The 115,343-nt window shown below is 49.7% G+C and carries 100 protein-coding genes, 1 pseudogene and 1 riboswitch (2 of these 102 only partly in view); of the genes and pseudogenes, 30 read left to right on the top strand and 71 right to left on the bottom strand.

The features are described 5' to 3' along the window. The 3 genes from EL268_RS09325 to EL268_RS09315 form a co-directional block, all read right to left on the bottom strand. Positions 1-381, bottom strand: partial view of an MBL fold metallo-hydrolase gene (locus EL268_RS09325; protein WP_106654577.1) — the 5' end (the start) only. The gene continues 618 nt to the left of window position 1, outside the view; 381 of the gene's 999 nt are visible here — the first part of the coding sequence; the start codon lies at positions 379-381; its stop codon lies off the left edge, out of view. 66 nt (positions 382-447) lie between these two features. Next, complete coding sequence (locus EL268_RS09320) at positions 448-2,688, bottom strand: sensor domain-containing diguanylate cyclase (RefSeq protein ID WP_106654576.1); 2,241 nt, start codon at positions 2,686-2,688, stop codon at positions 448-450. Positions 2,689-2,726: 38 nt separating this feature from the next. Next, positions 2,727-3,308 (bottom strand): histidine phosphatase family protein, encoded by a 582-nt coding sequence (locus tag EL268_RS09315; RefSeq protein WP_106654575.1) that lies wholly within the window; start codon positions 3,306-3,308, stop codon positions 2,727-2,729. 229 nt (positions 3,309-3,537) lie between these two features. Here EL268_RS09315 and EL268_RS09310 point away from each other — a divergent pair, with 229 nt between their 5' ends. The 6 genes from EL268_RS09310 to EL268_RS09285 all read left to right on the top strand — a co-directional run bounded on the left by EL268_RS09310 (position 3,538) and on the right by EL268_RS09285 (position 12,579). Continuing rightward, on the top strand, positions 3,538-5,823 hold the full coding sequence (locus EL268_RS09310; protein WP_106654574.1) for a YcdB/YcdC domain-containing protein: 2,286 nt from the start codon (positions 3,538-3,540) through the stop codon (positions 5,821-5,823). Between the two features lie 292 nt (positions 5,824-6,115). Then, positions 6,116-6,715 carry a 30S ribosomal protein S4 gene (rpsD, locus tag EL268_RS09305; protein WP_016742106.1) on the top strand — a complete coding sequence of 200 codons (600 nt, stop codon included), beginning with the start codon at positions 6,116-6,118 and terminating at the stop codon, positions 6,713-6,715. Between the two features lie 186 nt (positions 6,716-6,901). Further along, complete coding sequence (locus tag EL268_RS09300) at positions 6,902-10,042, top strand: penicillin-binding protein 1A (protein WP_106654573.1); 3,141 nt, start codon at positions 6,902-6,904, stop codon at positions 10,040-10,042. Positions 10,043-10,113: 71 nt separating this feature from the next. Continuing rightward, positions 10,114-10,746 (top strand): N-acetyltransferase, encoded by a 633-nt coding sequence (locus EL268_RS09295; RefSeq protein ID WP_106654572.1) that lies wholly within the window; start codon positions 10,114-10,116, stop codon positions 10,744-10,746. 34 nt (positions 10,747-10,780) lie between these two features. Next, positions 10,781-11,425, top strand: coding sequence for a CBS and ACT domain-containing protein (locus EL268_RS09290; RefSeq protein WP_106654571.1), 645 nt, complete (start codon positions 10,781-10,783; stop codon positions 11,423-11,425). After that, positions 11,422-12,579 carry an acetoin utilization protein AcuC gene (locus tag EL268_RS09285; RefSeq protein WP_106654570.1) on the top strand — a complete coding sequence of 386 codons (1,158 nt, stop codon included), beginning with the start codon at positions 11,422-11,424 and terminating at the stop codon, positions 12,577-12,579. Before EL268_RS09290 ends, EL268_RS09285 begins: the two co-directional genes overlap by 4 nt. A gap of 511 nt (positions 12,580-13,090) precedes the next feature. Here the strand turns inward: EL268_RS09285 and EL268_RS09275 are convergent. The 4 genes from EL268_RS09275 to EL268_RS09260 all read right to left on the bottom strand — a co-directional run bounded on the left by EL268_RS09275 (position 13,091) and on the right by EL268_RS09260 (position 16,727). Beyond that, entirely contained in the window at positions 13,091-14,023 is a 933-nt protein-coding gene (locus EL268_RS09275) for a 5'-methylthioadenosine/adenosylhomocysteine nucleosidase (RefSeq protein ID WP_106654569.1), read from the bottom strand. 54 nt (positions 14,024-14,077) lie between these two features. Beyond that, a complete protein-coding gene (ccpA, locus tag EL268_RS09270) occupies positions 14,078-15,079 on the bottom strand; it encodes a catabolite control protein A (protein WP_106654568.1) in 1,002 nt (333 codons plus the stop codon). A gap of 115 nt (positions 15,080-15,194) precedes the next feature. After that, the gene (locus EL268_RS09265; protein WP_007720961.1) at positions 15,195-15,503 is read right to left on the bottom strand and encodes a metal-sensitive transcriptional regulator; all 309 of its coding nucleotides are present in this window, start codon (positions 15,501-15,503) and stop codon (positions 15,195-15,197) included. A gap of 126 nt (positions 15,504-15,629) precedes the next feature. Continuing rightward, positions 15,630-16,727, bottom strand: a complete 1,098-nt coding sequence (locus tag EL268_RS09260) for a bifunctional 3-deoxy-7-phosphoheptulonate synthase/chorismate mutase (RefSeq protein ID WP_047071919.1) — start codon at positions 16,725-16,727, stop codon at positions 15,630-15,632. Between the two features lie 314 nt (positions 16,728-17,041). On the opposite strand from EL268_RS09260, the gene EL268_RS09255 reads away from it, so the two are divergent. After that, the gene (locus tag EL268_RS09255) at positions 17,042-19,198 is read left to right on the top strand and encodes a cell division protein FtsA (RefSeq protein WP_106654567.1); all 2,157 of its coding nucleotides are present in this window, start codon (positions 17,042-17,044) and stop codon (positions 19,196-19,198) included. A 72-nt stretch (positions 19,199-19,270) separates the two neighbouring features. Here EL268_RS09255 and ytxJ read toward each other — a convergent pair whose 3' ends face one another. From ytxJ to EL268_RS09235, 3 genes are all read right to left on the bottom strand, one after another. Further along, positions 19,271-19,597 carry a bacillithiol system redox-active protein YtxJ gene (gene ytxJ / locus EL268_RS09250; protein WP_106654566.1) on the bottom strand — a complete coding sequence of 109 codons (327 nt, stop codon included), beginning with the start codon at positions 19,595-19,597 and terminating at the stop codon, positions 19,271-19,273. 123 nt (positions 19,598-19,720) lie between these two features. Beyond that, positions 19,721-20,119, bottom strand: coding sequence for a hypothetical protein (locus tag EL268_RS09245; RefSeq protein ID WP_106654565.1), 399 nt, complete (start codon positions 20,117-20,119; stop codon positions 19,721-19,723). A 483-nt stretch (positions 20,120-20,602) separates the two neighbouring features. Next, positions 20,603-20,836 carry a hypothetical protein gene (locus EL268_RS09235; protein ID WP_106654563.1) on the bottom strand — a complete coding sequence of 78 codons (234 nt, stop codon included), beginning with the start codon at positions 20,834-20,836 and terminating at the stop codon, positions 20,603-20,605. 226 nt (positions 20,837-21,062) lie between these two features. Here EL268_RS09235 and EL268_RS09230 point away from each other — a divergent pair, with 226 nt between their 5' ends. After that, a complete protein-coding gene (locus EL268_RS09230; RefSeq protein WP_017250455.1) occupies positions 21,063-21,155 on the top strand; it encodes a YjcZ family sporulation protein in 93 nt (30 codons plus the stop codon). A 173-nt stretch (positions 21,156-21,328) separates the two neighbouring features. Then, a complete protein-coding gene (locus EL268_RS09225) occupies positions 21,329-22,441 on the top strand; it encodes an aminopeptidase (protein WP_015892417.1) in 1,113 nt (370 codons plus the stop codon). A gap of 57 nt (positions 22,442-22,498) precedes the next feature. Here the strand turns inward: EL268_RS09225 and EL268_RS09220 are convergent, their stop codons facing one another. Then, positions 22,499-22,987 carry a PadR family transcriptional regulator gene (locus EL268_RS09220; protein WP_232030364.1) on the bottom strand — a complete coding sequence of 163 codons (489 nt, stop codon included), beginning with the start codon at positions 22,985-22,987 and terminating at the stop codon, positions 22,499-22,501. Between the two features lie 496 nt (positions 22,988-23,483). Between EL268_RS09220 and EL268_RS33250 the strand changes: the two are divergent. Next, positions 23,484-23,687, top strand: a pseudogene (locus tag EL268_RS33250) (trypsin-like peptidase domain-containing protein); the annotation flags it as partial. Between the two features lie 64 nt (positions 23,688-23,751). Here the strand turns inward: EL268_RS33250 and EL268_RS09210 are convergent. Beyond that, positions 23,752-24,846 (bottom strand): YheC/YheD family endospore coat-associated protein, encoded by a 1,095-nt coding sequence (locus EL268_RS09210; protein WP_106654562.1) that lies wholly within the window; start codon positions 24,844-24,846, stop codon positions 23,752-23,754. Between the two features lie 201 nt (positions 24,847-25,047). Between EL268_RS09210 and EL268_RS09205 the strand changes: the two genes are divergently transcribed. The 3 genes from EL268_RS09205 (at position 25,048) to EL268_RS09195 (ending at position 27,233) form a co-directional block, all read left to right on the top strand. After that, positions 25,048-25,368 carry a winged helix-turn-helix transcriptional regulator gene (locus EL268_RS09205; protein ID WP_017250460.1) on the top strand — a complete coding sequence of 107 codons (321 nt, stop codon included), beginning with the start codon at positions 25,048-25,050 and terminating at the stop codon, positions 25,366-25,368. A 112-nt stretch (positions 25,369-25,480) separates the two neighbouring features. Continuing rightward, entirely contained in the window at positions 25,481-26,932 is a 1,452-nt protein-coding gene (locus EL268_RS09200) for a recombinase family protein (protein ID WP_106654561.1), read from the top strand. 22 nt (positions 26,933-26,954) lie between these two features. Then, complete coding sequence (locus EL268_RS09195; RefSeq protein WP_007721243.1) at positions 26,955-27,233, top strand: S1C family serine protease; 279 nt, start codon at positions 26,955-26,957, stop codon at positions 27,231-27,233. A 30-nt stretch (positions 27,234-27,263) separates the two neighbouring features. Here EL268_RS09195 and EL268_RS32695 read toward each other — a convergent pair whose 3' ends face one another. Together EL268_RS32695 and EL268_RS09190 are read right to left on the bottom strand one after the other, a co-directional pair. Beyond that, positions 27,264-27,410 carry a hypothetical protein gene (locus tag EL268_RS32695; protein WP_162837758.1) on the bottom strand — a complete coding sequence of 49 codons (147 nt, stop codon included), beginning with the start codon at positions 27,408-27,410 and terminating at the stop codon, positions 27,264-27,266. Between the two features lie 64 nt (positions 27,411-27,474). Then, entirely contained in the window at positions 27,475-27,756 is a 282-nt protein-coding gene (locus EL268_RS09190; RefSeq protein ID WP_007721245.1) for a DUF2325 domain-containing protein, read from the bottom strand. A 330-nt stretch (positions 27,757-28,086) separates the two neighbouring features. Here EL268_RS09190 and EL268_RS09185 point away from each other — a divergent pair, with 330 nt between their 5' ends. The 3 genes from EL268_RS09185 to EL268_RS09175 all read left to right on the top strand — a co-directional run bounded on the left by EL268_RS09185 (position 28,087) and on the right by EL268_RS09175 (position 30,535). Further along, entirely contained in the window at positions 28,087-28,686 is a 600-nt protein-coding gene (locus EL268_RS09185) for an IMEF encapsulin system ferritin-like cargo protein (RefSeq protein ID WP_048034009.1), read from the top strand. 37 nt (positions 28,687-28,723) lie between these two features. After that, positions 28,724-29,572 (top strand): family 1 encapsulin nanocompartment shell protein, encoded by an 849-nt coding sequence (locus EL268_RS09180; RefSeq protein WP_007721249.1) that lies wholly within the window; start codon positions 28,724-28,726, stop codon positions 29,570-29,572. A gap of 144 nt (positions 29,573-29,716) precedes the next feature. Further along, a complete protein-coding gene (locus EL268_RS09175) occupies positions 29,717-30,535 on the top strand; it encodes an alpha/beta fold hydrolase (protein WP_106654560.1) in 819 nt (272 codons plus the stop codon). A gap of 55 nt (positions 30,536-30,590) precedes the next feature. On the opposite strand, the gene EL268_RS09170 is transcribed toward EL268_RS09175, so the two are convergent. From EL268_RS09170 to moaC, 5 genes are all read right to left on the bottom strand, one after another. Beyond that, positions 30,591-31,799 carry an aminotransferase-like domain-containing protein gene (locus tag EL268_RS09170; protein WP_106654559.1) on the bottom strand — a complete coding sequence of 403 codons (1,209 nt, stop codon included), beginning with the start codon at positions 31,797-31,799 and terminating at the stop codon, positions 30,591-30,593. A 194-nt stretch (positions 31,800-31,993) separates the two neighbouring features. Continuing rightward, entirely contained in the window at positions 31,994-32,464 is a 471-nt protein-coding gene (locus tag EL268_RS09165; RefSeq protein ID WP_106654558.1) for a hypothetical protein, read from the bottom strand. Positions 32,465-32,614: 150 nt separating this feature from the next. After that, the gene (locus EL268_RS09160; protein WP_106654617.1) at positions 32,615-33,796 is read right to left on the bottom strand and encodes a pyridoxal phosphate-dependent aminotransferase; all 1,182 of its coding nucleotides are present in this window, start codon (positions 33,794-33,796) and stop codon (positions 32,615-32,617) included. A gap of 86 nt (positions 33,797-33,882) precedes the next feature. Beyond that, positions 33,883-33,998, bottom strand: a riboswitch (SAM riboswitch). A gap of 60 nt (positions 33,999-34,058) precedes the next feature. Continuing rightward, positions 34,059-35,315: an MFS transporter gene (locus EL268_RS09155; RefSeq protein WP_106654557.1), complete on the bottom strand. Its 1,257-nt coding sequence runs from the start codon at positions 35,313-35,315 to the stop codon at positions 34,059-34,061. Positions 35,316-35,318: 3 nt separating this feature from the next. Continuing rightward, complete coding sequence (gene moaC / locus EL268_RS09150) at positions 35,319-35,801, bottom strand: cyclic pyranopterin monophosphate synthase MoaC (RefSeq protein ID WP_047071888.1); 483 nt, start codon at positions 35,799-35,801, stop codon at positions 35,319-35,321. A 173-nt stretch (positions 35,802-35,974) separates the two neighbouring features. Between moaC and EL268_RS09145 the strand changes: the two genes are divergently transcribed. The 5 genes from EL268_RS09145 to EL268_RS09125 all read left to right on the top strand — a co-directional run bounded on the left by EL268_RS09145 (position 35,975) and on the right by EL268_RS09125 (position 39,892). Then, positions 35,975-36,514 carry a methylated-DNA--[protein]-cysteine S-methyltransferase gene (locus EL268_RS09145; protein ID WP_106654556.1) on the top strand — a complete coding sequence of 180 codons (540 nt, stop codon included), beginning with the start codon at positions 35,975-35,977 and terminating at the stop codon, positions 36,512-36,514. Next, the gene (locus EL268_RS09140) at positions 36,507-37,220 is read left to right on the top strand and encodes a 2OG-Fe(II) oxygenase (protein WP_106654555.1); all 714 of its coding nucleotides are present in this window, start codon (positions 36,507-36,509) and stop codon (positions 37,218-37,220) included. The genes EL268_RS09145 and EL268_RS09140 overlap by 8 nt, the downstream gene beginning before the upstream one ends. Positions 37,221-37,232: 12 nt before the next feature. Beyond that, entirely contained in the window at positions 37,233-38,051 is an 819-nt protein-coding gene (locus tag EL268_RS09135; RefSeq protein WP_106654554.1) for an SPL family radical SAM protein, read from the top strand. A gap of 103 nt (positions 38,052-38,154) precedes the next feature. Further along, positions 38,155-38,862, top strand: coding sequence for a molybdenum cofactor biosynthesis protein (locus EL268_RS09130; protein WP_047071883.1), 708 nt, complete (start codon positions 38,155-38,157; stop codon positions 38,860-38,862). A 4-nt stretch (positions 38,863-38,866) separates the two neighbouring features. Continuing rightward, on the top strand, positions 38,867-39,892 hold the full coding sequence (locus EL268_RS09125) for a ThiF family adenylyltransferase (protein WP_106654553.1): 1,026 nt from the start codon (positions 38,867-38,869) through the stop codon (positions 39,890-39,892). Positions 39,893-39,955: 63 nt separating this feature from the next. Here the strand turns inward: EL268_RS09125 and EL268_RS09120 are convergent, their stop codons facing one another. Genes EL268_RS09120 through EL268_RS09110 form a run of 3 tightly spaced genes read right to left on the bottom strand, consistent with a single transcriptional unit; the run spans position 39,956 to position 43,446 of the window. Beyond that, positions 39,956-41,014 carry a sensor histidine kinase gene (locus EL268_RS09120; protein WP_106654552.1) on the bottom strand — a complete coding sequence of 353 codons (1,059 nt, stop codon included), beginning with the start codon at positions 41,012-41,014 and terminating at the stop codon, positions 39,956-39,958. Further along, complete coding sequence (locus EL268_RS09115; RefSeq protein WP_106654551.1) at positions 41,011-41,685, bottom strand: response regulator transcription factor; 675 nt, start codon at positions 41,683-41,685, stop codon at positions 41,011-41,013. The genes EL268_RS09120 and EL268_RS09115 overlap by 4 nt, the downstream gene beginning before the upstream one ends. A gap of 3 nt (positions 41,686-41,688) precedes the next feature. Further along, a complete protein-coding gene (locus EL268_RS09110) occupies positions 41,689-43,446 on the bottom strand; it encodes an ABC transporter ATP-binding protein (protein WP_106654550.1) in 1,758 nt (585 codons plus the stop codon). Between the two features lie 290 nt (positions 43,447-43,736). Between EL268_RS09110 and acnA the strand changes: the two genes are divergently transcribed. The 5 genes from acnA (at position 43,737) to EL268_RS09085 (ending at position 51,463) form a co-directional block, all read left to right on the top strand. Then, positions 43,737-46,466 (top strand): aconitate hydratase AcnA, encoded by a 2,730-nt coding sequence (gene acnA / locus EL268_RS09105; protein ID WP_106654549.1) that lies wholly within the window; start codon positions 43,737-43,739, stop codon positions 46,464-46,466. A 239-nt stretch (positions 46,467-46,705) separates the two neighbouring features. After that, positions 46,706-47,887 (top strand): alanine racemase, encoded by a 1,182-nt coding sequence (alr, locus tag EL268_RS09100; RefSeq protein ID WP_106654548.1) that lies wholly within the window; start codon positions 46,706-46,708, stop codon positions 47,885-47,887. Positions 47,888-47,966: 79 nt separating this feature from the next. Then, positions 47,967-49,559, top strand: a complete 1,593-nt coding sequence (locus tag EL268_RS09095) for an alkaline phosphatase family protein (RefSeq protein WP_106654547.1) — start codon at positions 47,967-47,969, stop codon at positions 49,557-49,559. A gap of 78 nt (positions 49,560-49,637) precedes the next feature. Continuing rightward, positions 49,638-49,961: a DUF3892 domain-containing protein gene (locus tag EL268_RS09090; RefSeq protein WP_106654546.1), complete on the top strand. Its 324-nt coding sequence runs from the start codon at positions 49,638-49,640 to the stop codon at positions 49,959-49,961. A 188-nt stretch (positions 49,962-50,149) separates the two neighbouring features. Beyond that, positions 50,150-51,463: a phytoene desaturase family protein gene (locus EL268_RS09085; protein ID WP_164724451.1), complete on the top strand. Its 1,314-nt coding sequence runs from the start codon at positions 50,150-50,152 to the stop codon at positions 51,461-51,463. 48 nt (positions 51,464-51,511) lie between these two features. On the opposite strand, the gene EL268_RS09080 is transcribed toward EL268_RS09085, so the two are convergent. The 6 genes from EL268_RS09080 to EL268_RS09055 all read right to left on the bottom strand — a co-directional run bounded on the left by EL268_RS09080 (position 51,512) and on the right by EL268_RS09055 (position 56,599). Then, positions 51,512-52,402 (bottom strand): RNA polymerase sigma-70 factor, encoded by an 891-nt coding sequence (locus EL268_RS09080; protein WP_106654544.1) that lies wholly within the window; start codon positions 52,400-52,402, stop codon positions 51,512-51,514. Continuing rightward, positions 52,380-53,711, bottom strand: a complete 1,332-nt coding sequence (locus EL268_RS09075) for a phytoene desaturase family protein (RefSeq protein WP_106654543.1) — start codon at positions 53,709-53,711, stop codon at positions 52,380-52,382. The genes EL268_RS09080 and EL268_RS09075 overlap by 23 nt, the downstream gene beginning before the upstream one ends. Before the next feature lie 98 nt (positions 53,712-53,809). Further along, a complete protein-coding gene (locus tag EL268_RS09070) occupies positions 53,810-54,313 on the bottom strand; it encodes a DUF4188 domain-containing protein (RefSeq protein WP_106654542.1) in 504 nt (167 codons plus the stop codon). Positions 54,314-54,322: 9 nt separating this feature from the next. Continuing rightward, a complete protein-coding gene (locus tag EL268_RS09065; RefSeq protein ID WP_106654541.1) occupies positions 54,323-54,955 on the bottom strand; it encodes a TetR/AcrR family transcriptional regulator in 633 nt (210 codons plus the stop codon). Between the two features lie 155 nt (positions 54,956-55,110). Further along, positions 55,111-55,518, bottom strand: coding sequence for a hypothetical protein (locus EL268_RS09060; RefSeq protein WP_106654540.1), 408 nt, complete (start codon positions 55,516-55,518; stop codon positions 55,111-55,113). Between the two features lie 334 nt (positions 55,519-55,852). After that, complete coding sequence (locus tag EL268_RS09055; RefSeq protein WP_047071855.1) at positions 55,853-56,599, bottom strand: IclR family transcriptional regulator; 747 nt, start codon at positions 56,597-56,599, stop codon at positions 55,853-55,855. Between the two features lie 125 nt (positions 56,600-56,724). On the opposite strand from EL268_RS09055, the gene EL268_RS09050 reads away from it, so the two are divergent. Further along, a complete protein-coding gene (locus EL268_RS09050) occupies positions 56,725-57,183 on the top strand; it encodes a YheC/YheD family protein (protein ID WP_232030362.1) in 459 nt (152 codons plus the stop codon). 111 nt (positions 57,184-57,294) lie between these two features. Here EL268_RS09050 and EL268_RS09045 read toward each other — a convergent pair whose 3' ends face one another. The 19 genes from EL268_RS09045 to EL268_RS08955 all read right to left on the bottom strand — a co-directional run bounded on the left by EL268_RS09045 (position 57,295) and on the right by EL268_RS08955 (position 84,271). Beyond that, the gene (locus EL268_RS09045; protein WP_106654539.1) at positions 57,295-58,119 is read right to left on the bottom strand and encodes an aldo/keto reductase; all 825 of its coding nucleotides are present in this window, start codon (positions 58,117-58,119) and stop codon (positions 57,295-57,297) included. A gap of 78 nt (positions 58,120-58,197) precedes the next feature. Then, on the bottom strand, positions 58,198-59,835 hold the full coding sequence (locus EL268_RS09040; protein ID WP_106654538.1) for a hypothetical protein: 1,638 nt from the start codon (positions 59,833-59,835) through the stop codon (positions 58,198-58,200). A gap of 36 nt (positions 59,836-59,871) precedes the next feature. Further along, positions 59,872-61,980: a phage tail protein gene (locus EL268_RS09035; protein WP_106654537.1), complete on the bottom strand. Its 2,109-nt coding sequence runs from the start codon at positions 61,978-61,980 to the stop codon at positions 59,872-59,874. Between the two features lie 24 nt (positions 61,981-62,004). Next, positions 62,005-64,248 carry a putative baseplate assembly protein gene (locus EL268_RS09030; RefSeq protein ID WP_106654536.1) on the bottom strand — a complete coding sequence of 748 codons (2,244 nt, stop codon included), beginning with the start codon at positions 64,246-64,248 and terminating at the stop codon, positions 62,005-62,007. A gap of 17 nt (positions 64,249-64,265) precedes the next feature. Beyond that, positions 64,266-67,340 (bottom strand): putative baseplate assembly protein, encoded by a 3,075-nt coding sequence (locus EL268_RS09025; RefSeq protein WP_106654535.1) that lies wholly within the window; start codon positions 67,338-67,340, stop codon positions 64,266-64,268. A 48-nt stretch (positions 67,341-67,388) separates the two neighbouring features. Continuing rightward, entirely contained in the window at positions 67,389-67,790 is a 402-nt protein-coding gene (locus tag EL268_RS09020) for a GPW/gp25 family protein (protein ID WP_106654534.1), read from the bottom strand. Positions 67,791-67,806: 16 nt separating this feature from the next. Beyond that, the gene (locus tag EL268_RS09015; protein ID WP_106654533.1) at positions 67,807-68,532 is read right to left on the bottom strand and encodes a phage baseplate assembly protein V; all 726 of its coding nucleotides are present in this window, start codon (positions 68,530-68,532) and stop codon (positions 67,807-67,809) included. Further along, a complete protein-coding gene (locus EL268_RS09010; RefSeq protein WP_106654532.1) occupies positions 68,529-69,644 on the bottom strand; it encodes a phage late control D family protein in 1,116 nt (371 codons plus the stop codon). Before EL268_RS09010 ends, EL268_RS09015 begins: the two co-directional genes overlap by 4 nt. A 7-nt stretch (positions 69,645-69,651) precedes the next feature. Beyond that, entirely contained in the window at positions 69,652-70,293 is a 642-nt protein-coding gene (locus tag EL268_RS09005) for a CIS tube protein (RefSeq protein WP_232030353.1), read from the bottom strand. 51 nt (positions 70,294-70,344) lie between these two features. Further along, the gene (locus EL268_RS09000) at positions 70,345-74,280 is read right to left on the bottom strand and encodes a hypothetical protein (protein ID WP_106654530.1); all 3,936 of its coding nucleotides are present in this window, start codon (positions 74,278-74,280) and stop codon (positions 70,345-70,347) included. A 33-nt stretch (positions 74,281-74,313) separates the two neighbouring features. Further along, positions 74,314-74,778, bottom strand: a complete 465-nt coding sequence (locus tag EL268_RS08995; RefSeq protein WP_106654529.1) for a phage tail protein — start codon at positions 74,776-74,778, stop codon at positions 74,314-74,316. A gap of 5 nt (positions 74,779-74,783) precedes the next feature. Further along, complete coding sequence (locus EL268_RS08990; RefSeq protein ID WP_007721336.1) at positions 74,784-74,975, bottom strand: DUF6760 family protein; 192 nt, start codon at positions 74,973-74,975, stop codon at positions 74,784-74,786. Then, the gene (locus EL268_RS08985) at positions 74,972-75,349 is read right to left on the bottom strand and encodes a hypothetical protein (protein ID WP_106654528.1); all 378 of its coding nucleotides are present in this window, start codon (positions 75,347-75,349) and stop codon (positions 74,972-74,974) included. The genes EL268_RS08990 and EL268_RS08985 overlap by 4 nt, the downstream gene beginning before the upstream one ends. A gap of 85 nt (positions 75,350-75,434) precedes the next feature. After that, positions 75,435-75,866, bottom strand: coding sequence for a phage tail protein (locus EL268_RS08980; RefSeq protein ID WP_007721341.1), 432 nt, complete (start codon positions 75,864-75,866; stop codon positions 75,435-75,437). 37 nt (positions 75,867-75,903) lie between these two features. Then, positions 75,904-77,664 carry a phage tail sheath subtilisin-like domain-containing protein gene (locus tag EL268_RS08975; protein ID WP_106654527.1) on the bottom strand — a complete coding sequence of 587 codons (1,761 nt, stop codon included), beginning with the start codon at positions 77,662-77,664 and terminating at the stop codon, positions 75,904-75,906. Between the two features lie 182 nt (positions 77,665-77,846). Further along, complete coding sequence (locus tag EL268_RS08970; RefSeq protein WP_106654526.1) at positions 77,847-78,653, bottom strand: hypothetical protein; 807 nt, start codon at positions 78,651-78,653, stop codon at positions 77,847-77,849. Then, on the bottom strand, positions 78,653-79,207 hold the full coding sequence (locus EL268_RS08965; protein ID WP_269149410.1) for a Pvc16 family protein: 555 nt from the start codon (positions 79,205-79,207) through the stop codon (positions 78,653-78,655). Before EL268_RS08965 ends, EL268_RS08970 begins: the two co-directional genes overlap by 1 nt. Positions 79,208-79,339: 132 nt before the next feature. Continuing rightward, on the bottom strand, positions 79,340-81,496 hold the full coding sequence (locus EL268_RS08960) for an AAA family ATPase (protein ID WP_106654524.1): 2,157 nt from the start codon (positions 81,494-81,496) through the stop codon (positions 79,340-79,342). An 18-nt stretch (positions 81,497-81,514) separates the two neighbouring features. Then, a complete protein-coding gene (locus tag EL268_RS08955) occupies positions 81,515-84,271 on the bottom strand; it encodes an adenylate/guanylate cyclase domain-containing protein (protein ID WP_106654523.1) in 2,757 nt (918 codons plus the stop codon). A gap of 170 nt (positions 84,272-84,441) precedes the next feature. On the opposite strand from EL268_RS08955, the gene EL268_RS08950 reads away from it, so the two are divergent. From EL268_RS08950 to EL268_RS08940, 3 genes are read left to right on the top strand one after another with little or no spacing between them, the layout of a single operon-like run. Further along, positions 84,442-84,828: a DUF4280 domain-containing protein gene (locus EL268_RS08950; RefSeq protein WP_106654522.1), complete on the top strand. Its 387-nt coding sequence runs from the start codon at positions 84,442-84,444 to the stop codon at positions 84,826-84,828. A 19-nt stretch (positions 84,829-84,847) separates the two neighbouring features. Next, entirely contained in the window at positions 84,848-86,518 is a 1,671-nt protein-coding gene (locus EL268_RS08945) for an MORN repeat-containing protein (RefSeq protein WP_106654521.1), read from the top strand. A gap of 2 nt (positions 86,519-86,520) precedes the next feature. Further along, positions 86,521-87,957 (top strand): eCIS core domain-containing protein, encoded by a 1,437-nt coding sequence (locus EL268_RS08940; protein ID WP_106654520.1) that lies wholly within the window; start codon positions 86,521-86,523, stop codon positions 87,955-87,957. Positions 87,958-88,011: 54 nt separating this feature from the next. Here EL268_RS08940 and EL268_RS08935 read toward each other — a convergent pair whose 3' ends face one another. From EL268_RS08935 to EL268_RS08815, 24 genes are all read right to left on the bottom strand, one after another. Further along, the gene (locus tag EL268_RS08935) at positions 88,012-88,650 is read right to left on the bottom strand and encodes a pyridoxamine 5'-phosphate oxidase family protein (RefSeq protein WP_106654519.1); all 639 of its coding nucleotides are present in this window, start codon (positions 88,648-88,650) and stop codon (positions 88,012-88,014) included. 59 nt (positions 88,651-88,709) lie between these two features. Continuing rightward, positions 88,710-90,050 carry a YjiH family protein gene (locus tag EL268_RS08930; protein ID WP_106654518.1) on the bottom strand — a complete coding sequence of 447 codons (1,341 nt, stop codon included), beginning with the start codon at positions 90,048-90,050 and terminating at the stop codon, positions 88,710-88,712. A gap of 72 nt (positions 90,051-90,122) precedes the next feature. Further along, entirely contained in the window at positions 90,123-91,397 is a 1,275-nt protein-coding gene (gene hutI / locus EL268_RS08925) for an imidazolonepropionase (RefSeq protein ID WP_106654517.1), read from the bottom strand. Positions 91,398-91,402: 5 nt separating this feature from the next. After that, entirely contained in the window at positions 91,403-93,073 is a 1,671-nt protein-coding gene (gene hutU, locus EL268_RS08920; RefSeq protein ID WP_106654516.1) for a urocanate hydratase, read from the bottom strand. A gap of 163 nt (positions 93,074-93,236) precedes the next feature. Next, complete coding sequence (locus EL268_RS08915; RefSeq protein WP_106654515.1) at positions 93,237-94,739, bottom strand: helix-turn-helix domain-containing protein; 1,503 nt, start codon at positions 94,737-94,739, stop codon at positions 93,237-93,239. A gap of 98 nt (positions 94,740-94,837) precedes the next feature. Continuing rightward, on the bottom strand, positions 94,838-95,395 hold the full coding sequence (lepB, locus tag EL268_RS08910; protein WP_106654514.1) for a signal peptidase I: 558 nt from the start codon (positions 95,393-95,395) through the stop codon (positions 94,838-94,840). Between the two features lie 101 nt (positions 95,396-95,496). Next, entirely contained in the window at positions 95,497-97,278 is a 1,782-nt protein-coding gene (locus EL268_RS08905; protein WP_106654513.1) for a sigma-54-dependent Fis family transcriptional regulator, read from the bottom strand. A gap of 74 nt (positions 97,279-97,352) precedes the next feature. Then, a complete protein-coding gene (locus EL268_RS08900) occupies positions 97,353-98,513 on the bottom strand; it encodes an ArgE/DapE family deacylase (protein WP_106654512.1) in 1,161 nt (386 codons plus the stop codon). Then, entirely contained in the window at positions 98,510-99,748 is a 1,239-nt protein-coding gene (gene dpaL, locus EL268_RS08895; protein ID WP_106654511.1) for a diaminopropionate ammonia-lyase, read from the bottom strand. The genes EL268_RS08900 and dpaL overlap by 4 nt, the downstream gene beginning before the upstream one ends. Before the next feature lie 1,217 nt (positions 99,749-100,965). After that, positions 100,966-101,379: a VOC family protein gene (locus EL268_RS08885; protein ID WP_106654509.1), complete on the bottom strand. Its 414-nt coding sequence runs from the start codon at positions 101,377-101,379 to the stop codon at positions 100,966-100,968. A gap of 78 nt (positions 101,380-101,457) precedes the next feature. Next, entirely contained in the window at positions 101,458-102,210 is a 753-nt protein-coding gene (locus EL268_RS08880) for an RNA polymerase sigma factor (protein ID WP_106654508.1), read from the bottom strand. 135 nt (positions 102,211-102,345) lie between these two features. Then, on the bottom strand, positions 102,346-103,215 hold the full coding sequence (locus EL268_RS08875) for a putative RNA methyltransferase (protein ID WP_106654507.1): 870 nt from the start codon (positions 103,213-103,215) through the stop codon (positions 102,346-102,348). A 315-nt stretch (positions 103,216-103,530) separates the two neighbouring features. Beyond that, positions 103,531-104,490 (bottom strand): ATP-grasp domain-containing protein, encoded by a 960-nt coding sequence (locus EL268_RS08870; RefSeq protein WP_106654506.1) that lies wholly within the window; start codon positions 104,488-104,490, stop codon positions 103,531-103,533. Then, positions 104,491-105,762 carry a type III PLP-dependent enzyme domain-containing protein gene (locus tag EL268_RS08865; protein WP_106654505.1) on the bottom strand — a complete coding sequence of 424 codons (1,272 nt, stop codon included), beginning with the start codon at positions 105,760-105,762 and terminating at the stop codon, positions 104,491-104,493. Next, a complete protein-coding gene (locus EL268_RS08860; RefSeq protein ID WP_106654504.1) occupies positions 105,755-106,927 on the bottom strand; it encodes a DegT/DnrJ/EryC1/StrS family aminotransferase in 1,173 nt (390 codons plus the stop codon). The genes EL268_RS08865 and EL268_RS08860 overlap by 8 nt, the downstream gene beginning before the upstream one ends. Next, positions 106,924-107,949, bottom strand: a complete 1,026-nt coding sequence (locus EL268_RS08855; protein ID WP_106654503.1) for a GNAT family N-acetyltransferase — start codon at positions 107,947-107,949, stop codon at positions 106,924-106,926. The genes EL268_RS08860 and EL268_RS08855 overlap by 4 nt, the downstream gene beginning before the upstream one ends. Then, positions 107,918-108,565, bottom strand: coding sequence for a sugar transferase (locus tag EL268_RS08850; RefSeq protein ID WP_106654502.1), 648 nt, complete (start codon positions 108,563-108,565; stop codon positions 107,918-107,920). The genes EL268_RS08855 and EL268_RS08850 overlap by 32 nt, the downstream gene beginning before the upstream one ends. Beyond that, positions 108,549-109,559: a polysaccharide deacetylase family protein gene (locus EL268_RS08845; protein ID WP_106654501.1), complete on the bottom strand. Its 1,011-nt coding sequence runs from the start codon at positions 109,557-109,559 to the stop codon at positions 108,549-108,551. Before EL268_RS08845 ends, EL268_RS08850 begins: the two co-directional genes overlap by 17 nt. Next, on the bottom strand, positions 109,526-110,764 hold the full coding sequence (locus tag EL268_RS08840) for a glycosyltransferase family 4 protein (RefSeq protein WP_232030534.1): 1,239 nt from the start codon (positions 110,762-110,764) through the stop codon (positions 109,526-109,528). Before EL268_RS08840 ends, EL268_RS08845 begins: the two co-directional genes overlap by 34 nt. After that, complete coding sequence (locus EL268_RS08835) at positions 110,724-111,926, bottom strand: O-antigen ligase family protein (protein ID WP_106654499.1); 1,203 nt, start codon at positions 111,924-111,926, stop codon at positions 110,724-110,726. The genes EL268_RS08840 and EL268_RS08835 overlap by 41 nt, the downstream gene beginning before the upstream one ends. After that, positions 111,927-112,643: a phosphocholine cytidylyltransferase family protein gene (locus tag EL268_RS08830; RefSeq protein WP_106654498.1), complete on the bottom strand. Its 717-nt coding sequence runs from the start codon at positions 112,641-112,643 to the stop codon at positions 111,927-111,929. It abuts the gene before it with no gap. After that, positions 112,588-113,415 (bottom strand): CDP-alcohol phosphatidyltransferase family protein, encoded by an 828-nt coding sequence (locus tag EL268_RS08825; RefSeq protein ID WP_106654497.1) that lies wholly within the window; start codon positions 113,413-113,415, stop codon positions 112,588-112,590. Before EL268_RS08825 ends, EL268_RS08830 begins: the two co-directional genes overlap by 56 nt. Before the next feature lie 15 nt (positions 113,416-113,430). After that, positions 113,431-114,828, bottom strand: coding sequence for a flippase (locus tag EL268_RS08820; RefSeq protein WP_106654496.1), 1,398 nt, complete (start codon positions 114,826-114,828; stop codon positions 113,431-113,433). 23 nt (positions 114,829-114,851) lie between these two features. Continuing rightward, positions 114,852-115,343 carry the 3' portion of a CpsD/CapB family tyrosine-protein kinase gene (locus EL268_RS08815; RefSeq protein WP_106654495.1) on the bottom strand. Its footprint extends 204 nt past the window's final position, so 492 of the gene's 696 nt are visible here — the last part of the coding sequence; the start codon falls outside the window, past its right edge — the gene reads right to left on this strand; its stop codon occupies positions 114,852-114,854.

The following is a 115,343-nucleotide window of genomic DNA, read 5'->3' as shown; positions in this document are numbered from 1 at the left end:
GTACAGCTCTTCGAAAAACTGATCATGAAAAGTCATAAACTGCTCATCCTGCTGTACATAAGGCGTTGCCTGCGGATGGGCAAATGTCTTCGCTCCCGATCGTTCCCGTACTTTTTCTAACTGCCCGCAATGATCCACATGATGATGCGTCAGTATGACTTGATCGATATCTTGCACGCTTACCCCAATCGATTCTAAGCCTTCTGTCAAGGCCGCCCACGCATCGTCGGTCAATGGACCTACATCAACTAAGGTCAAGCGCTCCCCTTTTAGCAAGTAGATGTTTACTGCCCCCACATCAAAAGGCGTAGGTATTTCCAGACAAAAAATATCAGGTGCTACTTGCGTCGCGATCCTTTGCTTGCCATCATTCGTTGTCATTTTTTATCTACCTCTCAAGTTTTTTGCCTTTTTTTCCGAAAAGAGAAAAGAGCCATTGTTTTGGCTCTAGGCGAGAACAACTTGATTTCTACCTGAATTTTTGGCTTCATACAAAGCAATATCTGCTTGATGGAACAGCGCTTCTACACTCAGGTTTACATCCATCTCCCTGCTCCATTTCGCTAGTCCGCACGAGATCGTGACCTGTGGAGACGTCTCCTGCTCGACGCATTCCCGTATGCGCTCTGCCACGGAATGCGCGGTGTTTTTGTCCACACGCGGCAAATAAACAGCGAGTTCCTCTCCGCCCCATCTTGCCGCGATATCACTGTCTCGGATGCTATGTCGAATCAGATTGGAGACCTGAATCAGCACCTCGTCCCCTACCTGATGGCCAAATGTATCATTCACGGTTTTAAAATAATCAATATCGATCAAGATCAACGAGCCATAGTTGTCTTTTTGTAATGATCCTCTTACTCGTTCATTCAAATGTCTTCTCGTGTACAGACCTGTCAAATTATCCGTAATGACCATTCGTTCCATTTCATTATGCAGGACGGCGTTGGTCATTGCCAAGCTCGCATGCTGGCCAAATATTTCGAGGAGTTTGTAGTCGTCAAAACTAAAAAAATGATAACGGGAATCTGCGACTAAAAGGACTCCACTAATCTCACCCTCGACAACGAGCGGAACCCCCATGAAGGAACAGCACGAAAAGAGCGAAAAAGGAAGCGGTCCTGCCCCTGGTTGAGCCAGCAACAATGCCTGCTTGCTTTGCAAGATTTGCTGAAATGGCTTTTCTGTAGAATCGATAGCCATGCCATTAAACGCTGGAATGGAGGAAGAGAGCACATCAAAGCAATCCTCTCCCGGCGCTTTTCGCAAGATGGCACAAAACTCCGCATCAAAGGTAGCCCGCATCATCGTCGTAACAAAATCGAGAATTTCCTTTAAATCAAGACTTCTGTTCAGCTGGCGTGCCATCTCATTAATCAAACGCAATTCTCGAATTAAATTACGCGATTGCTGATAGAGCTGTGCGTTTTCAAACGCAGTGCCAGCAGTATCCGCCAAGATCGAAATGTAGTCCTTTTCATGCTGATTCAAGGTGATTCGCTGATCGGACGTCACTTGCAAAACTCCGTAGATTCCTTGCTTGCCCAAGAGTGGCGCTGCGATCACTGTCACCTGTTGCTCCCCTTCTCCCACTTCTTCGGCAATGAGACGTCCTTCCAAATAGGCCTTGGTACTGGTAGACGGCTCTACCTCTTGAAAAGAAAGCTGTTTGACCGGGGTGGTTGCATTGGGTTCAACCGTAAGGAAAAGTTCTGCTGACAAGTACGGATAAAGGCTGGGAATGCTCGTCACGATTTCATGCAAAACATCATTCACATCAATCGATGCCTGAATCTTTGACATCAACTGATACAACAAATCTTTTTTGCTCGCTTCACGGCGCAGGTCGTCCGACATGATCGAACGCCAAAGCGCACAGCTTGCCTTCGCCCCTACCTCCTGCAAAAAAGCAACATCCCGCTCATCGTACACGCAATCTGTCTCTTCGGGTGGCAGATGCAAAAACAGTGCGTAGAGCGGCGTTTGGTTCAAGGAGACAGGAACGACGACAAGCCTGTGGTCATCCAAAATGGATGGCATGATTTGTGTCGTACCGAATCTCGAAACCAGTTGGGCTATATGGGTTTGTCCAACTTCGGCCTCCTGCGTGGTTACACTCTCCTGCGGAATCAACGTGGCATTGTCCGCGAGCTTTACGGCCGAACAATAGCCTTTTTGGATAATGTCACTGATCTGACCCGTCAAGCTTTGCAGCAGCTCTTTGGTCGTATCATGCAGCGTCAAATCCATGACAATCTGGCTCGTGACGTGTTGAATATAAGCATCATATCCCATGCGAATCAAGGGCTCTAGCCCGCGCATGTAGGATGACAAATCGAAATGGATTTGGTCTTCGGGCGCTATCATGCCAATGACAGCACGAACCCTTCCATCTTCTTCACACAAAGGAAAGGCTCCACACACGTTGTTCGTTTCACTTCTCGTTTTGACTACGATCTCTTTGGAAGAAAGTGCCTCTAAAATAAAATCAAAGACTTTGCCAATCGATACATCGTGTTGCAGAGTAAGCCCTTGAGAATTCCGAGATGGACCAACCTGCATTTCCATGAAGTTGATTACGCGGCCCCCGGAATCTGTCAAGAAAAGGATGCCTGGGCGCTTTTCCGGCCAAGATTGTAAGATAAAATGGGCCGTGTAGGAAAAGACCGTCTCTAACTTCCCCAACATTTTACTTGACACGAGAAACTCCCTCTCTCAGCATTTTCTCAAGCTTTCAAATGGTCTGTATCATTAACGGATAGAACTTCCCACCTGCGATCTACATACCGAAATATCGTAATACCGGTATTATCGATACGTGTGATCCCCGTTCCTTGTTCTCCTACCGTCACATAATGCAAGAAGCTATTAATGAGACCGCCATGCGAGACAACGACAATCGCCTCACCTGGATGGCTCCCTGCTATTTCTGTCATGGCAGCTACAGCTCGACGCTGCATGTCTTCGAATGTCTCAATTCCACAGGAGGCTTCATCCTGATTCTCAAATCGCTCACGTATTTCTTCATAGGTAAGCCCCTCCCACTCCCCATAGCAACGCTCCCGCAAAGTAGTCCGCGTAGAAACAGAGGATTGGAAGTTACCAGCAATCTTGGCAGCCGTATCACGCGCACGACTGAGATCACTCGAATAAAAAGCGTGAATCGTCTCGCCTAGGAACCTGTCTGCAACTTGCTCGGCCTGGCGTACCCCGAGCTCGTTCAATGCGATGTCACTGTGGCCTTGTATACGACGAATCTGATTCCACTCCGTCTCTCCATGACGAATGAGATACATGATGGTTTCCAAAACGATTTATCTCCTTACCGGTCTGTATTCTGTGGATAGTATTTCTTATTATATAAGATGCCTGTTCACAATTCTAGATTGATAAAAAAACATTTGGTACAAAATTCCTATATTTCATTCCTTTCTGTTAATACCACACTCTTTTTTTCATGGATTTGAACTGAAACGAACTTTTACTTCCTCTCGTCAGAGGTGATAAGAAGAATATGACATCGTTGGAGGGGTTCCTATGAAACCGTGGATCATGCGGTCTAGCTCATTTGTTCTATCAGCCAGTCTGTTGCTGCCTGTGGCACAAGCGCATGCACAATCACCTCATGTGAGTACCAATAAAATGGCGACTACTGTGTCACAATCAGACTCTGTGGCACAAGCCAAAGCAAAGCTGTCCAAGGAAGCAGCCTTGGCACTCGCCACAAAAATAGTGCCTACCGCTGGGATGACGGTGCAGAATGTGTCTTTTCGTTCAGCGGATAGCTGGCGCCCATTTCCAGAATGGTCGTTTAGTTGGGTAAAGAAAGATCCAGAAAACGGAAAAACTCTTCTATCCTATAGCGTCAGTATTCACGCCAATACAGGCGAGCTGACTTCCTATTCGCGTCATGATCAGGAATCATCCTCGCTTCCCTATGCAAAACGAATTTCCTATATAGAGGCGCAAGAGCAGGCGAAGCGCTTTTTCGAGAAAAACAATGCAGGAAAAGCAGCGGAAACAAGACTGTATACCCGCGATATGCCAGAGCCAAAAACTCCGCTGAACTCGGAAGTCTTCTATAATTTCCGCTTTGTTCGTGACGTGGACGGCATTCTCTTTCCCGACAACGGCGCAGATATCACGGTGGATGCTTCCGGCACAGTGACCAACTATTCTCTGTCGTGGAACGACGTGACTTTCGAGGATACGGATACGAAAATCTCGGAAGAAGAAGCCGAGAAACTATTTAAAGAACAAGCGAATCCAAAACCAGTTTACCTGCTGCCGTGGGATCGGGTGGAGACGCAAAATAACAAGCCATCTCTAGGGTATATGAATCCTTTCACCTTCTACATGGATGCAGAGACTGGCAAAGCATTGACACAATCGTTGACCCCGTATCAACCAACGAAAGATCCTGAGCCTGTAAGCAGCAAAGTCCTACCTGCACGCCGCAGCGGACAACCGCTCTCCCAAGAGGAAGCTGTACAATGGGCATCGAAAGCATTGAATTTGTCCAACTACGAGCTTCGCTCTGCCAATTACAATGAAAGAGACTACCGTGGCAATCGTCCTGTCTGGGATCTCGAATTCGGTGAAAAAGGCAACAGCGAAGACGGATTTGCGTATGTCTCCGTGGATGCTGTAACCGGGGACATCTACCGATTGAACAAGGAATTCCGTAGCCATAAAGAAAAAACATCCGCTGCTAAAAAACCAAACATGGAAAAACTCAAGGCAAAAGCGATGGAAACGATTCGCGATTTGGCGCCAACCATGGCCCACCAGCTTTACTGGACAGAGCGTGTGGAAGAGGAAAACCAACCCGTTGTTGATTCCGAACGGACGCAGATCCGATTTGAGCGTTTTATCAATGGAATTGCTGCAGCTAGCGGCTCTGCCTACTTCACGTTTGACACAGAAACAGGTGATCTGCTGAGTTACAGTGCTGATTTGGGCAGCGAAACATACCCGACACAAGTTCCCAAGCACCTGCCTGCTGCCGAAGCGAGCGAGAAGTGGTGGACCGAGACAAAAGCAGAGGCAGTATACGCCCTCGTCCCTCTTACTCCTGAGGATGCCAAACGCGCAAAAGAGCAGCCTTCCTACACACCGAAGCGAACGGCCAAGATCGTCTATCGCGCGACAATGACGCCGTTTGAGCAGCCGTATTACCTTGACGCTGTAACAGGCGAGTGGAGCTCCACCTCTACTGGCAAAACAATTGCGCTGCATCGTCCTGCTCCTGCCGATTTAAAGGGTCATCCAGCGGAGAAGGAACTCTTGCTGATGTATGAATACGACGCACTAACGCTTGAAAACGGCAATATCATGCCGCAAAAACCGATTACACGCGGCGAAATGATTGAAATGCTCATGATCAGTCTCAACCAAGGCAGACACTATCCGGAGTACTCTCTGGAACGAAAGGCCACCTATAGCGATGTGGCAAATGGTTCGCGCTTCTTCTCAGCCGTAGAAGGTGCTGTTGATCGAGGACTTCTCGATAAAAATGCTTCCAAGCTGAACCCAAATGAGACGATTACACGTGAAGAGCTGGCTGATATGATTGTTCGTGCACTTGGTTACAAAAAACTGACGGACTTCCCTGGCATGTTCCAGTCCCAGCTCTCAGACATTGCCAATTCGAAGTACCGCGGTTCGATCATCATTGCGACTACACTCGGTATCGTGCCAACCGACAAACAAAAGTTCCAGCCGCAAAGCCTCGTCCCCCGTGCCGATGCAGCCATTACTTTTACCCGCTTCCTCGAAAAACGGGATACTCCAGACGGTCCGGTTACTTTGTTGCGAAAATAAAACCCAAAAAGCGCCATCCATCCCACTTCTTGCGACGGATGGCGCGCTTCTTTTCCCTTGACTTTACTATATCGCGCCTAGTATTATTGAATGTATGTGTACAGGGTAGCATTGATTGTAGGTAAAAACGGAAGGATGTACCCTCTTAGTTCCCTCCCTTTACAGACTGCGGCTGATCATCTGTGAGGAGCACGATGCGGAAACGCTACCGTCCGAAGTTCGTGTAGATAAAGTAGGAACTAACCTGCCGGAAGTAAACACCTGCGAATCCATATTAAAGGAGAATGAAAACATGTCACGTTACACAGGACCTCGTCACAAACTGGCTCGTCGTCTGGGTATCTCCCTCGATGGTACAGGAAAAGACATCAAACGCAACTTCCCTCCAGGTCAACACGGTCACAACAACCGTCGTAAACTGAGCGAGTACGGAATCCAGTTGCAAGAAAAGCAAAAACTGCGCCACATGTTTGGCCTTAACGAAAAACAATTCCGCCGCACTTTCGACAATGCTAGCAAAATGGCTGGCGTAGTGGGCGAAAACTTCATGAAATTGCTGGAATCCCGTCTGGACAACCTGGTATACCGCATGGGCTTTGCTCCAACACGCCCAGCTGCTCGTCAGTTGGTAAACCATGGTCACTTCCTGGTAAACGGCAAAAAAGTAAACATCCCATCCTACCGCGTACAACCGGGTGATGTAATCTCCATTCGTGAAAAGTCCCGTGGTCTGCAATTGATCAAGGACGCTCTGGAAAGCCGCACTTTCCTGCCGAACTACGTTACATTCAACGATGCTGCTGCTGAAGGTACCTTCACTCGTCTGCCAGACCGTGAAGAAATGCCAGCTGAAATCAACGAAGTTCTGATCGTTGAGTTCTACAGCCGTTAATCGTCTGAGGATAAAAAGAAAAAGAGTAGTGCCGCTTGTCGGCCTACTCTTTTTTTATGTATTCATCTCACATGCCGTTGACAATTTTCAACGGTTTTTGACACATTTTGCTATCTCCTACGCATCTTCTATCCTCTAGGTTCCTCGTATGGTATAATCAGGTGGTATGCTAGGGGGTCGTAGACTATGTCGAATAACCACACATCTTCCTCTGAATCGACGAAAAAAAAGCGACGCAGAAGCCGTGGCAGGACGTTTTGGGTCATCATCCAAATCGTCTTCGTACTAGGGCTAATGGGAGCTGCAGTCGCGGGAGGAATCGTGACAGGTTATGTTGCCGCACTCGTGAAGGACGAGCCTGTGCGCAGCAAGGAGGAACTGGAGAATAAAATCTTCACCAACTATCTGACTGGATTCGCCTACTACAACGACGGCTCTCTGATCGGCCAATTGCGGGCCGAAGAAGGCGATCGACGTTTGGTGAAGAAAGCAGACGTTTCTCCCTATTTGATTAATGCCATCATCGCAACTGAGGACCATAACTACTACCACCACTCCGGAGTTTCGCTTCAATCCACCATGCGCGGAGCGATTCAGGAATTTACCAACCAGCCTGTCGTAACAGGTGGTAGTACGATTACACAGCAGCTTGTAAAAAATACAATCCTTTCTGCTGAAGTTAGTCACACCCGTAAGGCCCGTGAAATCTTTACCGCGATTCGGATCGAGCGCATGTTTTCCAAGGATCAGATTCTGGAAGCCTACATGAACGAAATTTACTTCGGAAAAAACGCCAACGGATCAAACGTATACGGCGTTCAGGCTGCCGCGAAAGGGATTTTTGGCAAAGATGTAAAAGAGCTCGGGCTCGCTGAGGGTTCGTATCTTGCGGGCATGATTCAAAACCCAGGCGCCTACTCTCCATTCCGTGCAGAAAGCTATCAGCGCGGGAAGGAACGCCAAAAAATGGTGTTGGATCGCATGCTGGAAAATGGCTACATTACACAAACCCAATATGATGGAGCTCTCGCCAGTGATTTGAAGGCACAGCTGGCAAAGCCGACGCAGCAAGCTTATCGAGAAGTACCTTTCTTGATGATGGAAATTGAAGATCGTGCCGCACGTCAGCTTGTGGACGCAGACCTCTTGGAAAAAGGTCGAGACAAATCAACCATCGGCCGCAACGAATACCGACAGCTGGTTGAAGAGAAACGTCGCGACATCCTGCGAAAAGGGTACAAGATACATACCACAATCGACAAGAGCGTATATGACATCATGCAGGCTGTTGCAGCCGATCCGAAAAACTTCGGTAAGAATCGCACCTATACGATTCGTCGCTCTAACGGCAAAACAGAAAAAATCGAAAATGCTCTGGAAGAAGTCGGCGCAATGCTGATTCACAACAAAACAGGAGCCATCCTCGGCATGATCGGGGGACGTGACTTCAAGGTGGAACAGACAAACCACGCCACTGTACCTCGTCAGCCTGGTTCGGCCATGAAGCCACTTGCAGCTTATGCTCCTGCTTTTGAACTGGGATTGCTCCAGCCAGCATCCCCAATCGATGACGCTCCGGTGCTACTCGCTGACGGCCAGAACGGTTCCCATTTACCTAAGAACTGGAACAACAAATGGCAAGGGATGATGAGTGCCCGTGAAGCGCTGCGGATGTCCTGGAACATTCCGGCGATCAAGACGTATTTGAAAGTTGGCATTCCAACGGCTCTCGAATACGTGAAGAAAATGGGAATCACAACATTGGTGGATGCTGACAACTATGCAGCCACTGGCGTAATTGGCGGTCTTACCTACGGAACAACTGTCGAGGAAATTACAAACGCTTATGGGACATTCGCAAATCACGGTTCTTTCGTGGATGCCTATCTGATTGACCGAATTGAAGATAACACTGGAAAAGTCATTTATCGCCATGAAACCAAACCTGTGCAAGTGTACAGCGAGCAAACAGCTTACTTGATCACTGATTTGATGCGTTCCGTTGTCAATAACGGTACAGGTACGCACATCCGCAAATACGTGCCGCGCAAAGTCGATGTGGCAGGTAAAACCGGAACTACGAACAACAGCAACGACCTCTATTTCGTCGGTTACACGCCAGAGCTGTCCATGGGGGTATGGGTTGGCTTTGACGAGCCATATCCAATGCCAGACGCGGACAAATATGTTCCGATGGTCGTATGGGGTAAGGTCATGAAGGATGTCATTGCGAAGCATCCGAACCTTTCACCTCCTGACTCCACCTTTAAAAAGCCGGCAGGAATTGTCAGTGCGACTGTTGACTCGAAATCAGGTCTTTTGCCGAGTGAGCTTTCAAAAGAAGCTGGCCATTTGATCACTGATATATTCAACAGCAAATTCGTTCCGACAAAGGTGGACGATGCCCACCAAAAAGCACGCGTCATTACGTATAATGGCGAACGGTATTTGGCGAAGGAAGGGACACCTGAAGATTTTGTTACCGAAGGCGTCTTCTACCGCTCACCTGACCCGCTTCCAACCAAGGAGCAAATTCAAGCGAAAAACAGTAGGGTCGCCACCCAACCACCGGATTGGGAGCAACGCCTGCCTGACAAGGAAGACCCTCGCACAGAGGCAGGTGGAGCGCCAGCTTCGCCAAGCGGTGTAACAGCCACAGGCTCAGGCAAGCAAATTACGCTTACCTGGCAATCAGCCAAAGAAGCTGACTTGGTCGGTTATCGCATCTACCGCGCTGATGTGCAGAACGGCTTTGTCAAAGTAGCGACTGTGAAAGATCCATCCGAATTGACTTTTGCCGATACGACTGCAACCCATGGCGATTTAGGCTATTATGTCACTTCTGTGGATATCGCTGGCAATGAATCGCAGCCTTCCGCAATCGCTTCTGTCGGTTCTACACAGACATGGCAGTTGCCTGATCCGAACCAAGGTACGGAAACAGGCATCCCGAATCCGACGGACAATAACGGGAATGGTCAAACAGATCCAGATGGAACTGCGACTAACCCAGCAGATGGATCAGGAGGCACGAATACAGACACAGATTCCGCTTCACCACCTGCTGCTCCGAAATCCTTGTCCATCAAGAATACGCCAAACGGTTGGCAGCTACAGTGGAAAGGAAGCAGCTCGTCTGAGCAGATGTACAACGTATATTTTAGCCCAGACTCAGCAAGCGGCTATTTGCTACTCGGTACAGTCTCTAGCACAACCTTTACACACGCAGCAGACGTACCGAATGGCAGCACCTATTACATTACCGCAGTCAACAGTTACGGAGAATCGCCACATTCTAACATCGTAACTGCCAACACCACAGAATAAACTGGAATGACAACCGACAGAGATGGTTAGACGCCATCTCTGTTTTTCTACAAACGTAAGGGGGGGAACTGATGGAGCACGTCAAACGCTATCATTCATTGAGTCTAATGGTGAACAACAGGGAGCTGCTCGTCGAAGGACCGATTACAGGAAGTCATCTGGCCTCATTACGCTTTGATGAGGGGCTGAAAGCTTTTCGTATCCCTGAACAGCAGCATGAAGCTCTCATCGAAATCGCTGATTTGCCTGAAGGGCGCATTATTATTGCTCGCGAAGGCGACCTTGTCCTCGGCTACGTGACCTTTCTGCACCCCGATCCACTGGAGCGATGGTCACAAGCCCAACTGCCCGATTTGCTGGAGCTGGGGGCGATTGAAATCAGTCATAAAGTGAGGGCGGGTGGCGTAGGCAAAAAGCTGCTGGAAGTCGCCTTCTTGGACGACGCCATGGAAGACTACGTCATTATTACTACCGAGTATTACTGGCATTGGGATTTGAAAGGAACAGGACTCGATGTATGGCAATACAGAAAGGTCATGGAAAAGGTCATGGGCAGCGCAGGACTGAGCTGGATGGCGACAGACGATCCGGAAATATGCTCACATCCCGCCAACTGTCTCATGGCAAAAATCGGCAAGCGTGTACCACCAGAAACAGTCGTTGCCTTTGATGCTATGCGGTTTCAAAATCGTTTTCTTTACTAGTTTGGATGCCTTTTGATTCCAGGAGGTCACTCTTATGCGTATTGAAGAGATTATGCGGAAAAAAATTGTCACGATCCAGCCATCCACTACCATCGGAGAGGCGCTTCTTCTCCTCCGCGCAAACAGAATCAGGCATTTGCCTGTCGTTGAAAACGACTCACTCGTAGGTATTGTCTCGGACCGTGACCTGCGAGACGCTCTCCCCTCTCGCCTGCTGACGCATGACGATGACGACACCGTCCTGCACAAGCCTGTAGCCAATATCATGAACCAACAAGTCATCACTGCCCACCCTCTGGATTTCATCGAAGACGCAGCCCTCCAACTATACGAGCACAAAATCGGCTCACTACCCATCGTCGAAGGGAATCGGCTCGTAGGATTGATCACAGAATCGGATCTTTTCTCTAGCTTGATCGAACTGTTCGGTGTTAACAAACCTAGCTCCCATATCGAAGTCGAAGTGGATGACCGCGTTGGCATGCTGGCAGAAGTCAGTCAAGTCTTTCGCGATGCACAAGTAAATGTCACGAGCGTCGTGGTCTTTCCTGGGAAACAGCCCGCAAAAAAGAACCTTGTTTTTCGGGTACAGACAATTGATCCTCGTATCGTGACGCAATTGCTCCTTGAAAAAGGCTTTTCCGTAATCGGCCCTAGGGAAGGAGGGATATTCCAGTGAGCCGAAATGCTCGTCTGATCTACTCTCCAGACTACACGCAATATTATTTTCATGATGATCATCCGTTCAACCAGCGTCGTCTGCTCCTCACACACGATCTGATGAGCAGTTACGGAATACTCAAAGACTCAGACATCCTGACTCCCCGACCGGCGACAGATGAAGAACTCGCCCTGGTGCATGACCCACGTTATATCCAATTTGTTCGCGATCAGGGCCATAGTGAACACGAGCTTCCGCAGGCAGCCAGTTATGGCTTGGGAACAGAGGATGTTCCCTGTTTTTCGAACATGCATGAAGCGTCCTCGCTGATCGTTGGAGGTACGTTAAACGCAGTGGACGCGGTTATGAGTGGACAGGCAGAACACGCCTTCAATCCCGCCGGAGGATTGCACCATGCCTTTCGTGGACGCGCCTCTGGATTTTGTATCTACAATGATTGCTCCGTCGCGATCGCTTATTTGCGTAAAAACTGGAATGCACGCGTGCTGTATATCGACACAGATGCCCATCATGGAGATGGGGTACAGTGGGCTTTTTACGATGACCCTCATGTACTGACTGTATCCATTCACGAAACGGGGAAGTATCTCTTCCCGGGAACAGGCAATTTGTCTGAACGTGGAGATGGAAGCGGTTACGGTTATTCTGTCAACGTTCCGCTCGATGCCTTCACGGAAGACGATTCTTTTCTGGAAGTGTATGAGGAGCTGGTGTCAAAGCTAGCGGCTGGCTTCAAGCCTGATGTCATCCTGACACAAAATGGCTGTGACGCTCATGCGTACGATCCCCTCACCCATTTGTCTTGCTCGATGAAGATTTATCAAGCGATTCCTCGTCTTGCTCACCGTCTTGCTCATGAATATTGTAACGGTCGCTGGATTGCTGTAGGCGGCGGGGGCTACGATATTTGGCGGGTGGTGCCACGGGCGTGGACGTTGGTATGGAGTGAGATGAGCGATCAGCCTCTTGTGGACGGTGATCTTCCCGAAGCCTGGCTCAACCGCTGGCAACCAGAGACGGATTTGCCCTTGCCGCCTCGGCTTTTTGACGAACCATTCCCAATAATCCCACGACGAGCAGAGATCACGGAAAAAAATCGGCTTACGCTAGAACGTGCGATGCTGTACGCACCAATTGGCTCCAAGAAGTAAGAAAGACCATTAGAGAAACAATGAAGGTCCTTCTGGTTTGAGTCAACATAGTGGAAGAGTAGAAAAAGCACAGTTCTCTTCGACTCTGACACACCAGCATGGGTGATTCACTGCCCGTCTCCACTTCAAAAAGAGGACCGTCGAGCCAAAGCCACCCTACGGGCGGAAGTTCCTCAAAGAAGAAGAGTTCGACAACCGTGGTCCTCTTTTTGAAGTTCCGACTGAGTAGGCGCTGTCAAGGTCTGCGAGCCCTGTACTTTTTCTTTTCACCAGCTTTGTTGGTTTATCGGTACCTTCTAAGATCATCCTCGATCATCCTTACCAGCATAAACTGAGGGACGATCTTCACAACATCAAATACGACATCGTGAATGTTTTCTTTCATAATGTCACAACTACTACTTTCCCACCACAGTAGTCAGATGGCAAAATCTTATACTTTCCAATAAAAAAAGCGTGCAGCCCTTGTACCTTTGGGTACTGGTCAGCACGCTTTCACTATTCCAAAACGCTAGTTCACAAGCTCTTCCAGCTCAGAGGGTGCAAAGCCTTTTACCGCTTTATCTCCTACCACTGTTACAGGGACACCCATGAAGCCAAAGCGCTCCACTTCCTCTTGATAAGCACGGCTCGTCATGACATCGCGCACTTCAAAGGAAACACCTTTTGCTGTCAGCCAATTCTTAACCATGTCGCAATCCACACAGTTTTTCGTCGAGTAGACGATTACTCCCGCAGCTGTCGATGCTTGAGAAGCTGTCAGCATGTTACGGACAATCGCGTAGGAGCGCTGGGAAGCCAGCTTGGTAAATTCCACGAAGTTTACATGCGCGGAGCCGTCCGCTTTATCCGACATGGAACGTACAACGACAAACGGTACACCATTCATCGCACATACTTGTCCAACAGATGCCCCTTCCATTTCGGTACAGTGTGCTGCAAACTGTTCATACAGCCATTGCACCTTTTCCCGACTGGCAACGAACTGGTCGCCGGACAAGATACGCCCGCTCACTACTTGAACTCCCGCTTCCAGCTCCTTGCCCGCATCGATCGCTTGCTGCATCAGCCCCGCATCCGCTTGCCAAGTCCATTGCTCTGTAAACGGAATCTGTCCTGGTTCAAAGCCAAGCGGTGTCACATCAATATCATGTTGGATACAATCCGTTGAAACCACAATGTCACCAATATTTAATTCAGGATGAACAGCTCCTGCCACACCTGTGAAAATGACACGCTCCACTTGGAATGAATCGATGAGGATTTGTGTCGTCACGGCAGCATTCACCTTGCCGACACCTGATTTGCACAGCACGACATCCTTGCCTTCCATTTTACCCGTGTAATAGGTAATGCCTGCTTTGGTGGCAGTAGTCGTCTCTTGCATCGCTTCCAAGTAAAGCGCGATTTCTTCATCCATCGCGCCGATAATTCCGTAACGCATTTCCCATCCCCCTCTTGCTGTCAATTGCCTACGTCCCAATTCGCTTAAGCTTGCTTACGGCTTTGTGCTCTCCCGATACTCAATTCGATGCGGCAACAGCACGACATGCTCTTCGACATTCTCGTTATTCATGTACTTGGTCAACAGGCGCATCGCCACCGCACCAATATCATACATTGGCTGTACGACAGAAGTCAGTCGCGGACGTACCATTTCGACCAGACGAATATTATCGTGACCAATGACTTCGATGTCACCTGGCACGTTCAGACCAGAATCTTGAATGGCGTGGATCGCGCCAATAGCCATCTCATCATTTGCTGCGAAAATCGCCGTAGGCGGATTTTTAAGGGCCAGAAACGCTTTTGTAGTGGACAAGCCAGATTCATAAAAGTAGTTGCCTGTTGCAATCAGCTCTTCATCCAGCTCGATACCTGCATCTTTCAGCGCCTTTTTATAGCCTTCATAGCGCATCAACCCTGCCAATGGATCGTTTGCAGGACCCGCGATCATCGCAATGCGCTTGTGCCCGCGCGCAACCAATGCTTCCGTCGCATCGTATGCGGCTTGGAAGTGGTCAATGCTAACCGACGGCAGTACGTTGTCTGCATCGCGAGTCGCGGCGAGTACAGTCGGTACAGACGTGCTAGTCAATGCCTGCAAATGATCTTCTTTGATTTCTGCGCCCAGGAACAGAAGCCCGTCCACCTGTTTTTCGAGCAAGGTATTAATGAGCTGCAATTCCTTTTCCATCCGTTGGTCAGAGTTACACAGGATGATGTTGTATTTGTACATGGTGGCGATATCTTCAATCCCCCGCGCCAATTCGGAGAAAAACAAACTGGAGATATCCGGGATGATGACACCAACTGTTGTCGTTTTTTTGCTGGCGAGTCCACGAGCAACCGCATTTGGTCGATATCCCAAGCGCTCAATCGCAGCCAATACCTTTTTTCGGGTCAAAGGCTTTACGTTGGGATTCCCGTTGACTACGCGGGAAACTGTCGCCATCGACACCCCCGCTTCTCTTGCTACGTCGTATATAGTAACCGGCATCATGCACCCTCATTTCCCTATTTTTTGGTTTTCATAAGCGTTTTCATAAATATATGCACCTATGATACGACAAGCCGTATGCCGTTGCAATCGTTTTTGACGGCTTTCGCACCCGTTACTTCATGAGTTTGTTCATCGTTTTCAACAGCTCATCAATCACTTCATGGTCACCCTGCTGAATGCGATCCATCACACAGCTTTTCATATGTCCTTCGAGGAGCATTTTCCCAACCGCATTCAGTGCAGATTGCACAGCTGCAATTTGATTGAGAATGTCGTCGCAGTAGACATCCTTCTCTACCATTCCGCGAATTCCGCGAACTTGTCCCTCTACCCGATTGAGACGGGAGATGAGATTAGACTTGATTTTATCCGGCCTTTCGGTGGACCGATCAGTCGAGCAGCATTGATGGTTGTCTTCCATATGGTCTATCCTCCTTCACCAATATCAGCACGTAGTTCTAGCTTACTTGGTCGCCAATGGTTCGTCAAATAAGAAAGGTCCTCCCGCGCGCAGGAAGGACCCTCAAAACGTACCCGAAAGGTATTCTTATGCTCTCGTTGCCACAATCTCGCCTTTGTACAGGCCAGAAGCGAGCAGTTCATCAACGAACTCGTTGAACTGTGGAATGTTCAGCTGTTGCTTCGCATCAGACAGTGCCACATCTGGATCTGGGTGAACCTCTACCATGATTCCATCAGAACCGACTGCGAAACCTGCTTTCGCGCAAGGCAAGAGCAGATCACGACGGCCTGTAGAGTGCGTCACGTCTACAAACACTGGCAAGTGCGTTTCTTGCTTGAGGAGTGGTACGGCAGAAATATCGAGCGTATTGCGTGTCGCTTTTTCATACGTGCGGATTCCACGCTCGCACAGCATGACTTGTGTGTTACCTTCGGACAGGATGTACTCTGCCGCGTAGATGAACTCTTCAATCGTAGCAGAGAGGCCACGCTTCAAGAGGATTGGCTTGTTTACACGACCTGCCGCCTTCAGCAGCTCGAAGTTTTGCATATTGCGTGCTCCGATTTGGATGACATCGATGTATTTCGTCGCCATCTCAAGATCTGCTGGCGTCACGATTTCACTGATCGTCACGAGGTTGAATTCATCCCCGATACGCTTGAGGATTTGCAAGCCCTCTTCACCCAGACCTTGGAAGTCGTATGGCGAAGTACGAGGCTTGTACGCACCGCCGCGCAGTGTACGCAGTCCGCGTTTTGCGTGGTTTTCTGCTACTGCTCTTACTTGCTCGTAGCTTTCCACGGAGCAAGGACCTGCGATGAGAATCGGATTTTTTCCTCCGAACTCTACGCCTTTTACCGTGATAACAGTATCCTCTGCCTTTTTCTTACGGCTAACGAGGAGTACTTTTTTCTTATCGTCGTCTTGCAGATCTAATGAAACTTGGAAAATTTGTTTGAACAAATGACGAATCGCATTGTCATTGAAAGGACCTTTATTGTTTTCAACGAGCAGATTGAGCATTTGGCGCTCGCGCTCTGGGTCAAAACGGTTGCTGCCCTGTTTTTCTTTTTCTTTGCCGAGCTCTTGAACCAAGGTAGCCCGTTTGTTGATCAATTCCAGAATTTGCAGATTGATCTCGTCTATCTGCTTGCGCATCGTTTCGATTTGATCGTGTGCCATCTCTCTCCACTCTCCTCTTTCTTTATAGGGATTTATCGATAAATTAGGGTAATTATAATCGATTCAAACACCCTTGTCAGCAGTTTAGCGCCAAAAAGCGCGAAAGTAAATTTTTTCTGTTTTTTTATCTTTTCCAATTATTCGTCAAACCGAAGAAGATTCCTTGATTCGACAGGATTCTTTCCCTTTCAAATCGAATAGGTTTGGATATATGTTCTAGCAAAAAGTGATTGTTCCTTTCCGATACAGTCCAAAATCACCGATAAGTATTGTAAAGACTTTTTGAACAACCTCTTACAAGGAGTGACCTACTTTTGTCTGACATCACAGCCCCTGAGCTTATTTTTTCATTAGATATTGGAACGCGCAGCGTCGTCGGCCTGATCGTGGAAACGACCGGCGAGAAGTACCGCGTATTGGACTGCGCAATTCGAGAGCACGATGAACGCTCCATGCTCGATGGGCAAATTCACGATATTGTCGCCGTAGCTAAGGTGATTCAGCAAATAAAAGAAGAGCTGGAAGGAAAATATGGCAAACTGCATCAGGTAGCGGTCGCTGCTGCCGGTCGGTCATTGCGCACCCGCCGTGTTCGTGTGGACATGCCGTTAGCCAGACATGCCTTCATCTCGCGTGAAGATGTTGTCGCTTTGGAGTTTTCCGCTGTACAGGAGGCCCAAGCCGCATTAGCCCAAGAGCTAAAGGATCAAGACGTCACCCGCTATTATTGCGTGGGTTACAGCGTCGTCAACTACCATCTGGATGGAGAGCTGATCGGGAGTCTGATTGACCAGCGGGGTGACATAGCAAGCGCAGATGTGATCGCAACCTTCCTTCCACGCGTAGTTGTCGACTCGCTGATCGCGGCTCTGAAACGATGCGATCTGGAAATGCAGGCATTGACGCTCGAGCCTATTGCGGCTATTAATGTCCTGATTCCTGTAACCATGCGCCGACTGAATATCGCATTGGTGGACATCGGGGCAGGTACTTCTGACGTAGCGCTGACTGAAGAAGGGGCGATTACTGCCTACGGCATGGTGCCTGTTGCAGGCGATGAAATCACGGATGCGCTCATGAACGCCTTTCTCATGGATTTTCCGATGGCAGAAGAAGTGAAGCGTCTCTTATCCACCGAGGAGTCCGTCACCTTCACAGACATTCTCGGCATGGAGCATACGATGAGCGCTGCTGAGGTAACAAGTGCGATTGAAGCAGACATCCAGCAACTCGCCGATAAAATTGCCTTCAAAATATTGGAGCTCAATGGAAAAGCTCCGCAAGCGGTCATGCTGATTGGCGGCGGCAGCCTCACGCCTGGGCTTACCGGAAAAGTCGCTCAAGTCTTGAATATTCCTGCCGCCCGTGTTGCCGTTAGAGGCGGTGATGCGATCAAACAGTACGTTGGAGACAATCCTGCGCTCAGCGGACCTGAGTTCGTAACGCCAGTGGGTATTGCTGTTGCTGCACGTCGTCATCCATTGCGGTATGTGACGGTTACGGTCAATGACGCTCCTGTGCGCATTTTCGATTTGCGTAAAATGACATTGGGTGATGCGCTCATTGCGTCCGGATTGGATATCCGCCGTCTGTATGGGCGCCCCGGATTGGCGATGACAGTCACCGTAAATGGACGGATGAAAATGATTCCAGGTGGTCATGGGACGGCTCCGGTGATAGAGCGCAACGGAGAGGGCGTCAGTCTCGACACGCCAATCAATGACGGGGACCAAATCACCGTAGTAGCCGGTACAAATGGCGATGATGCACATGTGTTTGCCAAAGATTTATTCGATGAGCTGGACACGCTTGAGGTGATCTGCAATGACCGTCCCTACTCGCTCGGTCCTGTTGTACATGTTAACGGAGCAGTTGCCACTCTCGATACGTTGATCGCTGATCGTGCCGAGGTGGACATCCGCCTTCCCCGCACTGTCTATGAAGTACTGGAGCTCGCAGAACTGAAAACGTCAGTGGAATCAGGCTTGCGTTTTTCTGTGAATGGGCAAGATTATTCGATTCCGTCCCGTATCGAGGTGATCGAGCTGAATGGAAGACCAGCAGCCTTGACAGATATCGTCCGACAAGGTGATGTCCTCGTATATCGGCAGGATGAAGTGCCCGCCCCTTCCATACAAGATGTCATCCCCTTGGAAGAATGGGTACAAGAGACAATGACCGTCCACTTCAATGGTGAACGGATCGTTTTGCCTGTCGCGCAGGTAACAATTACGGTAGACGGAAAAGCGGCGAATGCCTCCGATCCCGTGAGTGAAGGTGCCGACATCACGGTAAAATCCTCACCTGCGTCTACACCTGTGTTTAGCGACGTCTTCCGTTTCGTGGACGTTTCCTTGGAAAAGCCCGATCGTGAGAGTATTTCCGGATTCGTCATGCTCGTCAACGGCGAACAAGCCAACTTCCAGACAGAATTGAAAAGTGGAGACAAGCTGGAGCTATTCTGGGAATAGACTCTCCAGTGCTCTTTTTCTCCATGCAAAAAGCCGGATTCACCTCGCTTATAGGGTGTCCCGGCTTTTTGATTACGCGTTGAGCGCCTGGCCAATCGCGTCCTTTGTAATTTTCCAGTGAGATGTGTGCCATTTTACTTCGCCGTCTTCCAGCAAAAAGATTTGCGGAGATTCGTGCTTGATGGCAAAACGATCCGCTACGGCGTTGGAAACAGGACGATCCTCCCGTACCAGAATGACCGCAGATTCCACTTGATTGTCCTGCAAATACGCCTGAAACTCTTCATAAGCGGACGTACTGATTGGGCAGATTGTGCTATGCTTAAACAAAAGCTTTTTCCCATTTTTCGCTACGAACTCATCCAGTTCTTCTATGGAGTGAAGCTGTTTTTGTGACATGATTCATCTCTCCTTATCTTATGTGCCTATCAGTATACATAAGTCCAAGCAGCAAAGTCTACATTTGCGGTGCAGTGGAGAAATGAAAAAAGAGATACCTATCTTCCAGGCATCTCTTTATCCTTACACCATAATTTTCGTTAGACGTTCGCGTAGCTCCAGCATCCATTTTTCATCGCCAAGGGACTGCGCCAACAAAAACAGATCCAATAGCTCGTTGACTTTTTCACCAAGTAATTCTCTTACGGTCGAATTCACCTTCTCATTAGCAATCAATACCAATAAGTTGGATAACTCTGACATTTCTTCGAATTCGATTGCCTGGCGCTGCGGATGTTGGCCCAGTTCCTCCATGAGTGACTTCAAATCATCCTTAATCACATCTACCACTTGGGAATGGTCACAGTTTTCGTCCACACAGACGTGTACAGGTACATTCATGATTTTCACTCGTTTCCGGTACACGACGTTGCGCAGCTCGATCTCCATTTCGTTCCCGCAGCGGCTGCATCTCTTTTGCAAAATGTTCACCCCTACCTATCTGCTTATGTATGTCTCTCATACTATTCGAGGGTCCTCCTTTCAATCCTGCTAAAGAGCAGGTGGTACTTGGTGGATATAGAGTCAGATATAGACTAGAAAGACTATTTGAGAGGGGACTGAAAGTCCTTTTGGTTTGAGTCAACATGGTGGAGGAGAAGAAAAAGCACAGTTCTCTTCGACTCTGACACGCCTGCATGGGGGATTGACTGTCCGTCTCCATTTCCAAAAGGGGACCGTCGAGCCAAAGCCACCCTACGGGCGGATGTTTCTCAAGGAAGAAGTGTTCGACAAGCGTGGTCCCCTTTTGGAAGTTCCGACTGGGTAGGCGTTGTCAAGGTCTACGAGCCCTGTGCTTTTTCTTCTCACCAGCTTTGTTGGCACATCGGTACCTTACTAAAACTTGAAAGAAAAAGACGATGCCAGCAAGTAGCATCGTCTTTCTTTTTCGATCAAACTTCAATCTCACGCGTAGATAGCGTTTACTTTTTCACAATGCGGACAAACAGCGACTTTCCCCGCTTTTCCTTCTTCATCTTCTACACGGTAGCCAGTAATTTGCTCGGAGAAACAAAAGAGACACTCTGTATTGAAGTCCATGTCGTACTGCGCTTTCCACACAATGGATTTAAAGTCTTCTCCAACATTAATCGTAATTTGGACCAGATCATGCTGTAGGCTTGATAATGATCTTTGCATCACATAAACATCCTTTCATACTTGCAAAGTCTTTTGGTATCCTCTAGCTTTTCCTGCTTTTCAGAATAATAAACATCGAGAAATGCAAGAGTATGAAAAACGAGAGATTATCAAAACAATTTTCTCAAAAATGGGCGGATGCCCGGTTCGGTCCTATGCGATCACCCATATGTTGTAGATGTAAGCACATGAGGCTTAACACACATATGAGGAGGATGTTTATTCGATGAGCGGCATCTTTAATGGAGAATTCGACGGCTTCACTCTGGTTTTGATTCTTTTCATCCTGCTGGTTATTATCGGGTGCAGCTGCGACTAATCTTTCTTCCCCGAAGATATAGCCATATTCAGCAGGTCGTTGCATATACATGAAGTACCGAATCCTTCAAGCGCGTTTCCTCCGTAAGCTACCCTCGTCAGTGGGTAGCTTTTTTCTGTTTGAGTTGTGTACAATGGAAAAGAATGATATGGAAAGCGAGGGATCCCCTTCCTATGAAAGATCCACGAATTGAAAAGCTGGCTGACGTCCTCGTCAACTATTCGGTGACTGTCAAGCCTGGTGAAAACGTTTTAATTTACTCCATTGGGAACGTTACCGATCTGACAAAAGCCGTAATTGCAAAAGTATACGAAGCTGGGGGAAATCCGTTTGTCCAACTGATCGACCAATCCGTTCAGCGCGAACTCTTGATGGGTGCCAACGAAACACAATTGGGTATCATGCGTGAAGCAGATGTGGCTTTCATGAAGCAAATGGATTGCTACATTGGCATCCGCGGCGGCGACAACATTAGTGAGCTCTCTGATGTGCCTGGAGACAAAATGCAGCTGCACTCCAAGCTGCTAGCGCGTCCTGTACTGGATATTCGCGTACCGCATACCAAATGGGTCGTGCTTCGCTATCCAAATGCATCTATGGCTCAGTTGGCTAATATGAGCACCGCCGCTTTCGAAGATTTCTATTTCAAAGTGTGCACACTGGATTACGGCAAAATGGATAAAGCCATGGACAGTCTGGTCGAGCTGATGGAGAAAACCGACAAGGTGCGTATCGTAGGGCCAGGCACTGATCTGACCTTCTCCATCAAAGATATTCCGGCAATCAAATGTGCAGGTGAAGCCAACATCCCTGACGGAGAAGTATTCACTGCTCCTGTCCGTGATTCCGTCAACGGCACGATCGCGTACAACACGCCATCTCCTTACCAAGGCTTTACATACGACAATATCAAGCTGACCTTCAAGGATGGCAAAATCGTCGAGGCAACTGCAAACGATACAGAGAAGATCAATGAAATCTTTGATACTGATGAAGGTGCCAGATTCGTTGGGGAATTCGCGATTGGCGTGAATCCATACATCCAAAACCCGATGAAAGACATCCTCTTCGACGAAAAAATCGATGGAAGCTTCCACTTCACACCAGGACAGGCCTACGATGAAGCGTTTAACGGAAACAAATCCTCCATTCACTGGGACTTGGTTATGATTCAACGTCCTGAATGGGGCGGTGGGGAAATTTGGTTTGACGATCGTCTGATCCGCAAAGACGGACGTTTCGTTGTACCAGAGCTCGAATGCCTCAATCCAGAAAACCTTAAATAAATGAAAATAAGCGAAGGGCTCATTGTTCACAAGACATGAGCCCTTCGCTTTATGTGGCTAAACGGAATAAGCTGGTTGTTTCAACAAGGAAGTCATCTTTTGTTCCATAAAGGAAATCGTTGACTCCAGATGATGAATGGTATACTCCCAGCAAAAACGTTGATATTCGTCAAAATTCACTTCCAGCTTTTTATAAGAGGCCTTACTTTGTTGAAGCAATTGACGTTGTGTATCCAAACAGCCCTCTAGCAAATCCTTTTGTTCGTCGATCGTGCGGCTCTTGCCGAAGAAAATCTTAACCAGCATGTCTGAACGCAATACTGGCGGCAAGATAGGCGTCTGGATTTCTTGACGGAAAGATTGTTTTCCGGCTTCTGTAATACGGTACAAAATCTTGTTCGGCTTGCCAGACTGAATGATTTCTTGCTTCGTCACGAAGCCTTCTTCCTCCAGTTTGCGCAATGCTGGATAAATAGCACCAAAGCTAGCGTCATAAAAGAATCCAATACTGTTTGTAAACGCTTGCTTAATATCGTAGCCACTCATTTCCCCCATAGCTCAAGAAACCCAGTATGATCGTTTTAACATCCATCTCTTCGCATCCTCCGTTACCGTTCTTTTTCTCTCTCTAGCGGCTAGGACTTAGCCTTTATGTTCAAAATATTCTTTAACTACATGTTATTATAAATGGATTTAAATAATTATACCAATGCTATTTCTTTATTATATCAATCAAAATTAATGATATATCCATACACTCGACTAGAAATTGGGCGTCCCTTCCCTCTCCGCTCCCCATAGGATGATACATACCTATCTGCTGTAGGGGGAGAGATCGGTGAAAAGTAAAAAATGGTCCCAATATACGCGGGTAAAGTACCCTGTGAGCAGCAGCAGTCTGCACCCATTTAATTTCTTCGTTCCCATTGTCGAGCGAGTTCAAGAGGGAGTAGTCTCCATCGTGACCGAGGATGCTCCCCATTCCAAAGACGTGGATTCGTTAATTCGCAGCCTCATTGATCATGAAGATAATTCTCCACCCATGGAACGAAGCTTTGGCTCCGGATTTCTTTTTCATCCGAAAGGGTATATCTTGACGAGCGAGCATGTCATCGGCAAATCCAAAAATATTTTCGTGAAGCTATATAACGGTAGAGTGTTTGAAGCCAACCGCATTATAGCCGATCGAGTCCGGGATTACGCCGTCATCAAAATTGATGCAGACTGCAAGCTATACCCGCTGCCACTAGGCAACTCCTCTCATACAAAAGTAGGAGAATGGGTCATCAGCGTCGGTTCTCCACCTGTGTTCAAAGAGACAAAAAACGAGCCTGGTTCCGGGCCAAATACAGCGCAAATTGAACGGGACGAGCTATCGCCTTTTTGTATAGCGCCATGTCACCCATCTGGCGAAAAACCTCTCTCCCCGGCTTGGGATTCACTTCGATTAACCACGCACGTCCGTCCACATCCACCCCAATGTCCAATCCGAATTCCATCATGCGACCGAAATAATCCTCGAGCGTGTTTGCTACATCGAGAGCAAGCTGATGACATTCCTGTTTGATCAGCTCCCCCCGCTCCTCTCCAAATCGCTTGAACATAAACCATTCAAAGGGAATCGCTCTGCCTCCCCCGTGCAAATTGGAAGTAGCACTGCCGTTCTCCCCCATACGTACTGCACAGCCTGTCACCACCCATTCCCCACGCTCGTCCTTTTGAATCAATACCCGTACATCGACGACATGCTTGCGCAGCAGTCCTAAGTCCAAACCTTGCTGAACCAGGAAATTGCCATCGCGAATGCGCTGTTCCTCCACCCACGTTTTGACCCATCTTTCCACGCCTTCCACCGTGCCAATCCGAGCCACGCGATGGTTATGCTTTTTGTCACGTCCAGAGAGGCTATACTCCTTACCGCTGCTCTTCACTCTGAGGATGCTTCTTCCCCCTGTGCCATTGCCTGGCTTGACATAGACGAGCCCATGGCGTGCGAGCATGTTGCGGACCAAGCCTTTTTCGTAAACATGCGTCTCCGGAATCCAACGTTTGACGCGTTCATCGGAAGCGAGCAGATTCGTCACTCTCCATTTCTTACTGAACGGACTGTTTGCAAAGAAAAACAGATCGCTATTTCGCAGCCGGATATACTCCTTTACCCTGCGTCGGTACCGATCAATGACAACTTTTGGCCAAGGGAACGATTTGCTCATCCAGCCCCCGTTTGGTTTGGGGATGAAGCCCTTGATCTTTCTTGCGGGAACATTGACATCCTGATGCGAAAACAGGTAGATTTGTGCGCCTAGCTTTTGCCCTGTTTGAACCAGCCTTCGCAAATAATCTGGTTCCTCAAAGCGTACACCCTCCCGCCAGGTTAAAATGCCGATTACCCGTTTTGGAAGCATCGTAACACCCTCTTTGCTTCTTTTCTTTCGCGATTAGTGTATGTGTGGACACCTTATAGGGAAACATTTGTCCATGAAAACGGGCTTGGCTTCTCAGCCATTGACAAAGTGTCATTCCAACTTTTCGTTACTTACTTTTTTCAAGCTAATCTGTTAGAATAAAGGGCAACAATAATGCTGCTAGATAGAGGTGACGCCGATATGAGTCAAGATTTTTCTGGCGAACACATGTGTCCAAAATATGAATGTGCAATAAACGTCCTTGGAAAACGCTGGACTGGCCTGATTATTCATGTGTTGCTACGTGGGACTGTACGATTCAAAGATATCCGCGAAATGGTTCCGCATATGAGTGATAAAATGCTCTCTGAAAGGCTGAAGGAGCTGGAGGAGCTAGAGATTTTGGAGCGCAAAGTGTACCCAGAGATCCCGGTTCGCATTGAGTACGAATTGACCGAAAAAGGAAAAGATCTGCGTCCTGTCATTGATTCCATTCACGAATGGGGCCAAAAATGGATGTAGCATAACCCCACTTGTCCAAGACGGATAAGCGGGGTTTTTTATTTGCGGTCAGGCATAAGCTCCTCCCTTTTGCTGTACACTCTAGCAACCCGAGGTGAAGGGAGGACGTGCGATGCGAACGGCCGTCTACATTCGAGTCAGTACGGAGGATCAGGCACGCGAAGGGTTTTCGATCCCCGCTCAAAGGGAAAAGCTGCTCTCGTACATTCACTCCCAAGGATGGGAAGTCCATGCAGTCTATGCAGATGAAGGCGCAAGTGCCAAAGATACGAATCGCCCCGCACTCGGTCAGCTCCTGCAGGATATCCGAACGGGTGAAATCGATGTCGTACTCGTCTATCGACTCGATCGGCTCACGCGCTCTGTTCTTGATTTGTATCAGCTCCTGCAGGAGTTCGATCGATATGCGGTACACTTTAAAAGCTGCACCGAGGTATACGATACGACTACGGCAATCGGGCGACTCTTTATAACCTTAGTGGCTGCCCTCGCACAATGGGAACGGGAAAACTTGGCGGAACGGGTCAAGCTGGGAATGAGTCAGATGGCAAGAGAACGAAAACGACCAGGAGGACCTGCACCGTATGGATACAATCTGGTGCGAGGAACGCTGGTCGTGAATCAAAGGGAAGCAGCTGGCGTACGCAGCATGTTCGAGCGCTATGATCGAGGCGAATCTCCGCGCCAAATCGCTGAATGGGCGAATCAATCCGGATTGCGCGGCAAAAATGGCGCTTCATGGAGTGCAAGTGCCGTGCTTCGCCTGTTGAAAAATCCGGTCTATCATGGTGCGTTGCGTTGGAATTACGCTGACGCCGATCAACAACGCAATGACCCTGAGGAATGGATTATCGAAGAGGCGACTCACCCGGCCATCATCGATCAATCATGCTTCTCGCGGGTCCAGGAGCGGATGAGTGCTCGCGGAACAAGCCATCCCCGCGTTCTCAGCTCCCGCTACCTCTTTTCCGGATTGCTGTACTGCTCGCGTTGTGGCTCCTCGATGCGCGGGAAAACAACCACGATCACCGGAAAAGGAGAAAAACGTTACACGCACCGCTACTACTTGTGTAAAAACAAGCTGGCTGGTACGTGTGATGCTCCTGCCATACGGGAGGATCGCTTGGAAAAAGCCATTGTGCACGAGCTGATGCAGTATTCGCCAGAGTCCATCGCTGCGGTGAAGGAAGTGTATCAGACTGTGTTACAAGCGAATTCCCGCGCTCCCGCGAAAGAAACCGAGCAACAGCTGCAAATTCGAAGGAAGCGCTGGGAACAGGCTTATGAAGAGGGATTCCTTACTCTTTCTGCATTACGAGAGAAAATCAGTGCGTTGGAACTGGCTGCAAAAGAACGGGAACAGACTTACTCTGCTTTTGCAAAAGGACAACCGCTTGATCTAGATGCGCTTTCCAATTGGCAGCTCATTTGGACACATGCCAAAGAAAAAGAACGGCGATTGCTCGTATGCACAGTCATCCAACGTGTTGACGCGGAAGCAACAGACGCTGCCTCTGGTCAGAAAAATCGTAGGGTTTGCCTGCATCTGTTGTCTTTTCACTAAAATTGCCCCTGTTTTTGCCTGTATGGCGACAGGTGGTTCCCCACTGGGTTTGGAAAATTCTGTGACAGCGGGAATCATCAGTGCCAAAAACCGTCGCTTACAGGTTGCGAAGCGTATGTACGAAGAAATTTTTCAGACGGATGCTGCCATTAACCCAGGAAATAGCGGAGGTCCACTCATTAATTTGAATGGGGAAGTCGTTGGTCTCAATGCATTCATCATTCAATCCAGCCAATGCTTGGGCTTCGCCATCGGAATTGACGCCCTCAAAATGCAACTGGAGCAATACGTATTCAAGTGAGAAGCATACGATTCAACAAAAAAACCCCGTCTAGGAGGACGGGGATTGCTTCTCTAATGCAATAAGATATACATTTGGACCTTCTGTGTTGATTTGTTCTTCTGCCTGTTTTAATTGTTGCAGCTGAGCGGCCGTAAGCTGTGCGATAGGCAGTTCACCCAAACGATTCTGTTCCATTGCGTCATTCCTCCGTTGGTGTCAGACTCACGCTCGTAGTCTGCCCGATCTGGAGAGTATGTATTTACGCAGTGAGATCAAAAGCTTTGGCAATCGCAGAACACGAGCGCTTGCAGAAAACGATGGGCAGCTCGCGATCTTTGGCTTGGTTTTTCACTGTTTTGGCCAAGTTGTGATTGACGAAATCAGTCAACACCAAAATCATGTGGATACCAGCTGGAATTTTCACCCCGGTTTGCGAGCTTTTCCGTCCAGTTACGTGGTGAATATCCTTGAAGCCTTGACCTTGCAGAAATTCGATAATATTGCCCAGGCGATCTCCGCCAATTACTAAAATGGATGACATAACTTGTTACCTCCTTAAATTTGGGTGAATGTAGGATTTATGTTTTGTTCTCAGAATGCTAATTGATAATGAATATCACTCTTATTGATAAATATTATCATTCCCAATTGGCTTTGACAATACTCTCCATGATAACTTTTTTGTCAAAAAACAAAACTAGAAACGAAGCCGATAGACAAAGCCACGGCGCTCTAGCGTTTCCGCTCTCTTTTCCAAATTACACCGCATCATATTCTTCGTAATCATAGGAAAATGTACATAGGTGTTGCCCGGGTGTTTTTTCCAACGTTATAATGAAAAAATAGATTGTGAATGAGGAGGTGGCGTAGGGTGCAAGAAATTACACAGCTGCACGCCATTTTTGATCGCACCAGAGGTTATATCAACAGCTTCATGGGCGTTATCCAGCCGATTATCGATGCGGCAACGGACGAGCATACTCGTCTTTACTACCATCACATTTTGGAAGAAGAAGAACAGCGCATGGGTCGCTTGCAGGAATTGGTTCCCTACCTGGAGAAGCTGTCCTCAGGAAAAAGCCTGGATCAGCTAAGTGATCGCGACCTCTCGCAAATGCTGTCCGATGTAAATCTGGAACGTTTTGGACTGCACAATTTCCGCGAGCATCTGGAGCTCTCTTTGTATGAATTCAAGGATGACGAAACACGTCAGCTCCTGGATGGCATGCGAGAAAAGACGCATACAGACTATTTGACAGTCAAAGAGATCATGGCGAACATGAGCCAACGATTCTCTGATGCGGCTCATCCTGATCTCACTGATCATGATGAGGGGCACGACATTCACCAGGTCGATCATTTGAAAGCTTCGGCTTCCGCTCCTCACGGTGTTGCTTCCGTGATCAAGCATTCCGCCCCTGCAGTTTCTGGCAAAAAAGGACTGACAGTTGGCAGCTTGAAAGGAATGTAAAGAATCGGAAATCCTGAAATGACATGGAGGTTACACTATGGACAAGCTTCGTAAATACCCAGACTCTCCCTTGACGACTGAAGAATGGAACCAGCTGGACGCAACTGTCGTTGACATGGCTCGCCGCCAGCTTGTAGGCCGTCGTTTTATCGATATTTATGGACCATTGGGTGAAGGCATCCAAACCATTACCAACGATGTATATGAGGAATCCCGTTTTGGCGGTCTCTCCCTGCGTGGAGAATCACTGGAAATGACACAGCCTAGCCGCCGTGTCAGCATGACGATTCCGATCCTGTACAAGGATTTCATGCTGTACTGGCGCGATGTTGCCCAAGCACGTACACTGGGCATGCCTTTGGACATGAGCGCGGCTGCCAACGCAGCTGCTGGTGGTGCACTGATGGAAGACGATCTGATCTTCAACGGTGCTGCGGAATTCGACCTCCCAGGTCTGATGAACGTAAAAGGCCGCCTCACTCATCTGAAGAGCGATTGGATGGAATCTGGCAATGCGTTTGCGGATATCGTGGAAGCACGCAACAAGCTGTTGAAAATGGGCCATAGCGGTCCGTATGCACTGGTTGTTTCTCCTGAGCTCTACTCTCTCTTGCATCGCGTGCACAAAGGCACCAACGTGCTTGAGATCGAGCATGTTCGCAATCTCGTTACAGATGGTGTCTTCCAATCTCCTACCATTAAAGGCCGTTCCGGCGTTTTGGTAGCGACCGGCCGCCACAATCTCGACCTGGCGATTGCTGAAGACTTCGACTCCGCATTCCTCGGAGACGAGCAAATGAACAGTCTGTTCCGTGTGTATGAGTGCGTTGTATTGCGGATCAAGCGTCCAAGCGCAATTTGCACCCTGGAAGAAACAGAAGAATAGGAAGCTCTTTGACACACCCATTGACGATTCTTGTTGTGGGTGTGTTTTTTCATTCTTGAAATATGCAACACATCACTTATAATAAGAACGTATGTTCCGAACTTTCAAAACAATCTGACACAAATGTCGTTGGGGGGCTTTTTTATGAGATGCGAGGTCAATGGCGTCAACCTTTATTATGAGGAGATCGGAAGCGGCTTTCCTGTCGTGATGATTCACGGTTTTTCACTTGATCACCGCTGCATGACTGGTTGTCTGGAACCAATTTTTAAGAAACGTCCGGGATACCGACGACTTTACATAGACTTGCCGGGAATGGGACAAACGGAAAACTACGAACATATCCACACCACGGACGATATTCTGGAGGTTGTCCTCGCGTTCATCGATCAGCTCATTCCAGGTGAGCCCTTTTTCATTGCAGGTGAATCATACGGCGGCTATCTTGCGCGGGCGGTTATTGAGAAGCGCCGAGATCAAGTGAAGGGCGCCCTTTTCATTTGCCCGAACGTCATTCCTGACAAAGCAAAGCGCACACTGCCAGATAAACCCCTCCTAGTAGAGGAGCCTTCGCTCTGGGAGCAGTTGAGTGAGACAGAACGAGCGGAGTTTAAGTCGATGGCAGTAGTAGCTACCAACTACACGTGGAACCGCTATAAAAAAGAGATTGTCGACGGCTACATGCTGTCAGACCCTTCTTTCCTCAGTAAAATCAGACAGGCGTATGGCGTGTCCTTCCCATTAGATACGGCCCCCTTCCCCTACCCGAGTCTTTTTGTTGTGGGCAAACAAGATCATTCTGTCGGCTATCGCGATATTTGGGATATAATCGAAGGCTATCCCCGCTCTTCTTTTACCGCACTCGATTGTGCCGGACACAACTTGCAGATTGAGCAGCCGCTTCTGTTTACAGAGCTTGTGAATGAATGGCTGGATCGGGCACAAAGAGAGTTCTCCCTGTAAACATGCATGAAAAAAGACAACCAGCTCAATGGCAATGGTTGTCTTTTTGCTTCCATTAAACATTTGTCACCAGAGATTCGCTGTAGGCGTGGAATGCTTTGCCCAGTCGTGAAATCGCAAGCTCCGTGTCTTCCCGGTTCAAGAGTGTATAGTTCAAGCGCATCGTATTGACTTGCGGTTCGGCTGCATAAAACGGCTTCCCTGGCACGAATGCCACGCCTTCCTGTACGGATCGGGCCAGCAGCTTCTCAGCATCGACGTGCTCAGGAAGATTCACCCAGAGGAACATCCCGCCTCTTGGTTTTTCCCACTGTACACCCTCCCAGTTTTGCGCGACCAAGAGCTCATGCATCCATTCCATGCGCGCCTTGTAGGACTCGCGGATTTTCTCGATGTGGCGCTCCAGATCAAACCGGGATAATAGCTCATACAGGGCGTATTGGTCGATTGTGCTCGACTGCAAATCAACTGCTTGCTTCGCCTTCACCATCATTTGAATTACGCGGGTATCCCCGATGGCCCATCCGGTACGCAAGCCGGGCGCGACAATTTTGGAAAAGGTACTGGTGTACACCACACAGGAATCGGTCGGATGCTCATCCAGTGAGAAAATCGAGCGGTACGGTGCTTCCCCATCGAATTGGATCTCTCCATATGGGTCGTCTTCCAGGATGAGAATGTTTTGCGCCTTACATTGACGAAGCAAACCGAGACGGCGTTCGAGACTCCATACCTTTCCTGTCGGATTCGCAAAGGTAGGAATGACGTACACCATTTTCGGGCGATACTGGGCTATTTTTTTCGCCAGATCGTCCAGATCCATCCCATCAGCATCACCGTCTACAGGAATCGCTTTGATTCCCCGGAATTGGAACAACTGAACCGCTGCCAAATAGGTAGGGTTTTCGACGAGAACGACATCGCCTTCGTCTAAATATACACGGCACAACAAGTCTACCGCTTGCTGAGAGCCCGTAGTGATGATCATATTATCTACACCGACGTTCATATGCTTTTGCTTCATGCGGGATGCAATCCACTCACGAAGCGGCAAGTATCCATCAGTCAATCCATATTGAAGAGCTTTTGCTCCTTGTTCGAATGCGCGGTTGAACGCTTCGCGCATCTCTGCGATTGGAAAAGAATCCTCTGCTGGCAGTCCACCTGCGAGCGAGAGCACTTGATTGCCTTGGGTCAGCTTCAAGATTTCCCGGACAGCCGAGGAGGATAGTGCTTCAACAGATTTTGAAAATGAGTAATCCATGTTCCGTTCCCCCTTGATTTTGTTATCCTTGTTTTATCACTGTCAACAGCGTAAGTCCAATCCTTGCTAGCTATGAGCAGATAGGTTTTGACTATGTCGAGCGGTTGTTCAATCGTTAGTCTTGGCACACTGCATGCAAAAAACCCCTCTTCGTATTAAACGAAAAGGGGTCCATATGTATAGGCTATATCATCCTAGGCGATGCGGAACACACGTGGTTTCTCTGTGTGTGGGAGGAAAGAGAGGTCTACATGCGCGGACGCTTCTTCCATACCGATATCGTTTGCCAACAGCAATGCCTCTTCTTGGAAGGTCGGCGTACAGCTGCCTTCATTCAGTTCACAGAGACGCTTCAATCGCTTCAGTCTCTCTGCGGATTTTTCCACTCTCATGCATTCGTTCGTCAGCTCACAAACGTTGACGTGACGAGCATCAGCGATCATGCTGATATCATTCACATGGACAATGAGTCTTTTGCCTTCTTCTGTAACAAATCCGATCGAGCAAAAATGCGCACCTGACATTTCCAAACGAGTGAGAACAGCATTGGCGTAAACTTCTCCGGTCCGCAAGCGAATCTGGCCTGCTTCAATGGCTCCGCCGATCTTTCGCTCGTTGGCGATCACCGTATACATATCCGTGTAACCGTTAATCTGATAGCGCATGGTACCCTCCCGCTCTCGCTGAGACTAATTATCATTAACAATGCCATCGTATAATGAAAATCATTATCTGTCAATAATGAGAATGATTTTTATTCTAGAATAAAAAGCCACACTCCATTTGTATGGTAGTGTGGCCAAATTGCCTCGCCATTATTTTGTTTTCGTAAATAACCCCAACCGCTCAATCCGCTGGACGGCTTCCGCGAGACGCTCTTCATTTGATAACAAAGCCGCTCGCACATAGCCCTCACCTGTCGGGCCAAAGCCATTTCCTGGCGCTACGACGACATGCGCTTTTTCCAAAAGCAGATCAGAAAATTCGACGGACGTGAAGCCGCTTGGAACAGGAAGCCAAGCAAAAAACGAGCCTTGAGATGGCGGAGCCTGCCAGCCTATCCGATGCAGATTGGAGTACAAGGCATTGCGGCGGCTTTCGTAGACAGCCACGAGATCGCGAACGCACTGCTGCGAATCCGTCATCGCTTTGGCTGCCGCCATCTGCACCGCGCCGAACAGACTGACGAAGTAATGGTCCTGAATGAGATTGATCAGACGAACTAGCTCGCGATTTCCTACCATCGCACCAACACGCCAGCCTGCCATATTGTACGTTTTGGACAAGGTATAAAATTCTACACCCACTTCTTTTGCACCCGGAACCTGCATGAAGCTGACCGGCTTTTTCCCGTCATAGCTGATCGCCCCGTAGGCGAAGTCATGGCAGACGACGATTTCATGTTTTCGCGCAAAACGAATGGTTTCCTCATAAAACTCCAGTGGTGCGTTGACCGCTGTCGGATTGTTCGGATAGTTGAGAAACATCAGTTTCGCTCGATCCAGGTCAGCTTGGGAAAGCTGGCTGTAGTCTGGCAAGAAGTCATTTTCCGCCTTCAACGGCATCATGCCCATCCGTCCGTTGACGACAGCAACCCCCGACCAATAATCCGGATAGCCCGGGTCTGGAACCAGCGCAACATCGCCTGCGTTCATGAGTACTTGGCAAATCTCTACCAGTCCGGTTTTGCTGCCGAACAATATCGCTACTTCTTCCTCCGGATCGAGGTCCACATCAAATTCTTGCTTATACCAATGAGCTACTGCCTGCTTCAGTTCCACGCGTCCCTGAAAAGGCGGATATTTGTGATGGAGTGGTTGTGCCGCTTGCGCCTGTAGTTCTTCAATAATGTGCGGCGGCGTCGGCAAATCGGGATTGCCCTGCCCCAGGTTAATGACGTCATGGCCTTGCGCAATGACCTTGTTTACTTTTGCCACCAGGGTCGCAAAAAACTGGGTAGGGAGTCGATCAATCATGTCGGAGGGTTGAATGCGCATTTCTTTCTTCCATTCCTTTCTTGGGCCCAATACAGTAAAACCCCCCTTTTTCCATACAGAAAAAGGGGGAGATCAGCTTGGTCACGTCCTTATCTGTCAGGAAAAAAATCCTGCTGGAATTGGCACAGCATCTGTCCATTACATGGAACAGATCCGCTGCCGGGCTTCATAGGGCCAGTCCCTCCACCTCTCTGAATAAGTCAAACACACGGAATATACTGTTTTTTCGTCTATATCATACTACTTGAGCACGTAAACCGTGTCAAGATGCTTGATTCTGTAGGGGTACCTGATGTCTCCTTTTTTGAAAAGAAGTGTGGAAGGCAAAGAATGCCACAGACAACAGACACAAGCCTGCCATCACGAACAATAGTCCCTGCGCATGAATCGATTGAAAAATGAATGCGCCAAGCAGTGGTCCGAGCATCCGCCCAGCTGATCCAGTCCCTGCAATCAGCCCTTGAATGAAGCCCTCTCGTCCCTCTGGCGTAAACTGTGCAGCTACTGCCGGCACCGCTGGCCACACGAGCATTTCTCCCAGCGTCATGATGAACATCCCCGCCACAAAGCCTGCATAAACCGTTGATTGAGACAAAATCAACATCGACAAGGCAAAAATATAAGCGCCCAAGAGCATTTGTGCTTTTAGCGTACGGGCAAAGCGTCGAATGACCCACGCAATCAATGGCTGACCAAACAGGATCAAACCGCCGTTCAGCGTCCACAACAAACTGTATTGACGGAGTGAAATGCCCAGAGATTGCATGTAGGTCGACAGTACCGTGGTCCACTGTACATAGACAATCCAGCTAATTAATAGCCCCCCGCATAATAGCAGCAATGCTCCCCATACCACTTTTGACTCTTGCTGTGGTTGTTGTAGCACATCACCAGTTGCTTGCTCAGACATGCTTTGTCCAGTCGTCGAGTTTTGGCGTTGTTGTTCCGCCAATTTTAACTGACGCGGCAAAATGAGCATGAACATGGCAAGGACGATCACTTGTGAGATAGCATTACCGAAAAACGTCCAGGCAAACGAAACACTTGCCAAGAAGCCACCCAACGCAGAACCGGCAGCTACCCCCACATTGAGGGAGACATAAATCAGATTGATTCCTTTGCGTCCTCCGTCCGGCCATAACACTACTGCCAGTGCATTCATCACAGGAGAAAGTGTTCCGTAAAACAGTCCATTCAACAGAAGCAAGACAACATAAATCGTAAAATCTTGCGTAACACCTAAGCCAACCGAAATGAGAATAACGCCGATGGAACCAACAATGATCGTGCGCATTTTGCCCCAGCGGTCAAACATCATCCCGCCGATAATACTCCCGATCAGGAATGCGCCTTGATTTAAAAGCAACAAGAAGCCGGCTACAGTCAGCGGCTTTCCGAGATGGTTGTGAATATAGATCGTGACCAGCGGCCAAATACATGCCATTCCGGTAGAAAAAATGACGGCAGCAATCGCCAATAAACGAATGCTGCTCGGATAGGATTCCCACTTTTGCCTCATGGCTTACTTCTCTCCCCGATGGAAATCGCCGCTTTTTCCGCCTGTTTTGGATTGCAGACTGGTCGGACCGATTATCATTTCTTTATCCATGGCTTTGCACATGTCATACACCGTCAAAGCCGCTACGCTGACAGCGGTCAACGCCTCCATCTCGACGCCTGTTTTCCCTGTCGTCTTCACGGTTCCTGTAATCGCAAGCGTCGTTTCATCTACAAAAGCAAATTGTATGTCGATGCCAGTCAATGGCAGCGGATGACACATCGGGATGATTTCCCACGTCTTTTTGGCAGCCATGACACCTGCTACCTGCGCAACTGCGAGTACATCGCCCTTTTCGATTCGACCTTCGCGGATTCGGGCGAGTGTTTCGGGCTTCATGCTGATTTGGCTCTCGGCTACAGCTACCCGTTTTGTGACATCCTTCTCAGATACGTCTACCATCCGCGCTCGATTTTGTTCATTAAAATGTGTTAATTGATCAGTCATACTAGCATCGTTCCTCCTCTATCTCCTCCTACCTTACTCCCACCACTGGATAAAAGCAATGGGAATGTAGAGGACACTGTTTCGTTATCTTGCTCATCCACTCCTAAAAACGTACGAAGAACAGGTGCTGGAGGTATACTGTGCGTACACAGCTCAAAAGGAGGCGTATGGAAATGGAAACGAATAAGGATCAGACGGTACGTTGGGCAATGCTGAAGCACGGTGATTGGACTATTTATTTAGCTGCAACGGCTGCTGGACTTTGTTATGTCGGCTCGGCCAACCAGCCTTTTGCTGAATTGGAAGCGTGGGTTGAAAAGCATCGCCCACAAATTGCACTGGTGCAAGACGATTCATGGCTAAAGCCTTTTGCAACAGAACTAATGGAGTATTTGCAAGGAGCACGCGAGCATTTTTCCATGGATTGCGATCTGCAAGGAACACCCTTTCAGCTCGCAGTCTGGGAGGCACTGCGCCAAATCCCATACGGTCAAACGGCATCGTACACCGACATTGCGAACATCATTGAAAAGCCTGCTGCTGTTCGTGCCGTCGGTGCCGCAATTGGTGCCAATCCGCTTCTCATTACAGTCCCCTGCCACCGCGTTGTTGGTAAAAACGGTTCACTGACTGGCTATCGTGGAGGACTGCCCATGAAGACAACTCTGCTTGATCTGGAGAAAAAGACAAATCGGGGTGTAAAGCATGGCTAATTCACTGACAGAAAGGATCGCTGCACTTGACTGGCATTCCCTGCAACAGGAGTTGGACGAACAAGGGTATGCTGCTTTTCCTTCCTTAATAAGCTCGGATGCGTGCGAAGAATTAATCGCTACGTACGGACAGGATGACCTTTTTCGCAATACGATCCAAATGGCGCGATACCGTTTCGGTGAAGGGGAGTATCGCTATTATCAGGCTCCCCTTCCCTCGCTTTTGCAGGAGCTTCGCGAAAGCTTTTATCCGATGCTTGCGCAGACTGCGAATCGGTGGCTGGAAATGCTTGGACGCGAAGCGCTCTACCCTGCTACCCTCCCTGAATTTTTGGCGCAATGTCACGATCAGGGCCAGCTGCGCTCTACTCCACTGATTTTGAAATATGAAACAGGCGGCTATAATTGCTTGCATCAAGATATGTACGGCGAGGTGTTCTTCCCGTTTCAAGTTGTTTTTGCCTTGAATCAGAAGGAGAAGGACTACAGGGGCGGAGAATTTCTGCTGATGGAGCAACGGCCGCGCGCGCAGAGCCGGGGACATGTGATAACCTTGGAGCAAGGCGCTGGACTGATTTTCCCTACATCCTATCGTCCTGTACAGGGCACGCGAGGCTATTATAAAAACACGCTGCGCCACGGTGTCAGCACAATTACCTCAGGAAAGCGCTACAGCCTCGGGATTATTTTTCATGATGCAAAGTGAGGAACGCCCAATATGAAACACATCCTTTCCTATAAAATGCCGAAAACCCTCCTTAATAAAGGAAGCGGATTTCTTGCAGATTACACCCATTCGCTCAATCCGTATACGGGCTGTTCTTTCGCCTGCTCCTATTGCTATGTTCGGCAAATGCCTGTCTCTTTGTTTCGAAACGAGCAATGGGGCACGTGGGTTGACATCAAGCAGCAAGCTGCCGATTTATTGCGCAAGGAGTTAATGCGGGCTAAGAAAAAAGGAAAGGTGACCATCTTTATGTCTTCGAGTACAGACCCGTACCAGCCCATCGAACACACGGAAAAGGTGACGAGGTCTTTACTCGAAGTCATGGTAGAGAATCCACCTGATTTTTTGCTGGTACAGACGAGGAGTCCCTTGGTATGGCGGGATGCCGATTTGTTGCTTCTGCTGGGTGATCGCGTCCGCGTCAGCATGACCATCGAGACCGATTTGGAGGAAATTCGCAGGCACTTTAGCCCACACGCTCCCCCCATTCAAGCACGGCTCAAAACACTCCAGCGTTTGGCGGAGGCAGGCATCCCGACACAAGCAACCATTGCCCCTGTTTTGCCTAGCAGTGAGTCATTCCCGGAGATTTTGCGCCCCTTGGTCACACGTGTCTGTGTCGACGATTTTTATATGGGAGATGGCAGCGGCGGTAAACGAACGAAAAGAAACGGCATTCCCGCTCTCTATGAACAGCTTGGACTGGAAAAATGGTATGATCCTTCCGCCTATCGGATCGTCTACGATCGGCTATTACGTGTTTTTCCCCCGGATCAGATCTATTTGAGTCAGGAAGGCTTCGCCCCTTAGAAGCAACCGTTAATGGAAACACCCCATTCATTGGCAACTTTGATCGGTTTATGATATCGTCTAGCCTAGAGAGTAGTATCATCCAGGGAAATGAGGAATTGTCTTGACCATTACGATCTTGTTATTTGCCGGACTCGCCGAACGTGCGAATGCCCGGGAAGTACAGTTGACCCTATCTGAAGGCGCGACCGTTAGCGATCTTCTGCAAGCAGTGGAAAAAGAATATCCTGCGCTCTCTGCGCTTTTGGGCAGTTGCTTTGTCTCTATCAATCATGAATATGCGGCGAAAAATCAGGTCATTTCAGCTGATGACGAGATTGCCCTCTTGCCACCTGTAAGCGGCGGAGAAGAAGATCCGCGCTTCGCCATTACCGAGGAGCCCATTTCTGCGGACAAGCTCGTTCGTCTGGTGAGCAACCCGCATGCAGGCGCGATCCTTACTTTTGTCGGAACTGTTCGCGAATTTACCCATGGTCAGCGCACGGTGTATTTGTCCTATGAAGCATATGCCCCCATGGCTGTGGAAAAAATGAAGCAGGTCGCAGCAGAGATCGAGGAACGCTGGCCGGGAGCTCAAGTCGCGATGCACCATCGTATCGGTAATTTGGCTGTGGAAGAGATTGCGGTTGTTTGTGCCGTGGCAACAGCGCATCGCAATGAATCGTTTGAAGCAGGCCGTTATGCCATCGAGCGACTCAAGCAGATCGTTCCCATTTGGAAAAAAGAAATGTGGGAAGATGGAAGCGAATGGAAGGGACATCAGCAAGGACCGTGGAATCCGCTTGCGATGCCAGAAGGAAAGGTGGAGTAACGCCTTGGATACTCGCTATTCCCGTCAAATATTGTTTCATCCGATCGGGCGCAGTGGACAGGAAAAGCTCGGGCAAAGCCGTGTAGCGATCGTCGGCATGGGAGCCCTCGGAACTGTTCTCTCCAATCATATGGTCCGTGCCGGAGTAGGTTTTGTCCGCATCATTGACCGCGACTTCGTCGAGCCGAGCAACCTGCAGCGTCAAATGCTCTACGACGAATCCGATGCAGCCGAGCATTTGCCAAAAGCAATCGCCGCTCACGCCAAGTTGACAAAGATCAACTCAGCTGTCACCATCGAACCGATTGTCGCAGACCTCACCGCTTACAATGCGGAGGAATTGCTGGCAGATGTCGATCTCGTTCTGGATGCAACGGATAACTTTCAGGTGAGATATCTCGTGAACGATGTTTGCGTTAAGCATAGTATTCCGTGGGTGTACGGTGGAGCTGTGAGTGCGACCGGAACATTTACCGCGATTCGTCCGGGGATCACGCCTTGCTTGCGCTGTCTTTTCCCTGAAGCGCCAAACCCGGGTGAGATGCCTACCTGTGACACGGCTGGCGTTATCGGACCGATCATTCACATCGTCGCCTCCTATCAGGCAACAGAAGCGTTCAAGCTGTTAGTGGGCGCAACCGATGAGCTCAATCCGAATTTGGAGCACTTTGAGATTTGGCATAACCGCCATCAGCAAATCAAAGTGGTCAATGCTCGCCGAGACGACTGTCCGACATGCGGGCAGAAGCAATTTTCGTTTTTGCAGCCGGATACCCAGGATGGACAAGCCGTTTCACTTTGCGGTCGAGACACCGTACAAATCTCGCCGGCCGCTGCAATCACGCTTGATCTGAACGCATTGGCTGATAGACTCTCTCCTTTGGGACAAATCGAGCAAAACAAGTTTTTGCTGCGTTTCCGTGTCGATACGTACACGCTCGTCATTTTCCCGGATGGTCGCGTCCTCGTGCAAGGCACGGATGACATCAGCCAGGCACGTTCGCTCCATGCCAAGTATATCGGTGCGTAGCTGGTTTACCCGTAATGAAAATAAGCTGTCCCAAACCGTCGCACGGACGAAGGGGCAGCTTTTTTATGCCGTTTGAACAAATGTAATCGTAAACGTGGTACCTTTTCCTACTTCACTCTCAACGACGATCGTGGCATGATGCAAATCGATTATTTTTTTCACGATCGCCAGTCCCAGACCACTCCCCGAATTGGCTCGGTTCCGCGATGGATCCGCCTTGAAAAATCTTTCGAAAATGCGTTCCTGGTTTTCCTTGGAGATCCCGATTCCCGAGTCGGTTATTTTCACGAGCACTTCTCCGTTTACCGTCTCCAGCTTTACGCTGATTTTCCCACCTGTCTCCGTGAATTTGATGCTGTTACCAAGCATGTTGGTCCAGACTTGACTCAGCATATCCTCGTCGGCGACAATTTCGACTTTTTCCAAGTCTATGTCCATTTCAATCTCTTTCGCCATCCATTGCGGCTCGCATGCGAGGATGATTGTGCGTAGTTGCGTGTCCAACCGATACGGCTTCCGCTCCAAATCATGCTGGATGCCCTCTAGGGCAGTGAGTTTAAGCAGGTTGTCACTGATCTTGGACAGTCGCTTGCTTTCTGACTCGATAATCTCCAAGTAGCGATTACGCTCTTCTGGGCTAAGTCTTTCATTATGCAGGGCGCGAGCAAACCCGCTGATGGACGTCAGAGGCGATTGAATTTCGTGGGAAACATTGGAGATGAACTCTTGCCGCAGCTTCTCCATCTCATTTAATTGCTCCGCCACGTGGTTGATGCCATCTACCAGCTCCCCCCATTCGTGCGCCAGCTTGATATCGAGATTGACCCGAAAATCCCCCATGGCAATCCGTCTGAGCGCATCAATCAATGGTTGAAACCTGCCCCGATGCCTTGGCATGGTGAAGAAAGAAATGATCATCCCTACTCCAATAAACAACATGCAGCTCATAACTGAATGGACCAACGTTTTTACAAGATCATTGGGATGATAGCCCATATAGCCATAAAAAAGAGAGGTAACCCCGTATGCAGCAAGCCCGCACAAGCCAAAAACAGCACATAAGCCCACTACGCCCACGATTTTCAGCAAAACATGTGAACGGTCTGATCTTCTCATTTTCATACGACAATCTCCAAACGATAACCAAGTCCCCGAACCGTCCGGATCAAAAAGCCGTACATCGCTTCCGGAAAACGCTCCCGCAATCGGTTGATATGCACGTCTACTGTGCGCTCATTTCCTTCAAAATCATATCCCCATATTTGTTCGATCAGCTGCTCGCGGGAAATGGTCTGCCCGGGATAGCTGGCCAGTTTGAACAACAGCTCGAACTCCTTTAGTGGGATCGTCCAAGTTTTCGTACCGCTAGCGACTGCAAACGTTTTACGATCAAGCAGCAATCTTCCTGCTTGAACCTGATGAGAAGCGGCAATCCGGTAACGCTTGAGCAGCGCTTTTACCCGGACGACCAGCTCCTGCGGATCAAACGGCTTCACCAAATAATCGTCTGTCCCTAGCTCAAAGCCTTTGATTTTTTGCGATGTCTCTCCCTTGGCCGTCAGCATGAGCAAGGGAAAATCATAATGCTTGCGAAGATGCCGACACAGCTCCCAGCCGTCCATGTTCGGCATCATGATGTCAAGAATCACCAGCTGTGCGGCAACTGTCTCCAGTTTGTCCAGTGCCTCCTGTCCGTCTGCGGCTTCCACTATCGTAAAGCCTTCATTGCGCAAGAAGACGCTGACGAGCTCGCGAATATGCGGATCGTCGTCGACTACCATAATCGTGGTCACGTTCTACACCCTCTCTTTTACGAGCAATTGCTGACTAGCCAGTTCGCGGTACATCTCATGGGTTTGAAAAAGCTCTTCATGTGTACCCATACCTGTGATTTTTCCCTTTTCCAAAAAGATGATTTGATCTGCTTCCACCACGGTCGACAAGCGATGGGCAATCACAAGGGTAGTACGCCCCTTCATTAAATTTTGCAACGCCTTCTGGACAATCATCTCGGAGTTGCTGTCCAAGCTAGAGGTCGCTTCATCCAGCATCAAGATTTGCGGGTCCCGAAGCAATGCACGAGCAATGCCGATTCGTTGGCGCTGTCCGCCCGATAGCTTCATGCCTCGCTCCCCTACTTCTGTCTCATAGCCATTTGGCAATTCCTCAATAAATTGGTCCGCATAGGCCATCTTTGCCGCCTCTTTCAGTTCCTCGTCGCTAATCGTCCGTGAAATCCCGTAGCAAATATTTTCTCGGATGGTTCCGGCGATCAATGGGCTTTCCTGGGACACGTAGCCGATTTGACTTCTCCACGACTTCAAGGAAAAATCCGTGATGGGATCATTGCCCAGCCTGATTTCTCCACGCAGTGGCTGGTAATACCTTTCAACCAGCGAAAACAACGTTGTCTTGCCGCTGCCGCTCGGTCCGACAATCGCATTTACTTTTCCGGCCCCAATCGTAAAGCTGACATCATCGAGTATCGTTTCCCCGTTCTCATACCCAAAGCTCACATGGTTCACATGAATGGGCTGGCCTGCGTTTTCAAGCGTCCGTCCTGTCAAAAGATCTTCTTCTTCGGCGTCCAGCGTCGCAATGATTCTTTCTGTTGCCCCCATCGCTTTTTGCAAGGAGGTGAAAAACTGTGTGAATTGCCCCAGCGGTATGACAATTTGCACTAGATACAAAATAAACGCGACCAGCTCACCAGCTGTCAATGCTCCCGTGGACACCCGCATGCCACCATAGCCGATCACAACCACGAGCAGCACCATCAAGATAAAGGACATTAACGGTCCAATGACGGCTTGGACTCTTCCTTCTTTCAGCCCGAATCGGAACAAATTTCCGATTGCCTTTGTTCCCATCCCCAGTTCGTGTGTTTCGGCATTGGAAGATTTCACAAGCCGCATCTCTTGCAGCACTTGATTCATAATCGTCGTAAAACTGGCGGTCTCGTCTTGCAGTCCTTTTGAAATTTTGTACATCTGACTGCCGAGCGGTATGAGAATCCCGATGCACAATGGCACAGCAACGAGCATGGTTAACGTCATTTGCCAATCGAGGTATAGCAACGTCACGACAGAACCAACAATCGTGATCAATCCTGTGAAAAAGCTGGACAGTTGATCACTAATCAAGCTTTTTACAACGCCGGTATCGTTGGTCATACGACTAATCGTCTCACCTGTCCGGTTGTTATCATAATAAGAGATCGGCAGGACGAGCAGTTTTTTCCAGAGTCTTTCCCGGAGTGAGGCTACCACACTCTCGCCGACATGATTTAATAAGTAGATGGACAGCCCTCCCGCAATCGCTTGTGCGACAAAGGCAACGATCAAGAGAATGATTTGTGGTGTCGTGATCGTAGATAGGGAAAAGCTGTCCACTAAATCCTTCGTAAACAACGGAATCACTAAGCTAACCAATGTGGTGGCGATGCTCATGAACAACGCGACACCGATTTTGAGCTTGGATGGCTTTGTTTCCATAATTAATCGAAAGAAGGGGCGCCAGTTTCCCCATTTCGCTACGCTATTGGTCTGTTCCATTCGTTTATTTCTCCCCTTTTTCCTCTACTCATTTTCACTTGCAAGAGATACGATACTGCATGAATGTAAACGAAATATAAACGGGATAATAATTGAAGTGCGTGCAATTTTCTTCTTTCTAATAAGAAGACGTTCGTGATCCAATTTTCTTTACCTATGATTTTTGTATATAAATGATGAATTTGGGGTAGAAGCCGGGAAACAAATCGTATATAATAGGTTCGTAATGAAGAAACGAAACAACGTTTCACCAGATGAAACTCCAAGTTATTATAGGGAGGTTGTATACATTGGCTAACAAAGATGCTTACAAAGTAAAGTCTTCCCTGCAAGTAGGCGACAAGTCTTTTGCTTACTATCGCCTGCAAGGGTTGGAAGAACAAGGATTGGGCGATGTTTCCAAACTGCCGTTCTCCATTAAAGTTCTGCTCGAGGCTGCTGTACGTCAGTTCGATGGCCGCGCGATCACCAAAGAACACGTACAACAATTGGCGACCTGGACAAAAGGCCGCGATGAAAACCAAGAAGTACCTCTCATGCCAGCTCGTATCGTTCTGCAAGACTTCACCGGTGTACCGGCTGTAGTTGACTTGGCAGCGATGCGCATCGCGATGAAGCGCGCTGGTGGAGATCCAAAACGAATCAACCCATTGGTTCCAGTTGACCTCGTTATCGACCACTCCGTCATGGTTGACGATTTCGGTAACGCCTCCGCTCTGGACAACAACATGAAATTGGAATTCGAACGCAACCAAGAGCGCTACCGCTTCCTGCGTTGGGCACAAACTGCGTTTGACAACTTCCGTGCGGTTCCTCCAGCTACTGGTATCGTTCACCAAGTAAACTTGGAGTACCTTGCAACTGTAATCGCTACTCGCGAAGTAGATGGCGAATTGGTTGCTTTCCCTGACTCTCTCGTAGGTACTGACTCCCACACCACTATGATCAACGGTCTTGGTGTTCTTGGATGGGGTGTTGGTGGTATCGAGGCAGAAGCAGGAATGCTCGGCCAACCACTGTATTTCGTAACGCCAGAAGTCGTTGGTTTCAAACTGACTGGTACCCTGAGTGCTGGTGCAACTGCAACCGACCTCGCTCTGACTGTTACACAAATGCTGCGTAAAAAAGGCGTTGTAGGTAAATTCGTGGAGTTCTACGGACCAGGCCTGTCCAACATCTCGCTGGCTGACCGCGCTACCGTAGCGAACATGGCACCTGAGTACGGCGCTACAATGGGCTTCTTCCCAGTAGATGCTGAGACACTCAACTACATGCGTCAAACCGGTCGTGAAGAAGACCTCATCTCCTTGGTTGAAACTTACACCAAAGCACAAGGCCTCTTCCGTACTGACGAAACTCCAGACCCAGTATTCTCCGAAACATTGGAACTGGATCTGTCCACTGTCGTACCTAGCTTGGCTGGTCCAAAACGTCCACAAGACCGCGTAGAGCTGACTGCTATGAAGGAATCCTTCAATACCAGCCTCGTGACGCCGATCGACAAAGGCGGATTTGGCCTCTCCGAAGAGAAAATCGCAGCTAGCGCACCAGTTGCTTATGCTAACGGTGAAACAGCTACGCTGAAAACTGGTTCGGTTGTAATCGCAGCGATCACTTCCTGTACCAATACATCAAATCCTAGCGTAATGCTGGGTGCAGGTATCCTGGCGAAAAAAGCTGTGGAAAAAGGCCTGAAAAAGCCTGCTTTCGTAAAAAGCTCCCTGGCTCCAGGTTCCCGTGTCGTTACACAATACCTGAAAGACGCTGGTCTGATCGACTCCTTGGATGCTATCGGATTCAACGTCGTAGGTTATGGTTGCACCACTTGCATCGGTAACTCCGGTCCATTGCCAGAGGAAACCAGCAAAGCTATCGCTGACGAAGATCTGACAGTTGCAGCGGTACTTTCCGGTAACCGTAACTTCGAAGGCCGTATCCATGCACAGGTAAAAGCGAACTACCTCGCTTCTCCTCCATTGGTTATCGCCTATGCACTCGCAGGTACTGTAAATATCGACCTGACTACAGAGCCAATCGGCACTGGCAAAGACGGTCAACCTGTATTCTTGAAAGACATCTGGCCAACTCCACAAGAGATCGCAGCTGCAATGGACAAAGCAATGAATCCTGCTCTGTTCCGCGCTGAGTACGGCCAAGTGTTCACACAAAACGAAGCTTGGAACAAAATCGACGTTCCAACTGGCGACCTGTACGAGTGGGATGAAAAATCCACGTACATCCAAGAGCCGCCATTCTTCCAAAACCTGGCTGGAGAAATCGCTAAAATCGCAGACATCAAAGCAGCGAACACTATCGCACTCTTCGGTGATTCTGTGACAACTGACCATATCTCCCCAGCAGGCAACATCTCGCCAACTAGCCCAGCAGGTCTCTATCTGCAAGCTAACGGCGTAGAGCGCAAAGACTTCAACTCCTACGGTGCTCGCCGTGGTAGCCACGATGTAATGATGCGCGGTACATTTGCGAACATCCGTATCCGCAACCAAGTGGCTCCTGGCACTGAGGGCGGCGTAACCAAATACTTGCCAACTGACGAAGTAATGTCCATCTACGATGCTTCCATGAAGTATCAAGCAGACGGTACTCCACTCGTTGTACTGGCTGGTAAAGAGTACGGTACTGGTTCTTCCCGTGACTGGGCAGCAAAAGGTACATTCCTCTTGGGTATCAAAGCAGTTATCGCTGAGAGCTTCGAGCGTATCCACCGTGCTAACCTGGTTGGTATGGGCGTTCTGCCTCTGCAATTCGCTGATGGCCAAAGCTGGAAGTCCCTCGGCATCGACGGTACTGAGTCCTTCAGCATTGTTGGTCTCTCCGATGATGTACAACCTGGTCAACGCGTAAAAGTAGAAGCAACGAAGAAAGACGGCAGCACCTTCGCATTCGAAGTAATCGTGCGCCTCGATTCCATGGTAGACGTAGACTACTACCGCAATGGTGGTATCCTGCAAACGGTTCTGCGTCAATTGCTGGATGAAGGCAAACCAGTAAACGCGTAAGCAAACGAATAAAAAATAAGTTCGTATCAGCACCCACCCAACGAAAAGAGCAGACTCCGAGTATTTCGGCAGTCTGCTCTTTTTTGCGTTTCCACCCAGACTTATGGTTGTCGCTTGCAGGCCGCCGTGCTGATGACTTGCTTTTTGTTTTTTCTTCCTGATGGGCCACGCTTAAGTGGAAGATTCAGTGAATACGCATGGAAGAGGGAAGTGTTTCCCAGAAAAAGGAGGGATTCGTGATGAAACAGTTATTTCGCGAAACCTGGATCGAGGTTAATCTCGATGCCATCAAGAAAAATATTCGGGCGATACGCCGGCATATTCCTGAACAGACGAAAATCATGGCGGTTGTCAAAGCGAATGCCTATGGCCATGGTTCTGCCGGAGTAGCACGCCATGCCCTCGAGTACGGGGCTACTTCCCTCGCTGTCGCCATCCTGGAAGAAGGCATCGTCTTACGCAAGGCGGGAATTGCAGCACCTATACTCGTGCTGGGATTCACCCCCCTTTCCCGTGTCAAAGAGGCGGTTGCTTGGAATATAGAGCTGTCCGCGTTTCAGACCGATTGGATTAAAAAAGCCGATAAAATGGTCAAATCAACGGCTTTCTCCAATCGTCTGAACATCCATATTAACGTAGACACCGGGATGGGGCGCTTGGGCGTTCGGACAAAATCCGGGTTGCTTTCAGTCGTGAAGGCTTTAACGTCAAGCTCTTCCCTTGCATGGACCGGAATCTTCACTCATTTTTCCACTGCGGATGAACCCGATCAGACATTAACCAAAGCGCAACACGAGTTATTTGTTGATTATCTTCGTTATCTGAAGGAAAAAGGCTTCGAGCTTCCGACCGTACACATGAGCAACACCGCTGCAACCATTGCTTTTCCCGAATACAGCGCCGATATGATCCGCCTCGGAATCGGCATGTATGGACTGTATCCATCCGCTTATATCCGACAACTCAATCGTGTGAAGCTCGTTCCGGCACTCAGCTTGAAATCGCGCTTCTCCTATGTAAAGACAATGCTGACGCCACCGTTTACCATTAGTTATGGTGCTACATACATAGCAAAGCGCGGAGAGGTCATCGGGACGATTCCAATCGGTTATGCCGACGGTTATTCGCGCGCACTCTCTAACCGGGGATTTGTTCTGTATCGAGGCAGACGTTTGCCGATTGCAGGGCGAGTGACGATGGATCAGATGATGGTCAGCTTGGGAGAAGGCAGTGGAAAGCAAGGCGATGAGGTCGTGATTTACGGCAAGCAAGGGAACCGCGAGATTACTGTCGATGAGATTGCCGAAATGCTCGGGACGATCAACTATGAAGTCGTTGCGACCCTCAGTAATCGCATCCCTCGTTTGTTTTTGGAAAATGGGGTGGTTGTAGAGATCACTCATCTGTTGCCGGAAGGTTAAATGAGGCAGGCTTGGAGAATAATTTTTTTGCGAAAACAAAAAATAGGGAAAACCAAATTCGCAAAAAAGGAATGGAAACATGAAATCGCGATTCACATACGCCATCCTTCTCCTGTTGGCGCTGAGTCTGACTGTGATCAGCTGCAAGCCAGACTCAGCTTCCCAAATCCGTCAGCATAGCCTTAAGGCTCAGCCCTCGGCTGAGAGAAATGCATCGCAAAAGCCTGTCCTGCTCATTCTCATTGATTCGTTAATGGACAAACCCCTGCAAGAAGCGATCCGGCAAGGCCGCGCTCCTGCTTTGGGTTATTTGCTTGCTAACGGGCGCTATTACCCGCATGTTGTGAGCTCATTTCCCACCATGTCGGTAACCATCGACAGCACTCTCCTTACAGGTACGTATGCCAATCAGCATCATGTACCGGGATTATCCTGGTTCAGCAACAAGGAAAAACGGATGATTTATTACGGGTATGGTCCCAAAGAAGGTCTAAAGATCGATCAGCCACAAGTACTGCTAGATATCCTTCATCAATTGAATCTGGTCCAGCTCAATCCGCATACGAAAACTATTCATGAAGAACTGGCTGAAAAAGGCAAGGATACCGCTTCGATCAATGGTATTATTTGGAGAGGCAAAACAGCGCACACCTTGCAGATTCCCCGTCTCGTTGAATTCAGTACACGTTTGCCGGGCGAGGTGAATGTGTACGGGCCAAAACTGCTGTCGTATGCAGCATTTGCCCAGCTTGATCCGAATCAAAAAAGTGAAAAGCGCATTTGGCGGAAATACGGGATGAATGATGAGTTTTCCGCGCAGGAGATCAATTATCTCATCACCAACAAGAAGCTTCCCCCTCTTACCATCGCGTACTTGCCGGAAAATGACATGGAGGTACACATGAAGGGAGCAGCTTCCATCGAAGGGATTGAAAAAGCAGATAAAGCCCTGCAAACCGTGCTTGATGCTTTTGGTTCATGGGACAAGGCAGTCAAGGAAGCGCGGTGGATCGTCATGGGAGATAGTGCCCAGAGCGCTGTTCTTGATGATCGCCAGGTCGCTACCATTGATTTGCGTGACTTTTTGACCCCTTATCAGATCGCGAAAATCGGTCGACCCCTCACACCCACTGACCAAATTGTGATTTCAACCAACGAACGGATGGCCTATATTTATGCCCTGGACCCGCGTATTCCGTTACCCGATATCGTAAAACGTTTGCAGCGTGAACCGAAGCTGGACATCATTGCGCGGAAGGAAGGCAACAAGATTGTCGTAACAGCAGGCACGGTCAACCGACAATTTACTTACCAGCTAAAGGGTCCCTATACTGATCCATACGGTCAATCATGGACCTTCAGTGGTGATCCGCGTCTGCTCGATATTACCATGAAAAAGAATCGGATCACGTATGGGAAATATCCTGACGTTTTGGCGAGGCTCTACGGCGCAATGAATTCGCATGAAGGCAGATATGTGGTCGTTACTGTTCAGCCTGGCCATGAGCTTATAACGGAAAACTCCCCCACCCATATCGGCGGTGCTGCACACGGTTCCTTGCACGAGATGGACTCAATCGTTCCCATGCTAGTAATCGGGACAACGACGCGCCCCCAAGCATTGCGTCTCGTCGATATGAAAGACTGGCTGTTGCGCCTGACAACCGAATGAGTGAATCAGGTTTTATTGAAAAAACGAATACATGTTCCCCTCCATTTTAGGCACCCTACTGATGAGGAGGAATGATACATGGATCAACCGAGCTTTGAACAAATTTACGAAGCGTACAAAAATGCTGGAGAACAACAGGCGATCCAGGAAAATGAAGGGAACAGTCCACTTGCGAATACGGGAAAAGAGCAAATCGTGGCCGTCAGGAAAAACGACGATGGAGACTTGATCGCCTTTAAAACAGACTCCGGTCGTGAACTCGACTATATCACAGCACTCAACGATGCAAAAGCTGGCAAGCTGGCTCATGTAGACGTGTTTCACAAGTATGGGAGAGACATTCTGCGGAGTGAGCCAGACGGGATTAAGGAAAACAATTTGGATAATCTGCCTGACTTTTGATGAAAAAAGGTCGCCCACATGATCCGGGCGACCTTTTTGTATCTAGTTGCATTGGCTTTATGGATAAATCTGGCAAGGAATCGGAGCGTCGAACGTTCTTTGAATACTTGCCCACCTTGGAGACTTGAGTTGTCACAAAAAGATGATTATTTACGACTTAGTAATAGATATAAGAAAGGGTGATGATCATGGATGCATATGATGTTGCAGTAATCGGCGGCGGGTTGTCCGGATTAACAAGTTCCATTTATTTGGCAAGAGCTGGTCTGTCAGTCGTTCTGATTGAAAAATCAAGTCAGTTAGGGGGAAGGGCCGCAACGATCAAAAAGAATGGAACTTCTCTCAACCTTGGCCTCCATGCACTTTACAAAGGTGGAGCTGCCGAAGAAGTTCTACAGGAGCTGGGAATCACCGTCGAAGGTGCGTACGCGCCTGCAAAAGGCGGCATGGTGTGGGATGGCAAACTTTTCGAACTCCCCGGAAGTCCACTCTCCCTTTTGAAGAGTCCCTTGCTGTCACCTTCGGCTAAATGGGAATTGACTCGATTTGTGAACCGATTGAGGGGAATCGATACAAACGCTTTACCCACCATCAGTTTTCGAGAATGGGTCGAACAGGAAATACGCGATTCTATGATTCGTCAGCTCATTTACGCTGTTTGCAGGACGAATACATTTGTACCTTACCCGGAGCTACTCTTGGCAGCTCCGGGAGTGAGACGATTGCAACTTGTTTTTAAAGGAAACCAAGTGTTATATATCGATCATGGTTGGGGGCAACTGGTTGATCATCTGCAGAAAGAAGCAATCCGTACAGGTGTAACGATTTTAAACCGTAAAAGTATATCAGAGATTGCCCATGATCAAGATAAAGTCCGGCAACTCTATTTTGCGGATGGCGAGAAACTGGAAACCTCCTATGTCATCGTCACAGCAGGACCATCCGAAACCTTCAAGATGGTTAAGAATGCGGAGCATACATCGCTGAAAGTGTGGCGGGATCGTACAAAACCAATTTATGCCGCTTGTCTAGATGTTGCATTGCGTAAGCTGCCCATTTCTAATCCCAAACGGTACTTCACTTTCTTTTTGGATCGGCCCATTTTTATTAGTACCCCCTCAGTTATTTCCAATGCAAGTGAGGATGGATCGGTCATCATCCATGCATGCAAAGATATCGGTTTCGGCTCGGACCACTCAAAGAACGAAGAAAGCCAATTGGAGGAGGCATTAGACTTTATACAACCTGGATGGAGAAATGAACAGGTTGCCCGTCAATTTTTGCCGAAAATCAAAGTTGCTCACGACTTTGATTCTATCGATCGGATCGATAAAAGTTATGGCCCCTCCGTTCCAGAAGTGTACGGGTTGTATGTGGCCGGTGATTGGACTGGGCGAGGTGAAGTTTTAGTAGACGCGGTTTTTGCCAGTGCGAAACGAGCTGCACAAGAGGTCATTCGTGAATATAACTCAATGGAAGGGAGGTCAGATTTGCGCAGCTGATCTTGGCTATCTATCCCTATCCTTTCGGCAGCTTCCGGACTTCGCCGTCTAAAATGGTGAAGTCTTTGCCATGTTCAGGTGGACCAGCTTGTCAGGGTTCACCGTCATATAAAATCTTGAGATACGGTTACCTTCGAGCTCTACGGATAGGACATAATGGACGGTTTCACCGATCATAAATACGAAGCCTGGCAATCCATTAACCGTTGCATGGTGATAAACCATGCCTTCTGGAAGCTTACTGGCCGTCCCAGTAAAGAAAGCAATAACCCGTTCCGTTGTAAGAATCGGGTTAAGCGCTGCTTTCACCTTACCGCCGCCATCCATGATAAGTGCAACGTCCGCCGTTAGCAGTTCCATTACACGACTGATGTCACCACTTTCAAACGATTGCATGAATTGCCGAACGATCTGATGCGCACGCGCTGTTTGTGTTGACGTCGGGGTCTCCTCTTCCGTAGAGCGCGGCATGCCTCGCCTTGCCCGGTGAAAGATTTGTCGGCAGTTGGCTACACTTTTGCCGGTCAAATCGGCAATTTCTTCATAGCTGAAGCCGAACGCCTCTCGCAAAACAAAGATGATGCGTTCGACTTCACTTAACTGTAGCAGCAAGAGCAAATAGGCCGTGCTGATCGTATCTCTCCTTATGCAAATATCCTCGGGGCCACCCCTTCCTTCGACCAGCGGATCGGGCAGCCACGGACCGATATAAGTTTCCCGTTGTTTGGTCTGTTTCCGAATTCGGTCTGCGCACAAATTGGAAGCAATACGACAAAGATACGATTTTGTGTTGGTAACGGATCTCTCGCCGTCTCGTTCCGTCCAAGCCACAAACGTCTCCTGTACAATATCTTCGGCATCCGATACACTGCCGAGTAACCGATAAGCAATCGAAAATAACAACGGTCTATACAATTCATATTGTTCTGCGATATTCATGGTACTCCCCTTGTTTCGGCATTGATCGGTTTAGTAATTCAACAACGGCGCGCTTGGCGCTGGCCGCCGCGGCATCCACAAGCAGTTCGCCATGTCCGGCCCAATCGCCAGCGATATAAAGATTTGGCAACTCGGGGACAGCAGGACCGGGCGCTTCCATGCGTTCAGTGTGAGCATAGTCGTGAACAACCGTTATATGCGGTAAATATTGAGTCGCTTGCAATTCCTTCCTCCATCCTGGCTGTAAAATATCCATCATTCGCTCCAGATCGGCTTTATCCTGCTCAGCGTCAGGCTGCGAAGAACCGTGATATTTCAGGATATGAACCGCAAGCTCACCATTATCGCTAAGTTTCGCCGCTCTCGACTGATTGCTAAATAGAAAAGGAGAATCAAGCCCCATGACAAACTGTACTTTTGGATTAGGTAGCCTTCGCATCCCGAGATCAAGACAGGCTGTCGTGACTGGTCGCGCTTGCCGACACCATCTTTCGAGAGCTGTCTTCTCGGAGCCGCTAACGATTTTGTAGCATTCGGTCGGGGGGACGGCCAAAATGACTGCATTTGCATAACGTACCTCACCGTCCGCGAACCGGATTTCGTAGAAGCTTTCTACTGAATCTGGTTGGGCCGACGTTTGCCGAGTGACGCTAACCACAGCTTTCCCCGTCTCGGTCCGTACACCCGCCTTCATCGCTGTTTGGCGCAGCCGCTCTATAATGGAACTCCATCCACCGTTCACATACAATGCTCCGCCATTAAGGACATGATTCACTTGTCGCAGTGCCGGCCCAGCCGATTGAATCTCGGGCCTATGTGCAAAGGTGGCCGTACGGCACAAGGCGTAGATCATGTGTCTGACCTCCGGTTCGCGGATGGATCGTTCCGCCCATTCCTTCAGCGAGCCTTGTGGGAGGTTTCGTTTGTCCAGCTTTTTTAGGGACATCATCATGCGAGCCAGCTCTACTTTGCCCCTGATCGAAAGCAAACGTGATGTCATAAGCGAAAGGGGAGAGCCGGGCAAGTCATAGAGCTGTTTCTCTCGTAGCATATGACCAGCCATCGCCGGTACGTTGCCATCTGGTGTTGCGCCAAGCTCATTGAGGATACGAAAGCATTCACCATCTCTGTAAATCGCATGCGCGCCCAGACTAAGGAACACTCCATTTTTATGAACCGTCAGGGCCCTGCCGCCAAACATCCTCGCTTTTTCAGCTAGCATCACCCGCTGTCCAGCTTTCACTGCATACGCAGCGGCAACCCAACCGCTCATTCCTCCGCCGATAACGGCAACATCCCACTTTTCCATTTTTAATCCCTCCAATCGATTTACACATAAGTCTTTAGAGGGCTTTTTTTTGTGACACGGTTTAGGAAAAATTCCTGATTGACTTGGACGTCAATCGATCAAGGTGTAGGAGTAGGAACCGCTGGCTCGTTCTCACCGCCCAAACGGCGGCGTGCCGTCTCTCTTTTTCCGACTGCCGGCAGATGCTCACCCGCCTTGGCCAATCCCCAGACAGGCATATTTCCGTAAAGACATTCGTATTTTCCCGCATCGACCAAGTACGTCTCGTGAAAAATCCCAACCGTTCCATCCGTTCCTACTGCTTGGTTGAACTTCCTCCACGCGCTCAGATGATTGTGGCTTTTTCTCGCGTATTTTTCCAGATGCTCATAGGATCGCCAGTACTGGATTTGAGTGATTTCACGCAGATTAAAATGCGAAGTGTGACCCAACAGTCCGAGCTCCGGGTGCTGGTACAATTCTCGCATCATGCCTCCCATAGCGTTAGCTACTGGCATCCACTTGTGAACGGCAAGCATACGGTTGATTCGCATCCCGATGATAAACACGACGAAAGGTCCTTCCACTTGAGCTGTAAAACGCCCCGGAACTACTTTTGCCATCCGACTCCCCTACCTTATCAATGATTTGAGGTGCAATTCGTAACACGCCATATAATCAGACACATGAAACAAATGTGCCGTCAGATAGGCTCCGTAAAACATCGAGAATAACAAAATAACGGCTTCCTCCTCCGACAGGTGAAGGGCAAGCTGACCGTCTTCGGCTGCTTCTTGCACGCACTTTTGGAACAGTTGATGCAGACCAGTAGCTCTAATGGCTTCTCTCTCCTCATGCTCAGGGAAGCGCAAATACAATTCAGCATCAGATAAAAGCGGTACACACGGGTGCATTTTTTGCTCGGCTAAAAAGCTGATAAGGCTGAGCATGATCCCAGGCTGCTTCTCGCTATCGCGCGTAACCTTGGCAAAAATATGCCGAACGGCTTCCCAACCTCTCTTGCCCGTACTCCGCAACTCAACGAAGCACTCTGCTTGCCATATACTCATGTAATAAATCAAGAGTTCTTCCTTTTGCGGGAAAAATTTAAAGAATGTGACCTTCGACACCTCTGCTCGTTCGCAAATATCATCTACCAGTACATTGCGGAAGCTCCCGTCTCCTATCAGCTCCAAGGCAGCGTCCAGTAGGGCGAATTTGGTTTTTGCTTTCTTTTTCTCACGTAACGATAATGCTTCTGCCATCTTGTACTCCTTTTTCCATATTTCCGCTTGCGTTTATCATAGTATATAAATTAACTTGAGTAAAGTTTTTTATTTGAGTAAAAAAACAGCACATCCTCTTTTGATAAGGTGTGCTGGCGATACGGCAGTAGTGTTGGGAAAGTCCATCATGAATGTTACGAAGAACGATCTCTTACGCCAAACATGCTGCATAGAGCCACGACCAAAAACACGGCGGAACCCAAAAACAAGACAGCCGCGCCTGCAGCGAGTCCGTAGGATTCTTCTTTTACGGCCAGATACGTGCCCGCTCCCATCAAGATCGTAGTAAAAAGAAAAAAAAGGAACATACCTGAATTCTCCAAAAAGCCGAGAAGCTTTTTAAACCGTTTTTTCTCATTCGGAACCCACATAAGCAGAAGAACAGAAGTGGAAAAGAGAAACAATACGATGCCCCCGAGAAGCATGCCACCATCCAGACGATACGAAACCGCATCCTGAAGCAGATAAAAACTAGCATAAAGTAGAAGGCCTAGCAGAAATGTTCCGAACAATTTTACAAGAATAAAGATAGACCTGATCATTGAAAGTGTCTCCTCTCCCTAAAGTAGCGCAGAAGCCGATCACTCAGCTCGTAAGTTAGACAATTCCCTCAGTCGCGGTTTTTCTTACCATTTATGATAGTATACTCCTATCTCATGTCGTTTACCTACATTGAATTTAATTTCTACATCCTCACCAATGTGAAAATAAGAACAGAACTTTAATCAAATCACGGCAAATAAAATGAGTAAGATTGCTAAGCTTGAATGGGGGAGAAGGGAAGCAATCGTATATGATCGGTGAGGTAACGTAAGTTCGGTCCTCCACAAACAAAGCCAGTCTGACACTTTATTGTCGTGTCGACTGGCTTCTTGGTTATTTCATCATTTTCCCCATCCGATAGGCTGCTTCCATGATGTAAGGCGCATATTGGCTCATTTTTTCAGGAGTCAGGCGGTTGGAAGGACCCGACGCCGCAATAGACGCTACCAATTGTCCGTTGCGGTTGAATATCGGGACGGCTACAGCTGCCGTCCCCAGCTCCCTCTCCTCCACACTAGTCGCGAAGCCTTGCTTCCTGATTTGATCCAATTGCTCAATAAAAGACTCCTTGTTCACATAGTCAGGCCAATTCGGGTCGCTGATGACTTCCTGCAAAATGAAAGGCTCTGCATATGCAACAAGTACTTTGCTGGATGCCCCCACCGCTAGTGGCATACGCGCTCCGATTGGCGCCACCCTGCGAATCGGCTGCTTGCTCTGGACTGCCTGTACGCGAATCCGCTCGTTTCCATCCCGCACGTACAGACTGATCGTTTCCTCCACCAAATCCCGCAATCGCTCCATCTCCGGCAGCAGCAATGTCGCAGGATCATCGTTTTGCGACAAATTGGCGGATAACTCCCAAACCCGAAACCCAAGTCGATACTTCTCCGTCTGAACATCTCGTATCAGAAACCCTTTGTTCTCCAGCGTTGCCAGCAAACGATGCACGGTACTTTTATGCAAGGAGAGTCGACTCGCTATCTCACTTAGGCCCAGATCCGTTGCGTCCGTAAAACAGAGCAGGATATCCAAAGCCCGATCGACTGCTCGAACGTTTGCTTTTTGTTCTTCTTCCATAAGTGTTTGACACCTGCTTCCTACTTTGTTCCGATCGTTTCGTCTGATGAAACGAATATGCTACTTTTCAGTATACGAAAAAATAAAGCATAGTAAAGAGTGAATCCAAACTAACCAAGTATAGCGTGCTCCGGGCAAGCTCTTCGCTGGTCTCGGCCTTACCCCGAACACGTCGTTTTTCTAAGCAGTCTTTGTCTGCTTTTCTGGATCAATACAAAAAGGTGATCGTCAAACCAGCAGCAGGAAGTGGTGGTGCTGGCGTCATGCTCGTCACACGGAAAGCCAAGAGCCGTTACCGCGTCCAGCGCGGACCTTCACATCACACGTTGCGTGGCAAGTTGGAGACGTACAGGTATTTGCGCAGAAAAATAACTACCCCTTACCTGATTCAGCGCGGGATCTCACTGGCACAGGTCAATGGTTCCTTGTTCGATGTAAGAGTGATGGTCCAAAGAAGATCAGGCTCTCCCTGGGTCGTCACCGGAATGCTTGCAAAAGTAGCAGGCAGAAGCTATATCATCACCAATGTCAAAAGAAGCGGATTATTGAAGCCAATCTGCGACCAGACATTACCCTGTTCCTGAAGCTTGCCGACAAATCGATGTACAACAGCATATGTGCCTATCGAAGGCACGTATAAGAAAAAGGGGAACCGTTTTGTCGCGGCTCCCCTTTGATCTGATGTGATTGTCCCTTTAAAAATCAAAATTGTCCGGGTCCGGCCCAAAACGCTTGTTGTCATTCAAGGCATTGATTTTTTCTACATCCTCAGCACGTAGAGAGAAGTCAAAAACATCTGCGTTCTGGCGAATCCGCTCTGGTGTGATCGACTTCGGAATCGTGACCACTTGGTTTTCCAAATCCCAGCGAAGCACAATTTGTGCAGGAGACTTGCCATATTTTTGTCCCAATTCTACCAAGAGAGGATGATCGAGATTTCCTTGCATCAACGGGCTCCATGCTTCTAGTTGAATTTGGTGCTCTTTGCAATACGCATGTAATTCTTTTTGGGTAAGCAATGGATGATACTCGACTTGGTTGACAACCGGAATGATCTCGCTATGTTGGCGCAAATCCTCGAGGTGGTGGCTATGAAAATTACTGACGCCAATCGCACGCACATATCCATCGCGGTACAGCTTCTCCAAGGCCCTCCATGTATCTACATACTTACCTTTTACGGGCCAGTGAATCAGATACAAATCGAGCGTATCGATCCCCAATTTTTTCATACTTTCATCAAAAGCCTTCAGCGTTGACTCGTAGCCTTGATCCGCATTCCATACCTTGGTCGTGATGAACAATTGATCGCGATCAATCCCGGCTTGACGTATTCCTTCGCCTACGCCGGCTTCGTTGCCGTAGATAGCTGCCGTGTCTATACTGCGATACCCCGCCTCAATCGCGGAACGGACGGCCAACGTTTCGTTTCCGTCTTTTGCCTTCCAGACACCCAGACCCAGCCAGGGCATCTTCACCCCGTTGTTCAAAACGGAATGATCTGTGATATGTGTTGCCATTGGATCTCCTCCCGTCTAACGCTGATATGTACTTACATTAAGAAAGTGTATCATAAATACTGAATGAAGCAAACCTTCCTACTCTTGCGAATCTTGATACACCACGTCTTCTGTCCCTGCTGCCAGCGGTTTGATCGCCCACCACCTGATCCTTGCCCGATCTGTCTGAACAGCCCCCTTCACCTGAACGCCAATCCGAAACGTTCCTTTCTGCGGATAAACGATGACCCCTACGGCAAAATGCGCTGCATCTGTCGCATACTCCGAATCATCAAAAACACTGCTATGCCCGTACATTACTTGCTCATGTTGGGAAAGCAACTCATCGATCACATCTGCATGAAAATCCTCGATTCCTGCACTGACATACACGTTCCCTTTTCCGAGGGAGTGCTTGAGCTCCTCTGAAAAATAACGATTGCCGATCTTGACCCCAAACGGCCAGTTGGACGAGTACGGCTCAATCGGTATTTCTACGACGCCAGTTGCTACTTGTTCATTTGCCTTTCCGGGTCGGGGCAGCCCAAGCTCAAACTGATAGACAGACGCCAGATTATCGTAGCTCACATCGAACTGCGGCTTATCGCCTGCCGCGATTTCTTTTACACGCGTGGTCACCCGAAAGGAATCCGCATGAGACCCTTGCTCGACCGGTTTTCCCTTCTGCGCACGCCACGCAAGCTTTTGCAAAAGCGCTGGTGTATACACGTACTCCCCAAACGGAACAGGAACAACCTTCTCAATTACATAGGTCGCATTCATTTGCAGCAAGCATACTTTTGCCAAATAAAGAAAAGGCTGTTCGGTTGCCTGTGTCACCTGATCCAGCTTGCGATTGTAGTAATCGGACACGAGCCGCTCTACCAGATCGTCTGGCGTGATTTCGATTTTTCCTACAGAGACGAGATCGGTATGCGCCAAGCGATCGCCGAGTCGAACCTCTGCCTTGCCACCCAGCACTGCCAGCTCCACCGTTCCGCGATCCCAGCCAGCCTTGATCGGAATGGAGACGACGTAATCCGTCTCTTTCGCGTCAACAGGCTCTAAGAAGGATACGCTACCGTCGCTGCTTTCCATGACTGTCAGCCCCGGCGCATCCAGCTTGTAGTGGAATTGCACGCGTGAGGTTTGTACCGTCTTCTCAATGTGCAACTGCAAGGAAAATACTTCACCCGGGTTGACGTATCGTGGAGTCGCCTGCCAAATGCGTACCTGTGGATCTGCATATAGCAGCACTCTTTGCTCTACCAATTGCACCCCTTCGATGGAAGCAGGATGTGGTGCCTCCTCTTTGATAAAAAGCCGATATCCTTCTGCCACCCGGTTGTATTCAGCCATTTCCTGCTCGACGGTTTCAGAGACGGAGAAGACCTGTTCTTTGCCTTTTTCATCATAGGCCAAGCAGACGTACACATTTTTCGCGTAATCGTTGTTGCTAAAGCCTTCCATCATGGACAACTTCAGCTTCACAGGCTCAGGAAGCACGATTTCCCTCCCGAGATAATCAAGAGCGACTCCAGCCTCTACCGAAATCTGCTTTTCGTCCACAGCGATCACCTGCAAACCGCATACCACTCCACCCCCGTGTAGCAACCGATTGGTGAGCCGACGTTTGTCATTGAAATAGCGCTGTTCTGATTCGAAATCTCTGACGGTCAACAGCTTCCCTTTGAAATACACATTCCGTTCATGGGGAAAATAACGCAGATTCTTCATCTTGAACACCTCACTTTGCGTAAAAATCTTGGCTTCTTATTCCAGCTCTGCATCCAGGCCAATCCTCGTGTCATAATCGATTCGTCTGCTGCGGTCCTTCCCACTTAGCACTGTGTTGTATGGCATGGATAAATTTTGATCCAGCGTGAGAAACGACGGCTCTGTTAAATACGAATTAATCCCTACGTAGCTATGGAGGTCGGCGTAGATGCCCGGGCGAAGAACGATGAGCTTCGCCTCTGTAAAAGCAGGCTTTTGATCTTCCAAAATCTTTTGCAGAACCGACTGCTCCCGCTCTGTTTTCGCGCATTCCTGCGACACGATCAGGCAAAATTGATACGGATGATCCATATACAAGGAAGAGATCAGCTCGTGCAGCTCAGGGATCGCCTTCATGTCCCTGATTTGAAAATACTCCACGATCATCGGGCGCTCCCCGGTATATAGCTCCACCATCTTTTCCAATCCTGTACGAGTGCCCCGCTCTGCGTATAGCTCCGGCGCACGACGAATCAGCTCTCGGTGCTGTGCCTCTGTCCAATGATCTTCCCTGCCCATCCCTAACCAGGAAGCCAGCCAAGGGACGAACTCGCCAGGTGTCGTATCAGGATCGAACAAACGTGAGAGGGTATCAATCTGTTCCTCCAGCTCCAAGTAAAACGTCCCGAAAAGGGAGAGGAAGCGTTCCAAAAAATCAGCACTGACAGGTTCACTTTGATAAGTAGCTGGCAGATACCGCAAAAATGTATCGCGCGGCGAGTAAATCCGCATTTGCCTGAGCAGCGGCGAGTGGCGGTCGGTACCTAGCCATTCGATTTTGAGCCATAAATAGCGGCCTTTTGCTGAATGAAACAGCGCATCGGAGGCGTTGATGACTGGCTCCGACCATAGATTGGCCGTCCTTTGCAGCTTGGTTTTCCAGTCCATATCGTCTGCCAGCAAAAAATCATCCAGATTGCGTACGGCTCCATGAATCACATGCTCTTTTCGATCAGAAGAAAATGTCGAGATGAGCAATTGCGCTTCTTCTGGTATGTCTGCATCCAGCGTGAATTTATGCCAAACCGTTTCAAATTCCGCGCTATCCAGTGCAGGTGAGAAGTAGATGCCCATCGGTATACCGGTCTCATCCAGGTTGGACGTCCGCGAGACGAGCCTCAACATGGTCAGAACATTTTTCTGTGCGTCCCAGACATACAGCCGTTGCTGGTGGTCAAAAACGAGCTTGTCTGCTCGTCCGTGGTAGTTGGTCAATGGCGCAAGTGCTTCTCCCGTTGGTTGAAAACGCAAAATGAATCGGGTATGATCATGAGCCGAATCGATGGAACGACTATCCCCCACATAGAGAATAGGACCTGGACCCACTGCAAATCCTGCGGGCTTGGTTCCTGACGGGATCGCCAGGGTGCACACATCGGAGCCTTCCGAAGAAAACCAAAACACTTGATTCGTCTGTGCCAAAAATAGATAGGCAATGCCCGATTCGGCAACAGACAGGCGAAACAGCCTTCTTCGTCTGATCTCACGAAGGGTAGCTGTCTCTGTTACTTTCAATTCCGCATGCGCGTATGTAGCCTCTATTTTGCCTGCCCGATTCAGCCGAAGGACGACGACTTGTGTCCCCGCCGCGATTTCCTTTCGTTCGCTGTCTCGTTCTACAACCAAGGGTGTCGTGATATAAAGACGTCCCTCTTCATCCAGTCCTGCATCCAAAGGAAAAAGCCGCTGTCCTTCCCTATCTTCCCAGCTCCAAACGCATTGGCCGTTGGTTATGGAATACGCTCCGACTTTTCGCCTCGCTTCGGGGTCGATGATGTACACGTATTCTTCGTCAGCGACGAGAAACGAGTCTTTGGAAAACAATCCGCGTCCAGCGCGAAACACAGTCTCCTTGAAGTTGTTGCTGTCATCGTAATGCGTGATCTGTCCGCTTTCATCCAGCCAAAGCAACGAACCGACGTGTGCAATGGCAAAATCCAAGAGTCGAGAGTGATGTGTCGTCCCAGCTTGATGCACATGATCGATCACATATTCGGGCGATTTATTCAGCGCGATCCCCTCGTTGGAGACGTGAAGGTTATACCAGGCCCCCCGCTGCCAATCGGACGGATTGTTCAGGGAAAAGAAACGATTCATTGTATCCATGCCCACTCCTCCGTTTGTTCCCGTCTATCTTTCTCTATCCAAAACGAGCTCCAGAACATGCTCGCCTGAGTACACCAGCCCATGACGCGGAATCTGAATATCGCCCCCTTCATCCCTGATAATGCCTGTGCCCTCTGCGGAAACCCACAAATCCGTCACGTACAGCACACCCTCGATCTGGTTTAACACCTCGTAGAGATCACTTTTATAAACAGGTCGGCCAAATTCCCATCCTTTTCCTTGGTGAGTCGAAGGATTGTGTACATCCAATGGTTTTAAATATTGCTTCAATGCCTGTAGCGCGATCTGCTTTTTGTCTGCAAACGCAGGCTCCACCACGATTGTCGCAAAAACGGTCACTTTGATATAGACTGGGGCAGCCACATGGACTTCTGTTGTCAGCAGCCTTCGCTGATCCAATTGGTGACGAACGGTCCTTAAGGAACCTTCACTTGGCAGTGGTGTCGGCTGGTCGCTGAACGGGACGATAACGACGGTCATTTGAGCGGCTGCGTTTTGCTCGGTAGCGTCCATTTCCCCTACTTTATACAGGGGGATTGCCTTTGCACGGGCTACTCGCAATCCGGGTGTCGAGAGTGCGATGGCCTCATAATCTTCTGCTGTAACGGCCCGCTGCGGTTTTTTCCATTCCATTCTCATCCTGCGTTTGGCTTGGTCGATCGTTTCGCGCTCGCTTCCCCCGCAGGCTGGACGGGGATTCGTCACCTGCGCGGTGGTTCGCTGCCGGGCGAGCTGGAGGAACCGGGTAATTTGGCCACCCTGTACATTCCCCTTCGCCCCTTGGCCTGTCTGACAAGATATGATCCGAATGCCTGCCATGCCTTCCAGCCTTTCGGGAATGGCTCCGTGCTCATTGTTGCCAAACACAATTTCTGTTCCGTCCGCATCAATCAGCAAAAAATGGCGATCCTGTGGCCCCGAACGGTCAAAATCAGCGACCAGCGACCAGTCTTCCCAGACGGGGAACGGACTGCCCTCGACCTGACGCGCCACCTGAATGACAAACGTTTCTGGCAAGATCGATTGGACGTTCAGCCGAAACACTTGATGTGGCAATCCACTGCTCTCTCCAATGAAGCGCTGCCCCGCAAAATCACTCCGATAGGCAATGACTCGAATATTTCTGCGGCCCTCAGGCATCGCACTTCCAAACCGAATCATCGTTGTGCCCTGTTCGGGGTCGCGTGAAACGCGAAACGAAAATACGCCTGTATCGGCTTGGTCTGGTTCATCTTGATCCCATCCACTTTGCCACTGACGCCCCTTTTTGCATTGAACCTCCACAGTGCCTCCATACGATAGCGAGCTGGAAAGAACAATCGTCTGATCCGCTTGACCGGTCCCGTCAAACTCCCATACCTGACTGAAGGTTTCGCGTTGGATGGCGCTAACGGTGTTCAACTCGATTTTTTCCATACGAGGAGCCAATTCGAATCGACCTGCACGCAATGTCGCACAGAGCCAAAAGCGAGGCCGATCATTGGCGGGGTAAAGCATGAGTGGCTTCATTGCCCCTTCCAGCTCGATCAGGACTCGTCCCGAAAAGGAGAGATTCATCGTTTCATCCGAGACTGGTGGTAACGGACTCCATCCCATTTCTTGCGTTCGTTCGTTCTGTCCATAGTACTCCCACATGAGAGTGGCTGATGGAACGAAAAGAGACGGGGGCGTAAGCGGGACAATCGGGACAGGATAGTCTTCAAACAGACGCAAACCAATTGAAACTGCCTTCCCTACTGGCAGTGGCCGATCAAAGCCGAGGTATATCTTGTTCCCTATCTTTGGTTCTTGGCCAAATGCGTAGTAGGAAACACCGTTATGCGCATTGGATGAACTTACATCCGCCGTCCCGCTTTCTGTATGAACCAGAACACGCTCCAGGCTGGCCGGTACCAGAACAAGCGAATGTTCCGTCTCGAAAGGAAGATTCCCCGCGAATAATCTCGTCTTCTCCGGAAGGATCGCTTCTTCTGACACGTCGTAAAACGTTACATCCGTCGTCGCACATGACTGGCTCTTTGGGTGTATACCCATGAGCTGCAAAAATTTGCGCTCGTTCTTTTCCGTGATCCGATTGAGGTAGTATTGCTGCATTTCCATCAACCACGCGAACATTTCCAAAAGCGTAATGCCCGGATCGTGATGACGGTGATCACCCCATTCTGGCTGCAGCTTGGGGATCGCGTTTTTTGCTTGTTCGACGATCTCTTCAAAGTGGCGATCATCCAGATTCTTGGATGGAAGCATAGCGCACACTTCCTTTTTCAATGTTTGGGTGGGTAGGCAGCTTGGCTTTCGTGAACACGGACGCTGATTCGATGCGCACCCTCTGTGACGATCCCATGTATGATCATTTCGTATTCAGAAGCGAGTAGTTCCTTTCGCTGCCCATTTTCCGTTCGAAATACAGCCAAGGTCAGATGATCCACAAAGCGGACGCCCTTTACGGATTTCAACAAGGCAAACAAGAGCGACGGGTGCACACGTTGTCCGATTTCCCAGCCCCCACCGTGCAGATTTCCCGATATCGGGTCAAGGAATCGCGCGAGCTTGCCGAGTGACTCCAGCTCCACCTCAACGATTTCCTCCAAAGACCCCACTGCCAGCTCTGCTGTCACCGCAATTTCCAAGTAGACAGGCTCCCTCACATGAATCCGCTCGGGGGAGGCTACCGTCGCTGCCGCATGTGTAAGCAAGTAGTTCGTGACAGAACGCTGAAGCTCCAAAAATTGTGTGCCAAAGCTTCCGGCTGCGGGCAATACGATCACAGTGACATGCCCTGCTTCTCTTTGCAGACGACTGTTCCGATTCGGCAAACACTTCACTTTGGCTATCCCCGGATGGGCTTCACGGACGAGCCATTCGAAGTCTTCAGCCGTCACCGCCCGATAGCGATGCTTGATTGTCTGAGGACCGCGCTGCAAAGCTTCCGTCAGCATTTCCCGATCACTGCCCCCAATCGCAGGCACCGGATTGCGGACAGCTTGGACAAACGGAATCGATTGTTCCAGTTGATTCAACTGCCCGGCTGGAAGATTTCCTGCTGTTCCCCCACCAACCTTATACGTCACCCTCACGGAACCGAGTCCGGTTTGTGGAAGCTCCCTACCGTGTCGGCCATCGCCAAATATAATTTTTCCAGTAGCGCTCTCCAGGCAGTAATGACGATCATCCGGGCCAGAATCGTGCAGATGCGCTACTCGCTTCCACAGAACCCAGCATTTTTGCTCGTTCCCTTCAGAATCATAGAGAAGCTCCACCCGATTTTCTGGATGTTCCAGCCAGCTCTTTCGTTCGCTCGGCAAAAAGTAGCCTGTTTCATCTATCCATACTTCTTCCCCCATGACGGGATGTCGGATGAGTCTGTACTCGGCTTGTGGCCCCTCTGCTATCCGCTCCGCCATTTCATTGCGAATCGTCTCCTGTTGAATAGCTCGTATCGTATTCGGATAAAAGCCGCTTAGCACGGGATGTCGTGCATCCGAAGTGCCTCCCCCAAGCCGATTGTCTACATGGACGGCGCGAATCCAATAACGCTCTCGCTCAAACATTTTGCTTTTTCCCATATCAAAAGGACCAGCGAAACGGACGGTACCACTTTCCGTAAAACCAGAGGTCTGATCAATCGTCTGCAGCTTGGCCCAAGACGTTGTCCCTGTGTCCCCGTGCTTATACTCCCATTGCACAACAGGAGTGGACCCTGAGGATTCTTCCATCGGCAGGAAAGAAAAGTAGAAAGAGAGCGGTCCTTGTAAAGGCGGCTGTTCAAATCCGAAGTAGATGGCGGGATGCAAGCATTCGGACGTCAAAAACGGCTGGAAGCTAGCCTGATGATTGCCTGTACGGACAGGTTGCTTCCAATCCAAGTCGTTCTGTGTGAGAATCGCTTCCGGCCCATGGAGGGACTCCCGGTACGAGTAGGTCAATCGCATGTCTTCCAGCCACGGGGCCATGTATACAGGATTCGGACCATATAAGCCTTCCACCTGAAGAATTCTCACTCGAATCCAATAACCTGGCTGTGATTGCACTGTCGTCGGCTGCAAATCATCTGGACACGTAAAGGCAACCACAATCTCCTCAATCGTATCGGTACCAGCAAACCTCTTTTCATACTCCTCCCCTGACAGGAGCACCATCCATCCACTGCCATTCCAGTATTCCCATACCACCTTGCTGACCGTGACGGGTGTCGTCGCAGGAGGGTCAAAGGAAGACTCCTTCATGATCCATTTCCATTTCGGTTCCGGTTGTGACAGATGCGTAGCGGGATAAGGCACCGTCTTCATCCAAAAACGAAGGGCAACCGTACTTCCAGGCTTCGTCAGCGCCTCCTCACAGGACAAAAAAAACATGCCATACGGTGCGAGCTGCTCGCCAAACGCAAGGCCGCCACTCCCAGAAACCTGCACATCATTGGAGAAAAGCATGTCGGGTGCAAGGCCCTCCGAATCATCTGTCGGCAAATAATCCGTCTTCAACTGGATTTGGGTCAGGGAGGTGCTCCCGCCATTTTTCATCCATTCATGAATCATGCCTGGCTTCACTCTACAACGAAGCCAACGATTTTCGATTCCTTGCACTTCACTAGACTCCCATTTTTTCCGCTGCTTTTTTTCCAAGCGCAGCCGATTTTGATCAGCCTCGACTTTGTCGAACAAAACCCACTCGCCTTCTGACTGATACGTCCACTCGACCAGCTCTGGATTCGCCAGCTTCTCTGTCAGCAAGGATTCCAGGTAGCGTTCCTGATTGGAAATCATCGTGAGCTGGATCGAAGCACTCTCTCCTAAACAAAACAAGTTCTCATGCCCCAAATACCAGCAATGCGCCTGGTGATTAGGCAAAGTCTTGCAGTCCAAAAGAGAGAGCGGCGCATTTGTTCCAAGCCAGTTCGTTACATCTGTTAAAAAGTCTCGACTGCCATTGGTAAACAACAGATCTGTCGGGAGAGAGGGGGTAGCCAGCATAGGCTGGTCTGTTTCGAAAATCACTTCATCGCCAAGGGCAGACTTACCCGAAACTTTTGTGCCCGCCGGAATCCACACGGGCTTTTGCACACCTGTGCTCAATTCAAAGGTCACAAAGGTTTCTGCCGGTCTTGCCTGAGCCATTCCGACACCAAGCATATTGAGAAAAGCGATAAAATTTCGCTCGGGTACTTGATTCAAACGCTCACGATTATTCATCAGCATGTCTGCGAAAAGGAGAAATAAAGCCGTACCCGCATCAGGATCTTCTGGAGTGAATCGCCACTCCGGTGTGTAGAATGGCACCATTTCGCGCATTTTTCGGATGACTGCCTGCATGTCCCGCGGATCCACCAAAGGCGGCTTCACATTACCGACCTCCCTTCCTTTTTTCTTCACGCGACCGTGACTCTTGCGCTACCCATGTGGACCAAGGCGATGGACAGGATACAACAGCTGATAGCCTTTGCTTGTCGCACGTACTGTATAGCTGATCGTAACGTTCACCGTTTCGGAATGAGTTTTGTCTACTTTGGCCTCCACCTGTACATCCCGCACACGGGGCTCCCAGATCATGATCGCTTCTGCGATGTCCGACTGGAGCAAAGCCAGGCTCGTTCCGTCCGTGCCATCAAACATGAACCCTTGCAATCCGCTCCCGAATTTCGGTCGCATCACACGCTCTCCCTTTGCAGTGGATAGAATGATACGAATTGATTCCGCGATGTCATCCTCGTAGTCGGACAAACGAATACGGCCTGTAGCCTGATCCACCTGGATAGGGAACTTCCATCCTTTTTCACCGAATGGCTGCTGCATGGAATCCCCCCATGATTTAATTCAATTTAATCACCGAACCGTTGATGGCAACCATTCCGTCCGATTTGATGTTCAGGGACGCTCCTGCTTTAATCGACATGGCTCCCTGCGCCTCCAGATTCAGCTGGGTGGACTTGATTGTCAGCGATGTGTCTGACTGAATAGTCACTTGCCCTTTTGCATTCAACGTGATCGTACTTGAGCCGCTCTTCACCGTAACTTCGCCCGTGTTGCCGCCTTTGATGGCGATTTGGTTGTTTCCGCTGCTCTCCGTAAGCACAATACTCTCATCCTTGTCCGACAGCTCCACCTGTTGTCCTTTTTTCGTGGCAATCGTGATCTTCCCGTCATTCGGATCATCGCCAAAAATCACTTCGTGGCCTGCACGGGTCGTGATTTTTCGGATGTTGTTTTTCTCCGCCATTTCCGGGCCTTTGTTTTCCTGATTCCAGAGCATCCCGATCACAAATGGCTCGCGTACATCACCCCAGTGAAACGCGACCAGCACCTCGTCGCCTACCTCCGGAATAAACAGGCTGCCGCGATCTTTTCCTGCAAAAAGCGTGGCAATTCGCACCCAATCTGTCTCCCGCTCGTTATCAATCAGAGGCAGCTTCAGCTTCACACGCGAGAGCTTTTCCGGGTCTTCGTTGTTCGTCACAATGCCGACAATGACACCGTGGATCTTTGCCCGTTCTTCTTCTGTTCGTTCATCCTGGTAGAACCAATGATCAAAGCTCATATCGTATTTCCCTTCACTTGAAACGTCGTGACATAGCCTGATGCCACATCGATGGTGTGTGTAACAGATGTGATGTAATAAGGCTGACTCAGCTTTTTCCCCATGCCCTCTAGCATGATATAGCGGCCAGCACGAATTTCTGGCAGACCAATGGCCTCGCAGTTGCCGTCGAGAAGGTTCATGGCGAGTTGATTCAGGCGTGCCTTGGCAACCGCTTTTATCTCCTCAGGCGAGTCCAGCTTTTTCGTAGACTCGTATTTATCAAAATAATCACCGATTGCTCGCAGCAGGTCAGCGCTTGTCTTCGAATTGGTCCCGAGCTTCCCGATATCCGAGCTCGTTGCTTTCGCTTCCTGGAGCACCGTTGTTTTGTCCTTGTCTACCCATCGCACCGTATAGGAGGAGGCTTGGGAAGCAATGTTGACATCAACGGAAAAGCTGCGCAAGGAAACTCCCCAGATCAAGGTAAGGACCGGTGTCATGTTGCTCAGTGGCTTACGGAAATACAAGTTCTTCCCGACGATAAAAAAATCGTAGTTACAAATTTTTGCAAGACGATTTAAAAACTGAAAGTCAGTCTCGGAGACCGTCTTTGTAATCGTTTCGATTGTCTGAACCGTATCATCTACTTGCGTTGACAAGCCGTATTTTTGTCCCAGCTCTTTCACGACATCGCTGTATTTCTTTTTATTCCAGGAGGCAGACTTGTTATCAACCATGAGCAAAAACGATTTGTCCATCCCTTTTACCGTAATGGTAGGAGTCTCCACACATGCAAACGAAACGGCTGTAATATGTCCGTAAAAAAGGCTGGATAGCTCGGTTCCATAGCCCATCTGGATTTCGATTTCGTTGCCAGGAACCAAATAGTCATCTACCCAACGGAATTCCCACGCTGCCGTATCAAAAGCATTGGTTACCGAAAACGAGAACGTATCTGCTTTGCCTTCCAAGCTGGCGTTGATCGTTGCTTTGGTAATGGCGACACCCACCTGGCTGATCAGTTTTTTTCCTCCAACGAGTATTTCCAAGGCTGGGGAATGAAAGTTGTTGTACGTTTGGCGCAGGTCATCGAAGGAATGGCGGTCTGTCGTCAATTTTAATTCGCTCATTCTTTCGTCACCTCACAAGTGGCACACGCAGGGTAGTAGCCGGTTTTAGAAGTCTGGGATTGTCGATCCCATTTGCGTTCGCAATGTTTCGCCATTTCGACGCATCATTGTACGAGCGATACGCCATCAAGTAGAGCTGGTCTCCTTGGTTGACCGTTTGTTGTGCGACCTTTTCTCTTGCAGCCCCGATATCGTCCGCGGACTTTTTCACGCTCGTGCCTTTAAACGTGACGCCTAACGTGGCTCGTACCGGTGTCCCTTGATCGAGAAACATCGTAAACCGCTGCGAAACCTTCTCGACAACACCGGTGAATTGAAAGCTGTCCCAGACGAATTTGCATAGGGGCGGCGTACTGATCTTCTTTTCTACGGCCATCAGTCCCAGCACCTGATTGGTGAATGCACGCACATCCACTCCAGCTTCGTATGTATCAAAAAACAAGTCGACCGATAATGTCTCGATATCACCGCTTGTGAACATGCCGACTGGTACCGATTGTCCCAATATCTTTTGCCACGAGTAGTTATTGGAAGCATCTACCTTGTATTCCGAAGGGTTAAAGAGAACGGAAATACTCTCCTTAAAGTCACCTTGCCCGTTGCGATCTACTAAAATTTTCGCCTTTTTCTCCTGGCCCACCATTGGCATTTGCCTCTCTTTTCCGAAGAAATAGTTGTCTGTGAATGCGGCGGCTTCTGCTTATAGACCTCGTCGCTGCCGCTCTTGAGTGAGGCGCTTGTCCAGCTCCTTCATCATTTTATCCATCAATCTATCCACCTCTTGTGGGGACAACGAGGTCTGATTGCCAACCCTCTCTTGCACGTGTAGATCGACTTGTCGATGGAGTGGAAGTGTTGTCGTCTGCTGCACTGCGGTTTCTGGAGGCTGAATGCTTTTTCGCAGGTACTCCATGGACGGCGGCGACTGAACGGTAGCAGCAGGACTTGCGTGGCTGTCTTCTGTGCGTAACGCTCGTCGATGAATATGGGTTGCGCTTTCGGACAGGGAATGCGGCTTGGATTCTTCGGACGCTCTTTGGCCTTGTTGCAAAGCTTGCAGGAGTGGCGGCTGCATTGTCGTTGCAATCATTGGCTTTGGAACAAGTGTTAGGGATGTGTTTTTTTCCGCCTGTTCCACTGTTCCCGCCGCCATTGGTGTTGACTTCAGGTTGAATAGACTTGGTCTTTGCAGAGGGGTGAGCCTAGCGTCTCGAGCCTCGACCTCCTGTGTCTTATCACTCGTTATCCGTTTGGACGTCTGCGTCTGCTGATTGACCGTCAGAATCTGCTCGTGATTGCTTTGTTGAAAACGACTGCGGCGACTAAGCTGTCTGGAATTCGAACGATCCAAGATAAAATCAATAGATGTTTCTCTCGAGAATGGAACCGAGCTGATTGAATAGTGGCGAGATAACGGCTCCAAGCTGTTGACTCGACCGTTTCGTGGTAGTCTCTCTGTTGCACGTCTGCTTCCACTCTCATGCATGAAACTGTCGGGCGCCCACACGCTTTGACCATGGACAAGGCTAGGGAGTGGCCCCCATTCTTTCTGAACAACCATTTGTGCATCGTGACGATTCAGAACAGTCGAGAGTGAGTGATGGTTTTGGACATATGTTTCCGTCCGGAAATCAGTCTGGATAGCCTTTCTGATTTTCTCCATGACTTGAAGATAGGGGCGAGCACGTAGGGCAACGGAGCTTGTCCAAAAACTTGCTGTCTGCTGCAAAAAGCGGGAGTGGCGGCTTTCACGGGATTGACGGCTTTCTCGTAATCGATTGCTATCGCCCATGCGAGACCTTGACGGATCATTCGATTGCTTTTCACTGCGCGGGGGAGCTTTCCCACTTGTGCTTGTTGGGCCTACCTTTGTAAATTCGCTCATCGCTGATAGCTTCGCGCTTTTTTTCAAGAGGATCGTAAGGCCTAGTTCTGCACTCCATCCAGCAGCGATCCGTCGTAATGAGTTCCTGCCATAGACGACGTCCTCTCTGATAGAAAACGGCTTCACAGACTTGTTGTACAATCGCTGATGTTCTGTTCCTCCAAGTCCAATCCACTCTGTGGCACGACCCAGTAGGTTGACCTTTTCTTGATTCTTGAAGAAAGCCACATCTGCCCGCTTGTTTTTCCTATCCTGAAACGACAGTAGCTGACGTACGGTCTCGTATGATAGCTGATAAACGTGTTTATTTTGCAGAAAATGAATAGTTGACTGAAAAAATGGTTGGGAGATGCCTTCGATATGATTCGTAGCTTCATGATTACTAACGGATCTACTCTCTTTGGTCAGAACATTCAGCAGGTGCATCAACCATCTACTAGGCGTACTTCCCGCACAATACGGAGATTGATTCTCCGACTCATACAGAAGGTTCCTCGGCGAATGAGTGCTAGTAGTAAGGAGCTTCCTTGCTCTGAGCTGTTCTGCCACCATCTGTTGAAGATGCACCCACGCCATCACAGACTTCCCGTTCGTCTCGTGATGGGTAGAACTTACGATACGATTTTGTAGCGTCTGCCAGTGTTGGCGTTTCGTATGGAAGATAGGCGCGAAGCGATTCCATACAAAACGTGCAGTACTAGCTATACCAGCTGGCTCACGCTCGATTTCGTTATGAGTTTCAAGATATTCCTTGATCCACGTCTGGTTCAGCCATCCTCGTTTTTCAAAGAAAACAGGAGCATTGGCGGACTGGAAGCTCTGTATCCAATTAGCAGCGATCGAATTCCTGACAGCTGACTGCGAGAGAAGCAGAACAGTTCTTGAGCTATCTGTGCCACGTGTCATATACAATAGGAACGATAGCCCGTGCATGGGGTGTAAAACGTGTAACGATGAACTCGTCCACCGCTCATGCAGTAGCATGTCACGCTGCTGATAAGAAGCACGGGACAAGGCTGGGATCACGCGCGTTTTGCCAGGATGAGTTTGCTCATGGCTTGATCTCAAGCGAATGGAATGCTCCCTGACATTCTCGTTCAACCTGGCTTCCTGTGATATCAGTTGTTGAAGTAACTCGTATGTCCACTGATTCCTTGTTGCGATGGATTCGAAAGGAAGCAGTTGCAACGGGTGAAATAGAATGCTACTCGGCCGCTCCTGCTCTACCCGAGATGAAAGCACGGTTGCTTGTCGCTCTCGATTTATGACAAGCTGACGCAACCAATGCGACAAGGCACTCGACTGTTCTTCCCGCCCGCTCTCTATCTGCTTCAACCTCTGTCGAGAACCGAGCACCGCTAGCCCACGTTCGCTTTCAGCCTTCGGAAACTGTTGAGCCAAAAGAAACAGCTGTTTAAACCGTTCCCTTACAGCCTGCTGTTTAGTTCGACCAGCATCCGCTCGATGAAGCATGCTAGGCAACAAGGTCGTGAACATCTTCGAAAGCTCATTGCTCTGAAATATCTTTAGTTCCGATGGGCTAGAAAAAACTTCAGACAGCGTTTCAAGCATCCACTCGTTTTTAGCTTGCGGGTGTTGACGGCTTCTCGGGAAAACAATCGGCTGTAGAACACGTAGATGTGGATGCACTTTCATCGTCCTTGGCAGCCATGTTGCTCGACTTTTCTGCCAGTACAGACTCAGGTTTTCCCACCAACGTCCCCAAAGCTCAGTCTGCTGGGAAGCTACAGACCCACGTGTACTTTCACTAACACGAACGATTTGTCTAGTGATATCTTTGCCGTCAATTCCGGCTTTCTCTGTCCACACCGAGCGATCCAAAGATAAGCGTGCAGCCCGTCCTTCGGCTCTTTTTAGCAAAACAGAAAAAGACCACGTCCCAATCCTTGATTCCATCCCTCTACCGATCAACTGCAAAAAATTGCGAATCCCAAACCGTTCGAATCGGCCTGCTTCAAAAGGCGTCGCTCTGACACGTGAAATCGAAATCGCATCTACTCTTGTCGCTGATTCGAGCCGTATCCGCTCAAATGCATTTTGCATACTTCTGCGATCACCAGGATCAACTATTCGCGCCGAGTGTACCAATAATTTCGGCGAACTATAGGAAGTCTCAGGCGTCCAAAATCTTTCACGTACGGTTTCCTTGCTGTCTGAAACCATTGCTTTCAAAAGAGGCGCGGCAAAATCGACCGGGTGTATCTGCTCTATGAACTGTCCAAGCGGCAGCGATTTTCCAAGTGAGCTTCCTCGCTGAACCGAAGACTGAACATAGCTGGACCAGCGATATCTATCTCTTCCATTTGAGACAACCGTGATCCGAGGCAGGTAAACCTTCTCGATTACGTTGGATGACTCCCACTTCCGAAAAAGCTCATGTATCAAAGCAGCTGGTCGTACTTTTCGTCCTGATCCCGATGCTTGTGTCATCACTACGCGCTCTTTTGTCCCTGGTAAGCCAGCCTGTCCGTTCGGCAACATTTCTCGATTCAATCCGAGGTAGGAGTCCACTTGTACTTGCATGCGTACATGAATGAAGGTCTGATGAAAGTGGTTTTCCTGCCCTCCGATACTCGGCGAAAAATCACGGTGGATCAAAGCGAGGTAGCCGGGATCGCGACCTTCCCTGTACCGATACTTCTGCATGATGCTTTGTGCAAAGCCTTGGCTGGCTGCCCTTGGCAGCAGTGATGGACGACGCGAAGGTGGGAGCGCCTTGATCGTTATCATCGTTTCGTTTGCTCCTTGCAGACGGGATAAGGCTTAAAAATACGATTTTAAGCCGTGGTGCACGATTTCCAATGTCTCGACGGCTACTTCTCCATGCGTGGCCCGGAACTCCGGTCCAACCCATTTCACCGGATAAGCCCCTTCAAATGCCCAAGCCCCCACATCATTTCCGTTTGGGTCCATAAGAATGATTGCCCCCTGCTTGCGCTTGCGCTTTTCTGGCGGGCCGAAGTGGAAGTCCTCATACCATCTCCACAGCTCGTTTGATCTCACAAACCCTCGTTTGAAGACGAGGTTGGGAAACTTGCTGCGTTTCGGCAGCTTGTGAACGAAATGATTCATGCCGCCCTCTTGGTATTCCTCCAGCTCTGTTTCGACAGCCAGACCGGACACTTCACTAAATCCAGCGACCCAGATGCCATCCATCTCCAATCCAAACGGAAGAAAGTCTACACGGAATCGGAGGTTGGTGTAATACGGATTCTCATTGGCGAACACCAGAATCACCTCCGCTTGAACACATCAAAAACATTTTCGGGTTCGTCATTTTGCTTGCGATTAATGGCAGATATCTCCTCACACCAGCGCCGCCGTTCCTTGTGTTCCATCGACATGATCTCATCGTGAGGCCAGTGAAAATAGTAGGCGATGAAGGCGGCTTCTTCATAGATCTTGTCGACGGGATACCCACTCATACTCCCTCCAGCGCCCCTGAAAAAGCCATGTCTACCTGAAACTCATGCTCGCATTTCGGGCAAGCTGTCTTGAACATCGAGCTGTCCAATTCATTGATCTGTCTGTACAAGTTTTGCAGGTACGCGAGATCCGCTGTAAACAGCCGTTCCACCACTCTTGTGTCAATGCCCCGTACATCTCCCAGCTTGGTAATCACCCTCGTCAGCAAAATAATCGTCAAGTAGCCGGGATTTTGCTGGACACGCGGATCGCGCATCGGCAAAATTTCGTCGGCAGCCGTCGCCAAGCGCATGACGCCCCGCTTGTGCAGGTTTCCTTCTTCATCCACATAGCCGCGCGGGAGCTCAAATTCGTATTCCGTTTTAAATGCCATGGGGTCTTCCTCCTCATCACCCTAGGCCAGCAAGAGTGACAAAGAAAGCCTTTTCCTTGCCACTCTTTGGCGTCGGGATCTTCTATTATTTCGTCCGTGTCATTCCTTCGTGAGCAATTTCCAGCTGCTCAATCGCTACCTCTGAGGACGTACCGTTAAAATCAGGCGCCGTGTATTTGGTCGGCCATGCTTCGATGACCTTCCATGTAGCGACATCATCCCCGGCTTCATTGATGGCAATGATCGTTACCGTTTTGCGTGCGACCTTGCCCTGGATGGTGTCCTGCATCCAGTTGTACAAATCCATCGAATCCGTCACGCCCCATTTCAGCGTGATATTCCCGTACTTCGCCAAGCCCGGGAGCTTGCGCGGTGTAATCACCTCATTGCCTTCGCGATACTCGACTACGTCCACAGACGCATCAAAGCCCGACACCTCACTGAAGCCAGCCTGTTGAATGCCGTCCATCTCTACTCGATACCGAAACTTGCGGTATGGATCCTTGCGATCTGCCATACTGTACCCCTTTCCTCACACCGTTTTTCGCCGTGAATTATTGCTGATCAGATGTTTTTTGCGTAATACGGAAGATGACGAACTCTGCCGGTTTGACAGGAGCTACACCAATCACACAGATCAATCTGCCATTGTCGATGTCATCCTGCGTCATCGTGCTTCTGCCGATCTGGATGTAAAAGGCCTCCTGCGGGCTTGAGCCCATCAACGCGCCATCTCGCCAGACACGCGTCAGGAAAGAATCAATCGTACGTTGGACGCGGGCCCACAGCCTCTCGTCATTTGGCTCAAATACCACCCAGTTTGTCCCGTTTTTGATCGATTGTTCGAGGAAAATGAACAGGCGGCGTACGTTTATGTACTTCCATAGCCCATTGGATGACATCGTCCGCGCACCCCAGACACGAATTCCTTGACCCGTAAAAGCGCGAATCAGGTTGACTCCCTTCGGATTCAAAATATCCTGTTCGCCCGTATTGTACTGGCAATCCAGTCCTGTGCAGCCGCGCACGACCTCGTTTGCCGGGGCTTTATGGACGCCGCGGGTGTTGTCCGAGCGTGCGTAAATGCCAGCCATGGAGCCTGATGGCGGAATGTAGATGTTGCGCTTGTCCAGCGGATCGAACACTTGCAGCCAAGGATTGTAGATAGCAGCGTATTGCGTATCAAAAATATTGCGATGCGTCAACACATCGCTTACTTTTTTCTTGTCGCGTGGGATATCGAGGATGGCGAAGCGGCTTTTCAGGTTTTCACAATGGGCCACAAGCGCGAGCTGCACATTCGGGTCTGTCACGCCAGGAATAGCCATAATGCTCACTTCGTCATTATCGATGAAGGCTTGGATTCCGGTACGTTTTCCCGGTCCATGGTCCTCCCCCATGTATTCGCCTGCTGACAGATTGGCGACAGAACCGTCGCTGCCCCCTGCCAAAGAGATTTGATACAGACCGAATTCCGTCTTTCCGCCCTCGGATTGGGTTTCTTCCGCCATCCCTGAAATAACGGTAAAAGGCGGGATGATTTCTGGGCTCGCTGGGGCAGCACCCGCTTCGACCTCTACGATATTGCTCTTGGACAACAGCTTGCTGACATGATTGGCAGCAGAGACATTGAGCGAGCATTTGTCGAACTCTTCGGCCTCATCGTTGTAGAAGACTTGCACCGTAAATTCGCACGTCGAGAGAATTTTGACCGGCAGCAGATTGTTATCGATGACGTCTCCTGTAAGCACGGCTGACAGCTCGATCACATTGTCTTGGGATGAAACCACTTCGCTGTACTGCTTGGTATCACCGTCATAGAAAGAAACGACATCACCTGGTTGAAAGCCTGCACTGTTTTTCACACGGTACTTGGGAGCCTCGCCTAGCTGCTCATAAATCTGCGTTTTTGCCTTGCTCGACGGAATCAAATTTACGCGGATCTGATTTCCCCATGCCCCCGGGTTTTTTGCCGTAATCCGAAGGACAGCCCCTTCGCTGTTGCCTTCATTGGAAGCCGGCTTCGCATCTGCTGGCGCTACCCGCATCACATAGCAACGGGAGCCTCCATTCAGAAAGAAATGATCCACCGCATAGGCGAGATAGCGGTATTCGCCAAACGCATTTTCAGACAAATAGGAACCGAACAACTTGCGGAAATCATTGACACCTGTAATCAGCTCAGGCAATCCCGCAACGGGTCCTTTTTGGGCCAGCCCGATAAAGCCCGCCGTGCTCGTACTCGCTCCCTCCATGGGAACGGGGCCACTATCAAACTCCTCGACATACACCCCTGGTGATAAGTACTCTGGCATCGTAACCTGATTGGAGAGTTCCGCATGTATCAGCAGCAGAAACCTGCAATCAGTCCCTCCCTCCGAATAATTTCATCACTTGCTTTACCACTTACGAAAAAAGCCGTTTTGATATGTGAGTCTTGCTCTATAATCAGGCAGCAGGATGTCTTGGACCGACTCCAAATAACTGCCGGATCACCCTATTTGGGTCTGTTCATTTGGATGATACCTATGGATTGGGTCGTACCGGCTTGAATGGAAAGCTCGGCAAAACCAGCGGCTTCTTCCCGCCGCACTTCAATTTTCATACGCGCATGAGTTTTTTCCAGAAACAACGGAAGGGCAACTACGAATTCTCCTCTGTCGTCGCTATACGTTTCGAGCAGAGGGAGTAAGGCAGTGCCTCTTGGGTAGGCAAATGAAAGAGGTTCGGTCAAGGGATAAACCCGACCTTTTGGGGGACTTGCAAAACGAATGATCGTCCCTTTGCATGTGGGTGTTTCGAGAAGAAAAGCGTCAGCCAAATCGACTTGACCCTTTTTACTGGCTACGATTAGCTCCGTAGCCTCTTTGTCAGCGTCCTCGGCCAATCTCACTGGGGCATCTCGCTCATACGAGATGACAGCCTGCACAAAGACACCGCCAGCTGGGGAACCATCCTCCACGCAAGCTCTCCCTCGAACAACGGATTCTCCTGCCCGGAATGGATAGGCTGGACTCGGATGCAAGTAAATGATTGACTCCGTGGAAGATGTGCTCCCAGTAATCACAGAGAAGGACACGGAGCGATCCATATACTCCCGGCTGCTTATGGTGAGCGTGTAAATCCCATCAGGCAAGTCAGTAAAGATATACCATCCATCCCCTTTGCATACGGGCACTTGTGGATGATTCGCCAAGCGAACAGACAAGCTCGAGCGAAAAGGGGCTCCTCTTGTATACATGTCCACCAGACGGACGGCATACGAGAAGACGGAACGAATGCGCACCTGGAATTGCTGATCCATTAACCATGACCATCCCCTCGTATGCGAATATCCCGTTCCAGTACGCGCTTCGTTGAACGAACTCGGGTGGAATCGATATGAACCGGCCCTACCGAGTAGCCGATGGATAGCTTGTACGGAACATGTGGAAAGAGTTGGATGAGTTTATCAACAGGAGGCTGCTCCACGACGACACGTAGCTCTGTATCCATGTTGGCAAGGGAGCCTTGAAGCTGATCGCCACGCAAAATGGCGTTGTCATAGAGAACCTGTATGGCACGCCCGAGGATGCGATGCTCGTCCAGCATGCGGGTATGCTGTTCTGCTGGGGAATGGGCGGTCAATATGTAGGATAGATTGACCGTCATGGGGGGATATCGCAACTGATCAGTACCTTCACTGATCATCATGTGCTGCCTCTCCTGACTTTCCCGGATTTCGTATAAAAACAAGGCTAACGCCAAATCTCCTGGCTGGGCAGGTGAGCTAAGACCAATCAGCTCGGGTTGGCTAATCGGCTCCGGCGTCATTTCTTTTCGCAAAAGAGCGAGCAGCGTCTCTCCTACTTCAGCGATGGCGGTGTACTGGCTGATACCCGTTCACCTCGACATTATTTGACAGAATATCCTTATCATAACATTCAAATCAATGGTTTTACATGAATTTTTATCTATTTTTGTAAAATTACATATTTTCTTCGATACGCACTACTTATTGGCGTACTCCCCCAAATCCTCTTTCAATAGCAGCTTACCCGTCTTTTTTAACTCCTGCTTCGCAGCCGCAATCAAATGACTCATCGAGACGGGCGTGCCTTCCGATGCAGCCAAGAAAGAGGCAGCGAGAACCACATTTTTGATCCCGCCCCCAGCAATGTGCAGCTTGGATGCTAGAAACTCAAAATCGATGTCAGCAGCTCGCGGCGTATCGGCCGGGAACATGCTGCGCCATATTTCTTCGCGATAGAATGGTTCGGGAAAAGGAAACTTCACCACGTAGTTGATTCTGCGCATGAAGGCCTCGTCAAAATTTTGCAGGAGATTTGTCGCCAAAATGGAGACCCCCTCGTACTCCTCCATCTTTTGCAGCAAGTAGGCTGTTTCCACATTCGCGTATTTGTCATGCGAATCTTTGACTTCTGAGCGCTTGCCAAAAAGGGCATCGGCTTCATCGAAGAAGAGGATGGCATTGCCGATTTTCGCCTCTTGGAAAATGTGGTGGAGGTTTTTTTCCGTCTCCCCTATGTACTTGCTGATCACCTGCGACAGGTCAATTTTAAAAAGTTCCAGACCCAGTTCATTTGCCACGACTTCCGCCGACATCGTCTTGCCCGTACCCGGAGGACCTGCAAACAGCATGCTAACGCCCTTGCCATAGGAAAGCTTTCGCTCAAAGCCCCACTCTCCCAAAACGACATTTCGATAGGTCACCTGATTGCAGGCGTTCCGCAACAAAGTCAGTTGCTCCTCAGGCAAAATCAGATCGTCCCAGCTGTATTTGGGTCTCAAGCGTATGGCGTGCTTTTCTAGCGCATGTCTCATTTGCAGGAAGCAAGCTTCATGGAGGTGCGTTTGCGTAATGATCCTGTCTTTCGTCTGCATCGCCATCTCATTTGCTCTGTGAAGCGCTTGGTGGATTTGTCCGGCATTCAGCTTGAATTTCCCTGCCAAAACACCAACGTCAATCTCCTGTGAAAAGCTCATTTCTGCACTGCCCGTCTCCCATAATCGCCTCCTTTCCGTTTCATCTGGACTAGGCACCTCCATTTCCAGCCAAATCCGCTTCCCCAGGGCGTTTTCCGGCTTCCATTGACTTTTCGCCACAATGGCAATGGGACCTGAAAAGCTCTCGAGTTCATCCATCACCAGCTGCTTGCGCCCAGCTGTTTGCCCATCTTCTGTCAGAAAAGCCTCGAACTGATGCAAGCACAGCACCCCCCGACGCAGCTGCACCTCCCGCATGACCTGCTGTAATCTGCGCGAAAAAGCTTCCTCCCGGATCAAGCGCTCTGCATCGATGAACAGCACGGGTCGCCTGACTTGATGAAACAGATGCTTGACTCGATGCCTTTTGCCAACGCCAGCCGGACCATGCAAATGCAGAAGAAGCCGCTCTGAATCTGCTCCTGCTGTTTCCCACAATGTTTCGAAGCGCTCCTGCAAATGATTCGCGCTCTCCCCTACCAACGGTTCCAACTCTTGATCTGGCAAGCTCCAAAATTGCCAAGGAGGCAGACTGGCATCCCCTCCATCCTTCGTCGTCAAAAAGTGCAGCATACGTTCATCCAGTTTGAGCGGCCTAGAGAGCCAAGAGCCGCTGCCCCCCATGTCCGCCTCGGTAAAAAGCAGCAGCAGCCCCAGCTTGCTTTTTTGCGTGAACGCAGTCCATGCCTCTATTCTCTCGGTCGCTGTCCGGCAAAATAGCTGCATCGCCAATTCGGGAGTAGGCGACTTGCATGTAATATCATCGAGGAGGTAGCCAAACAGCTTTTCGTACTTTCGATCCAGCTCGACTGCCAGGCAAAGAAATAAACATCCCAACTCGAATCGGTTAAGCGAAAAAGCGTCTGCCACTGCCAGAATCGGTACGCTACCCGCTTTTTGCATGTGCAGCGCATCAAGTCGTTCCTCGCATGCTGCCACCCGCTCTGTGAAAGCTTCCCATAGCTGTGTTGCTGGCGGGGCTGCCTCGAGCAATTGCACCACTTCTTCCTCTGTGACAATCACCCCCCTCATTTGATCAAGCGGATAATCATCCCCCTGCTGCGCTCGCACGGCCAGCAAGCGCAGCAGATGAATATCCAGCCATCGAAGCATTTCTTCGTAATAGTTCCACTGTTTGTGATTCGGTTCGGGACTCGTCATTTCGCTTTTTCACCGCTCCTACGATATTTTCAACTCGCCAGACCAATCTCGTTCGGCCCCTTTTTGGGCGTATTCGTCACATAAGTAGAAATACTGTCGCGCCGCCTGATCCCATCTGTTTTGCTTGATGACGGACAGAAAAGCGGAGCGTGCATCGTGAAACCTCCCATTTTGATACATCGCAATCGCTTGCTCAAACAATTCTTTCGTCTCATCCTTGTGCGCGCGAATCTGGGCAGCGTCCCCCTCGTATACGTCGTACAAATGCATCGGCTGAGCCTCTCCCTCGATATGCACCCAGCCTAAATCACGATATCGGTACGGCGTGCTCCCCCCCATCCCGGCAAATAGCGAATCGGACATCAGGATGCAGGCTCCGAGCGTTTCCGCCATCTTTTCCATTTTCTCGACCACGCGGACGTGATCCGATATGATCGCAGCCTCTAGCCGCGTCGCCTCGCCAATAATCCCGAGCATCAGCGGACCGTGATGCAGAGCCACCCGCAATTCAATCGAATCGTATCCTTTTTCCGCCCGTTGCTCGTTATAGTCCGCTAACGTCCGTCTCATTTGTACGGCCGCATCTAACGCATCTTTCGCCTCTTTTGGATAAACAGCCAGCACGCCGGGATCGAGATATTCGATTATCATCCCTTGATTCTCGTTCACAATCGGAGCAAAACGCTTGAGAAACGCATTGATGACGCGGAAGGTCGTCTCTGGACGCAGACGATGAGAGATGGCATGAAACGATTGCAGACTCATGCGCATAACGGCCATTTCCCGCTCAACCTGATCACCAAGCTCCACGTCGAGTATGCTTTCCTTCCCGAGAAAATGGATAAACTGCTGCGGCACAAAGCGATTGTTCGCCTCGCTCATCCTGGTGATATTCGAAATGTACTGACGAATGCGCTTTGCCATTTGGTTGAAGCTTTCTGCCAGCTTTTGAATTTCATCCATGGAGCGAACCCTGGCCACCACGCTGTAGTCGCCTTTTCCCATATCAGAGACATTCGTTTGCAGATTGCGGATGTTTCTGTATGTCAGCCACGAGAAAAGGAAAAATAGACTCGCACAAATCGACCAGACCAGCGCAGCGCCACGGCCGAGCTCACGGGACATTTCGTTGTGCTGCATGCGGACCCCGTTCATTTCTCGGCCCAGCTCCAACACACCCGATAGCTTGCCGGAGGAGTTGTAGATCGGAGCCATCGCGTACATCCAGTAGCCTGTCCGATCCTGGGCTTTACCCGAGACGATCTCCCGCTTCATGACCACACTGCGGAACTCGTCATCTATGGCAACATTCTCAAACACTTCTGCGCTGTCATTGTCATCCATCATGAGAAACAATTCGCCATCTTTGTATTTGTAAATCGTTTTGTACAGCCCCCTGTTCACATGCACATCATCTGGGACCTCCAGTTTTTTCAGGTTGGCCTGTACTGCTTGATAATCCGCATTCATGTAGTCAATGGCCCCGTTGATTCCATCCAGCTTGTCCCCTTCGATCAGAGTAGAAATCACATAGGCTTGGAGACGAAGATCGGTCTGATTTTCCTGCTCCATAAACGCGAAGGTCAGCTTCGTTCCCTCCAGTTGAAGGAATACGGGGACAACAATCAGTGGGGCTATCACGATCGTTTGCTTGATAATCAACGGAATCCGGAAAAGGCGAAACAGCAGATACTGAATGACACAAAAAAGGAGAATTTCCACACCAAATCCTGTCCACCAGCTCCATTCCTTCAAGCGGTCTTTTTCAGATACAGACGGGGAAGTGATCTTGGTTATCACATTTCCTTGTTGATCCAGGAAGGCGAGCTGACTATCCGTGGCCACTACGATCTCATAATTGGGGGTTACAGCAAACGCCGTTAAAGCACTGCTATCGCTCGATTTGATCTGCTCGAATGTTTTGGAAGGCACCATCAAGGCGATTTCATCTGGATGTGCGGGATCGAAGCGTTCCATGACATTTTGATCAGAATTGTAGAAAAGGAGACGACCTGCTGGTCCCACTTTGGCATGATTGGGGACGGTATGATTCTTTTCGGACCGTTCGGAGTGAATGTAGAGCGGACCTTTCACTTGAGCTTCCCCGCTTCCTTGGGGAACGTCGACCTGGAAAACCTCTCCTCGCTTGGTAGTGACATAGGTATGCCGCGGGTCTACTCCTGTGATTTCATTGACGTATACTTCATTAGGCAATTGGATTTGATAGAGTTGTGTGGGGGGTGAATCAGAGGGTACAAATTGATAGGCAATCACTTCAGGGTGTTGATACACATAAAAGTAAAGACGATCTTTCGCGACTTGCAGGGAGCGTACCTTGCCAATTCGCTTGTACGGGCTGTTTGCTCCGTATGAATCTTCATACACGACTTGTACGATTTCTCCATCCGGCGACATTCGCACGATTCTTTCGGATACCGTCCGCAAACCAAAGCTATCAAGCTTTGTGATCAGCACGTACGCATAACCTTCTTCGTCGATGGCTACCTCTGTGAAATTTTCCAAGCCTTCTTCTGGATTTTGCTCCAGTACTTGCTGGTACCTTAGCGATCGATCGGGGTATAGGCTCGTCAGCTTTTGGTGTCCATCCGTTATGAGGACGACATCCTTTTGACTGTTGACCGCGATGCTGTCGATCCCTTGAAACGGTACGTCCTGCTTCCCGCTTCTATCCACGTTCCAAGCGAGCAGCAAGCCGATCCCAACAAATACAATCAGCAGTCCGGTCAACCAGGAATACTTCTTGTTATTTCCCATCGTTTGCGGTTCTCCCATCTCTCGAAAACGTATTTTCGAAAATGATACCAAGCAACATTATACTAAAAATTACAAATTCCGCTATACATCTTCTCTATTTGACATTTATACTACTATACAGATTGATTTTCAATATCTTACCAGATGACTTATGTAAAGGAGTTGGCTTCATGGGACAACTCGTCTGCGGAGGAGCCATGGTACAGTGCAGCTTCGGTGCTGCTCCCAGTTCACTCATGGTGCTCCCGGTGAATCGCGTCACAACCAGTATGCCGATCGCAAACATTATGGACAATAAACCGATGGTAAACATCCTTCCATTCGGGATGTGCAATACGATGTCCAACCCTCAGGTCGCAGCAGCCACAGCGGCGAAGCTGGGCGTTTTCACTCCGGTCCCCTGCGTTCCTGTAACCGTCGCCCCTTGGGTTCCCGGCTCTCCTACTGTTCTCGTCGCCAACATGCCTGCCCTCAATCAATCCTCCAAGCTCATGTGCAGTTGGGGTGGCGTCATCCAGATCGCGAACCCCGGTCAAACGACGATTCAGGTTCCCTGACAGGTAGGGAGGATATGATATGGACAAACAACTCCAAAAGCTAACGGAACAAACGATTGTCGACCCGCTCACCAATCCGCTCAAAAAATGGGTGCAGGATTGGATAAAAAAAGGAGCCGCCCTCCCCAAGCAAGCCCTCGATTGGATCAAGAACGGCATTGCCGGACTATTCACCAAAAAAGAAACTTCACTCAAAGATTACGTGCATATCGGCCGTTTTTACATCGCCAAACGCTTTCTCATTTTGACAGGACTATTCCTCCTTGTCCTGGCCTACTTCCTGTTCATCAATCCTCCCGATGCGCTTAACCGCTTTTTGCAGCGTCCTATCGTCATTCATCTAAAAACTCCCAATCAACAGATTTCTGACACGGGTCTGGCGATCATCTACAACCCGGAAGGCACGATGATCTATTCTGGCCAGCTCGTGGATGGTCTGTATGACGGAAAAGGCGAACTCTATGACGACAATGGAAAGCTTCTATACAGCGGCGAGTTCAAAAGCGGCACTCCACAAGGCTTAGGCAAAGGATACCGGAAAGGCGTTCTCGTCTATCAAGGCGGGTTTGAAAATGGCGTTTATGCTGGTCAGGGAACGTTGTACAACGACAACCAGCAAGTCATTTTTCAAGGAGATTTCAAAAATGGGAAGCCGGATGGAGCCGGTCAGGAATGGTACACAAACGGCGCAATCAAATACGAAGGCGCTTTTAAAAACGGCGTGTACAACGGGTCAGGCCGACTTTTTACGAAGTCTGGAAAGCTGCTCTACGACGGACTGTTTGACAATGGATTCTACGGCGGCGAAGGTACCGATTACTACAAAAACGGGCTCGTACAGTATAAAGGGCAATTTGTGGACGGCAGATACAACGGGGCCGGGAGTCTTTTTGATCGGGATGGCAAGATCGTGTATGAAGGTCATTTTCGAAATGGGCACTTCAATGGAGCCGGAACCAAATTCTCCACCAGTGGCAGCATCGTTTATCAAGGTGATTTTTTGCTAGGTGTGTATCATGGGCAGGGCGAACTGAAAGATGCAAGTGGCGTAACGCTGTATAAAGGCGGTTTTGCCGAAGGGCATTATCACGGAACGGGAGAGCTTCGTTCTGCCGAAGACGCTCAGGTGTATCAAGGGCAATTTCGGGCAGGTGCCTACGACGGCATCGGGGTGCTCTACGACAAGGAAGGCTTGCCTCTGTATAAAGGGTATTTTCGCGAGGGGCGTATTTATTTGCCAGGATTCATCGGCATCTCCAGGAGCAAGCTGGAGGAAATCATGGGCAAGCCCGACGATGACGCGCCGAGGGAAGCCGAAGATGCTGTTCCTCCTCCTGCCGATCAAAAAGCCCCCGAAGCTCCACCAGCGAAGGATGCCACCTTATCGCCGCAAAAACTTGCGTATCGTGAAAGGAACATGGCTTTTACACTCGTACCAGCACCAGGACACCCCAGCAAGCAGATTGTCACTGCCGTCCACGTGTATCAGCCACAGGTCATCTCGATCGTCAAAGAAGATCGGAATGAGCTCGACAGCAAAGCAGCCATTTTGCCCAAGACATCTTCCACATACGCTAGTACTGGAGCTATCACGAGCTATTTGGTCGACCCGTATCTGTATCTCTATTTCTATCAAGCACAGCAAAAGGAACCCGTTCAGTTGGACGTGACAAAAGCAGAGGGGGTGTAAAAATGCGAAGCTATGAATCTAGCAAGCCGTCTATGGATGCGACTCATGAAAAAACGCAGGCACCTGTTTCCGGGCCCATGCTTCAACCAAGCAAGGTCCAAAGAAAGGCGAGTCACTCGTCCCGCATCCTTTCTCTGCAAAAGACTCTTGGCAATCAGGCTGTGCAGCGCATGTTATCGAGGACTCCTCTGCAAAAATCGGAGAATCTTTCTTCCGGCAGCGGCCGCTCACTCCCCGATTCCGTCCAAGCAAAAATGGAACAGGCTTTCCATACTGATTTTTCAGATGTACAGATTCATCCAGAATCGTCTGTTGCCTCCCAAATCGGAGCTGTTGCCTTCGCCCAAGGGAATGACATTCACTTCGCCCCGGGGACGTATCAGCCAGAGACGCAAAGTGGGCAACAGCTGCTCGGCCATGAGCTGACACATGTGGTCCAACAAAGACAAGGGCGGGTAAAAGCGAACGTTCCTGATTCCAGCCTGCCCATTAATGACGATCCCGCTCTGGAAGCGGAAGCTGATCGCTATGGGTCACTGGCAGCGGCAGGAACCATGACGGATCGCACGGGTGCGGATGCTACTGGGTCTGTAGCATCCCCGATCATACAAGGCACTTGGGACGAAGATGTAAAAGATGCACGCAGAATGTGGGACAAACATGTGGAGAAAACAAACAACCTGGATGAAGGAACGGTAAATGGGCTTTTTGAGCAAGTGGCCGACATAGAAAACTACTTTGACAAAGTACGTTACGGTATCAGTCTGCACTCCAAAATTTCTGATATTTTCTCGGTTACCGGGGGGAACTATACAGAGCTGGAGGAGGCACAGCGTCTATTCGGAGAAAATATCACACCCTTTTTCGGCAAGGATAAGGACACCGATCCTGACATCGATTACACCTATTTGGAGAAGCAGCAAAGCGACAACGATGAGGAAGTCCGCATGGTGGATGAGAACGAGGATGATTCAACTGCTTTATACGAGGAAAAACGAGTGGCGATGGAGATCAAGACAATCAGCTCTCATGATGATTCCCAATTTGGCTCCCGGATTCATGAAGCGATCGGTCAATTAGACAAGCGGCGAGACACGAATCGATATAAAGAGTATGTCATCGTCATTCAAAAGTATCATCCTGAAAACCCTTGGCCGTACACCGCTGCCGAAAATAGGGCCCGCGCCCCACTGGGTGATCTCAAAGCTAGACTGACCGCTAGATTGAGCAATATGACACATCTGCCAGGTTATGATATCAAGGTCATTTTCCGGGGCATTACAAAAGGAACCCCAACAGGGGGAACCGGAACCGTAGACCCATCCTTCTTAATCCCGGAACATATACGCTTTTCGAACATGCCCTCTTATACAGTCGAATGCTATTACTGCGGCAGCTCCAACACTGGGTGGTTGGTAGATGACCCTATCCCTGAATAAACCGAAAACGGCAGGCTCCAAAACGAAATGGGAGAACTGCCGTTTTTCCTTTGCTTAGTACAATCGATTTGTATAGCTGTCTTGCAAACCCTCCGCCACTTCTTTTGCCGTCACACCTGGTAACTTCACATGATCTGCCAGCATTTGCGCGACGTTAGGAGTCGTCCCTTCTGCCGGCCACGACTCCGGCTTCCATAATCCAGAGCGCATAAATGCCTTTGCACAGTGGACGAAGCACTCCTCGACCTTTACGCCGATCCCAAGCGTAGGCGCCTTCCCGTTAACCGCCATCTTCCCCAGTATTTCTTCATCGCGAATAATGCAAGCCTTGCCGTTCACACGGAACGTCTCTTCCAGCGTAGGAATCAAAAAGATAAGCCCAATATGGGGGTTGACTAAAATGTTCGTGATGGAGTCCATCCGCTTGTTTCCTGGGCGCTCGGGAATCACCAGATGGTGATCGTCGACGACATGCACAAAGCCAGGCGCATCACCACGTGGCGAAGCATCGCAATGGCCATCTTTGTCTGCTGTGGCAATGATGAGAAATGGCGCTTGGGCAATATACTTGCGGCTATGGTCATCCAACTGGGTGATCGCCTTGTTCTGTACGAGACGACTTGGCTCTCCGACCATTTCGCGCAGCTGCTGCTCTGACGTGACCACGTCACGGAATATTCCGAATCCTGACATGACTACCCCCTCTTTCCTCTGCTTGTTCGAACCTGCCACCATCATACCACTTTTCTTGCTTATGGCAGAAGCAGGAAAGCTAGAGGGGTCACAAGCAGCAGGGTTAGAATCGTACGCTCTACCCAAATCACCAGAAGCTTTGGAATGCTAATCGGAATCTCGGTAGACAAAATGCAAGGAATCGTCGCGGAAAAGAACAAGATGGAAGAAACCGAAACAACTGCAATGACAAACTTGGTGACCAGAGGTGCTTTTACCACAAGCAGAGCAGGTAAAAACATCTCGGCAATTTCGATCGCTGACGCTTTTGCAGCCAGCATCGGCTCTGGAATTTGCAAGAGCCATGTAATCGGATAAAACAAGTACCCCAGCCAATCAAACAAAGGGGTAAATTCGGCCAATACCAACCCGATCAAGCCGACCGACATGATGGACGGAAGAATACTCATGGTCATGATGAAACCATCCCGCAAATTCTCCCAAATGTTCCGCGTTAGCGGCAGCGCTTTTCCCGCAGCTTCCATAGCCTCTATCCACGCTTGGCGCAACCGTTTTTCCTTAATCACTTTCTCCGGATCGCCGTTGTCCTGGTAATATGCATCACTCATATTGGACAGCGGCCAAATACGCACCGTCACTGCCGTTACGAGAAACGTCACCACGAGCGAGACCCAAAAATAAAGATTCCAGTAATTCATCAAATCCAATGTTTTCGCGATGACGATCATAAATGTCGCAGATACAGTGGAAAAGCCAGTTGCGATAATAGCTGCTTCTTTAATCGTATATTTGCCTTCTTTGAATACCCGGTTCGTGATCAAAAGACCGATCGAATAGCTCCCCACAAAGGAAGCCACCGCATCTACCGCAGAGCGGCCAGGTGTTCTCCAAATCGGGCGCATGATTGGCTGAACCAGTACCCCGATAAATTCCAAAAGGCCGTAGCCAACAAGCAACGCCAAGAACACGGAGCCGATCGGGACTACCATACCTACGGGAATCACCAGCTTTTCGAAGAGAAATGGCCCCATATTCTTGTCCAGCAGCCATGCAGGACCCGCCTGAAAATAAATCAACAGAGCGATAGGCACACCCAGTACTTTTAGCGCAGAAAAGACGAGGTTTACTTTGCTCTGCTTCCAACTGCCCGTCACAAACGGATAAATGGCTCCAAGCACAATCACAAGCAAAGCATATATCGGTATCGCACTCGGCATGATTTGCCGAACCCATGTCACGATGTGATCGAGCATAATGGAGCTTGTGTTGTTAATGGTAACAGGAATAAAAAAAACGAAAATGCCAATGAGGCTAAAAACAAAAAACTTCCAAGCATGCGTGGTGGATACGGCTTGCTGACCAGGATGAGGTGCAAGATTGCTGTTCGAAATATTGCCCATACATGTCCCCCCATTTCAAAAACAAGCCGGTCTCCCCCACTTCTACCCGTTTTTCTTTTGCTCTCTCTAATATTACGCCAGTCTTCCCCCAGCAACGACGATTGTTCCGTTTTTGATTACCGTGTTTACGTGGTTACTCCCATAACGATATTGCAAGGTCATGAAATCAGGAACGTCAAAAATCGTGACATCTGCTTTTTTCCCGACCTCAAGGCTGCCGACTTCATACGCGCAGCGGATTGCGTGAGCGGCGTTGATGGTAGCTGCCGTCAGCACCTCGGCTGGCGTCATCCCCATTTTCAGGCAACCCAGATTCATGATGAGTGGGAGCGAAACCGTTGGAGACGAGCCCGGATTGCAATCCGTCGAAATCGCGACAGCCACGCCACGATCAATCATTTTCCTGCCATTGGCTGACTCTGCCATCAGGAAAAACGCCGTACCGGGCAGTAACACAGCGATGACACCCGCTTCTGCCATCTGTTCAATCCCCTTGTCTGAAGCGCGCAGCAAATGATCCGCAGATACCGCGCCAACCGAAGCTGCCAGCTCTGCCCCTTCATACGGTTCGATTTCGTCCGCATGAATCTTCGGCAGCAACCCATGACGGACCCCCGCTTCGAGAATGCGTCGGGACTGCTCCGGAGTGAACACACCTCTTTCGCAAAACACATCGTTAAAAACAGCCAGCTTGCGACGAGCAACCTCTGGGATCATTTGCTCAATGACCACGTCTACAAACGCATCCGGATTTTCCTTGTATTCACGCGGCACCGCATGTGCACCCATGAAGGTACTGACGATGTCGATGGGATGTTCCTCGTGCAACTGCTTGGCGACCTCCAGCTGCTTCAGCTCATCTTCCAATGTCAGGCCGTAACCGCTTTTCGCCTCGACGGTTGTGACCCCATGCAACAGAAACTGGTCAAGACGCTGCTTGCTCTGGGCAAACAGCTCTTCATGGGTAGCTGCTCGCGTCGCCGCGGTAGTCGAGTAAATTCCGCCGCCATTGTTCATAATCTCCATATAGGTCGCACCGTTTAGCCGCATATTAAACTCGTTTTGCCGACTGCCCGCGTGCACCAGATGTGTATGCGGATCGATCAGCCCTGGTGTGACCAGCTTGCCCGAAGCATCGATGATTTGCGCCTCATGCGTACGGTCTCGATAGTAACGCGCCAGCTCTTCATCTGTTCCTACACGCTGGATGACGCCGTCTTCCAGCCAAATGCTTCCGTCCTCAATGATCGACAACTCATTCATTTGCGCTCCTACTACAGGGGAAGAGGAACCGCCAGCCAGCGTGGCAAGCTGACTGGCGTGGCGAATCCATACAGGTTTAGTCATGGCTCTTACTCCTTCATCATCGGAATGTGGACGCCTTTTTCCTTGGCTGTTTGAATCGCGAGGTCGTACCCTGCATCGACATGTCGGACGATGCCCATGCCTGGATCAGTCGTGAGGACGCGCTCCAGACGACGTGCTGCTTCAGGTGTTCCGTCAGCCACGATGACCATTCCGGCGTGGAGAGAGTAGCCCATGCCCACGCCGCCTCCGTGGTGCACAGATACCCAGCTCGCTCCGCCTACCGCATTGATCATGGCATTGAGAATCGGCCAGTCCGCAACCGCGTCGCTGCCATCCTTCATTGCTTCCGTCTCACGGTTTGGCGAAGCGACAGAACCGGAGTCCAGATGGTCACGCCCAATGACAATGGGGGCCGAAAGCTCTCCGCGGGCCACCATCTCATTGATGATCTGACCAAAACGCGCACGCTCGCCGTAGCCTAACCAGCAAATGCGGGAAGGCAGTCCCTGGAACTGAATGCGCTCCTGCGCCATGCGAATCCAGTTGCACAGATGCGTGTTGTAGGAAAACTCACGAAGAATGACTTCGTCTGTCTTGTAAATATCCTCAGGATCGCCGGACAGTGCTACCCAACGGAACGGTCCCTTGCCCTCGCAAAACTGCGGACGGATGTATGCTGGCACAAAGCCAGGGAAACGGAACGCATCCTCCACACCCTCGTTTTTTGCCACCTGCCTGATGTTATTGCCATAGTCGAAAGTGACTGCTCCTTTTTCCTGCATCGCGAGCATGGCGCGAACGTGTTCAGCGATGCTTGCTTTTGTGCGAGATTCGTACGCTTTCGGATCGCGTGTCCGCAGTTCGGCTGCTTCCTCCAGTGACATGCCGATGGGAATGTAGCCGTTGAGTGGATCATGCGAGGAGGTCTGGTCCGTCAGCACATCCGGGATAAAGTCACGAGCCAGCATGGCATTCAGCACTTCGGGTGCATTGCCCAACAGACCGATGGAAATGCCTTTTTTGTCGCGTTTCGCTTCTTCCGCCAAACGGATCGCTTCGTCCAGACTCTCTGTCATCACATCCAGGTATTTCGTGTCCAATCTGCGTTGAATACGGGTCGGGTCCACCTCGATATTGATGCTCACACCGCCATTGAGCGATACGGCCAGCGGTTGCGCACCACCCATGCCGCCCAAGCCTGCTGTCACGGTAATCGTTCCGGTCAACGTGCCTTCAAAATGCTGGCGTGCCAGTTCTGCAAACGTCTCGTACGTCCCTTGCACGATGCCCTGGCTGCCAATGTAAATCCAGCTTCCCGCTGTCATTTGTCCGTACATCATCAAACCCTTTTTGTCCAGCTCGTGGAAATGCTCCCAATTCGCCCAGGCAGGCACCAGGTTCGAGTTTGCCAGCAGCACACGCGGCGCATCGGTATGCGATTTGAATACGGCAACCGGCTTCCCAGACTGGATGAGGAGTGTTTCATCGCTCTCTAACGTTTGCAATGTTTTGACAATTGCATCGAAGCATTCCCAGTTCCGTGCCGCCTTGCCAATTCCGCCGTATACGACCAGATCCTCTGTACGCTCAGCTACATCAGGATTGAGGTTGTTCAAAAGCATGCGCAGCGCAGCTTCCTGTACCCATCCCTTTGTATGTAATTGGGTACCTGAAAAGGCTTGGATCAATTGCTCAACGGATTGTGTCGTCGTCATCATTTCCACCTGCTTTTCTAAAAGGATGTACTTCTTAGCTCCATTGTAAAAAAGCAAGGGAAAACAAAAAAGGCACCGCGCTTTCGATTTGGTGCCTCTACTTTCGATTCACTTGCAACCGCATTCATGGTTTGACGAAAAAATCTGTCTTTTTTTTCGATTTCTATCTTTTCTTTTGATTTCGTAACAAACGTGGAGTTGTCCCTGTCTTTTCCTTAAAAATTTTACTGAAATAATTGGCGTTAATGAATCCACATCGCTCTGCCACCTCTTGGACAGACAGGGATGTCTCAAGAAGCAATCGGCGTGCTTCTTTTACCCGCAACGATGTGAGTATTTGGCGAAAAGAGCTTCCTTGCTTTTGCGCGAGCAGCGTACTGAAATAGGAAGGACTGCGGTCGATATACCGTGCAACCTCCTCCAGGCGTAGTGCAGGATCGGTGTAACGCCCTTCTATATAGCGAATCGCCTGTTCCACGACATCTACACGGGACTCGTCGATAGGATGATGTGCCTCATCGAGCAGTTGATTGATAAATAGCAGCAGTTCCACTACGATCCGATACAAGATCGGCGAGTACAGAATCGTTTCGAAAACCCGGTGATACTCCTCTTCCAAAGGGGCGGAATCAAGACCTCGTGATATCATGTAGCGCCTGACTTGGGCCAAAATACTCGTCAGCCGAATACGCAACAGTCCCGGCTCCGGGTAGGGCTCTTCCTTGTAAAAGAAATGAGTATACAGCCACTGCTTCAACTCTTCCCGATTGCCTTCATCCAGCATTTCAACCCACGTGCGCTGTTCGGCAGGTGTCAAAAATGGGTCAATCATGGTCCAATTCACGCGATTATCCACGACCGTCACTTGCCGATATCCTTTGAAAAAGCGGACTTGCAGGGCTTGGCTCGCTTCCGCATACGTTTCGTTCAAGCTCTGTTCGTGGCTCCTTGCGTCATACATGACCAAAAAGAGTGGCGCATCATTGTTTGCTTCCCAGTCCATCAGCAAACGCTTGCCAATTTGGTTGAGCCAAGAAGACGAGACCTCCGCATCCACTGGAAAAACCCCCACAATCGTCTCCCCTAGCGGCAAAAGATCGGGCTTGTCGCGAAACGGATATTCCTCAAAAAAGCGCAGCAGCTCCGGATGCCGCTTCGGATCTTCCAGTTGAGCCAGCATGAGCGAATAGGACTTGGCTTGTGCATGCCCGGGAAAAAACAGGTCAAGATACGAGACATCCCTGTTATCGCCCGATCCCGATCCCCTTCCCTTCTCTTCGTTCATTCGCTTCCGATCCAAGCGCTCCTGGCAGCATCTCGTCAGGATTCTCCTGATGTATTCCGGTGTCTGTGGCTTCAGCCATAGATCGCGTGCAAAAAGTCCAATCCCCTGCATCGCCCGCTCAAACGTCGCCTCTGATGTGGTCACCACAACGGTTGGACGATATTGATCCACCAGCAGCTTCAGCCGGTCCCACTGCCCGCGCCCGATCATGTCCAGTTCAATACAGAGCACTTCCGGTGTATGCGCTTCCATCATTTCGAAAACGTCTTCCATGGTCCCGGCACTATGTACCTTGTCATACGGAATGGCATAGCTGCTGACGAGCCATCCGATCCCGATTCGTTCGTTCTGGTCCCGATCCGCTATCAAAATGCTGGGCATAGGCTGGCCTCCTTTTTAAAGCTATCAGAAGAGTGGGACATCTTTCTCTATGAAACAAAGGTTGCCCATAAATGGACAACCTTTTCTCCTTCACGTTCTTACTTCTTAAGAGGATTTTCGATCATGGTTCCCATCACATGATCCAGCGGAATAAAGCCAATATCGCGGGAATCTGTGCTGTGATTCCGGTTATCTCCCATGACATAAACATGATCGGCTGGAACCGTGATCTTTCCGTCCGCTACATATTCCATCGTTTCTTTGATGTATGGTTCGTTCAATGCCTCACCGTTTCGATACACCTTGTTGTCTTTGAACTCTAGTACGTCGCCTGGTCTTCCGATGACCCGCTTGACATACATCGTGTGATCATCGCCTTGACCTGTGACCAGCGACACCAAGGGATGCCCCATGATATCGTCCATCAATGTACGGTCTCGCTCTACCCGACTGTCGATCACGACAATCTCGCCGTAATCTGGCAAATAAGAAAACGTGTGTGATAGTTTAGACACATATATGCGCTGTTCGTCTTGTAAGGTAGGGTCCATGGAATGCCCATCAACCTTGAACGGCTGAAATACAAAGATTCCGAGGACAAGAGCGAAAACGACAGCAAAGGTTATCGATCGAATCCATCCCAATACTTCTCTCATTTTCTTTTGGCACTCCTTCCTTTTACCATTCTCTCATTCATGCATCCAAACCATCATACCACATTATCCACGCAATCCCAAAAAATCAGCCAGAAGACGGATCAGGTGAGGCCGTACTCGCGCAGTTTCCGAAACAGCGTTGCCCGGCTTATGCCTAATAGCGCAGCTGCTTCTTCTTTTCGTCCGTTTCTATCCCGGATTTGTTGCATCGCGGCATCGATTGCTGCTCGTTCCAGTTCTTTCAGCGTAAGTCCTTGCTTTTGCCAGTCGAATGGCCCCTGACTTTCTTTAACGGAATGCGGGGGAGAATCACGCAGCAATCCCGTTCGAATGGGCAAGCTCGAAGGCTGAACCCAAGAGGTTGCTTCCATATTGACCGCGTACTCGATTACATTTTCCAGCTCTCGGACATTTCCTCTCCAGTCGTGATGAAACAGGACGTTTTGCGTCTCTTGGGAAAAGCCGTGCAACTTCTTCCCCACCCGATTCGCATGCGCCAAAAGGATATCGTTCGCCAAAGGCAGTATATCCTCTCTACGTTCTCGTAGCGAGGGCAAGTGGATGGGAATCACATGCAATCGATAGTACAGGTCCAACCGAAACACCCCCGCGTCTACCCGCTCCTGCAAATCCAGATGGGTCGCTGCAACGATCCTTGCTGCTAAAGGTATGGCCTTGCCGTTACCTCCAATTCGGTACAGTTCCTTTTCTTGCAACACGCGCAGCAGCTTGCTCTGTAAATGCATAGGCATATCCCCGATTTCATCGAGGAACAGTGTGCCTTTTCCTGCGACCTCAAACAACCCCGGTTTTCCACCTTTTCGCGCTCCTGTGAATGAGCCTTCCTCGTAACCGAACAACTCGCTTTCCATCAAATGCTCAGGAATTGCGGCGCAATTAATCGAAAGGAACGGCTCGTCACGGCGCGGGCTTGACTGATGAATGGCTCTGGCAAAAAGCTCCTTTCCGGTTCCACTTTCCCCTTGGAGCAGGACAGTCGAATCACTGGCTGCCACACGTCTTGCTACTTCCTTCGCCTGTACAATCGCAGGACTGTTTCCACCAATCACCCGAAAAGGATCGGGCTCCGAGTACCCACTCACTTGCCTTGCGATTTGCACGACTTCCTGTACATCATCAAGCGTAATCACCCATTCTTTGACCGTTCCTGCCTGTAGAATGGGCTTAATGGCAAACAAAAATGTCTTGTCTTCCTGCCCGATGGACAAAACGATCTGCTTTGGCGCAGACTGCGCGGTATCTGCACAGCGAATAGCATCTATCCATTCTGCCGTTTGACTGTCGTCGTGATCGAGCTGCAAATACTGACGGGCACGCTGGTTCGCCTGAATGATCCGATTGTCTTGATCGACGAGAAACATGGCTTTGTCCATTTCATCCATGACGACACGTAGCTTTTCTACCGTATGCAACTGTTCGACGTACAAGTAGTGCTCTTTTAGCTTAATGGCGATCAGCTCGGCCATTTTTTGCAGATAGGTCAATATCGCATCTACATCCGCAAACAACCGCTCGCGCTGCTCCTCATCGAAAGCGAGCAGGCCGATCACACCTATATTTTCATTGTCTAATTGAATCGGGCAACAAATCTCTCCCGTCTCCGTGCAATTTCCATAATGCATACAAGGACGGCACCGCTCATCCTGCCCCGGATGCATGATCACAACAGGATGCCCAGCGAGCAATGACTCCCGGTATATATGATCCTCTCCTGCCATCGTCCGCAAAACGCCAGCCTCAGTCTTTCCCGTTCCTGCGATCCGCAAAAACTGACTGTCCGCAATCTCTACCTCTACGCGCAGAACGGATGCAACTGCTGAAGCAATCTGTTGTACACTTTCTTGAATTTCTCGCAAGGGCATTTGGCTCCCCCTCCCGTCAATCTCTTGCCTTCATTATAGCGCATCACAAGGAGAAGCCTGCCCTTATGCATTTTTTACCGGCAAAAATCGCAAATCGTCTCCACCAAGATGGCACTCATGTCTACCAAGCTATCTACCTCTACATATTCGACTGCCGAATGCAGACCGGCTCCCACTGGTCCAAACAAGACAGTAGGAATTCCTGCCTCCTGCAATAATGCCGCATCCGTCCACCCCGAGAATCCGCATACTTCGGGTGTTTTTCCCATCACACTCTTACACGCGGCCTGAAGAGCTATATAAACAGGTTCATCCAGCGCAACTTCAAACGGCTCCCGCAAAAATGACAGCTCGGCACTTGCTTGGAACGTCTCATCTTCAGCGCGCAGCTTCTGTAGTAATGCTTCTATTTCATTTGCCACGTCTGCCTCTGTCTCGCCCGGCAACGTCCTTCTCTCCCAGTCGATGCGGCAATAGTCTGGGTAGGTGGACAGCTCCGTCCCGCCCTGAATGAGTGAAGCATGGACAGATGCCGCACCGAGTATCGGATGAGCCGCACCTTGAGCCAATCTGTCTGAGAGACGCTCCAGCTCTTGCAGGACCCTGCCCGCCCGAACGATTGCATCAATCCCTTCTGCTGGACGACTTCCGTGGGCTGCCTTGCCCAGCACCTCACATTTGACCCAGGCAAATCCTCTGTGAACGACGCCAATCGCCAGATCGGAAGGCTCACAGCATATCGCCGCATCTGCTTTGTAAGCCTTTACCAACTCCTCCGTGCCGATGCTTTTATATTCCTCGTCAGCGACAAAAGTCAAAATGACATCTCCTGCCAACGGAACCTTTGCTTGTGCGATCGCCTCTACTGCGGCGATCATGGCCCCCAGACTGCCCTTCATGTCCTGACTGCCTCTGCCGTAAATTTTGTTGTCCGCAAGGGTTGGCTCAAACGGCGGAATCTCCATGCGCTTGGCGCTTACCGTATCCATATGTCCATTGAGCATCAAGGATTTGCCGCCGCCTGTTCCCCGTAGAATCCCGACGACATTGACCGCTGTGTCGTTAATAGGCGTAACATGAACCTCCAGTCCTGCCGCCTGTAAACGATCTCGAATAAAAGCAGCAATCTCTTTTTCACCTGGCCCATCGTCATCGAGGTATGGATTTACGGAGTCGATACGGATTAAGTTCTGCACCAATGAAATCAGTTCGTCTCGATTGATCGTCACGTTCATTTTGTCATATCCCCCTCTTCTCGGCATGCGCCTTCCCAGATGATGCGTCTGTAGATATTCCGATCCGTGTCACCTTCCGTACTAAAGCACAGAACAACCGAATTTTCATTCAGGCCGAGCTGTTCACGCTGTTGACGATACATTGGCTTGCTCATCAAGGCAGCGAGAAGCCCTGCCCCGACTGCTCCACTTTCCCCGCTCACAATGGAAGGGTCATCTCCAGTCGGTGACGCAAGTATACGCATGCCGTTTGCCGCCACGTAATCAGCACAGCTGACGAAGAAGTCTGCATGCTCCCGCAAGATCTCCCATGCCATCGGATTCGGCTCGCCGCACGCTAGACCTGCCATGATGGTCCCAAGCTCTCCCGTGGCTACATGTGGTTGTCCGTCGTTCTCTTCTGCTGAGAGGACCATGCAATTGGCGCTATGCGGCTCGACGATCACGGTCGTTAGGTCTTTGTTTGCTTGCGCTGCAACAAAATGCCCCAAGACTGCGGCGGCCATGGAACCGACACCTGCCTGCAAGAATAGATGCGTCGGCTGTTTGGCGTCGGTGAGGGCTGAGAGTTGTTCCATGGCCTCGGCTGCCATCGTCGTATAGCCCTGCATGATCCACGTGGGAATGGTCGTGTAGCCTTCCCATGCCGTATCTTGAATCACTTGCCAACCACGTTCTTTGGCCATTTGTTCGGAAAGACGCACGGCTTCATCGTAGTTTCCATTGATGACGTGGGCTTGTGCGCCGGCCTCTCGTATCGCATCTACTCGTTGCTGGGCGGAGCCTTTGGGCAAATAAACGACAGCATGCTGTCCGAGCGCCTTCGCAGCCCATGCAACTGCCCGTCCGTGATTGCCATCTGTCGCTGTCACGAAGGTGACTTCTCCGATTCGCTCTCTCATCTCTTGGGAGCACAATGCTTCAAAGGTCATCTCTTCTGTCGATTTCCCCAGCTTCTCGCACAAGAAACGAGCCATCGCGTAAGAAGCTCCCAAAACCTTGAAGGCATTGAGGTCAAATCGCTTGGATTCATCTTTTACAAGGACCTGTCCTACTCCCAACTCACGTGCCAGTGCAGGCAATGTAACGAGGGGAGTCGGCTCGTAGCTTGCGAGGGATTGGTGAAAAGCTTTGGCAAAACGGGTTTCTTTTGCGGTCAAATAGATAGGAATGCGAGAACTCCCGCTAATTTTTCTCTGATTTTTCACAACGTAGATTGGTGGTCGTTTATCCATCGATGGTTCCTCCTCGGGTGGTTTCATCACTTTGATAAAGCAAGGATCGTGCCAACGATGTGAAGCTTGGATGGCTTATTATTTCGGTGGTAATCGTATCATAATGAGATTAAATAGTATCATTTTGATACTTTACGTCTTAATTTGAGATGCGCTATTCCAGCTGCAGTGGTGGGAGGAAACAGGAGAAAACGCTCCAGCTTCTTGGGTCACCTGCTAGGGGGATTGACTGCACGGCTCCATGGAAAAAGCAAAACCGCGTCCAAAGTAGAACCTCAAGGATGCTCTCAGAGGTGGACGCTTAAAGGCGTGTTTCGCTTTTTCCATTGCGCCTCGGTTGGTGCCCCAAAGATCTTCGCTTATTTCTCCTGTTTCCTTGCGAGCAGCTGCTTTTCTGATAGGCTTTGAAAGATTGAGTACAAACAATTAGCCACGCCAGAGAAGAATATTTCCAGTCCTAGCGACTTTCGAAGTCCAGCCCAGCTGCGCAGGGATTTGCGGGCCAAAGAAACGCAACGTGCCCATGCGACGAAGCGGCTACCACTTTTGCGTTTCCCCGCAAATCGCTGCGGAGCGGACAGTCTATACTTCCTAGCAGGACGTAGCCCGGAGCGTAGACTGGAAATATTCTTCTCTCCACTGCGGCCACTTATGAAATCTGCGCTCCAACTGCTGTGGTGGGAGGAAACAGGAGAAAACGCTCCAGCTTCTTGGGTCACCTGCTAGGGGGATTGACTGCACGGCTCCATGGAAAAAGCGAAACCGCGTCCAAAGTAGAAGCTCAAGGATGCTTCTCAGAGGTGGACGCTTAAAGGCGTGTTTCGCTTTTTCCATTGCGCCTCGGTTGGTGCCCCAAAGATCTTCGCTTATTTCTCCTGTTTCCTTGCGAGCGGATGGAGTTTCAAGTGGCTTTTAAAGATTGAGAATGATCGACAAGCCACGCCAGAGAAGAATATTTCCAGCCCTAGCGACTTTCGAAGTCCAGCCCAGCTGCGCAGGGATCTGCGGGCCAAAGAAACGCAACGTGCCCATGCGACGAAGCGGCTACCACTTTTGCGTTTCCCCGCAAATCGCTGCGCAGCGGACAGTCTATACTTCCTAGCAGGACGTAGCCCGGAGCGTAGACTGGAAATATTCTTTTCTCCACTGCGGCCCCGTTGAAAAAAATAACCACCTGCATAACTCTCACAGGTGGCATCTTTGGCGCTAGAAGAACTCTATGCGTTTCTCTCTTCCTCCTCAGCAGAAGGCCATCCACCCCATAAGTGGTTCAAATGCCCGTCTGGATCACGAAAACTAAAGCTATATCCTCCTCCTCGCTTATACGTCATTTCACTTACTTCGATTCCTTTGCTTTTCAGCTCCTCATAAACCTCATGGATTTGGTCTACCTGCAAGGAGATGATTGGCTGGGCTTGTCCTGCCATATCGGTAAAGTCCAATCGCGGAACTTCAGGGCAACGAATGAGCCCGAGACCTACTCCGCCTACGTTCAACCAAGCCTCATTGTCTCCAGGTGAAAATTCGAAACTAAACGGTATGCCGAGCACATCGCGGTACCACTTTATGGATACCTCCAAGTTTTTGACAGGCAGCTGTACAACCGCAAAATTACGTACATGAATACTCATTTGTGTTCGCTCCTTTATTTCAAATATGTAGTTTCACCCTCATGAACGAAAGAAAAGAACAAAAAGAAACGGGTACCTCTACCATTTCTGAAAAAAATGCAGCAAATGCCCATCCGGGTCACGAACAGCAAAGAAAAGGCGATCGCCTGCCACCGAGACCTTTTCCACACTCACGCCCTGTTCAGCGAGACGCAGGTACGTTTCACAAATCGCATAGGCATCCCCCGCGCGAAAAGCAGCCAAAAATTGCTCGAACCCTTCCTTTGATACAAACCCAGACGAATCACGACGGCCAGCTTTGTCGATTCTCTTTTGGCTGGACTGGCTGTCATCCTGTCTGGATTGCTCAGCCAGCATGAACAAGCGCTGACGAGCTCTCTTCACACCTTCCTTCACAGCCCCTACTGTCGTATGCAGCAATGTGGCTGTTTCCTGCGCCGTAAATGAAAAAATGTCCATCATGAGAATTAACACCATTTGTCTGGCATTTAGACGATCAGCCAGTTGCTCAAACACCTCTCTCTGCACAAACGCATCGGATACAGTGGACTGATGCAGATGTATCGCTTCATCAAACAGGGCGGGAAGCTCATTCGCCTTTACTTTCCGGCAATGGTCGATCCAAGCATTCGTGGCAATTTGCCTTAAAAATGCCTTGGTCAGTTCTCTGTCTGGAGCCTTCTGCAAGAAACGATACACCTTCGTCAATGTTTCTTGCAGAAGGTCCTGCGCATCCCAGTCGTTTTTTGCGAGGGATAAGCAGTGTTTTTTGATATCCGCAAGAAAAGGTTTGACACGCATAAAGGAAGCCTCATCCTGATCCTGCCCCATACTATCCCCCCAAAACTTTTCCGACTATTCATACTCATTTTCAAAAAAATACAGAACGCTGTCAAACATAGACCATGTAAAAATAAGAAAACGACCATCCTGAACGGATTTTCCCCGCTCAGAACAGTCGCTACTTTATTTCTTGCCAATTAGCACAACCAAGTCAATCGTCATGTCCACTCCTGCCAAGTCAGACACCCGCTCCAACTGCTCAGGTGCCGCGCCCCATGCTAACGGAGTCATCTGGAGCAGAGAAGAAAGACTCTCTTCATCCAGTCGGAACTGATACTGAACCCGCTCCTTGCCGATTAGCTCAAAGCTGGCTTTGAAGTGCTCGATCGTTCGATGATTCGCATATTGTGTTTTTGGTGTCTCTTGATACAAGACTTCTCGTAGCTCTCGCAAATAGTTGGCTTCGGGAATGACTTTGATCATTCGTCCATCATCAGCCAGGAGTCTATGAAACTCATCCGTATTGGATGGAGATAACAGATTGAGAATGTATGAAAACTGTCTGTCGGCAAACGGCGCCTTCGTTAAATCGCCAACGCACCAAACGACTTCAGGATCGCTCTTCGCCGCGAGCATAACTCCCTCTTTGGCAAGATCGACACCCACTCCGACAAATGGGACTTCACTTGTTTGCATTACTCTCTGTCGAACCTGCGTCAAATGATAGCCTTCGCCACATCCTGCATCCAGTACGTACATTTGGCTTTCCTTGTGTTCTGTCGTATGCAGGATGACCTCGCTCAACACGTCATACAATGGATCAAAAAAACCTTGCTCCCCTACCGCCCTTCTCGCTGCGAACATTTGCTTGTCATACTTTGTTTTGTAGGTTCGCGCAGCCAAGTGTACGTAGCCGTGCTTGGATAAATCAAAGCAGTGATGATTGTTGCATACCAAGCTGGTTGCAGGTACGTTGCGCATAGCCGCCTGGCAAATTGGACAACGAAAAATCCCAGCATGCTGGGAGATAGCTGTAGAAAACAAAAAAAGCACCCCATTCATTCGTATTTCGGTGAATGAAAAAAGGCACAGTCAAATAAACCCCAAGCATTTTCAAAAAAATGCGGGATTACGTTGATCTGTACCTCACATTACCGATAACGAATGAACTGGATGATCATGGTCTGTAACACTCCTGCTTTTTAATAAAGTAGGTATCACGATGGACACCCAAGTACGATTATAGCACATTTCAGCAAATACAGGCACCTTACACTACGGGAACGGGAGTCTCAGGGGGCAGGTACGCAGTCTATGTCTCGCTTTTGCGTCCTGCCCATCCCCCGCTCCTTACAGATATTTTTGCGTTTACTCCAGCAGCATGACCTCATCATATTTCATCATGATGCTTCCTTCCTTGTACTCCCCTACTTTTGGCACATTCATCAGACCCTTTACGTTTTGGAGAAGCGCCCGCACGATGTTCACGCCACATTCGTGAGCATGCGGATACCCGCCGCCAAAACGGGGATTGATCTCCGACACAACGTACTGATCTCCCACCAAAAAACAATCGATGTCAATTGGCCCACGCGGCTCTAGGACACGAATGAGTTCCTTTGCCAGTGATAGCAAACGCGGATCTTTTACCGCGAGGGAGCGATCCGTCTCCCCTGCCCTCATTCGCAGCTTTTTGCGGGCGAAAAGTGTCACCAGCTCCCCCGAGATCAGATCCACATAGGCATCCACTCCGTACTCCTCTGCCTGTAAGAACGGTTGAATGACGACATCTTCCGTTTTTTCCATGAGCACGGACCATTCTTGCTCATTCTCCACACGTGTGATGCCTAAACTCGCACTTCCATACCGCGGCTTGACGATCAATGGATACGTAATCTGCCCTGCCAAAAGCGCTACTTGTACCTCGTCCATTTTTGTAAAAGTGGGAATGGCGGGAAACTGGTACGCGGACAAAAAATCATGCGTTGCCATCTTATCCAAGCACATCTCGATTATATCTCGACTGGACACGATCACCTCGATGCCCTGCATGTAGAAACGATCTGCATGCGCAGCCAACAAAGTCAGCTCAGGGTCTATTAAAGAAAGGATTGCCTTAATCTCGTACCGTTGGCAAATGCGCAGCAGGGCATCGAGATACCCAGGATCATCGATACGCGGCACCTGCTCGTGATGATGGGCAGCGCACAGGGCCGGGGCCGTCGGATCGCAGTCGACGGCTATGATTTTGCCAGTGTCACCCCATTCGCGCACAAAATAGTGGAGCAGCTTGACTCGTCTGCCTACACTGGTCACAAGTACGTTCATTCAGTTCACGACCCCCTGCTTGTCAACGTGAAAACGATAAACGGAATCGGGAATGAATTGTTGGAGAGTCTCTTTTCCTCTGACAATGATCGCTTCATTTCCGTCGATGGCGAGAACCGGCGGCCTCTCCCGAATAAATGGTGGATTAAAGACGAGCGTATACGCTCCCACGTGTCCAAAGACAAAATAATCCCCGATATCAGGCAGTGGCCCCGTGTAGCCTTGAAGCAAATAATCTTTTTCCATGCACGTATACCCGACGACATGATAGCTCGCTTCAGGAACGGGCTTGCGGTTGCACACATGTCGGGCTGGCAAAGAGTGCGCGTGCATCGTTGGCTTGACATTGTGAATGCTTCCATCTACGAGAACAAACCGCTCTCCTCTGTTTTCTTTTACATCGATGACTTGGCAAACGAAATCAAGGGCATCTGCCACGAGTGAAATACCTGGCTCCAGAATCAGCAGCGGTGCATAATCCAGCTCTGCCAGCTCCTCCTTCACAACAGACGTAATCGCTTCGGCGTACTCCTCAAAGGTTGGTGCAGCCGTCATCCCGAACGAGGTTGGGAGCTCGCCATAGAATCCGCCTCCAATATCGATAAAAGCAAGCCGCTCGCCCAGAAGCTGCTTCCCTAAACGGCATAGATGGCGCGTAATTTGGCGATATACACCCACACTGCGATTGGTGGAAAAGTGTCCATGCAACCCGACTACATGCACATTTGGGGCGACAGCCAACAGGCTCAGGGCTTTTTCCAAATTGCCGTTTTCGACGCAAAAGCCAAATCGGCTGACCTCGTACCCATTTTGCAGAGGACTCACTCCACCCCTGGCCAAATCCACATTAATCCGCAGCCCAATCCGAAACGTCTGCTCGGGATACTCCTTGGCATAGGTCACCACCCAAGGTATTTCCGAGAAAGAATCCAGATTGATCAGGCTCCCCTGCTCCAAGGCCAGGTGAATGTCCGCTTCCGTTTTAAGCGGGCCGTTAAAAATGATGGACGCAGGATCAACACCGAGCTTCCGTGCCAATTCGTACTCCAGTCGAGAAACGACTTCTGCATGCGCCCCTAACTGATGCAGCTTTTGGCATAAAAACGGCAAATAATTGGTCTTATACGAATACGCGACGACTACATGCTCATAACGTCGAGTAAAAGCCCGTTGAAAACGACGATAGTTCTCGGAGAGCTTCACTGTGTCCAACACGTAAAAAGAAGAAGAGCATAGACTGCGCCATTTTTCTAACTGTTCATAACTATACATGGCGCACCCCCTGTTTCTGGTTCAGGAGGCAGTTCGTAATAACACCGATGACTCGCTCCTGCTGTTCAGCGGTCAAGCTGGAACCGGACGGCAAGCAAACACCTTGGGCAAATAGCCGATCTGAGATACTCTCATCAGGTTGGTGCGGATAGTATTGGCACTGCGCGAACAACGGTTGCAGATGCATCGGCTTCCACACGGGACGGGCTTCGATATTTTCTTTGCCCAGCGCATCAATCAGTTGTGCAGCAGAGAGTGTAGTGTCCGCTGGATTCAGTGTCATCACCGTCAGCCATCGCGTGGATCGCCCTGTTTTCGGCTCTGGCATGAACGAAATACCAGGCAATTGTCCGAGGGCTTGTTCATAACGCTTGTAAATCCCTCGCCTTGCCTCGATTCGCTCCTCCAAGACGCGCAGCTGCCCCCGGCCAATTGCCGCCAGTACGTTGCTCAACCGATAGTTGTAGCCCAGCTCTTCATGCTGGTAATGCCTGGCTGGCTCCTTCGCCTGCGTCGACCAGAAGCGCGCCTTTTCGATCGCCTCCACGTCATCGGAGACAAGCATTCCACCACCTGAGGTCGTCATGATTTTATTGCCATTAAATGAAAAGGTCCCAACATGACCAAAGGCACCGCTCATTCTCCCCTTGTATACAGCCCCTAACGATTCTGCTGCATCTTCAACCACTCGCACCCCATACTGCTCACAAAGCGCTATCAATGGCCCCATATCTGCGCTCTGCCCATATAAATTAACGATGACGACCGCCTTGGGCAACTTGTCCGCTGCTGCCGCTTCCCGCAGGGCTCGCTCTAATGCCTGCGGCGACATATTCCAAGACTCTTCCTCGGAATCAATAAATACCGGAGTTGCTCCCTGGTACAGAATCGGATTGGCACTGGCGACGAAGGTGAGGCTGGAACAGAACACCGTATCACCCGGAGCAACACCTGCTAGCTTCAGCCCGAGATGGATCGCAGCCGTACCAGAGGATACAGCCAAGGCAGCTTTTACGCCCACATACTGGGCAATCTCTCGCTCAAAAGCATCGACGTGTTCCCCCAACGGTGCGATCCAATTGGAGGCAAAGGCGTTTGCCACCAAGTCCCGCTCATCCTCTCCCATATGTGGTGGTGATAAAAAGATCCGCTGCTGCGCACTCAATTCGACGCCCCCCCATTGCGATAGGCAGGAAAAAACTCGCCAGCCTGATCGACCTGTAATTTTTGGCACAAAGCCAAATACACTTCCTCATCGTGAACTTTCTTGCCCATCCAGTAAGGAAAATGATTGCCATTTGCAAACGAGGACTTGAAACGGAACAAGCCATCTCCATCCAGATTTCCTCCTCCGAGAAGAAGCAGCTGTGCTCCATCCAGCTTTGCCTGTTGGATCATGGCGTCGAAGAGGAGGTGATTGACGCCAAGCGCCATGTCTTCCGTATGGGATGCCCCTAGCCGATAATGGGCGAATTGATTTCCACTGAGCAAAAGCACGCCCGCCACCGGCCGATCCTCATGCATGGCAAGCAGGAGCCGCGGCTTGCACAACACTGTTTTTTTCATGAGTCCCCCAAAAAATTCCGGTGCATAGTAGTAGTGCGCCGCGGCTTGATTGCGGTCCATCGTCTCCCGATGCAGCTGGATAAAAGAAGGAAGCCAATCGGTTCCGCCCAACGTAACCCGGACGTCGTTTGCCGCGGCCTTCCTCATATTTCGTCCGACGTTTTGCGTATAGTGGGCACGAATGTAGGCAAGTGTGGGGCGCAAATCGACCGCTGTTACCATCCTCACCAGATCCAGTCGCATTTGACTCGCGAACAGCTCCGCATTTCCCAGCAACGGATGAAAGCGAACCGTTTCCGTCAGGTAGTTTTTGTACCGACAGTAGACGTGGAATTGCTCCTGGAACAATCGAGCAGCCGTCTGTCCCCCCACGACGAATGGCCCTCCGTATCCAATCGAAACCAAATCAGCATAACCAGGTACCACCCCATCCAGACGTCTGACCAAATACGGGTAGAAAACCTCGTTCTCCCCACTTTTGAAAAAAACAGCTTCTGGCGTGCCCTGCTCCATTTTGGCGTACAGCTGTACGTATTCTTTCGTGTAGGACACGTCCAAATGTAAAAAACGTCGCAAATATTCGGTCCAATCATCCTGTTCCGACAGTACGATCAGGCTCACCTGCTTCCCTCCCAGCGCGCTCTGTGTTTCCACTCCCTCTGAAGTCTTCTACCGTGACGCTGCCCTGCTGATTTACGCCTGTCGATTGAAAAACGCGCTTGATTGTCAGACCGATAATCCGCATATCCAGAAAAAAGCTGCCATTTTCTACATACCAGACGTCCAGCTCGAACTTTTGCTCCCAGTCAATCGCATTTCTCCCATTGACCTGCGCCCAACCTGTAATCCCCGGCTTCACGTCGTGTCGCTTCAACTGCCGTGGCGTGTATAAGGGCAGGTACTCCATCAGCAGTGGTCTCGGCCCTACGAGGCTCATTTCACCACGAAGCACATTCCATAATTGCGGCAGTTCATCCAAGCTATACTTGCGCAAAAGCGTTCCGAATGATCCTAGCCGCTGCTCGTCAGAAAGAAGCTCTCCACTCTCGTCACGTTCATCGGTCATCGTACGAAATTTATAGATGAAAAATGGTTTTCCGTGCAGACCTGGTCGCTCTTGTACAAACAAAATCGGAGACCCCAGCTTCCAGCGAATGAGCAGACTCACTAGCAAAATCAGTGGGGACAGAATGACGAGCGTCAGGAAGGAAACGCAACGATCAAACAAGGACTTCATGCCGCACCTCCTGTTGACTCCACTTCGCTGCCGCTTCCTCCATGCTGAGGCTTTGCATGCCGTACCTCTTGCGCAACATGGAGTAATGCTGGAGTATTTCCTCCAAAAAGGACAGATTCTCTTCGATGTGATCCCCAAAATTCTCCGGATGCCACCACAGATGGTACAAGCGATTGTGCTTTGCCGTATGAGTCAGGTCGCATTTGATTCTCTTCATGCGCCATTTTTCCAACCTCTCAAGCCGCGGATGATATGGGCGTAAAAACCGGCTGGATGGAACATCGACCAATCCCTCTGGACTGCGCTTCAATGATTCATAGTTGTTATGGCCGGAGAGATTCACATACGCATCCATCAGTCGCATGGCTCGTTTGAACAATGTCTCTTCAGCAGTACCTTTTGTGTGATACATCCAAGACCGCTCGTTGCCGCGATAGGAGCGAAACCCCCTTTTTTTGCACAACGATAAATAGGCTGGCTGCACCTGATTTCGCGGAAAAACGATGCTGGAAGGTGCGTATCCTTTTTTGCGGGTCACTTTTTGAAAAGAATCTAGGTCAGCAGCAAAAGCTTCGGGAGTCTGCCCCGGCTCTAGACAATAGTAGTGGGAAAGGGTGTGGCTTCCGATGAATTGATGCGGGTAAGAGGAAATCAGCTTGATCAAGGAAGGAGCGAAGTGATACGGGTCGACCTGCTCATGCTCTCCGATCGCATCTGTGTCTAAATAAGGGTAGGGTGACAGCTTCCCATCGGAATACGCCGGGAGATGCCGTGGGATAACGCCTGCCAGCTCCTTGCGCGTCTCGCAAAACAAAAAACCGACAGTAGCCCAGGTGACATGCATTTCATACTTGGCAAACAGCTCCAAAAGTGCGGGGATCACTTGACGAACGCCTAACAAATTTTGCTCATAGGACTGAATGGTTCTCTTGTCTCGGACGCCCCAGTAAAGTTCAAAATCTAGGGAAATGACGAATGCTCCCGTCTTGTCCAATCTTCTCCGCTGCCTCCTTTCTCTTGCTCTCTTTCTTCTCGCACCTGACCAGTCAGTTTGGCAAATAACGCCGCCTGCTTCGCAAGGACCTTTCGCTCATCGAAGTGTTCAAGCGCGATGCTGCGGCTATTCTGCCCGAATGCTTCTCTGAGTCTGGAATCGACTACGAGCTTTTTTAAGGCTGCATACAAGGGACATACTTGTTTTGGTTCTACTAAAAATCCGTTGACACCGTCCCTGACTTCTTCCCGACATCCACGGATATTTGTGGCGACGATCGGTTTCGCCATCGCCATCGCCTCAATGATAGAACGAGGCAGCCCTTCGCGATGAGAGGGAAGAACAAATATATCGCTTGTGGCCATCAGCTCTGGGATGTCTGTGCGGAATCCGGCCAAAATGATTTGCGGATGCTGTCGGCAAAGCTCCACGAAGTCTTGACCTCGTTGATCGCGTTCACTGGAAGACACGTCCCCCACCAATAAGAGGCGCAGACGCGGAAATTCACCCGCCAGCTTGCGAAAGGCTTCCAACAGCTCAAAAATTCCTTTCTCCGAAACCATGCGTCCTACATAGGTCATCACCACATGATCATCACGCAGCCCCAGTGAGGCCTTGATAGACTGGACCTGTTCTCTCGTTACGAGTCGCGGGTGAAAGCGCTCTGTGAGATCAACGCCGTTGCCAATGTGCATAATCCGCTCCGCCTGAGAGGAGAAGCCATCCTTCACGCTCAACTCGTAATCCTCTCGACTCTGAAGTAAAAGATAATCAGTCATATGCCGGGCAAACCATTTTTCCAGCGTGTAGTACATCTGATAGGTCCTTTTGCTCATTCCTTCATGAAAGAAATAGCCATGCGCTGTGTAAATGACATGCGGCACTCCTGCCAACCTTGCTGCTACGCGTCCGAGAACAGCCGCAATCGGTGTATGGACATGCACGATTTCATACTTCTCCCTTTTCATCAGCCGATACAATGCCCCAATTGTGACCAAATTGGAAATCGGGTCGATCTTTCGCTTAATGGGGATACTTCTGAGCGTTAATCCCTTTGCAGTCAGTACATCAAAGCGCCCCGTATCCGAACACGCGGTATGCACCTCGTAGCCTTCACCCATCAGCTTTTCAATCAAGGGAAACAGCAAGCTTTCTACAGAGCGGTCAATTGCGCATACTTGCAAGATTTTTTTCAAGCAGATCACCGCCATTTTTGATCTGACGCGTATTGATTTCGGCTGTCACGAAATACAGCGCGAGCATGATCCAGAAAAACGTTTCGCGAATTCCGTTATGAGTGAGTCCGTACAAAATTTGGAAGACAAGTGGATACCAAGCAACCAATCGATGCCCACGGACCGCCCCATACATCACGAGAATGAACAGCACCGTGCCCATTACACCGTAGGAGAAGAACAGATTGGCTAAGGTAGAATGGAGTTCCAATGAAATGCTGCTGTTAAATCGCTCGTACATCCCTTCCCCTGCTCCAAACAAAATGTACTCCGGATGGTTGGCAATCCGGTCATAGCCCCGCGCTGCCAAATTGTCATCCGAATCTTCCCCGAGTGATACCATCCGTTCTTCGATTTGTGTGTAAATAGATGCGTCGCTCAGTACGTTTTCGTTGGTGTACAAATAGATGAAGAAGACAGTGAAGGACGAGACGAGCACACAAAGCAGATTCATCCAAAACAGGCCCGTTCGTTCTTTGATGGAGAGGAGCAAAAAAGCGAGGTACATCCCTGCGGCACTAATGATCGCTGCTTTCGACAAGGACGCTGCAATAATGCTAAACGCCGTGCCGATCGCAATAAAGAGGGGGATGGTCTTCACAGATACGAAGCGAGCACACAGCAGGCATATCCCCATGCACAAAAGCCCAAAATAGCCGAGCTGGTTTGGATTGTTGAAGAACAAGGATTGCCTGAACTCATCACTATCCGGTGACAGTCCTGACACGAGAATGAATGCCTGAACGAGCAAGGAAGCGGACGTAGCCAGGAAGACCCATTTGACGTACTCTTGAGGGCTGCGCCTGAACAAAATAACCAGGGCAAGCATTACGGCTCCGTTGTACAAATACCACTTGGTTGAGCTGAATACATCCATTTCCCCGCCGAGTGCAATCGTCCATATGCCATTCACCATCATAATGTCGTACAAAAACAGAAAGGTAAGGAAGAGAAAAAGTCCGAGTCTGCGGTTGACCCGACCCAGGCGAAACAAGAAGCTGTAGGCGATCAGGATGAGCATAATAAAATCGGCGATTTGCGGATTGCCACTAGGGAAGAAGTAGAAGGGCTTAAGTACCACATATAGCAAAAGAAGGACCTTGTCCGGTGAGAGCTTCTCCTTGACCATCATTTACCTGTGCGCCAGATGGTTGGTGAATTGCAGGATTCGCCGATAATCCTCCCACGTATCAACCTCTGCCCAAAACAATCCCGGTGGTATTTGTGCGACATACACATTCCTTTCGCCCAAAAAAGAATAGAGGACGTTTTCCCACCACAAATCATACTGCTTCTCCTGAATTAACCTTTGCAATCGACGCAAAAATATCGGCAGAAAGCTCTCTTGAAGTTTGGCAATTCCAACGTATTCGCCAGTTGTCTCTTCCAATGAAAGCTCCTTTCCATGGCGGAGCAACAGTCCGTTTTCATAGCCAAATTTATAATCTCCCTCATAGCGACGAACTGGATCTGCAAACATGACGGGACATGCAGTCTCTTGCAAAACGACTTCCAGTACCTTTGATTCAAAGTAAACGTCGGCGTTCAACAGCAAGCAGTCGCTTCCTTGCAAAAACGCGCGGGCGAACCAGAGGGACACCATACTATTCGTCCGATCATAAAAAGGATTGTGATAAAAACGAATCGATTCATCTCTGAGCAACTCGGTAATCACGTTGGCTTGATAGCCCACCACCAACGCGATCTCATCAATTCCGTGGCGCTTCAGTTCCGCTATCGTATTTTCAATGAGCGCATGGTTCCCGATATCCACTGTACACTTGGGAATGCCGTCAATTTGCTCGTTGATTCGTGACCCGAGACCTGCCGCCATGAGCAGTGCCTTCATCCGACTCCCCTCCTTCTTTCTGAGATGGCATGACGTATTTGATGTTCAGCTTCAGCTTGTACATCGATCTGGCCAGCCCGACGAACAGGTGGTAGAAGGTCCATAGGAGCAAAAATAGCATCTGACCGCTGAGTGCCCACAGAAATGCGGTAACCAGCACGCCCAACTGATAGCCTGTTTGGGTAAGAAAAAGGAAGACAAAAGCATCGATCCATTTGCTGCGCTTTCTCATGGAAACTGTTTCGTGAGAGATTTTCGCCTGGCTAAATACGAGATCGGAGCCATTGGTCGCCAAAATCTCTGCAAAAATCGTGAGCAGGATCAAATAGAGCAGCCACGGACCCAACATCGCGTGATAATTCGTGATGCCGTATATCACACCGAATGACACCAGGTAGAGTGCATAGTTGAGCCCGATGTCCAGCCATTCTCCTCCCTTGCTCTTCTGGTTGCGCATGCGGGCTACTTCCCCGTCGACGCAATCCGCCAAGTAGCACACCTGACAGAAGAAGCAGCCGAGCAGAAAGGATGCCGCCGTTCCGTACATAAATGCTGCTGCGCTAAGGAGTCCGGCGACAATCCCCCCGATTGTAATCGCGTTGGGGGATATTTGTGTTTTTCGGGTTAGCAATAAGCTCATGTAGATGGAGATGCGACGTGTGAAGTAGTACGACCAAAATTCCTCCCTGCTCCACGGCTTCTGCACCTGCACACGGCAATGGCGTGTCTCTTCACTATCCCAAAACATAGACGGATACAGCTCATCCTTCACGGTATGACACCTTCTTCATGACCTCGTCTTCGAAATCGAGACGGAATATTTTTCGGATAAAAACGGGATGTACCACGTGCGAAAGCCAAAATATTTGGATGCCCAATACGAAGCACAAAGATCTCGACAGATCAGGCTGAACGAAGTAGCAATGGCGGCCCCGATAATTCCATACAGCGGAATGAGACAAGCGTTTCCGATTATGTTTAGTGCAGCTGAACAGACAAGTATATTGCGGGCCGTCTTTTGATGCCCGGTCATCGTCAATAAGGGGATGACGCTGCCTGTGCAAAAATTGACAAACTGTCCCATGCACAGAATCACAAGGACGAGGCTCTCACTCGCAAACTCTTCGCCAAAAAAAGTGAGCAACGGAACGGCAAATATCGCTACTAGCAGATTAAGAGGAGCAGAGGTGAAGAAGATGAGCCGATTAGCGAACGCAATCATCTTTTTCAAGCCGTCCATATCCTTACGTGCGTACAGCTCAGAGAACTTGGGAGAGAGAATCGTATTGATGGAAATCAGCGCAAAGCCCGTCACCATTGCCAGACGAATGACCACACTGTATACACCGACGGTTTTTGCATCCGTAAAAATGCCCAGCATGATCATATCTGTCCATGTCATAATCAATTCCATCGACGCACTGAGATACATGGGCAGTGCGACTGCAATAATTTCCTTCATCCCAACGACAGGCTCTCCCGTAGCCGGCTGTACCCCGTTACGGAATCCTCGGCTGGTCGCATACCACTGCCCCATCCCATAGACGGCATTCAAGATAACAGCAGCCGCGAGCAATTGAATCAAGAGCATCGTGCTAGGTTCGAAAAAAGGTATCACGCTGATAAGAAACGCCAAGTGAAGAAAACGCATACCGACGATATCGACAGTGATCGAGATGACAACTCGATGAAGTGCCCGAAACGCAGATGCATACAGTCTGGCGAGTGACACAAACGGAAGCATCCACGCGACGACTCGCAATGCCTCTGCGGGCAGCTCCCCTGCAAATACGTAGGCGGACACCTGCTCCGAAAACACATGCAAAAGTACCCCGAGCACAATCGAAATCAGCGTCGTCCACAGCACTACCTTGTTGAATACTTCGGAAATTTGATAAAGCGAGCCTTTCGCGCGAAACTCCGAGAGAAAGCGGATCATGGCTGTATCCGTCCCCAATACGGCCAGCACCATTCCGATGTTCATCAGGGTGATCGTAAGCGAATAGATGCCCAGGCTCTTGGCTCCATACTCTCTGGCAATATAGAACTGCAAGAGATAGAGCAGCACGAAGCCAAGGAGCCGAAACAAAAACGTAAAGGCCGAGCCGCGAATCACTTCGTGAACATCGCGATCTTTATTGAGACGGCTCCATTGTCGTTGCCAAGCTAATTTGAGGGCATGCATGCCTACAAACGCCCCGCTTTCTGCTATGCGTTGTACCCATATCCGTAGTAGCCTTCTCTCTTCCCTACCTTTTTGTTGTTGAGAACAACACCGAGCAGATTGGCTCCTGCCGCTTTTAACTGCTCTACTGCTTTGACAGCAGAATCCCGCTTCGTCTTGCTTGCATCCACCACCATGACACAGCCGTCCATTTCCCTTGCCAGCACCATGGCGTCGCTTACGATTAATGGCGGGCTGTCGACAATCACAAAATCAAAGTTGTGGCGCAGGTATGCCATCAATTCCAAAAGCCGTGGCGTCCCGAGCATTTCCGCTGGATTATGTTGGATCGGCCCTGCCGTAATGATCGACAGTTCTGATACGCCAGATGGTTGAATAATATCGGTAATCTGGCACATATCGGAAAAGTAAGAACTGATCCCGTACAGATTCGGCATATCAAAGGTGAAATGCACCCGCGGATTGCGCAAGTCAAAATCAAGCAGCACCGTTTTTTTATGATCCTTTGCCATCAT

Source organism: Brevibacillus brevis (assembly GCF_900637055.1).
Classification (GTDB): Bacteria; Bacillota; Bacilli; order Brevibacillales; family Brevibacillaceae; genus Brevibacillus; species Brevibacillus brevis.
This window is presented reverse-complemented; position numbering and strand designations above follow the sequence as displayed.

What these genes read in the sequence shown, in the direction of transcription:
- EL268_RS09320 (WP_106654576.1), bottom strand. Translation starts at nt 2,688, where the DNA reads ATGTTGGGGAAGTTAGAGACGGTCTTTTCCTACACGGCCCATTTTATC.
- EL268_RS09310 (WP_106654574.1), top strand. Translation starts at nt 3,538, where the DNA reads ATGAAACCGTGGATCATGCGGTCTAGCTCATTTGTTCTATCAGCCAGT.
- rpsD (WP_016742106.1), top strand. Translation starts at nt 6,116, where the DNA reads ATGTCACGTTACACAGGACCTCGTCACAAACTGGCTCGTCGTCTGGGT.
- EL268_RS09300 (WP_106654573.1), top strand. Translation starts at nt 6,902, where the DNA reads ATGTCGAATAACCACACATCTTCCTCTGAATCGACGAAAAAAAAGCGA.
- EL268_RS09295 (WP_106654572.1), top strand. Translation starts at nt 10,114, where the DNA reads ATGGAGCACGTCAAACGCTATCATTCATTGAGTCTAATGGTGAACAAC.
- EL268_RS09290 (WP_106654571.1), top strand. Translation starts at nt 10,781, where the DNA reads ATGCGTATTGAAGAGATTATGCGGAAAAAAATTGTCACGATCCAGCCA.
- EL268_RS09275 (WP_106654569.1), bottom strand. Translation starts at nt 14,023, where the DNA reads ATGCGTTACGGAATTATCGGCGCGATGGATGAAGAAATCGCGCTTTAC.
- ccpA (WP_106654568.1), bottom strand. Translation starts at nt 15,079, where the DNA reads ATGCCGGTTACTATATACGACGTAGCAAGAGAAGCGGGGGTGTCGATG.
- EL268_RS09265 (WP_007720961.1), bottom strand. Translation starts at nt 15,503, where the DNA reads ATGGAAGACAACCATCAATGCTGCTCGACTGATCGGTCCACCGAAAGG.
- EL268_RS09260 (WP_047071919.1), bottom strand. Translation starts at nt 16,727, where the DNA reads ATGGCACACGATCAAATCGAAACGATGCGCAAGCAGATAGACGAGATC.
- ytxJ (WP_106654566.1), bottom strand. Translation starts at nt 19,597, where the DNA reads ATGTCACAAAAACAGCTTCACTCCATAGAAGAACTGGATGAGTTCGTA.
- EL268_RS09235 (WP_106654563.1), bottom strand. Translation starts at nt 20,836, where the DNA reads ATGCAAAGATCATTATCAAGCCTACAGCATGATCTGGTCCAAATTACG.
- EL268_RS09230 (WP_017250455.1), top strand. Translation starts at nt 21,063, where the DNA reads ATGAGCGGCATCTTTAATGGAGAATTCGACGGCTTCACTCTGGTTTTG.
- EL268_RS09225 (WP_015892417.1), top strand. Translation starts at nt 21,329, where the DNA reads ATGAAAGATCCACGAATTGAAAAGCTGGCTGACGTCCTCGTCAACTAT.
- EL268_RS09220 (WP_232030364.1), bottom strand. Translation starts at nt 22,987, where the DNA reads ATGAGTGGCTACGATATTAAGCAAGCGTTTACAAACAGTATTGGATTC.
- EL268_RS09210 (WP_106654562.1), bottom strand. Translation starts at nt 24,846, where the DNA reads ATGCTTCCAAAACGGGTAATCGGCATTTTAACCTGGCGGGAGGGTGTA.
- EL268_RS09205 (WP_017250460.1), top strand. Translation starts at nt 25,048, where the DNA reads ATGAGTCAAGATTTTTCTGGCGAACACATGTGTCCAAAATATGAATGT.
- EL268_RS09200 (WP_106654561.1), top strand. Translation starts at nt 25,481, where the DNA reads ATGCGAACGGCCGTCTACATTCGAGTCAGTACGGAGGATCAGGCACGC.
- EL268_RS09195 (WP_007721243.1), top strand. Translation starts at nt 26,955, where the DNA reads ATGGCGACAGGTGGTTCCCCACTGGGTTTGGAAAATTCTGTGACAGCG.
- EL268_RS32695 (WP_162837758.1), bottom strand. Translation starts at nt 27,410, where the DNA reads ATGGAACAGAATCGTTTGGGTGAACTGCCTATCGCACAGCTTACGGCC.
- EL268_RS09190 (WP_007721245.1), bottom strand. Translation starts at nt 27,756, where the DNA reads ATGTCATCCATTTTAGTAATTGGCGGAGATCGCCTGGGCAATATTATC.
- EL268_RS09180 (WP_007721249.1), top strand. Translation starts at nt 28,724, where the DNA reads ATGGACAAGCTTCGTAAATACCCAGACTCTCCCTTGACGACTGAAGAA.
- EL268_RS09175 (WP_106654560.1), top strand. Translation starts at nt 29,717, where the DNA reads ATGAGATGCGAGGTCAATGGCGTCAACCTTTATTATGAGGAGATCGGA.
- EL268_RS09170 (WP_106654559.1), bottom strand. Translation starts at nt 31,799, where the DNA reads ATGGATTACTCATTTTCAAAATCTGTTGAAGCACTATCCTCCTCGGCT.
- EL268_RS09165 (WP_106654558.1), bottom strand. Translation starts at nt 32,464, where the DNA reads ATGCGCTATCAGATTAACGGTTACACGGATATGTATACGGTGATCGCC.
- EL268_RS09160 (WP_106654617.1), bottom strand. Translation starts at nt 33,796, where the DNA reads ATGCGCATTCAACCCTCCGACATGATTGATCGACTCCCTACCCAGTTT.
- EL268_RS09155 (WP_106654557.1), bottom strand. Translation starts at nt 35,315, where the DNA reads ATGAGGCAAAAGTGGGAATCCTATCCGAGCAGCATTCGTTTATTGGCG.
- moaC (WP_047071888.1), bottom strand. Translation starts at nt 35,801, where the DNA reads ATGACTGATCAATTAACACATTTTAATGAACAAAATCGAGCGCGGATG.
- EL268_RS09145 (WP_106654556.1), top strand. Translation starts at nt 35,975, where the DNA reads ATGGAAACGAATAAGGATCAGACGGTACGTTGGGCAATGCTGAAGCAC.
- EL268_RS09140 (WP_106654555.1), top strand. Translation starts at nt 36,507, where the DNA reads ATGGCTAATTCACTGACAGAAAGGATCGCTGCACTTGACTGGCATTCC.
- EL268_RS09135 (WP_106654554.1), top strand. Translation starts at nt 37,233, where the DNA reads ATGAAACACATCCTTTCCTATAAAATGCCGAAAACCCTCCTTAATAAA.
- EL268_RS09120 (WP_106654552.1), bottom strand. Translation starts at nt 41,014, where the DNA reads ATGAAAATGAGAAGATCAGACCGTTCACATGTTTTGCTGAAAATCGTG.
- EL268_RS09110 (WP_106654550.1), bottom strand. Translation starts at nt 43,446, where the DNA reads ATGGAACAGACCAATAGCGTAGCGAAATGGGGAAACTGGCGCCCCTTC.
- alr (WP_106654548.1), top strand. Translation starts at nt 46,706, where the DNA reads ATGAAACAGTTATTTCGCGAAACCTGGATCGAGGTTAATCTCGATGCC.
- EL268_RS09095 (WP_106654547.1), top strand. Translation starts at nt 47,967, where the DNA reads ATGAAATCGCGATTCACATACGCCATCCTTCTCCTGTTGGCGCTGAGT.
- EL268_RS09090 (WP_106654546.1), top strand. Translation starts at nt 49,638, where the DNA reads ATGGATCAACCGAGCTTTGAACAAATTTACGAAGCGTACAAAAATGCT.
- EL268_RS09085 (WP_164724451.1), top strand. Translation starts at nt 50,150, where the DNA reads ATGGATGCATATGATGTTGCAGTAATCGGCGGCGGGTTGTCCGGATTA.
- EL268_RS09080 (WP_106654544.1), bottom strand. Translation starts at nt 52,402, where the DNA reads ATGAATATCGCAGAACAATATGAATTGTATAGACCGTTGTTATTTTCG.
- EL268_RS09075 (WP_106654543.1), bottom strand. Translation starts at nt 53,711, where the DNA reads ATGGAAAAGTGGGATGTTGCCGTTATCGGCGGAGGAATGAGCGGTTGG.
- EL268_RS09070 (WP_106654542.1), bottom strand. Translation starts at nt 54,313, where the DNA reads ATGGCAAAAGTAGTTCCGGGGCGTTTTACAGCTCAAGTGGAAGGACCT.
- EL268_RS09065 (WP_106654541.1), bottom strand. Translation starts at nt 54,955, where the DNA reads ATGGCAGAAGCATTATCGTTACGTGAGAAAAAGAAAGCAAAAACCAAA.
- EL268_RS09060 (WP_106654540.1), bottom strand. Translation starts at nt 55,518, where the DNA reads ATGATCAGGTCTATCTTTATTCTTGTAAAATTGTTCGGAACATTTCTG.
- EL268_RS09055 (WP_047071855.1), bottom strand. Translation starts at nt 56,599, where the DNA reads ATGGAAGAAGAACAAAAAGCAAACGTTCGAGCAGTCGATCGGGCTTTG.
- EL268_RS09045 (WP_106654539.1), bottom strand. Translation starts at nt 58,119, where the DNA reads ATGGCAACACATATCACAGATCATTCCGTTTTGAACAACGGGGTGAAG.
- EL268_RS09040 (WP_106654538.1), bottom strand. Translation starts at nt 59,835, where the DNA reads ATGAAGAATCTGCGTTATTTTCCCCATGAACGGAATGTGTATTTCAAA.
- EL268_RS09035 (WP_106654537.1), bottom strand. Translation starts at nt 61,980, where the DNA reads ATGGATACAATGAATCGTTTCTTTTCCCTGAACAATCCGTCCGATTGG.
- EL268_RS09030 (WP_106654536.1), bottom strand. Translation starts at nt 64,248, where the DNA reads ATGCTTCCATCCAAGAATCTGGATGATCGCCACTTTGAAGAGATCGTC.
- EL268_RS09020 (WP_106654534.1), bottom strand. Translation starts at nt 67,790, where the DNA reads ATGCAGCAGCCATTCGGTGAAAAAGGATGGAAGTTCCCTATCCAGGTG.
- EL268_RS09015 (WP_106654533.1), bottom strand. Translation starts at nt 68,532, where the DNA reads ATGAGCTTTGATCATTGGTTCTACCAGGATGAACGAACAGAAGAAGAA.
- EL268_RS09010 (WP_106654532.1), bottom strand. Translation starts at nt 69,644, where the DNA reads ATGAGCGAATTAAAATTGACGACAGACCGCCATTCCTTCGATGACCTG.
- EL268_RS09005 (WP_232030353.1), bottom strand. Translation starts at nt 70,293, where the DNA reads ATGCCAATGGTGGGCCAGGAGAAAAAGGCGAAAATTTTAGTAGATCGC.
- EL268_RS09000 (WP_106654530.1), bottom strand. Translation starts at nt 74,280, where the DNA reads ATGATAACGATCAAGGCGCTCCCACCTTCGCGTCGTCCATCACTGCTG.
- EL268_RS08990 (WP_007721336.1), bottom strand. Translation starts at nt 74,975, where the DNA reads ATGAGTGGGTATCCCGTCGACAAGATCTATGAAGAAGCCGCCTTCATC.
- EL268_RS08985 (WP_106654528.1), bottom strand. Translation starts at nt 75,349, where the DNA reads ATGGCATTTAAAACGGAATACGAATTTGAGCTCCCGCGCGGCTATGTG.
- EL268_RS08980 (WP_007721341.1), bottom strand. Translation starts at nt 75,866, where the DNA reads ATGGCAGATCGCAAGGATCCATACCGCAAGTTTCGGTATCGAGTAGAG.
- EL268_RS08975 (WP_106654527.1), bottom strand. Translation starts at nt 77,664, where the DNA reads ATGCCAGAGTACTTATCACCAGGGGTGTATGTCGAGGAGTTTGATAGT.
- EL268_RS08970 (WP_106654526.1), bottom strand. Translation starts at nt 78,653, where the DNA reads ATGGATCAGCAATTCCAGGTGCGCATTCGTTCCGTCTTCTCGTATGCC.
- EL268_RS08960 (WP_106654524.1), bottom strand. Translation starts at nt 81,496, where the DNA reads ATGACGAGTCCCGAACCGAATCACAAACAGTGGAACTATTACGAAGAA.
- EL268_RS08955 (WP_106654523.1), bottom strand. Translation starts at nt 84,271, where the DNA reads ATGGGAAATAACAAGAAGTATTCCTGGTTGACCGGACTGCTGATTGTA.
- EL268_RS08950 (WP_106654522.1), top strand. Translation starts at nt 84,442, where the DNA reads ATGGGACAACTCGTCTGCGGAGGAGCCATGGTACAGTGCAGCTTCGGT.
- EL268_RS08945 (WP_106654521.1), top strand. Translation starts at nt 84,848, where the DNA reads ATGGACAAACAACTCCAAAAGCTAACGGAACAAACGATTGTCGACCCG.
- EL268_RS08940 (WP_106654520.1), top strand. Translation starts at nt 86,521, where the DNA reads ATGCGAAGCTATGAATCTAGCAAGCCGTCTATGGATGCGACTCATGAA.
- EL268_RS08935 (WP_106654519.1), bottom strand. Translation starts at nt 88,650, where the DNA reads ATGTCAGGATTCGGAATATTCCGTGACGTGGTCACGTCAGAGCAGCAG.
- EL268_RS08930 (WP_106654518.1), bottom strand. Translation starts at nt 90,050, where the DNA reads ATGGGCAATATTTCGAACAGCAATCTTGCACCTCATCCTGGTCAGCAA.
- hutI (WP_106654517.1), bottom strand. Translation starts at nt 91,397, where the DNA reads ATGACTAAACCTGTATGGATTCGCCACGCCAGTCAGCTTGCCACGCTG.
- hutU (WP_106654516.1), bottom strand. Translation starts at nt 93,073, where the DNA reads ATGACGACGACACAATCCGTTGAGCAATTGATCCAAGCCTTTTCAGGT.
- EL268_RS08915 (WP_106654515.1), bottom strand. Translation starts at nt 94,739, where the DNA reads ATGCCCAGCATTTTGATAGCGGATCGGGACCAGAACGAACGAATCGGG.
- lepB (WP_106654514.1), bottom strand. Translation starts at nt 95,395, where the DNA reads ATGAGAGAAGTATTGGGATGGATTCGATCGATAACCTTTGCTGTCGTT.
- EL268_RS08905 (WP_106654513.1), bottom strand. Translation starts at nt 97,278, where the DNA reads ATGCCCTTGCGAGAAATTCAAGAAAGTGTACAACAGATTGCTTCAGCA.
- EL268_RS08900 (WP_106654512.1), bottom strand. Translation starts at nt 98,513, where the DNA reads ATGAACGTGACGATCAATCGAGACGAACTGATTTCATTGGTGCAGAAC.
- dpaL (WP_106654511.1), bottom strand. Translation starts at nt 99,748, where the DNA reads ATGGATAAACGACCACCAATCTACGTTGTGAAAAATCAGAGAAAAATT.
- EL268_RS08885 (WP_106654509.1), bottom strand. Translation starts at nt 101,379, where the DNA reads ATGAGTATTCATGTACGTAATTTTGCGGTTGTACAGCTGCCTGTCAAA.
- EL268_RS08880 (WP_106654508.1), bottom strand. Translation starts at nt 102,210, where the DNA reads ATGGGGCAGGATCAGGATGAGGCTTCCTTTATGCGTGTCAAACCTTTT.
- EL268_RS08870 (WP_106654506.1), bottom strand. Translation starts at nt 104,490, where the DNA reads ATGAACGTACTTGTGACCAGTGTAGGCAGACGAGTCAAGCTGCTCCAC.
- EL268_RS08865 (WP_106654505.1), bottom strand. Translation starts at nt 105,762, where the DNA reads ATGTATAGTTATGAACAGTTAGAAAAATGGCGCAGTCTATGCTCTTCT.
- EL268_RS08850 (WP_106654502.1), bottom strand. Translation starts at nt 108,565, where the DNA reads ATGAAGTCCTTGTTTGATCGTTGCGTTTCCTTCCTGACGCTCGTCATT.
- EL268_RS08835 (WP_106654499.1), bottom strand. Translation starts at nt 111,926, where the DNA reads ATGATGGTCAAGGAGAAGCTCTCACCGGACAAGGTCCTTCTTTTGCTA.
- EL268_RS08830 (WP_106654498.1), bottom strand. Translation starts at nt 112,643, where the DNA reads ATGAAGGCACTGCTCATGGCGGCAGGTCTCGGGTCACGAATCAACGAG.
- EL268_RS08820 (WP_106654496.1), bottom strand. Translation starts at nt 114,828, where the DNA reads ATGCATGCCCTCAAATTAGCTTGGCAACGACAATGGAGCCGTCTCAAT.